Source organism: Sphingomonas sp. IC-11, assembly GCF_021043365.1.
In the GTDB taxonomy this organism is placed as follows: Bacteria; Pseudomonadota; Alphaproteobacteria; order Sphingomonadales; family Sphingomonadaceae; genus Sphingomonas.
In genome coordinates this window covers 226,500-338,839 of the sequence record NZ_JAJNDU010000003.1, presented here as the reverse complement: position 1 = coordinate 338,839, position 112,340 = coordinate 226,500, and the positions used below count along the sequence as shown (strand labels likewise).

Below are 112,340 nucleotides of genomic sequence, written 5' to 3'. Positions count from 1 at the left end.
GCCGTCAAAACGTCCAACGCACCTGAAGCCACTATGGGCGCAAACGTCGGCAGCTTGATCCTGATATTGTCGGGCGAGAAAAGCCAATTGCCAGCCATTGGAGAACGGCGGCTCCGCGCGCCGGACGTACGGCAACTTACGGGATCGGCGCCGCGGCCATGGAATGCCTCAAATTGAGCGCACTGCTGCCGCCGTCGGTCAGCACGCCAGGCACGGCCGCTTCCGACCAGATCCGGTCTTCCGTGACGAGGCGGCAAAGGCGGGCTTCTGGAAAAGTCAGACGCTCTTTGATTAAATCCATATATCGATTATTATGGATGTATGGGCAACGATTCAGCCATAACCGCTCTTGGCGCGCTCGCGCAGGGCACGCGCCTCGATGCATTCCGCCTGCTGGTCCGTCACGAGCCTGAGGGCCTGGCCGCCGGCGAAGTCGCCAAGGCGCTCGACGTGCCGCAGAACACAATGTCGGTGCATCTCGCGACGCTGGCGCGCGCCGGTCTGGTCCGATCCGAGCGGCGCAGCCGCATCATCAACTATCGCGCCGATCTCGACCAGTTGAAGGCGCTGACCGTGTTCCTCGTAAAAGACTGTTGCGGCGGGAAGGCGGAGGTTTGTGCGCCGCTAATCGCCGAGCTTAACCCCTGCTGCTGAGGGCCGCCATGACGGTTGATATCATAATCTATCACAACCCCGAGTGCGGTACGTCGCGCAACACGCTGGCGATGATCCAGAACGCTGGCATCGAGCCGCACGTGATCGAGTATCTGAAGACGCCGCCCAACCGCTCGCGTCTCGTTTCGCTGATCGCGCTCATGGGCATCACGCCCCGCGCGCTGCTGCGCGATAAGGGCACGCCCTATGCCGAGCTTGGCCTGGGCGACGCGACGCTGAGCGATGGCCAGCTCATCGACGCAATGATCGAGCATCCGATCCTCATCAACCGGCCGATCGTCGTCTCGCCGCTTGGTGTGAAGCTGTGCCGTCCCTCGGAAGAGGTGCTAGACCTGCTGCCGGCTCGGCAGCGCGGTGCTTTCACCAAGGAAGATGGCGAGAAGGTCATCGACGACGCAGGCAACAGGATCGGCGGGTGACCATCGCCACTCCGGCCAAGCCGGCGATCAGCACATTCGAGCGCTATCTCAGCCTCTGGGTAGCGCTGTGCATCGTGGTCGGGATCGCGCTCGGCTACGCGCTGCCGGGTCTGTTCGGCGCGATCGCCACAGCTGAGGTGGCGCGGGTCAACCTCGTGGTCGCGGTGCTCATCTGGCTGATGATCATCCCGATGCTGCTCAAGATCGACCTTCGCGCGCTCGGCTCGATCCGCCAGCACTGGAAGGGCGTTGGGGTCACCCTGTTCATCAACTGGGCGGTGAAGCCCTTTTCGATGGCGCTGCTCGGTACGCTGTTCTTGGGTTGGCTGTTTCGGCCTCTGCTGCCAGCAAGCGACGTCAGCTCCTATATCGCCGGCCTGATCCTGCTGGCTGCCGCCCCGTGCACGGCGATGGTGTTCGTCTGGTCCAACCTCTGCGAGGGCGAGCCAACCTACACGCTGAGCCAGGTCGCGTTGAACGACGTGATCATGGTGTTCGCGTTCGCACCGCTGGTCGGCCTGCTACTTGGCGTCGCCTCGATCACCGTGCCGTGGGATACGCTGCTGATCTCGGTGATACTCTACATCGCGGTGCCGGTGATAGTCGCGCAGATCGTCCGCAGCGCGGCGATTGCCTCGGGCGGCCAGGCCGCGCTGGATCGGCTACTAGCCCGGCTCGGGCCCGTCTCGCTGCTGGCGCTGCTCACCACCCTCGTGCTGCTGTTCGGCTTCCAGGGCGAGGCGATCATCGCCCATCCGCTGGTCATCGCATTGATTGCGGTGCCGATCCTCATCCAGGTCTATTTCAACGCAGGGCTCGCCTACTGGCTGAGCCGCCGGATCGGGGTGGCGTGGTGCGTGGCGGCGCCCGCCGCGCTGATCGGTGCCTCCAACTTCTTCGAGCTAGCGGTCGCCGCCGCGATTAGCCTGTTCGGGCTCAACTCGGGCGCGGCGCTGGCGACGGTCGTCGGCGTGCTGGTCGAGGTGCCGGTGATGCTGTCAGTCGTCGCGATCGTGAAGCGGACGCGGCCCTGGTACGAAGCGAGAGCGACGGCATGACCCAGATCTATTTCGCGGAGGCTCGGCATTCCGATGATGTCTTGCGGCTCGCGCTCGGCGCCGCGCAGCTCCCAACCGACGATCTCGGCGGTCCCGACCAGATGTTCTTCAGCCTGTTCGACGATGAGGGGCTGATCGGGTTCATCGGTCTGGAAGGCAACGGCGCTGACCGGCTGCTCCGCTCGTTGGTCGTGCTGCCAAGCCGGCGCGGCAAAGGATATGGCCGCATGCTGGTCGAGCGCCTTGAAGGCGTCACCGATGGTGCGGTCGAGCGGCTGCACCTCCTCACCAATGGTAGCGCCGAGTTCTTCCGAGGGCTTGGTTATGTCGACGCCGATCGCGACGCCGCGCCGGCGTTCATCACCGCGACCGCGCAGTTCACATCGCTGTGCGGTCCACGCGCGACCTATCTCGTCAAGGACCTTGGATGACCCGTCTCCGCGCGCTGACCGATCCCGATCATCTCCCCGCGCTTGATAGGGGCATTGTGATCACCCGGCCGGGTGCGGGCCTCGGCGACGATCAGCCGCCGCCGCGCATACTGCTGCTTTACGGGTCGCTGCGCGAACGCTCGTTCAGCCGGTTCGCGGCCGAGGAAGCCGCTCGACTGCTGATCCTATTCGGCGCGGAGGTGCGGATATTCGATCCTAGCGACCTGCCGCTCCCCGATCAGGTGAAGGGCGACGATCATCCCGCCGTCCATGAGTTGCGCCAGCATGCGCTGTGGTCTGAAGGGATGGTCTGGTGCAGCCCCGAGCGACATGGCCAGATCACCGGCATCATGAAGACGCAGATCGACCACCTGCCGCTGGAATTCGGCGGCATGCGACCAACCCAGGGTCGCACGCTTGCGGTCATGCAAGTGTCGGGCGGCTCGCAGTCGTTCAACGCGGTCAACACACTGCGATTGCTCGGCCGCTGGATGCGCATGATTACCATTCCCAACCAATCGAGCGTGGCGATGGCGTTCAAGGAGTTTGACGAAGCAGGCCGCATGCGACCATCGAGCTACTATGACCGGATCGTCGACGTGATGGAGGAGCTGGTCCGGTTCACGATCGTGACTCGCAGCCACGCCGCACAGCTCGTTGATCGCTATTCCGAACGGAAGGCCGCACAGGCGAAGCGTGACGCCGCGGCCGATCTTGCCTCCCGAGCTGTCGGCTGATGGACCCGAGTTGTTCGCCACTCAGACGTTAAATGCCCGCTTATCCTGAAAACAGCCATTCCGCCTTACCCGTCCGAATGGCAGCTGAGTCCACATATTCGGCCACCGCGGTCGATCGGCTAGCATGTCCGCTTTCAGGCGATCGTCAGGCGATCCGCTATGACTGATATTGGGGCGCATTCCCGACCGGCAGCTGATGCCAGTACCTGCCCAGCTGCTTGTGGGCCGGTTGCTGACCGACTGCTTTGGGACGAAAAGACGCGGGAAGCGTACCTATGTTTTGCCGGCGCCAACCTGCACCGCCGCTGGCAGACGAACTCGCATCCCTGACCAATTTCCACTTGCTCGCTTCGTCCACGTGGTCCTCAGACGTTTTGAAGCACTCGTCTAAGTTCACCAGCCACGTAAGGCGATAGCCCTGCTGTCTCGGGTGTCAGCCGGGAGAGGAAGCGTCGCGCTGATCCAAAATCCATATCCCTGTTGATCGTCAGGCCAGACAGGATGTGCGCCGTATGGCGAGAGAGACCGAGGCTGATAAACTGGATCATCGTTTGCGATGCTGCCCCAAGCTCCAGATACAGGGTCAACGCCGGTATCTTTGCGACGTGAGAAGCGTGTCCGGTTGCGATCAGGGCCTCTTTCAGCACAGCTCCGTAGCAGCCCAGCATGTTCACATATTTGAACCGGAGGCTGCTCTCGACATCCGTCAGCACCTCTCGGATGACCGTCCGGCTGGACCGGTTCTTTCCCTGCTTCTTATGGTACTTGATCGCCTCCTCGATGATCATCGGCAGCGGCTCACCGCGCATCCAGCGAAGAGCCAAAGGAGCCCAGTACCGATGATGCTGGCCGCTCTTCAGCTCAAGATACTTGTGAACGCGGGCAAAAACCGGTCGCAGCTTGTCGAGCACTTCCTTCCACTCCCCGCTCGGATGCAGCGGGATCAGATAGTCGGGACCTTTTTTCCCGATCTTCTCGAACATGTAATCATAGAGTTCTTGCTGTCGGTACCCCGAAATCTGCGGGCTCGCCGCCAGCGTTTCCACGTTCAAACCGATCTGATTGTCAGCGATCTCCAAAGCGGAGGTGATGCTCGCCCGTGTCTGCGGCGACAATCCGCTGAGGCGGTCAAGGGTGTCGTCAAGCTGCCCCTGCCGATGATCGCGCAGGAGCTTTGAGAAGGCGGCTTCCAGATGTGGAGACTCGCCCGATGGACGGTCCGTCGCCGCTATATATTCCAGCAGCTCGGCCGACGTGTCGGTCAGGGTGACCTCAAGCGACGGCTTGATGGGCTCATCCTTTGGCCCGGAGAGCGGACTCGATTCCCATTCATCGTAATCGACGAGAAAGACGTTCCCTTGGAAGTCCTTGCCGAGGCGACCGGCACGTCCCGCGAGGTTCCAGAAATCGACGGGTTCGATCGGGTTCTCTTCCCCCTTATGGGGGTTCTGCATGAACACGTTGCGCGCGGGCAGATTAACGCCCTGCAGCAACGTGCTTGTGCAGACGATGTAGTCGAGATGCCCGTCAGCAAAGGCACTCTCAACCGCGCTCCTCAGCAACGGAGGGATGCGGCCGTAGTGAAAGCCGACGCCGCCCTCCACGGTTTCAGCAAGCACGTAGCTCGGATGGACCGCCTCTTTCGCAAAAGCAGTCAGGTCCTTGCGAACCTGTACCGATAGCTCACCGGGTCCGGAGGAAGGCACCACTTCAGCAACCGCTGGATCTTGCGACAGCTCTTTGATCTTGAACGCGATATCCTCGCATGCCGCAGGCCCGACAGCGTAAACGAGGCTTTGAGAGGCGTTTCCAAGAGCCCAGCTCAGATACACGAGCCCATCATGGGAATTGTAGATCGGGATCGCAGCATCGATCTCCGTGAGCGGGGTCTTCTCGCCGTCCCGCCACAGCAGCATATCGATCTTCTTATCGTCGCCCGCTCTGCGGTTCAGCAGAATGATGTTCTGGGCGACGGGGGAGTCTTTGGTCTTGACCACCTTGACGCTCTCGCGACCGACCACCGTGCCGAAGACGGCCGGTTCTCGAACTTGCGGGGACGAGAACAGGAACTGCATGTCGGGGTGACGTCGTTGCAGATCCTGCAAGACTGAATGCAGCACCACTCCCCGGGAGCCCTCGCCGATAAGATGCGCCTCATCGACGATCGCCACGTCGAAGCTGAGTTCAGGAGCCGTATGAAACAGCACCTGGAGCCGTTCCGGCGTGAGCACATAGATCGGCGTACCTAGGACAGTCGGCGCTGCCGGTATCGGCACCGTCGTCACCTCAAACGCCTTATCGAGGCTTGCTGCGCGCAAATCCGTGGCAACTTGGCTAATCAGGGCGCGGCTCGGCACAATATAGACCAGGTTGGCGTTCGGGCGCGTTCGCTTGAGCTGCTCGATATACGCCAGGAACACGAACGACTTGCCCGCCGAGGTGGGCGCGGAAAGCGCCAGCGAGGAGCCAAACGCCAGGGCCTCCCAGACCGCCCGCTGCATGTCGGTAAGGACGGCGCTGCGCTCGCCAATGCGCACGGTATTGTCCAGCTGACGGCCGAGGATCTCGTAAAAGACCCCTTCAGTGAGCGTCCGTGGCTCCGATTCCCCTTTGAACGCGAATTTGATCGCGGGATAATTTCCAAGACGTGCCAGGATAAGTCTGGACGCACCCCTGATCCCGGCGAGAGTTTCGCTATAGGCTAGGGATCCGACACTGATGCGATAGGCCAGCTGCCGCCATTCCGCTTCTTCAGATTGCGCAAATATCGTGGCGCTTTGAAGAAGCCGCCGCAAGACTTCCTCTTCAAGCGCGGGGCCGTCAGCGAAGCCCGCGCCGCTCAAAATCGATTGACGCAGTATGGCCTCATAGTCGGCCGCGAAGCGGGGATCGCCGCTAATCGTTTCACAAAGCTCGTCCACGAAACTCATGCCGCCACTCCGAGCTTCTCATAGAAGGCCGCCCTGAAGACCTTGAGAGACGGGAACGGCAGAAGGAAGAGATGAAGGTTCGTGGTGACCGGCAGGCGCTTGCCGTAGTGGCGTTCGATCACGCGGCAGGCGCTGCCGATCCTCTTCTTGTACTTCTCCTCGAATGCCGAGGCGACTTTGTCGGGTTCAAGCGCGAGGATGCGGTTGTAAGCGGCGTATTCAAAGCCAAGCAGGCATGCGTGAACAATACGCTTTTGCAGCGTCAGCTTCGACGTTGAGTACGGGTTGATATAGTCCGCGATCTTCGCCCGAAACGCCGGGTCCAAGCTGTTGAGGTCGGACAGGTTGTTCAGGATTTCAATCTCACGAGAGATCTGACCGGCATTCGCCAAGAGCTCGGCCATGGAGATGAACGCAGCGTCAGCCGCTGACGAGAAACTCTGGTATATTTTGGACTCGCCAAAATAGATGGTCAGCATATCTTTGGCTTCGTCATAGCCAAGATGGATGCCATCGGTGCCGTGCACGGGCATGTTGTTATTAGTTTTCAGGTACATCTTTGAGACAAGGCGCGGAGCTTTTAGCACCCATTCCAGTAAAGCATATAGAATTAGCTCTCCCGGCTCCCCGCCGGACTCGAGTTGATTCTTCGCTTTGATAAATAAGCTCTTCGCATCGTCGCCAAGTCTGACGATGCGGTGATAATCGAGAACGGGGTCAATCCCCTGTAGCGCATCCCGGATCTTGCTCTTTGGCAGGCAGTACGGGATCAGGCAGTCGTAAAGGTACTCGACGAATTCCTGAACCGTGGGGACGCCATCAGCGAAGGTGATGTAGTGAAAGCTACCGGTGAGCCGGTGCATTCCAGACGTCCAGTCGAACGGGACCTCTTTAAGGCGGATGCCGAGACCCGCGTGGTCCTTCAGAAGCGCGATCATCGCGCCAGCGAGAGCCACTTGGTCCGTCGCCGACGCAGTTTCCCCTTCGACTGCTGTTACGTCAGTGCTGGCCAAGTTCACCCCTTCTCGAGCAGGATAGGTCAACACCAAGTTTGAATCTATGGCTTTTCAACCGGCACTTACGCCGCCCAATCATCTTCGTGATCGATCATTAGCCGGGCCCGCAGTCGAGCGAGTCTGTCACCTTCGCAGGGTGCCCCCTGACGCAAGTGACCGAACTGGTCGACGGGGCCGTATTGGCTGAAACCGCAGCACTTTGATCCCTAATCCTGTTAACCTCTCCATGTGAGGGAACGGCGGCTATCGTGGAGGCGGGCGGCGGCATGGACGTCCGGGTTTGGGGCGCGTAGCTGCCGCGCGGCTCTTTCTGAACGAACGGCCGCCTAGGTGCACATGGCGCTTTCAAGCAGTCGAATTATGATTACAAACTGCGTGCTTATTCGTTGGAACGGCACGTCGGCCAACTCCGTGGCCGACGACTTTAGGCTGGCAGGTTTGAAGCAAAGAATAGACCGGTGTGGCCGAAAGCGCCCTGGTCGAGCGCTCGTTCAACAGCACTTCAATCCGCTGCTGCTGCAAGCGCCACATCTCTAATCTAACCGCCATAGATGTCCTCAACGGTGCCGACGCAGCGAACGAAACGATCGCTGCCCCGGCGCATAACGTTGGCCGACAGCTGAGCCACTGCCTGCGTGTCGGTACCACCTTCGAAACGGAAAGCGTCCTCCGTAGAGACGTTTGTCAGCTGAAGAACCTTGTCCTTTAGAGCCCAACGCGCTCGATACATCGTCGAGTGCTCGTTTCCGCTCGGAGTGGTGTACATGAACATGGAGCGATAACGGCCGTTGGCATCAAAAGAGACAATCGTCGCGGTGTTTCCGTTGAGCCGGTACAGCGGAAGAGCGTTGAAGTCGCCACAGACGGTACGACCATCCTCGCCGCCTCTCGGTGCAGATACCCAGCTGCCAACAAGCCAATTGGTCGTTTTCGGAGCAAGGCGGCGTTGGTTCTCTTGCAAAATTGCGGAATATGGCCGCCCGTTGACCGTGAAACGGCCTATCAAGGCTGTCTGTTCCTCACTTCCATCTAGATGGTCTGGAAGGTCCTCGAGCGAAATCGTGTAGCCCGCGGATGTGGGGGCAACGCGAAAGGTAAACTGCGTGATTGCTGTCACGTACGCCATCATCGATGCTGACGTCCCGGCTTTCGACAGGCGGTAAGACGCTTGGCAAATGATATAACCCGGACCCTGGGTTATCATGGTGGATGACAGCACCTGGCCGAACTTACCATCTGCACCGATGATGACGCGGCTGAATGCGTAGTTCTGTGACCAGCTGCCGATCAGCTCAGCTACGGCTTGGCCGACACGCTGGTCTCTGCAGATGGCCGCGGTCGAGGCATCAAAGGACGTTTCCATACTGGGCGATGCTAACGCGAGCGCGAGCGTCCATGTTTCCATCGGCGTTCTTCCTCATGAGATCATCAGTGCGGGGCAAATCGGTCTTCATCGCTTGGGGCAACGCCAGGGTCATCGCCCGCGGGCGGATCAATCAGGCTCAGAGGCTCGCTTTCCTGTGGTGGTGGAGCCCGCTCGGCGCGTTCTGCGTCAACGCGGGCGCGAGGACGGTCTGTGATGGCAGCAACGAGCGCTGCAAGATCCCAAAGCGGCATGTCAAAGTACAAGACCGGTGGCTGAGCGGGGTCGACGGCAGCCCGAAGCTTGAAGGTGATCGGCGTGAGATCGTCAGCCCCGTCACCATACCGAAGGTTTGCATCGCAGGTGAGCTCGTGAACATCTGAACGAATGTCGCTTGCGGTCACCTCGGTTAAATCGATGCGGGCTAGCTCCTGGATCTGCGCTCTTCGCGCGTCTCCATCGTCGTTCCTGGGTAAGATGCGTTCTCGGATGTTTGCTGCCACGTCAGGGTGGCCGCAAGCGCGAGCGTCGTCTCTTTGAACCAGCTCCGCGAGCGACGGTACCTCTTCGGCTACAAGGTCACTCGCGACATTTTCGTCTGACACGGCGCCGACATTACCATCGGTGCTCGTAGACTCCGGCGCGGGGGAAGCGACGCACATCACAATCAGCAGCAGGAGCACGGCTGCGAAGCTCTTGAGGCCGTAGCTCAAGCAGCCACGGTGTCCAGACAACGGCGGCGCCGGTGGTGCCGGCGCGGCCTGCCAATTCTCGATTTCTACAAACTCGGCATCTTGAATGTCGTCATCGCGCCGCGGCGCCGGTCCGCCCAGCTGGCCATTGCTCATCGACTATGCCCTCCGTCTAGATGGCGGCGCACGCCTGCGTGTGGGTACTGAGTTGGCGCTGGATCTTTGCATAACGCAGCGGAAGGCCACCGTGCGTTTTGCAGTCCTCTCTCGATCAACAGTGGCAGCATTCGTCCCCCCTCTTCGACACCGTAGGCCATAAGCATCCTTTCGTTGTAGAGTATACTCCGTGGTTGTTTGCGCGGCGGCTTGATCAAACCAGCGCGGTGCTGCTCCGCTCTACCCTCGCGAAGAACCTGCAGCGGCTACGCCGCGAGCGAGACCTGTCGCAGGAGGCCCTTGCTGATCGCGTCGGGATCGATCGAACTTACGTCAGCGCGCTCGAACGTCAGGTCTACTCCGCGACCATCGACATGGTTGAGCGTCTGGCGGCTGCATTGGCCGTGGAGCCTGTCGAATTGCTGGCGCCCAGCTCGGTCGTCACGCAGGATCCGGAGACCGGCGCCATAAACGTTCAGCTTAGAGGTCGGCGGCGACCATTACGGTGAGCACACGGCGGCTGATCGTATCGTCAGCTGGATCAGGCGACCCGAACTCCAGGTTTGTGTCGTAGCAGTCTATTTTCCAGAAGAACGCTTCGTCACCGACCTGAACGCTCCCGAAATCGTGCTCGCCCCATGGATCATTGTCGGCGGTGAAACCGTCAAAGCTGCGAACTACCGTCAGCAATGCTTCGAGCACCGGCGGCGGCAGCTCGGCGACGGCGCGCGTCAGCATCGTCTTGCCGCCTAAACCGGTCGTTCGTAGATGGTCGTTGAGTGCGCGGATGCGCGCGGTGCGCTGGGCATCAGTCATCTCGTCGCGGCAATCCATGCCGACGTTCCTTTCTTCGTTGCTGTTGGATGGCAGTTTGAGGCTAACCCGATCGGTGAACCGCGATCCGGAAGAGGCTGTTTGGTGGGATCTGGTAGTATCCGTCGCGCAGGCCGCAGCTTGATTTGCGGATGAACCGCAAACCGCTGCTATCGAACAGCTGTAAAGCCTTGGCGGTGGCGCCTGCAATCACCGTGTGGTGCTCGAGACCGCCGGTGAGGGTGACAAGCACGGGCATACCGCCAGTGAGACTGTCCTCAGTCCAGGCGAGCACATCGTGGATTGATGATGGTGGCGTGCTGGGTCGGTCCACCGTGATCTGGCAGTTGCTGGTGCTGACGAGCTTAGCGAGGCGTCGAGTGAGTGCCAGCCGCCGCTGTATGACCATCCCCTCCATGATAGCCTTGTCGAGGCCCCGCTTGCGGTGCAGGTAATCGATTCCTTCGGCGAACAGCGCTTTGCATCGAGCCTGAGACAGGGGTTTATCATCCGCGAGCGCAAGCCGCAGCGCGTTGATGGCGTCGTACAAGCCGCACAAGCCATCGAGGTTGCCTTGGGCGAAGGGCTCTAACCGTTGCCGCGCTGTGATCTCTGGGACGGCGCGGCTGCTGGATGGGGGTGTTTGATGGGGTGAGAAGGGTGCCTGGTTGACGCCCCCGCCCACTGGTTAGACCAACCCGCTCAGACGGCGCTGGATCGCGCGGTCGCCTTGAATGTAACCCTCGGTCGTGGCGAGGCTACGACGCCCGGCGAGTTCCTGTACATCGCGCAAGCTGCCGCCGACCTCAGCGAGCGATCGAGCAGTGATCGTAATCATGGTCCGCCGGCCGCTGTGCGATGAGCAACCGTGGAACTCAAACTCTGGGAACTGGGCGGCGAACCGATTGGCGAAACTCTTGGCCGACATGTGCCCGCCACGTTCCGATCGGCGGACTGCCCCCCTCTTGAGCCGACGCTGCTCGGCATGAAGCACCTTGATTGCAGCGCGCACTTCGGAATGACTAGGTATGCGGCGCCCATTGCCCTTCTTAGCGATATGCCGGCCAACATCGATGCTGGCGGATAGACGACCGCTGACTTCGCTCACCATCAACCATCCGAGCTCGGCGATCTCTCCGGCACGATGACCTGATGCAGATGACAAGAGCGCAGTCACCTCGTTGCGATTTGGATGACGTTCGGCACACACGTGGTCAATTAGCTTTTGCTGATCGAGGGCAGGGATGAGTCTGGCACACTTGGAAGTGATGGTTGACGATGAACGGCTAACTGGCAGAGACACAATCCTTATCGTACTAAAGACTCTAAGTGCTTAGCGCAATGAATCATTTATTAGCTGATTTGCTTACACAAGTAAAGTCAATCATGCTCAGACGTATCATGATGCACAGACCAACAGTCCACAATGTCATACCCAAGGATTTCTTATGCGCTTTGTCACTGTAAGCCGGGATCGCGATGTTTGGGTTCGAGCAATAGAATCGACGAATATTATATGTCACAAATACGGCTTGGATAACGCATCCGCGCTCGATAAGCTTTTATCGCTGATCACTCATGGGCAAGTCGAAGTTGCCGTCGAGGCTGTGGTGCAAGAAGCAGACCTTGGAACACTCGACCCTGACGATCTCTGGCGCGAAGCTTTGAGATATCCTCAACAAGCCGATGAAGTGTATATCGAGTTTCCCGCAATGAAAGACGGTCTTCTTGTACTTCCTTCCCGATATTTCTCTGCCAGTGAGTGGACGATTGCACCGGAGCAAACCAGACTGTCGGAAGGACAGATGGTGGCTCGCCGGCAAGCTATATACAAGCAGAAGAAGCCCGGTCGGGTTCGACCGCAGAGCGGGCTCAAAGCGATCATCAAGCCCCGGCCGCTAACCCCTCACGAAAAGAAGGTTCAAGCCTATCTCGCAGCAAAAAGGGCGGAGATTGATGCACCGCTCGAAGCGGCATTTCTAAGAAGAACTGTCTTCGGGCTGCATGTGCGAGCTGAACAAATCGGAACATTAAGAGGCCTGGCAGCCGCCACTTTTCACTCAGATCGAAGCGATGACGAAGTCGGAAGCGCAGCTGGAGAGAATCATCCCGTAGTTAAGCAGAACACGGCCACAGGGCCCCGCCTGGCCCGTAAGAAAAGATATCAGGATGCATTCAATCTCGTCTTAGATAATATGATGATCGGCGACACGAGACTATTTTTTCCTATAAAATTAGCAAAGGCCCAGATAGCTGATTTTCTCCAGGAGAAAACGTCATACCAGCCGGACACCAAAGCAGCACGTCGAGCTGCGCTGCGCGATGCTGAAAAGCTGATTGATCTATACAAATCACATATCAAAAAAGTATAAACAATGGATCTTAGCGCACATTCTAGGTCAGGCTAATAGCTTCTCCCACGTGCATAGTATTCGAACTCAAGAGGTGACTTGCGCATGCATATGGCGCCTCATGAATAGATGGCATGTCTATGATAAGGACTTCGCCGGAGGAGGTCCGACGCAAACAGCTGACCGATAAAGAGCTGCGCAAACGTCACGGCTGATCAATCGAGCAAGCACCATCGGCGGGACTCGGTCGGCGCGGTGCAGACCAGCGACAAGCTTGGTCGCCTGCCCGGTCCGCGCGCCACCGCGAAGCGCCCCCCCCCCTTGCGCAGGCCGCAACGGCGTAGGTTGACTGCGCAGCCAGCGTTGATCCGCTTGTCCATATGTGGACTTCTTTGTCTGACTTGGACCGTCTTTGACCGAATTTGTCACCCGCCTTGCCGACAAGCATCGGCGCCGGTTTGCTTGACCTTGGCTGCAGTGAGCGGTCTCATTGAGGTAAAGGCAGTGAGCAAGCCCTTCAACTTTCGTACCCGAGTGATCCCGGCTGAGCACGGGAACCAGATCCGACAGGTCCTAAGTAGTACCTGGGACCGTTTTCACGAGCTCGCACTCGGTATTCAGCCGGCCGGCGAGCTAGAGCCCAGCGACATAATGGTCTTGGTGAGCAAGCGATACGTCGCAACGATGTTGATGATGTCGCAACGTGAGATTGACGAAGCGCTCAACGTTGGCGCTCTTGAGACAACGAACACTCAAAACAGACGTTGCGCCACCGGTCATTCCTCCATTGACATCCGGAACGTCCTAAACTTCATCGAGCGGACTCACACTCGAAGCTCTTCTGTAGAGGATGTGTACCGGAGAGGGGCCGAGTTAAATGACTTGTATTCTCGATAGATCTCTAGAGCACATGTGCAACTAAGGATCGCGTAGTTAACATATTCTATAAAGTTCTATTTTTGGGATGATAAAATGATTATGAGCAGGAAACTCGCATCTTCGACCGCAGGATCACCTTCTTATGCCACAGGGGACGAAGCTGAACCCTTGCTCGCGACGATCAGGGAGACGTGCATACTTCTCAGGTGCGGCAAATCAAAGGTATTTGAGCTCTGCAAGGACAATACGTTGGAGCGCCGCAAGATTGGACGGTCTACGAGGGTGACGATGGCGAGCATCCGCAAGATCGCTGGAGCTGCGTGATGCTAGGTCGGAAAACCGACCCTCCATAACGCTCAGCTGCGACAAAGACGCAGGTATCACCAACTCTGAACCAAGAATTTAATCTCTAGCTGATCAGTACGGCTAACCAGATCAATCATCAACGCGGCAGTGACGCGCTGTCGTAGTGTTCATTTCCAACAATCCAGCATAGCCGACAGGCCACCTTCAGCGGTTCTACGCCGCCGGAGACGATCGTTTGCATGCTCAACGCATGAAAGAAATAATTAATGAAGCGACCATCACCGCCTCCCCACCGACCGAAAACATTTTCTAAACCGAAGCGTAAAATCGGTGGCAACGCTCTTCAGCGTTCAACTCGCAATCCCAAGGGAAATAAGATCCTCCTCCACATCGAAAGCGTGGTTGCTGATGCCAGCAACGGTCCTGAACCTAATGATAGCGTGTACCGAGGACTCTACGGTTGTAACACTCCGCAGGAGATCGAGACCTTACGCGATGAATGGTCTTTTAAGTTCAACGGTAAAGCGCGCCGCGCCTTGCCGAAGAAATTTCCACCGCAAAAGCGAGCCACCATCGAGGCGCTGCTCACCAGCGTTGGGTCCACAGGCGCTCCCATCCTTACCAACGAGCAAATGTGTCGTGAGGCGGCCAACATGCTAGCTGCGAGCTTGATCTCCCAAGTGCGGAATAATGCCGAGATTGAGGTTGGTATGATTACCTTCATCTCCGGCGACGATTCCAGCTCGCACTTGAACCCGACCATCAACTTATATGGCTCGCTGAAGCGAATGAAGAAAGTTGTTGGCCTTATCCGCCCCGACTTCCTCCTGGGGGCGTTCGAGCTCGCTCTGTTCAACAGCCACGGCCATCCAGATGGCGGGCAGGTGCTCCAGGGGCACGGTCACGCGATCATTGCTGGAAAGCCTGGATTGCTCAGGCGAGCCGAGCAGGTCGCAATCAAGCAGAAGCACCGGTTCACACCGAATATAACTGGGGCCAAGGCCATCGACATCAAGCGGGTCGACACGTCTGAGATCAACCTCGCGCGTGTTGCCAACTACCTGTTCAAGCCGCCGTACAAGTGCATGAACTGGAATCCGGGCAAGGACGGCAAGCCCGGGCACATGAACGGCAGCGAGAAAGGAGATCGCTACATCCGATACCTCCGGCTCGCGCAGATCCGCACCATGATGCGGTTCGAGGACACATTGTTCGCGAGCGGCACGGGCGTGAAGCTGCGGGGTGAGATCGTCTCGTTCCTCCGCGGTCTGGCTAAAAAAGAGGGAGCACACGGCACCGCCGTCTTACACCCAGACGCAATTGCCAGTTTCTGGGCGGCCATCATGCCAGAGCTACCCCGAAGCAAACAATGGAACCTGCCGATCATCAAGACTCGGCATTGATGCCGGCGCGGGGGGCGAGCACGATACGCTTCGCCCCCGCGCGACCCACACTTTTCAGAAGTTCACCGCGGAGCGGGTCTGCGCTGTCGTAAGAGGGTTCGCCGATCAGACCCAGTTCCAGACGTTGTGGTATGCCAGCCACCGGTCCGGAACCGGACATTCGTTCATTGAGGCCAACGACGGCAGCTAGGCGCCCAATCTCGGTCATCCGACCGATCCGCCGTCGATCCCGGAAGCCGCCATTCGTTCATCTCGCCAATTACGGGGTCCTGGACGGCCGAAGTTGGGACTTACCCGCCATTCAGAAGCGCACGAAGAACGGCGGCTTTCGGCAGGAGCGGACGTTCGATAATTTGCCGATGTCATCCCCCGAAACAAGCAAGATCTGGTCGATTGCTGTCCAGAAGCACGCGGCAGAACAACGTGAGAAGCTGATGTCTATCTTTCAATGTTCATTCAGAAATGCGCCTCTCATCCAAGTCGAGTTTCACCCCAATCCATTTTTCAAAAGAGAAGGAACGGACTGAATCCGGGATAATGCCCTCGGCGCGCATCAGAATGAACCGATCATTCAGCTTCCTACCAGTCGTGCGGAGCGTACCACATGCGAAATAACTTTACACGGATAAAAATCGGCATCAATCCGGCCGGCGTAGCTGGATATACTGCCGATGCGTTTTTTTCCATGGTCGATGCTCTGCATTGTGGCTTTCGCCTCACCGGCGTTTACGCAGGACGTGCTGCCGCTTCCGCTTGATTATGGTGCTGCGCAAGAGCGGCTGCTCCACCGATCCGACGCGATCGAGGCTTCTGCCGCGAACATACGCAGCAAGGAAGCACAGGAAGGAGCGACCCGGACGCTCGGCCGCCCCGATATCGATATCGAGGCGCAACTGCTGGAATATCAAAAGACGCTCTATCTGCCTCTCGGCTCGCTGGCACCTGTGGCGGAAGCCTTCGGCATCCCCGATCCGCTGAAGTTCAGGCAGGAACGCACCAGTACACGGCCGATCGTCACGGCCACGTTGCCAATCTACGCCGGCGGGCAGATCAGTGGCACGCAGGCCGGCGCACGCGCCCAGGTCGCGCAGGCAAAGGCGGATCGGGACATTGCGATCGACGATGCGCTCGTCCAGCTTGTCCAGGCCTATTACGGGCAACAGCTTGCCGAACGAGCGCTTGGCATCCGCCGCGATGTGCTCGATGGCCTCGAGCGGCACGTTGCCGACGCGGTGAAGCTCGAACAGGCACGCTTCATCAGTCGCGCGCAACGCTTGCAGGCTGAGGTCGCGCGCGACGACGCGGCGCGCGACTATGCACAGGCGATTTCCGATCTTGCCACCGCCAATGCCGCGCTCGCCGGGATACTGCGCGCGCCGGCGGGGGTGCGCCCAATCAGTCCGCTCGGGGTCGATTCGCGGCCACTCGCGCCGCTCGCCACGTTCAAGGCCGCCGCGCTGGACACACATCCCCAGCTCGCCCGGTTGCGGGCGCTGGAGGACCAGGCGGAGGCCGGCGTGAAAATCCAGCAATCAAAGCTCCGGCCGACCATCTACGGCTTTGGGCAATATAATTTCGACCGACGCAATTCACTGCTCACGGATCCCGATTGGTCGATCGGCGTCGGCTTGAAATACAAGCTCATCTCCGGCGCGGGCCGGCAGCAGCAGGTGGAGGCCGCGCGCGCGACAGTGGAGCAGGCCGACGCCGGGCTGCGCGAGGCGCGCACCCAGCTCGATATCGGCGTGACCAAGGCGTGGAATGACGTGGAGGCGGCGCGTAAACGGTTCCTGCTCCTCGACAGTGCGCTGGTCTCGGCGGACGAGAATGTGCGTCTCCAGACCCTATCCTATCGCGAGCAACAAGCGACGTCGCTCGACGTTGTCGACGCGCAACTCGGGCGCGGCCGGGCCCGCATTCAGCGCGCACAGGCGGCGAATGACTATGTGCAAGCGCTCGCCCGGTTACTCAGCATGAGCGGGCAGATCGACCGGATGCCGGAATTTCTCTCGCGGGCCGACAAGGTGATCCCATGACCGAACCCACGCAAGACGACGCGCCCCCGCCTGTCGAGGCCCCCGTGCCCGCCGCCATTCCCGCCGACGCACCCGCACCATCCGACGCGCCAGCACCCGCTGCCCCGCCCGCGCCCACCACGCACGGTCGGCCGATGGTGATCATCGCGGCGATTATCGTGACGGCACTGCTCGCGCTTGGTCTGTGGCTCAGCTACCGCCCCGCGCCCGATCAGCTTCAGGGCATGGTCGATGCGCGCGCACTTCGGATCAGTAGCAAGGTGACCGGGCGGATCGCCGCCTTCCACGTCGAGGAGGGCCAGCCGGTGAAGGCAGGGCAATTGCTCTACACAATCGCCAGCCCCGAAGTTGCCGCCAAGTCCGAACAAGCGGGCGGCGCGCTCGTGGCGGCGCAGGCGGTGGAGAGCAAGGCGGACGAAGGTGCGCGGCCAGAAGATATCCGCGCGGCGGAGGCACAGTGGCGCCGCGCAAAGGCCGCCGCCGAGCTCGCCCAGACCACCTATGCACGCACCCAGCAGCTCTATGAACAGGGTGTGCTCGCCGGTCAGAAAGAGGACGAGGCCCGCACCAATGCCGTCGCCTCCGCCGAACAGGCCAAGGCGGCACGCGCGCAATATGATCTCGCGCTGGCCGGCGCGCGACCGCAGGACAAAAAGGCAGCGAGCGGCCAGGTGCAACAAGCGCGCGGCGCGGTGGCGGAAGTGCAGGCGGCGGCCGACGAAACCCGCGTCATCGCGCCGGCGGATGGCGAAATCGGTAAGCGGCTCGCCCAGCCCGGTGAACTGGTGCCGCAGGGTTTTCCGGTGTTCACGCTCACCGATACCGCCCATCCATGGGTGACGCTGAACGTGCGCGAGGATCAGCTCCACGGCCTCGCCCGCGGCAAAGAACTGAGCGGCACAATCCCCGCGCTTGGCAATCTGCGCGCGCGCTTCCGCGTGATCTATACGGCACCGGCTGGCGACTTTGCGACCTGGCGGGCAACGCGGCAATCGAGCGGCTTCGATATCAAGAGCTTTGAGGTTCGCGTTATGCCCATCGCGCCAATCGTGGCGCTGCGGCCGGGCATGACCGTGCTGTTCGACTGGCCGGCATAACAGGGTGGGGAACGCCTTCGGCAGCGCGCTTCGCCGGGAAATGCGTTTCCTCGCCACCAGTTTCTGGGACCGTGCGCTGGTGATCTGGGTGCCATTGCTGCTGATGGCGGTGGTGGCGATCCAGTTTTCCGCGGGCGTGATGCGCGACCTGCCGATTGCGGTGGTCGATCTGGACGGCACCGCCGTCGCGCGTGAACTGACCCGCCGGCTCGATGCGGCGCCGGGGCTGCGTGTCGTGGCGCAGGTGCCAGATATGCAGGCGGCCGAACGGATCGTACGCTCCAACCGCGCCTATGCAGTCGTGCTGATCCCGGCGGATACCGAGCGCGCGGTGCTGCGCGGGACGACCGGCAGCATCACCACCTTTTACAACGCCAGTTATTCGACCGCTTCGGGGGCAGCCCTGCGCGAGATTGGCGCGGTCGTGCAGGCCTATGCCGCAACGCTCGGCACCGAGCAGGCCGCCGCTCTCGCCGGGCCCGGCCAGGTGCGCCGGCCGCCGGTTGCCGCGCAGAGCACCATCCTGTTCAATCCGCAGAGCAGCTACGAACTGCAACTCGTGGCGCTGATCCACCCCGCGCTGCTGCACCTGATCTTCATGGTTGCCGTCGCGAGCGCACTGGGCCGCGAGTTACGCGACGGCACGATCGGCGCATGGATCGGCGGAGAGGATCGGCGGAGGGCGATCGCCGCGGTGGCGGGCAAGTTGACGCCATATCTGGCAATTTTCACCGGCTGGGGATTGCTGGCCACCGGCTATCTCGCCGGGCTGCGCGGCTGGCCGGTCGCGGGCAGCGTGATTCTGCTGCTCATCGGCTATGTCGCCATGTACCTCGCCTATATCGGCGTGACCTTGCTGATCGTCGGCCTCACCTTGTCGATGGGCAGGACGTTATCGATCGCCGGGCTTTACGCGGGCGCCTCCTTCGCCTTTGCGGGCGCGATTTTCCCGATCGAATCCGCCTCCAGCTTCGCCCGGATCTGGAGTGCGCTCCTGCCCTATTCGGCATTCGCCAAGCTGCTGTCGGAACAATGGACCATGGGCGCGCCCGCGATGAAATCTGCCGGGCAGCTGCTCGCTATGCTCGCCTTCCTGATCGTCGGCACAGGCATCGGGCTGCCGCTTTACCTGGCGGCTGCACGCCGACCGCAAACCTGGGGGCGACGATGATCGGCCGCGCCTTCCTCGCCACCTTCCGCGCAATCTTGGCCGACAGCTCGGCGCTGTTGCTGCTGATCGGGTCGTGCCTTCTTTATTCCTTCTTCTACCCCACCGCTTATTCCGGCGAGGTGCCGGTGCGGATGCCGGTGGCGGTGGTCGATCTGGATCATAGCGCCACCAGCCGATCGCTGGAGACCCGGCTCGGCGCGTTGCAACAGGCGGAAGTGGTCGCGCGGCTCCCGTCCCCCGCCGTCGCGCTACGCTGGCTGGAAGAACGGCGGGTGAGCGCGATCGTGGTGATTCCGCAAGGCTTTGAACAGCGCATCCTGTCCGGCGGTCAAGGGACCGTCGCGCTCTATGGCAACGGCGCCTATCTGCTGCGCAGTTCGACCGCGCTTGCCGGCATTGGTGCGGCATTGGGAGAGATCGGACGCGATGCTGCGGTTGCCCAGGCGATGGCCAGCGGGGCGCCGGCCGCCGCCCCGCTGGCGATGATCCAGCGCCCCTTGTTCAACACCCGCGAGGGCTACGGCAGCACGATCTTTCCCGGTGTCGCCTTTCTCATCATCCAGCAGACCTTGTTGATGGGGCTCACCGTGCTTGCCGCAACGATGCGAGAGCGCCAGGGAACGCTCAGCTTCGCGCCACGCACCCTGCTCGGCATCGCGCTGGCCTTTCTCGTCATCGGGTGCGCGGACATCGCCTATTTCACTGGTTTCGTCTTCTGGTTTCAGGATTATCCGCGCGGGGCTGCCGATCCGCTGACGCTGGTCGTGTCCGCAGCGCTGTTCATATCCGCGACGGTCGCCGGCGCGTTGGCGCTCGCCAGCTTTTTCCGCACGCGTGAGCGCCCCATCCAGTTGTGGATCGTCACCTCGGTCCCGATCTTCTTCCTGTCCGGTCTGTCCTGGCCAAGCGAGGCGACGCCGCACTGGCTATCGCTGTTGGCGCGCCTCCTGCCGACGACGCCGGGAATCAAACTGATGGTTGGCGTCAACCAGATGGGCGCAACGCTGGTCGAGCAGCGAGGTGCGTTGATCAATCTCGCGCTGCTAACCATTTTTTACGGTGCGATCGCGGTATCGCGCTATCGCCTGCGGCCTTGCGGAGCGCCATAGCCCGCCGACTGAACATGCCCCCTGTTTGGTAGCGAGCCATTCACATCTCACGGCCGATTTTAAACTTTACGGGCGGACGAGGGACGCTCTGCCGCTGTCGTCTCACGGCCTCTTACCCCTTCGTCTTGGGATCTGACGATCGCTCAGTGACTTGGCTCCAGCCGCGAGCGCGTAATTCCACCTCCTGAATGAATAACTGGTTTCGAGATCATGCCTTCAGAAATTGAAGGACACCGATCGGGCGCTCCGCGACTCTGCGGTTGAACGAAACCCGAACGGCCATTTTTGGCAGGAGCGGTCATTCCACGAGCGTCGGAGAACGACTTGAGTTGGTCGAGAGCGGCCGTGAAGATCTGCCGGATCGAACGGCAGCTATCTCGCTCGGGTGTCCGAAAGTTGCATGTCCGCTGCCGGCCCAGTAGCTGCCATCGTTGCGCCCGGCGCGCTGAACGGCTCGAAGTGGGCCGTTTGCGGACTGGCAGGTTTCGGCATGCGAGGGGCCATAGCTGACATATCTTAAGCCCAAGACAAGCGGAGTTCGGTTCGCTTCGATCAACCGGCGCCCCGCGCAGGATAAACATAACGAATACATTTCGCCGTGTTCACTACGATAGAGATGTCACCAGCCGCTTGTTCCCGTCGATCGCCGCCTCGTGCGCCCTCGGGTGCTACGCCCAGCAATCAGCAAGTGAATCATTGGGACATCGACCGACTCCCTTTCGCCTTAGCGAGTAGCAGCCTGGATCTCGGGCAGCATGTCAGGCGTAACCTCAGCCGATCGGGGCGGCAGCGGCTGGGAGCCGCGCTCACCGTTTTGATCGATGTCTTCGATGAGCAGCTTCATCTCGGCGATCTCGCGGACCTGGCTAGCGATAATCTGGTCGGCCAGCTCGCGAACCCTCGGATCGCTGATGCTGGCTTTGCGCGCGTTGTTGATCGCGATCGAATGGTGCGGGATCATCGATTTCATGAAGCTGACGTCGGAGATGAGCGCCTGGCTGCGGTTAACCAAAAGCAGAGTTATCCCGAGGACGAGCGCGACCGCCAGCACCCCGACCTTGACCGCCATGCCCTTGTACATCGACCACATGAAGCCGAGCATGACCAGCGTCATCACCGCACCCATGACGAGCGACGCGACAAACCGGTTGATGCTGAACATCAGATGCTCGGACGAATAGACAAGCTGATACATCAGAAAGAACATGATGAAGGTCGAGGTCGCGATCATCGCCGCGAACCGGCCCCACGACATGCTGCTCATTTCATGGCCCTGTTCCATCTATCCATCCTCTGCTCGTCAGTGTGAATGTTCTGAGTGATCGGCTTCCGATCCGGTCGCGCCTTCACGATGATCATCGGGCAACGCGGCGTATTGTTCCGGCGTCATCCTCAGCAGTCGCTCGACGAAACCCGCGATGTTCCACAGGGTCTCTTCGTCATGCGAGCCGCCGAACGCGGGCATCGCGGTCATCTTTATGCCGTGCCTGACGATCCAGTAGATTTCATTCGGTCGCCAGTCTGCCGCCGCCTTGGTGAGATTGGGCGGTAACGGAACGAGGCCTTCCGCCCATTCGGCTCGCGTCACACCCGGGCCGCCGTGACATTGCTGGCACATCGCCTTGTACTCGGAGCCGCCAGCGTGGGTCGCCGCGGCGGTGAAACGTTCCTGCTCCGGAACGTCCGCCGCGTGGCTGCGGACAGAGTTTTGCATCGCCGTCCTGAGCACCCAACGGCCGGCTGTCGTGTGTCCCGAACTGGCTGACACGTCGTAGACGCCCGTGTAGGCGACCGCCAATCCGCCGATCGCCAAGGCCAGAAACAACAGCAGCGCTCCCGCGAGCATGTTTCGGTACATCGGGAGGTCCCCTTCGTTTCTCCTTCGGGTCGGCTGCGGAACGAGGCGCCGATCAATGGCGCGCGAATACCCTTTGTCCGTTCTTTCCGAAGGCGACCACGGCATAGGGCTGGGCCTTGACGCCGGCCACTTCCATGCCGGGAGAGCCTATCGGCATGCCCGCCACGGCCAGACCCTTCACGCCTGCCGGGCGCGCCGCGAGCGCGCGCTTGATGTCGGCGATCGGAACGTGCCCCTCGAACGCCATGCCGTCGACGATCGCGGTATGACAGGACGCCAATGCCGCCGGCACACCAAGCCGGCCCTTGAGCGCCGCCCGGTTGGGATCATCGACCATCCTGACGTCGCGATCGAACCCGGCCTTCGCTTGTCGTGCCCACTCTTCGCAACAGCCGCAGCCTGGATCGCGGTGCACGACGATCGGCCCGGCTGCCATAGCGACCATCGGGGTGCCGAACGCCAATGCGAAGGCAAGAAAGCGGAATATCTTCATCATTGATCTCCTTGCGAACGGGTTAGTGTTCGCGGCGCTATTCCTTGTCTCGTTCGGTTCAGAACCACGTCCGGATCCCGAACACGAAGCTGGTCGACGACGGGTCTTCGCCCGCCGCGCGCGCGAAATCGGCGGTATCGCCGAGCTTCCGGTCCCAAGACAGGCCGACATAGGGCGCGAACTGGCGTTTGATCTCGTAGCGCAGCCGCAGGCCCAGCTCGATATCGGAAAGGCCGGAGCCGATGCCGTTCTCGGGCACGTCCTGCGCGGCGAGATTGAGTTCGGCGCGGGGTTGAAGGATCAGGCGCTGGGTGATCCGCTGATCGTAATAGCCTTCGAGACGGCCGAGCACATCGCCCTTGTCGGACAGGAACAGCGCGCCCTCGACCTCGAACCAGTAGGGCGCAAGCCCCTCGAATCCGATCGTCGCGTAGGTGCGCGAGGGGTTGGGTTTGAAGTCGTAGCGGATGCCGGCCTGGAGGTTGAAGTACGGCCCGATCGCGCGCGAGTAAAGCGCCTGGATTTCGGCATCCTCGACCCCTTCGCCGAACGCGCCCGAGCCTTCGGACTTGATCACGAGCCGGTTGATATCGCCGCCGAACCAGCCCTCGCCGTCCCAGCGGAAGCCGTCTGCGCCCTCGCGCGCCTGATATTCGGCGAGGTTGAACATCACCTGATAGAAGGCCTGCCCGCCCTGCTCGAACATCATCTGGCGGCGGGCATCCGCCATCTCTTCGGGTGGAAACTGGCGATCGGCATAATGATCCTCCGGCGGCGGCGGTGCCGGGGCATTGCCGGCGGGAAGCGCGGTGCCGGTCATCTCCATCGCGGGCGCCGCCTGGTCTGCGCCGGGCATGGCGTGCCCCGCGTGCGGATCGGTTGCGGGCTTAGGCGTGCAATGCCCCATTGCCGCGTGCTCGGGCGGGCAATCGGGAGCGGCGCGGGCGGCATCTTGTGCCGCCGGAGGCGAAGGGGGCTGTTGCGCGGGGTTGGGCGCCGGCTCCGCTTGCGCCGGCTTTGCCGGCATCGTCATGCCGGGCATGTGGGAATGGTCCATCCTCTGCGCCGCGGCGGGTGCGGCCAGAAGCATGATGGGAGCTGCGCCGAGCAGAAGCAGCGTCTTCATGCCGCGTCTCCCCGCGGCCGCACGCTCACGACGCGCATCATGCCCGCGTGCATGTGATAGAGCAGGTGGCAGTGGAATGCCCAGTCGCCGACCGCATCGGCGGTGAAGTCCCAGGTCACCTTGCCGCCCGGCTGGACGATGACGGTGTGCTTTCTCGGTGCGCGGTCGCCGTGCCCCGTCACCAGCTCGAAGAAGTGGCCGTGGATGTGGATCGGGTGCCCCATCATGCTGTCGTTGATGAGGTTCACGCGCACTCGCTCGCCTTCGATGAACGGGATCGGCTCGTGGACGTCCGACATCTTCTCGCCGTCGAACGACCACATGAAGCGCTCCATGTTGCCGGTCAGGTGGATGTCGATGCTGCGCGACGGCGCGCGGACGTCGGGGTTGCGGTCGAGCGCCATCAGGTCGCGGTAGACGAGCACCTTGTGGCCCACATTCTCCAGGCCCTGGCCGGGCTCGCCGGTCCGGTCCATCGGCATCGGCGAGATCGTCTGGACGCCCGGGCCTTTCTTGACCTGCGGCGCATGGGAGAAGTCGCGCATGCTCATCGAGCCCATGTCCATCGAGCCGTGATCCATGCCCGCCATCGCGCCGGACTGACCGCCCATCGCCGAATGATCCATCCCGGCCACGCCGCCGGACGGGTTCGACATCGCTCCGTGATCCATCCCGGCCATGCCGGAATGGTCCGTCGGCATCGCGCCGTGATCCATATTGCCCATCGCCGCCGCGCCGCCGGCCATCGCGCCGGTCGCGAGCGCGGCCGATGGGTTCTGCTCGGCGGTGGGGTCGATGCCGCGCATGCCGCCCGACATGTCCATCCCGCGCATTCCGCCGTGGTCCATGTCGCCCATGCCCATGTCCTTCATCGTCGCGAGCGGACGCTCGCGCAGCGGCGGCACCGCGGCGCTCATCCCGGCGCGCGGCGCCAGCGTGGCGCGCGCCATGCCCGAGCGATCGATCGCTTCCCCGACCAAAGTGAAGGCCCGGTCCTCGCTCGGCGTGACGATCGCGTCGTAGGTTTCGGCGACGCCGATCTGGAACTCCTGAACCTCGACCGGCATGACGTTCTGCCCGTCGGCCTGGACGATGGTCATGGGGAGGTCCGGAATGCGGACGTTGAAGGTGGTCATCGCCGACGCGTTGATGAACCTCAGGCGCACGCGCTCGCCCGGGGTGAACAGCGCGGTCCAGTTGTCCATCGGGCCGTGCCCGTTGACGAGGTAAGTATATATCGAGCCTGTCGCGTCCGAGATGTCGGTCGGGTCCATCCGCATCCCACCCCACATCAGGCGTTCTCCGGCGGTCTGGTCGCGTCCCGCCAGCAGGCCGGCGAGGGTCTGCTTCTGGAAATTGAACCCGCCGGGATTGAGCTTCATGTTCCGGAAGATCGCCTCGGGCGACATCTGGCTGTGGTCGGACAGCACGATGACGTGCTCGCGGTCATACTGGACCGGATCCTCGCCCGCCGGGTCGATGACAATCGGGCCGTAATGGCCGAGCTGCTCCTGCAGCCCGGAATGGCTGTGATACCAATAGGTGCCGTTCTGTTTGATCGGGAATTCGTAGAGATAGTTCGATCGCGGCTTGATACCGGGGAAGGAGACGCCCGGCACGCCGTCATGCTGCGGCGGCACCAGCAGCCCGTGCCAGTGGATCGAGCTGTCCTCGTCAAGATCGTTGACCACGTTGAGCCGCACCATCTGCCCCTCGCGCAGCCGAATGAGCGGCGCCGGCACGGTGCCGTTGATGCCGATCGCGGGCGAGGATCGCCCGTCGATCATCATCGTCTGGCGCGCGATGGTGAGCGTGATGTCCTCGCCCGATACGGTCGGAAGCGGCCTGACAATCCCCGACGAGACAGGCTGTGCCCAAGCGGGGAACCAGGATGCGAGCGCAGCGGTCCCGCCCAGCGCCGCGGTTCCGCGAAGCAGTGTCCGGCGATCAATCAAAGCGGTCATTCATCTTCCTGAAATCTTGGCGAGGCTTACCGGCCATACGCGCGCGGCGATCATGCCCCTCATGGCGGAGTCGAAAAAAGCTTCCGGCAAGATGGGGTCTGACACCGTGTCAGGGTCAAGCGTTTATCGTTGCCGGTCGATCTCGGCCGCGAGCCGCTGCCGGGCGCGATAGAGGCGCGTCTCGACCGCCTTCTCGCTGATTCCCAGCGCCTCGGCGGTTTCCGCCTGGCTCATGCCCTCGATCGCGCGCAGCACCAGCGTCTCGCGCAGATTGGCCGGAAGCGTGGCGATTGCCGCGCCCACCTGCCGCAGCTCTTCGCGGTCGGCCGCGAGCGTGTCGACCGCGGGCTGGTCGTCGGCGATGTCCGATGCGCGCTCGATGGGCAACACCACCGAAATCAACCGCCGCACCGCGCGCCGGCGGCGCCAGTCGCGCGCCTTGTTGATGGCGATGCGCGCGAGCCATGCCCGCATCGGCCGCCCCATATCGAACCGGCGCAGCGACCCGTGCGCCGCGACGAACACGTCCTGAAGGACGTCGAGTGCTTCGTCGTCGTCGCCGATGATGCGGGCGATCAGGCGATGGAGCGGCTGCTTGTGCCGACTGACGATCTCGGCGAAGGCCGCCTGCCGGCCGCCCAGCGCCAGCGCGACGAGCTCGCCGTCCGTGCGGTCGACCAGGCCGCCGTTCACTGGGGATCTTCGGTCAGTGCCCTGGTCACGGCGGCATCGAACTTTGCCGCCTGCTCCGGTTTCAACAGCGCGCGCATCGCGAAGATGTGCGCCAGCGTCTCCTTCTGGAGCTGGCCCATTGTTCGGTGCGAGGCGTCGACCGCGGCGGCGACGCGAGGGCCATTGCCGTGCTCGGCGGCGATGGCATCGGCAAGACGGGCATTCTCGGCGCGCATCTCGAGCTCGAGCGCGCGGCGTCGAACCGCGAAGCTCGCTTCGAGCGCTTCGAGCCGTTGCTCCTGATCCGCATCGAGCGAAAGCTGCTCGTGCAGCACCGCGTGGAGCTCGGCCGCCGGTTGCGGCGGCGCGGGAAGGAAATACCGCCCGACCAGCACCCCGGTGACCGCGGCGGCGAACGCGATCAGCCCGATGAGGAAAAACTGGCGCGCTCTCATCGCGGTTCGAGCAGCAAGGACGAGGGCGCGAGCGGGCTCGGCGCGCCGAACGGCGCCAGCGACGACGCCGCGCGCGCCTCGGCCGGCGGCACGGCATTGCTGACGATGCCGAGCACCAGCGCGAATGCGGCCGCACTCAGCGATGCGCCCATCGCCAGACCCGAAGACGACGGTCGGCTCGCGATCGCGCACATTACGCGGTCTTCGAGCCCGGCCAGGCCGGCATGCGGTTCCGCCCCGGCGAAGCGCGCCAGCGCGCTGTCGATATCGTTGTTCATCGCCTGACCTTTCCTTCTGCCTCCCTCATACGCATGGCGCGGATTGTGCCCTCATCCAAGCCGGCGTGAGGGATGCGTGCGGCAACTGCGTATCGCCTAACATGGATTTCAAAAGGAGATTGAGAATGAAGTTCCGACCGATGATCGCCGTGGTCGCGGCGCTGGGCGCGCTGAGCGTGCCCGCTATCGCCCTCGCGCACCCAAAGATCGTCGCGGCGACGCCAGCGGCGAACGCCACCGTCGCGCCGACCACGACGGTGCGGCTCACTTTCAGCGAGCGCGTCATGCCCCGATTGTCGAGCGCAACGCTGACGATGACCTCGATGCCGGGCATGGCGAACCATGTCATGAGGGTGACGGGCGTGACGAGCGCGGTATCGGAGGACGGCAAGTCGATCACCCTCACCAGCGCCAGGCCGCTTTCGACGGGGAGCTACCGCGTCGATTGGGTGATCGTCGGCGCCGACACGCACCGCATCACGGGCACGCACGCCTTCTCGGTCCGCTAAGGGATGTTCGACTGGATCGGCGTGGCGCTGCGCTTCGGGGTCTATGCCGATCTGCTGCTGCTGTTCGGGCTGGCCGTCTATCCGCTTTATGCGGCCAGCCCATCTCGGCCGTTGGGCGGTCGCGCGATAATTGCCGGCCTCGCCGGGCTCGGCCTGCTGCTCTCGGCCCTGTCCTTCCTGCAGACGGTCGCTTCGATGTCGGGCGCGACGATCGCCGGCATCGATCGCGAGACATTCGATTTCGTGTTGTTCGAGACGCCGCCCGGCGATGCATTTCTGTGGCGGACCACGGCGCTCGCGACAGCCCTCGTCGCGGCGCTCGTTCAATCCGCGAAGGTCCGATCGCTGATGGTGACTCTCGGCGCCGGCGTCGCGCTCGGCACGCTTGCCTGGACCGGCCATGCCGCGGTGACCGAAGGCACTGCGGGCACCATTCATCGCCTAGCGGACGGGCTGCATCTGCTGGCCGCGGGCGCGTGGCTCGGCGCGCTCGCCGTTCTCGTCACGCTGCTCTTCGCGCACATTGAGGACGAACGGTCGGTCGCCGCGGCGCGATCGGCGCTGGCGGGGTTTGCCGTCGCCGGCTCGATCATCGTCGCCTCGATCGTGACGACCGGCCTCATCAACGTCTGGATGATCGTCGGCGTCGAGGGCGCCCTGCGGCTGCCGACGACGTTCTACGGGCAGCTCCTGATCGTAAAGCTGATGCTGTTCGCGGCGATGCTCGGGCTTGCGGCGGCCAACCGGTGGCGGCTGACGCCGCGATTGGCGTCGGGAGACGCCGGCAGCAACTCCGGCGTTCGCGCTCTGCGGGTCAGCATCGCGCTGGAAACGAGCGCGGCCGTGCTGATCCTCGCGCTGGTCGCGTGGCTGGGGACGCTATCGCCGCAGCCGGCAATCTACCATGTCTTGACTCTGACATGATGTTAGACTCCATATGGGTCGGCATGGAAGGATTCCCGCTATGAACCATGCCGATCACCACCATCATCAGGGCGCGAGTTGCTGCGCGACAAAGCCGGCGACCGCCGGCGCGATTGATCCCGTCTGCGGGATGACCGTCGATCCCGCGGCGACCTCGCATCATGCCCGGCATGACGGCGAGGATTATCATTTCTGCAGCGCCGGCTGCCGCGCGAAGTTCGTCGGCGATCCCGAACGCTATCTCGGCGACGGGCCACGCCCCGAGCGCGAAGCGACGCCGGGCGCGATCTGGACCTGCCCGATGCACCCCGAGATCCGGCAGGAAGACCCGGGCACTTGCCCGATCTGCGGCATGGCGCTCGAACCCGAAGAGCCGAGTCTCGACGATGCGCCCAATCCCGAGCTGGTCGATTTCACGCGCCGTTTCTGGGTCTCGGCAATGCTGGCGGTGCCGCTCCTGGTCGTGTCGATGGTGGCCGAGATGCTGGGCTTGCAGATCGTCAGTCCGCAAGCCTCGCCCTGGGTGCAGCTCGCCCTCACCGCGCCGATCGTGCTGTGGGCAGGCAAGCCGTTCTTCGAGCGCGGCTGGATGTCGATCCGGATGCGCCATCTCAACATGTTCACGCTGATCGCGATCGGCGTCGGCGCGGCCTTCCTCTACAGCCTCGTCGCGACCTTCGCGCCCGGGCTGTTCCCGCCGACCTTCCGCATGCACGGCGGCATGGTCCCGGTCTATTATGAAGCGGCGGGCGTGGTGGTGACGCTGGTCTTGCTCGGGCAGGTGCTCGAACTGCGCGCCCGCGCCGCCACCGGCAAGGCTATCCGGGCGCTGCTCGATCTCGCGCCCAAGACCGCGCGCCGCATTCGCGATGACGGCTCGGAGGAAGAGGTGTCGGTCGGCGACGTGATGGCTGGCGATCGGCTGCGCATACGTCCCGGCGATGCGATCCCGGTCGACGGCGTCGTCGTCGAAGGCCGCTCGTCGGTCGACGAATCGATGCTGACCGGCGAGCCGGTGCCGGTCGAGAAGACGGCCGAGGCGCAGGTCACTGGAGGCACCGTCAACGGAACGGGCAGCCTCGTCATGGAAGCGCGCGCGGTCGGCGCCGACACCATGCTCGCGCGGATCGTGCGCATGGTCGCCGAGGCCCAGCGCAGCCGCGCTCCGATCCAGGCGGTCGCCGACCGCATCTCGGGCTGGTTCGTGCCTTTGGTCGTCGCCATCGCGCTCGCCGCCTTCGTCGTGTGGAACTTCGTCGGCCCCGAGCCGCGCTTCGGCCACGCGCTTCTGAACGCCATCGCCGTGCTCATCATCGCGTGTCCCTGTGCGCTCGGCCTCGCCACGCCGATGTCGATCATGGTCGGCACCGGCCGCGGGGCGCATGCCGGCGTGCTCGTCAAGAATGCTGAAGCATTGCAGGCGTTGGAGAAGGTCGACACGCTCGTCATAGACAAGACCGGTACGATCACCGAGGGCATGCCCAAGCTGATCGCCGTCGAGCCGGTTGGCGACGAAGAGGAGAATGATCTTCTCGCGCTTGCCGCCGCGGTCGAGGCGCAATCGGAACATCCGCTCGCGCATGCGATCGTCACGGCGGCGCAGGAGCGCGGATTGAAGCTGGCAATGGTCCAGGACTTTGAATCGCAGACCGGGCTCGGCATCAGCGCGACTGTGAACGGACGTACGGTGGTGATCGGCAACGCCGCGCAGCTACGCCGGATCGGCGCCGACCCCGAACCGCTCGAGCACCGCGCGCAGCCGCACCGCGCCGACGGCGCCGGCGTCATGCTGGTGGCGATCGACGGGCGGACCGCCGGTCTCCTCGCGGTCGCCGATCCGATACGGGCGAATGCGCGCGAGGCAATCGCGGCGCTGCGCGCCGACGGTCTCAACGTGGTGATGCTGACCGGCGACAATGCGGCGACCGCCGAAGCCGTGGCGCGGCAGGTGGGCGGCCTCGATGCGGTCCATGCCGATTTGAGGCCCGACGACAAGGCGCGGATCGTCGGCGAACTCAAGGCGTCGGGCGCCAGCGTGGCGATGGCCGGCGACGGCATCAACGACGCGCCGGCGCTCGCCGCCGCCGATGTCGGGCTCGCCATGGGCACCGGCACCGACGTGGCGATCGAGAGCGCGGGAATGACGCTCACGCGTGGCGACCTGTCGGCGATCGTGCGCGCCCGGCGGCTGGCGGACGCGACCATGCGCAACATCCGCCAGAACCTCTTCTTCTCGTTCCTGTTCAACGGCATCGGCGTGCCGGTCGCGGCGGGCGTGCTCTATCTGCCGTTCGGCATCCTGATGTCGCCGATGTTCGCCGGCGCGGCGATGGCGCTGTCCTCCTTCACCGTCGTCGCCAATGCGCTGCGCCTCAATCGGGTGAAGCTGTGAAGATCGGCGCGGCCTCGGAAGCGAGCGGCGTCTCGCAGCGGATGATCCGTCATTACGAGAAGATCGGACTGGTGCCGCAGCCGCCGCGCCGCGACAGCGGCTATCGCGACTATTCCGAGGCCGATGTGCAGCGCCTGCGCTTTATCGCCAATGCGCGCGACCTCGGCTTTCCGATCGAGGAAATCCGCACGCTGCTGGAACTGTGGAGCGATCGGGGGCGGTCGTCAGCGGATGTGAAGCGGCTGGCGACGACGCGCGCCGATGAATTGCACCGCAAGGCACAGGCGCTGGAGAGAATGCGCCGCGCCCTGCTCGACCTCGCAACCCGCTGTCACGGCGACGACCGGCCAGATTGTCCGATCATCGACACGCTCGAACGCCGATCGTGATCGGGTTCACGGGCAGCACAACGCCTCACGCTTCGTGACGAAAGTACAGCATCGCCTCGAGATAAATGATGCCCGTTAGGTTCGTTTCACCCGGAGAGATTCGAACGGCATCACCGAAGCGCACCGCTGCGCCTACTACGTTGAACTCCCAGCGATTTCATCGGTCGTAGCCGCTGCGGTTCCCGCGTAGAAGACGGTGGCAGTCGGCGGTGTTTGGCGCACCCGGCATAGCGAAGATGGGCACTCAGATTGTTGGGAGATTAGGGTCGAGCGTCTTCAGGCGGCCACTTCGCGCCCATAGCATCGGCCATTTGCGGTGAGCGCAATGACAAATGTGGCTCGATCGGCTGCGGGCGGATCGTTAAAAGGCAGATCAGCTCGCCGCCTAGCGAGAGTGTGTTGTGGCGGGCGAGGAGACGCCCGCGCCTGCCGCCAACGCCTCTCAAGATGGGTTTTCGGCACCTGATAGTTACGATAGAGCGGAGGCACCGTGATCTGGACAAGCCTCTGCCCCCCCCCGTGAGCACACCAATGTCGAAGCCGCAGAGCCATAATACGCGCCGCTCGGCGACTGATGACGGAGTGGGAGCAATCCTTCTAGGACGAGTAAAATGGTTTGGCGGGTTTAATCATTCGACTGGGCGGGAAAACGATTACGGTTTCATTGAGGCTAATAACGTTGATTTCTTCGTCCATCGCAGCGGAGTCCGATCTTCGCTCGCATTGATGGTCGAGGGAGCGGAGGTGTTGTTTCGCTGCCGGGGCGACCGGGTCGACAGGCCCGCCGCAGTCGCCGCCCACGTTCTGTCCGGGATGACCGATGAAGAACTGGTCGATGTACTGAACCAAGCGCCCGATTGCTCGCCCGACCTCGTGCTCACGATCGCCGTGCAAAGGCAGCAGTTGGCGCCGTTCCGCGACGAAGTGCTCCACGCACTAACCGCGCTCGGCGCTGCGAAGCCGACGTCCAACCTTCTCGACCGCTTCTGGAAGGCGTTCACGCCATCGAAACCGGGCGACCCCCTCTATCACCTGGCACCGCCGGAGGTGAAATCACAGACGTGCAGGCGGCACTATGCTCCGCTCCGGCACGCTCTCCTGAACTTGCTTGTTCACGGGGACAGCCCGCCGACATCGCTTCCCGCGACCGAGGTGTACAGGAGTTTGGACGAGAACGATCGCCGGCTCGCGGCGAAATGGGCTGGCAGCAAGGAAGACGCCGTCGTCGCCAAGATGCTTTCCGCTCGCGCCGCCGAAAAGATTGCTGCCCGGCTGTATCGCGAGGCCGATGCGATTGTCGAGGATGTTGCCGTCACCCAGTTGAACCAATCCGGCGACGACTGGATCACGCACGATCTTAAAGTCGACGGGACGACCGCGATTGACGTCAAGAATGCCCGCAGACCCGTCAATTCGTACCGCTTCTACGTCGAGCATACCGTGCCACGGTTCAAGCTAGACCGATCAGGCGCTGATGTGCGCGTCGCCGGCGTGCTGTCACCCTATCTGCAGAAGCGCTTTATTGATGATCCTAGCTTGTCCAACTTCACGATCGGTGACGTTGTTTTCTTAGGCGAGACGAGCCGTCGCGACATCGACGAGCTTGTAAGCAGGTTCCGATCTCCTCGTTTCGAGGTCGTGCGCGGAAATGAGCGCATGTTTCCGAACTGGGTCTTCGGCCATTCCGAGCGATGGTATCCCGGGTTGGGCGAACGGATGGTGCGGGCAGCGGAGCTATGTCGTGACGTCCCCGACGATGACTGGCGCTATATCGTTGATTCCGATGAGGTGGGGAGATTCGTCGCGGCGCTCTGTGCGATGCGAGTACCGCTACCCCCGATGCTGTCCGACCGCCTTTCGGATCATCAGGCTGAGTTCTGCGCGAAGCTGCAGCGCAATCTGGATAGCGTGCCGGCTGTCCCCGCCATTTTTCTCACGCTCTTGTCCGATTTCGTCGACGCTGTGGTCGATCATCGACCAGATTTTTCGCCGAGCAGCTACGCTGCCGTGCTCTTCCCGCACGGAGGATCAGGTCCGACGCACCGCAGCGACCGATCCTTTGTTCGGGTGGAGACGCATGGGCCGCTGGGCGCGATCGATCCGCTGGGTCTGGTCGCTGCCCTGGTGCGGACGCTGACGACACTCTGGGCAAATCGCGTCGAAACGGCGCTGGAGCGTTTCACCAACTACCGCTTCGGCGGGCTCGGTCTTATGCAGGCTCGAGGAGACAGTGATGTCGAATGGACGACGATCCTCGCATATTGCGGTGGCACCGAGTATCAACGAGACGAGGATGGCAACATCCACTTCTCGGGTAATGCTCCGAAGGTGATGGGGAGATGCGGCAACACACCCCTCATCATTGGCAGTCATGAAACCTGTTCCAGATGCCGAAAGCTTCTATGCGAGAAATGCGGCTTTTGCAGCATTGGTTGTCAGGAGAAGATGCTCCAATCAATGAAACGTGACCGGAATGGTGCTGCGCGGCTGCGGAGTACCGGCTTTGTGTCAAGCCGCGGCCGTAATACTGAAGAACCCCCGTGGGAGTCTGTGCCATTGGACGCCTACGAAGATTATTTTCGATAGAACGGCGCGGTGGCGCGCCGGGAAGGATTCGAACTATTCGCTGGTCGTGAGGCTACCTGAATGAGTTTCGTCCGCTTTCGGGTGGCGCCGATCTACGGCTGAGCGTCCGACTTTGGGGCGCACAGCTGCCGCCTCACTGATCCTAAACGAAGGGCCGCTTACCGCCTCTGCGTTTTCCAAAGCGGTCAGGCGGCTTGCCACCCAATTTCGGTCATCAACGAGCGGAACAAGGTTATCGGCTGTGGCCGGGCTGCTCATGAGCCGCGTCACTGGTGCCAAGGCAGTAATCGGCCCAAGCCGCCATTAGCTCCCGTCGTTTGTCGACCGCTCGACCTCGACGATAGGCGCGCTCCGTCGCGGACGCGATGGTGTGAGCAAGCGCCATCTCAATTTCTTCGCGAGCGAAGTTGGTGGCCTCACCAGCCCAGTCACGGAAAGTCGACCGAAAGCCGTGCACAGTGATGTCCCCGCGCTCCATGCGCTTTAGCAGCTGCGACATTGCCATGTCCGACATCATTCCACCGCGCAGCGCAGGAAAGATCAGCGCGCTCGGCTTCGGAGTCTCTGGTTTGAGTGAGGTCAGAATCGATAATGCGGCGTCACTTAACGGGACCTGATGCGTTTCCTTCGCCTTCATCCGCGTTCCAGGCACTGTCCAGATACGCTGCTCGAGATCCACCTCACTCCATGTCATGCCACGGGTTTCACCGGAGCGTGCGGCCGTTAGGATCGTAAATTCCAAGGCACGAGCCGCCATGGCCGATCGTGTTCGCAGTTGAGAAAAGAAGCCCGCGATCTCGCGAAAAGGTAATGCGGCATGGTGCTTTACTTCAGCCTTGCTGCGCTTCGGAAGCAGCAAATCTAAATGGCCGCGGCCCCGCGCCGGGTTCTCTCCGTCACGCAAACCTTTCACCTTGGCCGCGTCCAAGACTTTTTCGATCCGGCCCCGTACTCGCGACGCGGTCTCCGCCTTTGTCAGCCAAATAGGCTTGAGAACTTCAAGCACCGCCTCTGTGCTGACCGCGTTGATAGCGAGCGGAAACAGGGGAGCGGCATAGGTCGTCAGCGTATTGCGCCATTGCTGTCGATGCTTGGCGTTGCTGAAGCCATCCTCGACGCTGTCGAGCCACTGCAACGCAAATGCGCCAAACGAATTCGTTGGCCAGTTTGATCGACCCACCGAAACTTTTCCGATGCCGGCCGTTAACGTATGGACCTTCCGGGCGCGCTCAGCTTCCGCTCGCGCGCTTGCTCGGTGAACTTGCGGATCTATCCCTTCGCTTACGAGCAGCCGCGCCGCAGCGGCCTTTTCTCGGGCTTGTGCAAGCGTCACGTCGAGATCGGATCCGAGCCCCATTTCGCGGCGCTTTCCGTGCATGGTGTAGACGAATAGCCAAGCCCGCGATCCGGAAGCTCGCACTCTTAGGTATAAGCCGCCGCCGTCAGAGTGAACTCCGACCTTCGTGGTGCTGGCGACTTGCCTAACGTTGAGCTTGTTTCTGATTCTCATCGGTCCGCCTCAAGCCGGCGTACCACGAGACCGGTAGAGCGCAAGCCATACTCCCGGTCATAATTACGGCATTGGTCTGCGGCGGATTGCTGCGGACCCACTCAAACAACCCGGCCGGGACAAGTAGCAGAAAACTCGCGCTTTCGGCGTCCAGTTGAGTTCGCGGCGATGCACTGATGTCCAGGATCTGGCGGAGACGGAGGGATTCGAACCCTCGGTACAGTTTCCCGTACGACGCTTTAGCAAAGCGTTGGTTTCAGCCACTCACCCACGTCTCCGGGCCTGGCGGAAGCGCGGCTATAGCGGGGTGCGCGGGGCGGATCAACCGTCCGCGACATGGTCGCACGATTCGATCGGCCGCGGGGCGGACTCGGTCCGGCGCACCGTTCATTGCCGTGAAAGCACGGTCTTGCTTATGGTAGCCAATCGGGGTCTGCCCGGGGGAATGGTAACGATGCGCAAGTTCATGATCGCCGTGGCGATGATCGCCACCTCGCTTGCTGGTGCTGCACCGGCCCAAGTGCGGACGATCGATCCCAATCAGTCGATCGACGGTGATCTTTCCGGGCCGCGCGTGCCGCCACCTCCGGCACGGGCACAGACCTATAGGGAACCGACATCAAACGACGATACGCCAGTCAATCAAGATTCGCCGCCGCTCGAAGCGCCGCTGCCTGCCCAGACGCCAGCGCCCGCTCCGCCGGCCGGCGCCGATGCTCGAGCGGAGGCGACCACTCAGGCGGACACTACGTTCAAGCGGGATGATCTGATCGGGGCTGGCGAAGGCCTGTTCGGAAAGGGCGCAGAAGGCTTCGCGTCGATTATCGAGAAGATACTGTCGGAGCAGGGCGAGCCGAACGCCTATATCGCGGGTCGCGAGGCTGCGGGCGCGTTTGTCGTCGGCCTGCGTTACGGTTCGGGGATCATGACCCACAAGGTAGAGGGGCAGATGCCGGTCTATTGGACCGGTCCTTCGGTCGGCTTCGACGTGGGCGGCGATGCCAACAAGGTTTTCGTGCTGGTCTATAATCTGTACGACACGGCCGACCTGTACCGCCGCTTTCCCGCGGCTGAGGGACGCTTGTACTTCGTTGGCGGATTTGCTGCGACCTACTTGCGGCGCGGCAACGTCGTGCTGATCCCTGTGCGGCTCGGCGTCGGATACCGGGCAGGCGTGAATGTCGGGTACATGAAATTCACCCAAAAATCGAACTGGCTGCCGTTCTGAGACACGGCGAAGCGCCGGGCTGAAGCGCCGACTGCGAAACGGATCGTCTCCGATCGACGCCTTGGTCACGCAGCGCCGCGGCCCATATGCTGAACCAGATTGCTGCGTCACATCGGGTCGACGCAGCGCCGGGATCAGCCAGCATGAAGAAGATCGGCTTTCTTTCGTTCGGCCATTGGTCGGCCGCCCCCCATTCAGCCACGCGCTCGGCAAGCGACGTGCTGCTTCAGTCGATCGAGCTTGCGGTCGCCGCGGAAGAACTGGGCGCCGACGGCGCCTATTTCCGCGTCCACCATTTCGCACAGCAACTCGCCTCGCCCTTTCCCCTGCTCGCCGCGGTCGGCGCCCGCACCCGCCGGATCGAAATCGGCACTGGCGTGATCGACATGCGCTACGAGAACCCCTTCTACATGGCGGAGGACGCAGGAGCCGCTGACCTGATCAGCGGCGGCCGGCTTCAGCTTGGCGTCAGCCGCGGCTCCCCTGAGCAGGTGATCGAGGGGTGGCGCTACTTTGGCTATGCGCCGGCAGAGGGCAGCAGCGACGCGGATATGGGCCGTCGCCACGGTGAAGTATTTTACGAACTGCTGAAGGGCGAGGGCTTTGCCCGGCCCAATCCGCGCCCAATGTTCCCGAACCCGCCCGGTCTGTTGCGCCTCGAGCCGTTCTCCGCCGGGCTGCGCGAGCGGATCTGGTGGGGCTCTGGATCGAACGCAACCGCAATCTGGGCAGCGCAGCAGGGCATGAACCTGCAGAGCTCGACGCTGAAGGCAGATGAGACCGGGGAGCCGTTCCATGTGCAACAGGCGAAGCAGATTCGCGCCTATCGTGCCGCCTGGAAGGAGGCAGGCCACACGCGGGAGCCGCGCGTGTCGGTGTCGCGTTCAATCTTCGCGCTGGTGAACGATCAGGACCGGCACTATTTCGGCGCCGGGTCGGACAGTGACCAGATCGGCGTCATTGACAACATGCGCGCCGTGTTCGGCCGGTCCTATGCCGCGGAGCCCGAGCGGCTGGTGGAGCAATTGCGCGCCGACGAGGCGATAGCAGAAGCCGACACCTTGCTGCTGACGGTGCCGAACCAGTTAGGCGTCGCCTACAACGCGCATGTGATTGAAAGCATCCTGACGCACGTGGCGCCCGCACTCGGCTGGCGCTGACGGTCCGTTCATCGGCCTGCACAGCGGAGCCCGCCGCAGCGCGATGTTGGAAACGTGCGGCGGCGAGCCGAGCCCGCCGCCGCTCCTCCATGCCAGTAACCGGGTATCCTATTCCGAAACCTGGGTCTGTGCCGCGGCCAGCGCGCGATACTTGTTTCGCAGGCTGACCTTGTCGATCTTCTCAGTCCCAAGCCGCGGCAGCGGATCGTTGGACAGCCAGATACGCTGGGGCACCTTGAACGCGGCGATATGTTGCGTGAGGAAGGCGCAAAGGTCATCCACGGTGACGGCGCCCGGCTGGGCCAGATGAACGACGGCACCCGGGACTTCGCCATATTTGTCATCCGCCAGCCCGAACACGGCTACTTCGGCGACATCCGGATGCTGGTAGAGCGCCTCCTCCACCTCCTGACAGCTGATGTTCTCGCCGCCGCGAATGATGATGTCCTTTTTGCGATCAACGATGAAGAGGTAACCGTCCTCGTCCAGATAGCCGATGTCGCCGGTGCGAAAATAACCATCGGCGGTGTAGCACGCCTCAGTGGCCTCGGGCTTCCCCCAATATTCCTGGAAACACGCCGCCGAACGGATCGACACTTCGCCCCGTTCACCCTGCGGCACTGGCCTGCCCGCGTCGTCAAGGATGGCGAGGTCCACCAGCGGCATCGAGGGGCGTCCCGCGGAGTTCGGCTTGGCCAGGTAATTGGTGCGCCAATTGCCGGTACCGACCCCGTTTGTTTCGGTCAGGCCGTAACCGATGAGCGGCGCCCCCTCCATCTCCTCGTTGATGCGCTTCACATGCTCGACCGGGCGCGGCGCGCCACCAGCGGCGATGTCCGCCACGCTGGACAGGTCATATTTGTGCCGGTTCGGATGGTTCAGCAGCTCGAAGCTCATGAGCGGAACGCCGACGAAATAGGTGATCTTTTCCTGCTCGATCAGGCGCATCGCCTCTTCCGCGTCCCACTTCGGCATCAGCACCAGCTTGCGACCGATCGCGAACGACTGAAGGAAGACCGGCACCTCCGCCGTCACGTGGAACAGCGGCACATTCAACAGGGTGGAGGGTTGCAAGCCGCTCGCCTCCTGTCCTTCCTGCGCCGCCAGAGCGAGCATCATGAGCGCGGAGGCGAGATAATTGAACACGCCCTGCGTTACCTGGCGATGCGTGGACAGCGCGCCCTTCGACTGGCCGGTCGAACCGGAGGTAAAGAGGATGGTGGCATGATCGTCCGGGCCGACCTCAGGCATCGTGGCGTCGCCAGATGCCTTCGCGACGATCGGGCCCAGTGCCGTGGCAAGCGGTTTCAGGTCGTCGAACTCGACCACCTTGGCCGATAGCTGCGGCAGGGCGGCGAGACGCTTGCAGCGCGGCGGATCGGCAAAAACCAGGGTGCACCCGACGTCTTCGACGCCAGCCTGAAGCTCCTCCGACTGCCACCAGCCGTTGAGCAGGGTGGCGACACCACCCGCCATCAGGATGCCCATGTAGATCACGATCCAGGACGGGGAGTTGCGGGCCGCGATGCCGACCCGGTCGCCCTTTTTCACGCCAAAGCCTGTTACCAGCGCCCGGGCGACTTCCTGCGCCTTGGCATAGACTTCGGCATAGGTGAGGCGCTCGTCACCCGCGACGAGGAACTCGGTGGCAGCATGCTGCTGGCTGTAATGCGCGAAATAGGCCGGCAGCGAAGGAGGAGCCGCAGCGATGATGGGCAAGGTCTGACCGAATCGCTCCATGGATCCGAGCGCAAGCGGACCGCCCTCCCCCGTCAACGCGGCCATGGTCGCGTCCATCTTGAGATCTAGTTCGGTCTTCATGCGTCTCTCCGCTTGGTCCTGCTGTCGCGGGCCCTTATGCAGGCGTGACGCCAGAGGGAAAAGCCTTGATCCTGCCCATGTTTGCCGCGGCCGCCGGCCATATCCGCTTCGACGATCTCGGGCTGCATCCCGACGTCTTCTCCATCGGCTTCTTCACGCTGCGCTGGTACAGCCTCGCCTATATCGCGGGCATCGTCATCGGCTGGTGGTACCTGCTGAAGCTTCTCGCTCAGCCGGGCGCCCCGATGGCGCGACGACATGCCGACGACCTGGTGTTCTACGCCACGCTGGGCATCATCCTGGGCGGCCGGCTCGGCTATGTGCTGTTCTACGCCCCGGACATGATCCTCCACCCACTGCGCATCTTGCGGTTGTGGGATGGCGGCATGAGCTTCCACGGCGGGGTTATCGGCACCAGTCTCGCGATCATCCTGTTCGCGCGCAAGAACGGGCTGAACTGGCTTCGCATCCACGATTACGTCGCCTGCGTCGTGCCCTTCGGGCTGCTGTTCGGTCGCCTGGCCAATTTCGTGAATGGCGAGCTTTGGGGCAAGCCGACCGACGTGCCTTGGGCCATCGTCTTCTCACGCACCGTCCCGACCGGCTTTCCTGAACCCGCCCGGCACCCAAGCCAGCTTTATGAGGCTGGGCTGGAAGGCATCGTCCTCCTGGCCGTTCTGTGGTTCTTCTTCTGGCGCACCGAGGCCCGGTATCAGCCAGGCAAGCTCGTCGGCGTCTTCCTGACGGGCTATGGTCTCGCACGCTTCTTCGTGGAGTTCTTCCGAGAGCCGGACTCGCAATTCGCCGGCACGTTCTTTGCCACCACAATCCACATGGGGCAGCTGCTGTGCCTGCCGATGATCGCTGGCGGGCTGTACCTTGTCGCCACGGCAGCACGTCGCCGTCAGCGGGTTGAGCCAATCGCCGGCGGCCAAAGCGTCGCCTGATCATCAAGGATGTGGCTGCTGCGCCTCGGCGTAGCAGCCGCCATCCCCCGTCGTCTTACCGGACGGGCGCGTTTGACCGCGGGACTACAGCATCTGGGCAGCCGCCAGTTTGCGGAACGGATGTACGCGCTTTGCATCGGAGAGGCGCCCGCGCCACGTTCCGGCTCATCCGCTGGCGGCGCTGAACAAGCGTCCGCCAGTCTCCCGATGATCGATTCTCTGGCGTCGCAGCGCTCCGCCTAGGAGCTACACCCTCAGGCTTCGCTCACGAGCAGCTTGTCAATACGCCGCCCATCAAGGTCGACCACCTCGAAGCGCCAGCCCTGTTCGATGAAGCTCTCGCCTTCCGCCGGCAGGTGCCGGAAGATCGCCAGCGCCAGCCCGGCGACCGTCGCGTAATCACGATCCTCGGGAAGCTCGATCCCCAGGCGCTCGGCCAGCGAATCGGCAGCAGTCGTGCCGGACACCAGCAACGTCCCGTCATCGCGCTCCACGATGTTCGGCGCCTCACCTGGCTCCGCATCCGAAGCGAACTCGCCAGCGATCGCAGCCAGCAGATTGGCCGGCGTTACGATGCCTTCGAAATGACCATATTCGTCATGGATCAAGGCCATCGGCACTTCCGCGCGGCGCAACGCATCCAGTGCATCCATGGCGTCGATCTGGTCGACAACGAACGGCGCCTTGCGCACCAGCTGACGCAGATCCAGCGTCTCGCCCCGCGCCAGGGCAGCAGCCACATCCCGCGCCTGAACCACGCCGATTACCGCATCGATAGAGCCATCCGCCACCGGCAGGCGGCTGTGCGGCGTTGCCAGGATCTTGGCCCGAATGGCCGTGTCGCTGAGCCCAGCGTCCAGCCAGTCGACTTCGGTGCGCGGCGTCATCACCTCGCGCACCGGCCGGTCGGCCAGGCGCACCACGCCAGAGATGATGGAGCGCTCATGCTCCTCGATCACCCCGGACTTTGACGCCTCCGCCACGATCAGGTGCAACTCCTCCGCCGTGACATGCTCCTCCGATTCCCGGTTCAGCCGCAGCAGGCGAAAGATCAGCGCGCTGGACGCATCAAGCATCCAGACCAGCGGCTTCGTCAGGCTAGCAAGCCACGTCATCGGCAGCGCGACCCACACCGCGACCGGCTCCGGGTTGCGCAGGGCAACCTGCTTGGGAACCAGCTCTCCAATGATCAGCGAGGCATAGGTCGTCAGGCCGATGACCAGCGCCACGCCAAGATTATCGGCAATGTGCGCCGGCACGCCAAGCGCCGCCAGCCGCGCCGCGGTCGGCGCGCCAAGGCTTGCACCGGAATAGGCGCCGTTGATGATACCGATCAGGGTGATCCCGATCTGCACTGTGGAGAGGAATTTGCCCGGATCGGCGGCAAGATCGATAGCGGCACGGGCACCGCGCCGGCCGGCACGCACCATGGCGTCCAGCCGCGCCTTGCGCGCAGATACGATTGCAAGCTCGCTCATCGCAAAGACGCCGTTGAGGGCGACCAGCGTGAGAATGATCAGGACGTCGATCCAGGGGAACGGCGGTGGCATGGTAGATGGCCTTCTTGGCGGCATTTCTCATGTCCGGCAACCTCTCGCGTCAGCCACGGTTCAGCACGGAAGCGGAACAACCCGCCGAACAGGCTGGTTTTACCGTCAGAACATGGAGGAATGAGACACAATGAAGCGGAGATCCGGGTTCACCGCCGCACTTGCGGGCTGCGCATTATTGGCCACTGCGGGTTGTACGACCGATCCGGAAACGGGCGAGCGGGGAATCTCCAAGGCAGCCATCGGCGGCATCGGCGGCGCGCTGGGCGGCTACCTCCTTGGCGATCTCGTCGGCGGTCGGCGTGACCGTACCGAGAAGATCGTCGGCGCTGGCATTGGCGGCATCGCCGGTGCCGGGATCGGCGCCTACATGGACAGGCAGGAGCGTGAAATGCGCGCCCGCACCGCCGGCACCGACGTGCAGGTGATCCGCCAGGGCGACGATTTGCTGCTCAACATCCCGAGCGGCATCAATTTCGCCTATGATTCGGCGACGGTTCAGCCGCAGTTCCAGCGTACCCTTGATGAAGTCGCAAGGGTGCTGAGTGATTACAACCGGACCTATGTCGACGTGTACGGCCACACGGATTCGAACGGCAGCGACGCTTACAATCAGGGGCTTTCGGAACGGCGTGCTGCGGCAGTCGCCGATTACCTGTCGTCCCGCGGCGTGACACGCGCCCGTATCGGCACGCGCGGCTTCGGCGAAACGCAGCCGATCGCGACCAACGAAACCGAGGACGGCCGCGCCGCCAACCGCCGCGTGGAAATCAAGATCGTGCCGATCCTGGAGAGCGAGGTCGGCTACCGCAACTGATCAACTGACGTGTGGAGAGGTGAGAAGCGGCACCGCGCCGTTTCCCACCTCTTCATGCACCAGACCTTCCCGCCGGAAGGTCACCGCCGCCCGGCGAAGAACTCCCGCAAGAGCCCGGCTGATTCTTCGGCACCGATGTCGGGATAAACCTCCGGACGATGGTGGCAGGTCGGCTGCGCGAAGAAACGCGGGCCATGTTCCACCGCCCCGCCCTTCGGATCGCGAGCGCCATAATAGACCCGGCGCAGGCGGGAATGCGCAATCGCGCCCGCACACATCGCGCACGGCTCCAGTGTCACCCACAGGTCGCAATCCTCCAACCGGTCGCGGCTGAGCGCGCGAGCCGCTGCTCGAATCGCCAGCATCTCGGCATGGGCAGTCGGGTCGCAAAGACGCCGTGGCGCATTGGCGGCTGTGGCGATAACCTCGTCACCCCGCGCGATGACTGCCCCGACTGGAACTTCGCCTTCCCGTGCCGCGGCACGGGCGGCATCAAGCGCAGCGCGCATCGGGCGAGGCAGCGGGAACATAGCGGCCCCTTAGGGCAGCCCGCAGAAAAATTGAACGCGTGCGATCAAGCAGCGGCCGGCTAGCAGCCGCGGGCAGAACCTCGGCTTATTGCGCCGGGGTCGGTGCCGCGCCCGGCTTCTGGACATCCACCTTGGGCACTTCGATCACCTTCTTTTCGGTGCCGAGATCAATCTTGCCGACGTCTGCTTTGAATTCAGGCGCTTGTCCGCCCTCAATTCGTGGAAGCTTGGCGGTTTGGGTCTGGTCGATGTTGATGAAGCCGGTCGCCATGCCTGCCAGGATCACGAGCGCGGCAATGCCGAGAAGAACAAGAAGAGCGCGCATGTTCCGGTCTCCATTCGATTCGCTGACGCAACAACGAACGTGATGGAAGGTAAGTTGCACGGCCCGCCGCTTGACGATTCGAGATCGTGTCGCTAGTGGCGCCCACTTTCCGGGCCAACCCGAAACTCAGGATCACGAACCATGTCGCGCATCTGCGAGCTGACCGGCAAGGGCCGGCAGGTGGGACACAATGTTTCCCACGCCAACAACAAGACCAAGCGTACTTTCCTGCCTAACCTGCAGAACGTGACGCTGATCTCGGACGTGCTGGAGCGCAGCGTGCGCCTGCGCGTCTCGACGCACGGCCTGCGCTCGGTCGAGCACAACGGCGGTCTCGACAATTGGCTGGTGAAGACCAGCGACGAGAAGCTGTCGCTCCGCGCGCGTCGCCTGAAGCGCGACATCGTCAAGAAGCGCACCACGACCGATACCGCCACCGCCGCCTAATCGGCGCGGCTGGTATGTGGCGACGGCCTGTCACCCTCGGGGTGGCGGGCCTTCGGCGTTCGTACAACATGTCGTGCAGTGCTGGTTTCGCTAGACTGACGAGACTGAGCACGTGATTGCGCGACGTCCTTCGGATCGCCTGCCTCAGAGCGGAAGCGCCGCTCAGCGAAGCTGGAACTTCAACAGGTAGGACGGGCGCCAGGGCATTCCGTCATTGTCCGTGACGATCCACACGATCGTGGCGCCGCGTTCCTGTGTGATCGCGATTCCCTCACAATTCTCTCCCATGATCGGCGAAGCAAGGGTGGCAATCACCTCGCCTCTGACATGCGCGCCAGGTCGCAGCGCTGCGCCCGGTACCCGCACCAGCTTCGCGCTGAAGTTGAACGGATATTGGAAGCGCCGGGTAAGGATCAAAAGATCGCCATTCGGAAGCACTGCCGCGTCGCTGGGATCATAGCGGTCGGGGGGAACCAGCCGGAGCGGCGCCGCCTTCGTTCCTGGTGCGGTCGGATCTCCGGAGAATAAGACAGCGTATCGGCTGCGGCGCCCCGGCTTGCGCTCTGCAAAGGCCACGAAGCGTCCGTCCTTGAGCCGAACCAGAGCCTCCGCTCCTTGGTTGCGCACCCAGTTCCGCATCAGGCCGGGTGCACTATGTCCTTCGACACGCCGAAAATTAGGGCTGTGCCGCCAGATCTCGTTCTGATTTTCGAAACCGACCCATGCCGTCCCGCGCACTGGATCAAGCGCCAGCGACTCACTGTCGCGGTCTGCGCGATCCCAGCCGATCGCCGGTCCACCGGGCAGCACATGCCCGCGAGGGTGGATCGCTTGGCCGTCGCGTAGGCCGAAACTGACCAGATTGCCTCCGTCCGACAGCAACATGGCCCGTCCATTGCGCCACGCGATTGCCGAAAAGCCGCCGAATGCCGGGTCGTGGCTGCGCAGCTTATATCCGGCCAGGGGCACGAGTTGCCCGATCCGCTCAGGCCAGCCTTGCGCGGGAACATAGGGGACGATCGTCACGCGCGGTTCGGCACCTATCTCTGGAAGCCGCTCGTTCCCGGCATAGCGGGGCACGATCAGCAGCACCGAGAGAACCGAAACTGCCCAGCGCACGGCGCGGCGGCGCGGCTTCATACCTGAACCGTTGATAACGAGCGCATTCAGGGTTGGCTCAAGGCGAATCGGCCAAAAGCACATTCATCGAGACGGCAACCGCCCTCTCCGACGAAATTTGGTACGGGAGAAGCAACCATGTTCAAGAAGCTTTCGCTCGCCGGCGCCGCTCTCGCGATGAGCACGGTGGCCATGATCCCGGCAGAAGCATCGGCCCAGCGCTACTACGGCGACCGCTATGAGCGCCAGTATCGCGGTTATGATAATTATCGCGGCTATCGCGGTTATCGCGGCAATGACCGCCGCTATTATCGCAACCAGCGCTGCAACAACGGCACCACCGGCACCATCGTCGGTGCGATCGCCGGCGGCCTGCTGGGTCGTGCCATCGACAGTCGCGGTGATCGTGCGCTGGGTACCGTGCTCGGCGGCGTTGGCGGCGCGGTCGCTGGCAACGCGATCGAGAAGTCGAACAACCCGCGTTACTGCCGCTAACCGCGCGGGCAGCGGGGATCACCGCTGACGAGATGGCCCTTCGGCCTGCTTATCCCTCGCGTAGCGTATGAGGGCGCGGGCCCGCTTCTGAAAGGAGGCGGGCCCGTTGTTTTGCCCACTGCCCTGTTCGGAACAGTCTTGGCGCCCCTATTCAGGTGGCACCGCTGGGCACCCACGGTTGTTCACAGGCGTTGGAGCGGCTATATCAAAGCAATGCTGCACATCCGTGCCCTGACCACTACTACCACCCCGGGCACCTGGGGGCGGTCGGTCACGCGCTGATGCGCTGACGGCTTGCTCGCCCGGGAACGGGTGGGCCGGCGTCCTCCACTTCGTTCCTGCAGATCCCGGACGCTCTTTTCGTCGCGTTCGCGCTCGCCTAAGCGCATCGGCATTGCAGGAAAGCCTCTCATGAACATGCTCTCGATCACGCTTCCGGACGGCTCGGTACGCGAGGTGCCGCCGGGATCGACGCCCGCCGACATTGCGGCCGCCATTGGCCCTGGCCTCGCCAAGGCCGCCATCGCCGCGCGCGTCAACGGCGAATTGCGCGACATCAACCGTCCGTTCGAAGGCAGTTCGCACCTTGCGCTGGTCACCAATCGCGATGAGGCCGAGGCACTCGAACTCGCGCGCCACGATTTTGCGCACGTCCTCGCGGAAGCGGTGCAGGCGCTGTTCCCCGGCACGCAGATCACCTTCGGTCCGGCGACGGACGACGGCTTCTATTATGATTTCGCCGCCCCTGCGGATCGTGGCCCCTTCACCGAGGAGGATCTGCCCGCAATTGAGGCCAAGATGCGCGAGATCATCGCCAAGGACGAGCCGCTGATCCGCGAAGTCTGGTCGCGGGCCGACCTGATCGATCGCTGGACCAAGCAGGGCGAGACGTTCAAGGCCGAGTGGGCCGCCGAACTCCCCGAGGGCGAGGAGCTGACGGTTTATCGCGCCGGCAAGGGTGAGGACGCTTGGCTAGACATGTGCCGCGGGCCGCACCTTGCCTCCACCGGCAAGCTGGATCCGCAGGCGTTCAAGCTGACGCGCGTGTCGGGCGCCTATTGGCGCGGCGACCAGAAAAACGCGATGCTGAGCCGCATCTACGGCACCGGCTGGCTGAACAAGAAGCAGCTCGATGCGCACCTCCACATGCTGGAGGAAGCGGCGAAGCGCGACCATCGCAAGATCGGGCAGGAGATGGACCTGTTCCACCTCCAGTCCGAAGCGCATGGCAGCGTCTTCTGGCACCCCAAGGGCTATATGATCTGGCGGCAGCTGGAGGCGTATATGCGCCGGCGGCTGGATGCCGGCGGCTATGAGGAAGTGAAGACGCCGCAGGTGATGGACGCGCGCCAGTGGGAGCGCTCCGGTCACTGGGGCAAGTATCGCGAGAACATGTTCGTCATCCCCGACGAGGTGCCGAACATCGAGGACGACGGCGCGCTGGTGTCGCCGGACGCGGACTGGATGGCGCTGAAGCCGATGAACTGCCCGGCGCACGTGCTGATCTTCCGCCAGGGGATCAAATCGTATCGCGACCTGCCGATCCGCATGGCTGAGTTCGGCTGTTGCCACCGCAACGAGCCGCATGGCGCGCTGCACGGCATCATGCGGGTGCGCCAGTTCACGCAGGACGACGCGCATATCTTCGTGCGCGAGGACCAATTGGTCGACGAGGTCGCGAAGTTCATCGACCTGCTCGACAGCGTGTACCAGGATCTGGGCTTCACCGATTATGCGGTGAAGCTGGCGCTGCGCCCCGAGAAGCGCTTCGGCGACGACGCGATGTGGGACAAGTCCGAGGACGAGCTGCGCCGCGCGGTGATGGCGTCGAACCTGCCGCAGAAGATTAAGGACGGGTTCGAGGAGCTGGAGGGCGAAGGCGCCTTCTATGCGCCCAAGCTGGAATTCCACCTGACCGACGCGATCGGGCGGACCTGGCAGGTCGGCACGATCCAGTCCGACCGCGTGCTGCCCGAGCGGCTGGACGCCAGCTACATCGGTGAGGATGGCGAGCGTCATCGTCCCGTGATGCTTCATCGCGCCATCCTGGGGACGTTCGAGCGGTTCCTTGGCATCCTGATCGAGCATCATGCGGGGCGCTTCCCGCTGTGGCTGTCACCGGTGCAGGCGGTCGTCGCGACGATCGTGTCCGAGGCTGACGATTATGCGCATGTGGTGCGTGATCGGCTGACGGCGGCCGGGCTGCGAGTCGAGACGGACCTTCGCAACGAGAAGATCAACTACAAGGTACGCGAGCACAGCCTGGCGAAGGTGCCGGCATTGCTGGTCGTCGGCAAGCGAGAGGCGGAGGAAGGCACGGTCGCCGTTCGCCGGTTGGGGAGCCAGGGGCAGGAGATCGTCTCGCTGGACGAGATCGTCGCCCGGCTTGTGAAGGAAGCGACACCGCCCGATCTGTTGTAGTCGCGCAGCGTACCCCGCTCGCCCTGAACTTGGGCGAGCGGGGAAGGCTGTGATTACGTCAGTGGTCCGCTGGGTCTTGTTCCGGCGCTATTCGCTCTCGCGAGTCTGCAGCCGCGGTGACGCACGGAATGATGGATGCCGAGGTCAGCCCGGCGTCATAGAGCGGTCCTAGCGCGGCCGCGTCCAAAGCGAGGGAGGGCGGGGCGTGTCCTTGATCGGCCGCCGCGCGGCGATCGCCGCCTTCGCCACCCACGCCAGCTTGGCGGATTTTGGCGTCGTCACGCGATGATCCCAGGCGTGGGCACCGCGCGCCGCCACTTCGCGGGCGATGTCACCGTAGATGCCCGCCGCCGCCAGCACGGCCCAACGCGCTCTAGGGGGCAGCCGCGCCGCGCCTACGCGTGCGCTCGCCTCATGCAGCGCTGCCCGGGTCGCCAAGCGCCGGGCAAGCACCACCAGCCGATCACGAAACGGCGGCTTCATATGCTCGCCCGGTGGCATATCCATCTCGACCAACCACTCGATCGGCAGGTAGCAGCGGCCGATCCGATCATCTTCCTCGATGTCGCGCGCGATGTTGGCCAGTTGAAAAGCAATCCCGAGGTCGCAGGCGCGATCCAGCGTGTCTTCGTCCGCCGGATCGACCCCCATGATGACCGCCATCATGCAGCCCACCGCGCCCGCGACATGGTAGCAGTAGCGATAAAGATCGTCCTCGCTGCGCGGACGCCAATCCTCCGCGTCCAGACGAAAGCCGGTGACGAGATCCTGCGCAAATCTGGCCGGCAAGCCGGTCTCCGCCGCAACCATGCGCAGGGCGTCAAACGGCATATCCCCAACCGTTCGACCGGCCAGAGCGGCAACCGTCTTCTCCGCAATGATCGCGACCCTCGCCTCGGCATCGGCGACAGGCGCCGCGCCGTGGCCATGATCCTGCCCATCGACAATGTCATCACACGCGCGGCACCAGGCATAGAGCAGCCATGCTCGCTCGCGCGTCTCGCGATCGAACAGGTTGCTGGCCATTGCGAAGCTCTTGGATCCGCGTGCGATAGAATCGCGCGCGGCCTGGACGAGCACGCTGCGCTCCTCGCTCACCTGTTGCTTGTTGTCGCGCGCCACCTTTGCCTCATGCGAAACAGGCGACAGCCACGGCCGTCGCCCCGTTGGGATCAGAGGTCGTCCGCACTCATGCGCACGATTGGCTGCGCAGGTTCATGCGCCGCCATGCGATCGAGCAGATCGCCCAGCGTTTCCGCCACGATCAGCAAGCCGCGGTGCTGCGGCCGGAGGAAGCCCACCTCACCCATCTTCTCCCAGAAGGCGACGAGATGATCGTAATAGCCGGCGGTATTCAGCAGGCCGACCGGATCGGCGTGGTAACCGATCTGCGCCCAGCTCAGCGCTTCCCACAATTCGTCCATCGTCCCGGTTCCCCCCGGAATAGTGACGAAGCCGTCCGCGAGATCGGTAAAGGCGCGTTTGCGATCATGCATGCCGCTCACGACGTGAAGCTCGGTAAGGCCGCGATGAGCCACCTCGGCGTCGACCAGCGCCTGGGGAATAATGCCGATCACCTCGCCACCGGCCTGAAGCGCACCATCGGCCACCGCGCCCATCAGGCCCAGCCTGCCGCCGCCATAGACCACGCCGATGCCGCGTTCGGCGAGCGTACGGCCGACGTCCCAGGCGAGTTCCATGTACATGGGGTCGCGTGGCGTGGCCGAACCGCAATACACTGCCAGGCGCTTCATACTTCGCCCTCCGAGACAAGTTGGAGGGTTACACACAAACTCAACGTCTTACTCCTTCAAGCATCAATGCCGCGGTCGCCTTGGCACTGCCGACGACACCGGGGATCCCGGCGCCGGGATGAGTACCGGCGCCGACGAAGTACATGTTCCTGATCGCATCATCGCGATTGTGTACGCGGAAATAGGCGCTCTGGGTCAGTACCGGCTCCAGGCTGAAGGCGCTGCCAAGATGTGCGTTCAGATCGCGCGAGAAATCGGCCGGCGTGTAGCTGAACTTGGTGATGATCCGGTCATGGATGTCCGGAATCAACCGGCGGCCCACCTCGTCGAGGATGCGTTTCTCCAGGATGGGGGCGATCCGCTCCCAATCTTCGGGGAACTTGCCCTGATGCGGCACCGGCGCCAGCGCATAGAAGGTCGAGCAGCCCTCCGGCGCGAGGCTCGGGTCGGTGACGGTCGGGTGATGCAGGTAGAGGGAGAAGTCCTGGCTCAGCACACCATGGTCGTAAATGTCGGCGAGCAGTCCCTTATAGCGCGGGCCGAACAGGATCATGTGGTGCGGGATCCCCGGCCACGTGCCCTTGATGCCGAAGTGAACCACGAACAGCGACGGCGAGAATTTCTTGCGCTCCAGTCGCGCTGCTGTCCTGGCGGCAGCACGCGATCCGTTCAGCAGGTCGCGGTAGGTGTGGACGATGTCTCCGTTGGAAGCGACCATGTCGGCCTCCTGCCGCCAGCCGCTCTTGGTGCGCACCGCGGTCACGCGATCGCCCAGCGTCTCGATCTCCTCAACCGCGTCGTTCAGCCGCAACGTGCCGCCGAGCCGCTCGAACAGAGCCACCATGCCGGCGACCAGCCGGTTAGTGCCGCCGCGCGCGAACCATACGCCACCGTCGCGCTCCAGCTTGTGGATCAGCGCGTAGATGGCGCTCGTCGTCATCGGGTTGCCACCGACGAGCAACGTGTGGAACGACAGCGCCTCGCGCAGTTTCTCGCTCTTCACGAATGAGGAAACCATCGAATATACCGATCGCCACGCCTGATATTTGGCGAGCGCAGGCGCCGCCTTGATCATGGAGGCGAAATCCAGAAACGCGACATGGCCGAGCTTCTCATAGCCTTCGTGATACACGCCGGCGGAGTAAGCGAGGAACTTGCTGTATCCCTCAACGTCCGCCGGATCGAGCTTGGCGATCTCGGCACGCAGCAGCTTGTCGTCGTTGGTGTAGTCGAAATTGGTGCCGTCGGGCCAGTTCAGCCGGTAGAAGGGCTGCACCGGCTCCAGCGCTACGTCGCGGCCCATCTCGTCACCGCTCAGCGCCCACAATTCCGCCAGGCAGGCCGGGTCGGTAATGACGGTGGGGCCCGCGTCGAAGGTGAAGCCGTCCTGTTGCCAAACGTAAGCGCGGCCGCCGGGCTTGTCGCGCGCCTCCACGATCGTCGTGGCGACCCCTGCCGATTGCAGACGGATCGCAAGTGCGAGGCCACCGAACCCGGCGCCGATGATGATTGCGCGGCTGCTCATGATGCATTCCTGATCACGCGAAGGGCACGAAAAACGGGCACCGGCGGCCGCCCGGCCAGCACGCGGAGCTTGTCCTTTGTCGTCGAGCGCGCCGCGTAGAAGCGCGCGATCAGCTTCGGGTGAAGCCGGTAGAAGCGCTCAAGTACCTTGTAGCGCACATCGGGATCTGCAGCACGGAACAGCATCGCGTCCAACATCCGGTAGAAGCGCCGCTCGTCCCAGCGCGCGCGCGCATATTCATGGGTAAAATTGTGGAGCCCCTCACCACTCAGATCACTGGCCTCAGCGATCCGCACCGCCAGCCGCACCGCATCGGGCAGTGAATATCCAGTGGTGGGATGAAAGAGCCCTGCCCTGGCGCCTGCCTTGGCGACCTTCGCACCGCCCCATCGCCAATATCCCTCGAAGTCGCCGCCAATTACAACTGGAAGCGCACCCTTCTCCTCGCGTCCGCCCGGCGCCGCGGCCCAGCCCTTTGCCTCCGCGTACGCATCGATGCGCCGGGTGAGCGCACGGACATTCAGCGAGGCGCTGTCGCTGTAATAGGTGTCCTCAACGAACAGCTGGGTGGGCGAAAACGGCAGCAGGTAGACGAAACGATAGCCGTCATATTGCGCCACGGTCGCGTCCATCACCATTGGACGTTCGACGCCATGGCCGGCAGGCACGTCGAGCAAGCGACCCACGAACTTCTGCCAGCCGACGTCCAGCATCGAGAGGTCCCCGGCCCCGCGTGCGTCGATCACGCCAGTCGCCTCGATGCGTTCGCCGTCCGCCAGCACGACGGCCGTGGGGCTGCAGGCCAGCACCTTGCAGTTCGTCATGACCGCCTCGGATGGCAGAGCCTTGCGCACCACTTGGTCGAACCGGTCGGACTCGATCGAATAGTAAGGCTGAGCGATCGTCCGGGCGTGCGCAGGAAAGGCCACGTCGTAGGTCGGCCAGGCGTGGCAGACGAGCGGGGTCAACAGCCAGCGATCGTCCTTGTCCACGTCCCCGTCAAAGAACGACCAGACGTGATTGCCGCCCAGCGTCTCCCCGCCTTCGACAAGACGGACCTTCAACTCCGGCCGGCGTGCTGCCAGCGCCATTGCGATCAGCCCGCCAGCCAGCCCGCCGCCAACAATGGCGAGGTCGCATTCATGGATAACCGGCATCCCTCCCGCCTAGCGGATCGGTCACGCCTACGGAAGCAGTGATCGCCAGCGGCATGGATGACGTCGGCACATCCTTTTGTTCAGGTTGACCGATTGCCGTGACGACACTGCCAGTGCTTTCCCGATCAGAGCACAACCCGTACAAGCAGCCGCATGTCGATTGCGCTTGCCATCGTTCTTTCCGCCGCCGCGATGACGATGATCGTTGGCGTCCGCTACCTAATCACCAGCGGCGCCTTCGCCATGGCCACTCGCTTCCGGCATCCTGGCCTCTATGCCGGCCTTGATCCGCAGATCCGGCGCGAAATCTGGTGGAGTCTCGCATCCGCGGCCATTTATGGGGTGCCCGCCGGCGTCGTCGCTTGGGGCTGGCAGAATCGCGGCTGGACACAGATCTACACGGACGTCTCCGCGTTTCCGCTCTGGTACCTGCCCGTATCGGTGCTGCTGTTCCTGTTTGCCCACGATACTTGGTTTTACTGGACACATCGGTGGATGCACCGGCCCAAGCCGTTCCGCGTCGCTCATGCGGTGCATCATGCCAGCCGGCCGCCGACGGCCTGGGCGGCAATGGCGTTTCACCCGATCGAGGCGCTGACCGGCGCTGTGGTAATTCCGCTACTGGTGTTCGCCATTCCGATCCACGTGGCCGCACTCGGATTGGTCCTGACGATCATGACCGTTATGGGCGTGACCAACCATATGGGCTGGGAGGTTTTTCCACGGTTCATGTGGCGTGGGCCATTGGGGGCCTGGCTGATCACCGCCAGCCATCATCAGCGCCATCATGAGCGGTATGGGTGTAACTATGGGCTTTATTTCCGGTTCTGGGATCGGCTGTGCCGCACGGATGAAGGCTTGGGCGATTTCACGCGGGACCAGGCGCGTGCTGCTGCTCGGCGTGAGCGCGGCAACGCTGATCGGCGCGACGCCGGTCGCGCGGATTGATGTCGATTTCGATCAGGTTCGCTCTGCCAAAGGGATGCTGCGCATCTGCCTGACCGCTGCGCCGGACAATTTCCCGTCCTGCGTGGACGATCACAACGCCACCCGCCGGTCCATTCCAGCTGGCACTACCTCGTTGCGGTTCGAGGGGCTTCCACATGGCAATTATGCCGTTGCCGTGATCCACGATGAAAACGGCAACAAGAAGCTGGACACTTTCGCTGGCATCCCGCGCGAAGGCTTCGGCTTTTCGCGCAACCCCCCGATCCGTTTTGGCCCGCCGCGCTTTTCGGCTGCCCGCTTCGGCATCAACAGTGATGCAGAGAAGCAACAAGTGAAGCTGCGCTACATCCTTTAAGCACTCACCCGGAGCTAAATTGCTGCAGGTGGGTTTCGGTGCGGATCAAAAGGGGACGCACCGAACCGTGATAGCCAGAATTCTCTTTGGCCTTGCTGCCGTTACCGCGCTGCCGTCAGCTGCCGCTGCGCAGAATGCCACCACGCCATCAAGCAGTGCCGAAGCAATCGCCCAGGACATGGGCGGCGATTCCGTCACCGTAGGAATCGGCGCCGGTTATCTTCCCGACTATGAAGGTTCCGACGATTACCGCTGGGCGCCCGTTCCCGGCGTGATCGGGTCGGTGAGCGGTATCAACTTCCAGGTGCTCGGCAACCGCGCCAGCGCCGATCTCATCCCCAATCAGCCCGGCCCTTCCTGGGATTTCCAGCTTGGCCCGGTTGGTGTGATCAACTTCATGCGCAGCGATCGTTCCAGCATCGACGATCCGCGCGTGCGTGCGCTGGGGGAGCGAGACACCGCGATCGAACTCGGCGGCTTCGTCGGTGTCGGCAAGACCGGCGTCATCACCAGCCCTTATGACAAGCTTTCGGTGTCGCTCAGCTATCGGCACGATGTTAGCAAGGTGCATCGCAGCGGCATCTGGCAGCCGACGATCAACTATTTTACCCCCTTGTCCACTAAGGCTGCGGTCGCACTGTTCGGCTCGGCCGAGCGGGTCGAAACTAAATATCTGCGCACCTACTACGACATTTCGCCCGATCAGGCCGTAGTGTCTGGGCTGCCCGCCTACCGTGGCCGTGAGGGCTGGAAAAGCTGGACGGTGGGCGCGATCGGCACTTACTCCCTCACCGGCAACCTCCTGAAGGGCTTCAAGATTGTCGGCGGCGGCACGTACCGCAAGCTGATCAACGACGTCGCGGACAGCCCAATGGTCAGCGTCGCGGGCTCGCGCAATCAGTGGCTCGGCGTCCTGGGTCTCGCCTACACTTTCTGACGGTTTGGAGAGGGCGCGCCATCCAGGCGCGCCGCCGGGGTGGGGTCGAACTCATCAGCATAGGGGGCAGCGCCCCACCTCGTAAGCACCTCCACGCGCGGCACTGCCCGACCCCGGGTTTCTCACCGGCAAGCAGTTGATCCGCCACGCGAAACGATGCATGGCGCCGGAATGGTTCCTGTTTCGTTCGGTGGCCAACTTCTGACGCCCCTTGTGCAGGGGGCGCTGCTCTGGCCTGCGCGACGGGCGCTGCTGGTTGCGGATCTTCACCTCGAAAAGGCAAGCTGGTTCGCGCGCGGCGGTCAGATGCTGCCGCCTTATGACTCCTTTGCCACCCTCTCAGACCTAACGGCGCTCGTGCGGGAAACGGACGTGCGCGAGGTCTGGTGCCTGGGCGACAGTTTCCATGACCCCGACGGCTGCAGTCGCTTGCCCGCGGCCGCGCAGGAGATGCTTCGGGCGCTCACGTCTGCCACGCGCTGGACCTGGATCACCGGCAATCATGACCCGCACGGCGTTGACCGCTGCGGCGGTGAGGTGCTGGACGAAGCCTCCGTTGACGGGCTGATCCTGCGGCATGAGGCGCGACCGGGCGAGACGCGACCCGAATTATCAGGTCACTTCCATCCCAAGCTGCGGATTCGGGTGCGTGGCAAGCTCATCTCCCGCCGCTGCTTCGTGGCAACCGGTGCGAAGCTCATCCTGCCCGCGTTTGGATCGCTGACGGGCGGGCTCGACGCCACCCATCCCGAGATCGGTCGGGCCGTCGGGAGACCGGCGCACGCGCTGATTCCAGTTGAGGACCGCCTGCTGCGCTTTTCACTCGCAGCGTGACGCCAGCTGCGCGGCGGCGGTAGTTCAGACGAGTCTGGCGACGCTGCTCCCGATCAATCGCACCAGATCCAGCTGCCCGCGGGTCCGGGTCTTGGCAAACAGCCGCTTGGAGTAATTGCGAGCGGTTTCGATCGTCAGTCCAAGCTGATCGGCAGCCTCGCTCAGGCTGGCGCCGCCAGCGATCGCCGCTGCGAGCTTCGCTTCGCTGGGCGGCAATCCAAATAATGTCGCCAGCACAGCAGCCCGTGCTTGCTCATCCCCCATGCGGCGTGTTGCGACCAGGCCGATCGTCGCCAGCCGGGGCCAGGAAGCTTCCAATGGCTCCCGATACGGTATCAGAAGGATCCAGGGTGATGCCTCGTCGCGCACACGAACAACTTGCGGTGCGTCATCCTTGAGAGATGCGACGACACTGCCCACGCCGCTCCCTGCCCAGCGCGCGCCCAGCACCGCTACCGCACCCTTCGACATCGACAGGATTCGTCCGTCGCCGTCAAAACCGACCCAAGCAATGCCAGCACGCGCCAGCGCCTCTTCGGAAAGCTCGAGCGCTGCCCGGCCTTGATCGAGCGCCCGCCGCGTCCGCAGTGCTATGGCCAGATGCGGCGCGAGGCGCGCCAGCAAGGCAGCGTCGGCAGCGGTAAAATCGCGCTCCTTGCGTCTCATCGCGAGCCAAGCCGCCGCCCCTCCCGGCTCGTCAACTCGAACGACCCTCCCAAATCCCTCTCGTTCTTCAATGGCATAGGCGCGACCGGGACGAAGTGCGCGGCGCCAGCTGCGATCGTCAGGGATGGTCGCGGTGGCTGGCACAAGAAGGTGCGTTTCCCTTTCCTCAAGCCCGGCGCTGATGATCAAACCGGCCTCATCAGCCCGGACGCGTTGGCGCAAACGTGTGAGAAAGGTCGTCCATGGTCGCGCCTCATGAACACCCTCGTGCAGCGGCAGCAACAAGTCCGTCTCGTCCGCGCGCGCAATTGCCATCAGGCCTACTCCCATATGGGAGGTTTGCTGTCACGCCTGCAGTGCCATGTTCTGCTCCGAACAACCTCGGGGATATCATGCCAGCCCGCAGCCTGACCCACCTCGAACGTCTCGAGGCGGAATCGATCCACATCATGCGCGAAGTGGTCGCCGAGAGCGAACGCCCCGTGATGCTTTACTCCGTCGGCAAAGATTCCGCCGTCATGCTGCACCTTGCCAGAAAGGCCTTCTATCCGGCCCCGCCGCCATTCCCGCTTCTCCACGTCGACACGACATGGAAATTCAAGGCGATGTACGAATTGCGCGACCGAATGGCGCGCGAGAGCGGCATGGAGCTCATCGTCTACAAGAATCCGGAAGCCGAGGCGCGAGGCATCAACCCGTTCGATCACGGCCCGCTTCACACGGACATGTGGAAGACAGAAGGGCTGAAGCAGGCGCTGGACAAATTCGGCTTCGATGTCGCGTTCGGCGGCGCGCGCCGCGACGAGGAAAAGAGCCGTGCCAAGGAGCGCGTTTTCTCGTTCCGCTCTGCCAATCACCGCTGGGATCCCAAAAACCAGCGGCCGGAACTATGGCACCTCTACAATGCCAAAAAGGCGAAGGGCGAAAGCATCCGCGTCTTCCCGATCTCCAACTGGACGGAGCTTGACATCTGGCAGTACATCCAGCTGAACGACATCCCCATCGTCCCGCTGTACTTCTCCGAGAAGCGCCCGACCGTTGAGCGCGACGGGCTTCTCCTGATGGTTGATGACGATCGCTTCCCGCTTCGCGAGGGCGAAGTGCCCGTCGAACGCTCGATCCGCTTCCGTACACTCGGCTGCTACCCCCTGACCGGCGCCGTCGAAAGCGAAGCGGCGACCTTGTCCGATGTGATCCAGGAGATGCTCCTCACCACTACCAGCGAACGGCAGGGTCGAGCGATCGACAAGGATGCCGGTTCCGCCAGTATGGAGAAGAAGAAGCAGGAGGGGTATTTCTGATGCTGCGTTTCATCTCCCGCCCCCCTGAAGCCCGCTTCCGCGACAATTGCGCAACGGCCTACGTCCGCGCTGGCGGCGTTCCGGCTGCCGACACAAGCGCCGCATGATGAGGTCGCCTGACATGGCCAGCAGCGCTCAAGAATCCGCCTATCAAGTCGACGCGCTCATCGCGCAGGACATCGACGCCTATCTCGCGCGCCACCAGCACAAGTCGCTGCTGCGCTTCATCACCTGCGGCTCTGTGGACGACGGTAAGTCCACGCTGATCGGTCGGCTGCTTTATGATTCGAAGATGATCTTCGAGGACCAGCTCGCCGCCCTCGAGAGCGACTCCAAGAAGGTCGGCACGCAGGGCCAGGACATCGACTTCGCGCTCTTGGTCGATGGCCTCGCGGCTGAGCGGGAACAGGGCATCACGATCGATGTCGCCTACCGGTTTTTCGCGACCGAGAAGCGCAAGTTCATCGTCGCCGACACGCCGGGGCACGAACAATATACCCGCAACATGGTGACTGGCGCGTCGACCGCTGATCTTGCGGTCATCCTGGTTGATGCGCGCAAGGGCGTACTCACCCAAACTCGCCGCCACTCCTACCTTGCCCACCTCATCGGCATCCGGAATTTGGTACTAGCGGTGAACAAAATGGATCTGGTCGGCTACGATCAGGCCGTTTTTGATGAGATCGTGGCCGATTACAGCACGTTTGCAGAGTCTATCGGCCTCAGTTCGTTCACGGCGCTCCCCATCTCCGGGTTCAAAGGCGACAACATCACTGCGCCCTCGCCTAACACGCCCTGGTACTCCGGGCCGTCGCTGGTCGAGCACCTTGAGTCGGTCGAGATCGATGCAGAGGCTGATCAGGCGAAGCCATTCCGGCTGCCCGTACAATGGGTTAACCGCCCCAATCTGGATTTCCGCGGTTTCGCTGGCCTCGTGGCTGCCGGGACGATCAAACCGGGAGATCCGGTGCGGATTCTGCCCTCTGGCAAGACGTCGACGGTGGCCCGTATCGTCACGCTGGACGGCGACCTTGACGAGGCGGTCGCGGGCCAGTCTGTCACCCTCACGCTCACCGATGAAGTGGATTGCTCCCGTGGAGACGTGATCGCTGCAGCCTCGGCACCGCCCCAAGTTGCCGATCAGTTCGAGGCAACGATCGTTTGGATGGCCGAGGACGAAATGCTCCCAGGTCGCTCCTACTGGCTGAAGCTCGGCACTCAGACCGTAACGGCGACGATCCAGGCACCCAAATATCAGGTCAACGTCAACACGCTGGAGCAGCTCGCCGCCAAAACGCTTGATCTGAACGCGATCGGGGTCGCAAACCTCTCCACCGACAAACCGCTCGTGTTCGAGCCATACGCCGATGACCGGACCAGCCCGAACAAGGAACTGGGCGGCTTCATTCTCATCGACAAGCTGACCAATGCCACGGTCGCCGCGGGCATGCTCCACTTCAGCCTGCGTCGTTCACAGAACATCCATTGGCAGCCCACCGATGTCAGCCGCGACACGCTCGCCGCGCTCAAGAACCAGAAGCCCGTGGTGCTCTGGTTCACCGGCCTCTCGGGTGCCGGCAAGTCGACCATCGCCAACCTTGTCGAAAAGAAGCTGGTGCGGATGAACCGCCACACCTTCCTGCTCGACGGCGACAATGTGCGTCACGGGCTCAACAAGGACCTGGGCTTTACCGATGCCGATCGCGTGGAAAACATCCGCCGGGTCGGCGAAGTGGCCAAGCTGATGACCGACGCGGGTCTGATCGTCATCACTGCCTTCATTTCGCCGTTTCGCGCGGAACGCGAGATGGTGCGTCAGATGATGCAGCCCGGCGAGTTCATCGAGGTACATATCGATACGCCGCTGTCCGAAGCGGAGCGGCGCGACGTGAAGGGTCTCTATGCCAAGGCGCGGAGTGGCCAGCTTGCCAATTTTACCGGGATCGATAGCCCCTATGAGCCACCCGAAGATCCCGAGATCCGGATCGACACCACGGCAATGACACCCGATGAAGCGGCCGAGCTGATCATCAAGAGAATCATTCCATGACCGCTATGTCCGACGCTGAACTTGCAGCGCACTTGGCAGAGACTGCCGGCCGGATCCTGCTGGAGGTCCGCGGTGCCCGCGTGTTCTCGGCAAAGGCGCTGGGTAAAGCGGGGGACCAGACGGCCAACCAGTTCCTGGTCCACGCGCTTCGCGAAGCACGTCCGGACGATGGCCTGCTCTCGGAAGAGATGAAGTGCGACGGCGATCGCCTGGGCAAGTCGCGGGTGTGGATCGTCGATCCCGTCGACGGGACGCGCGAATATGGCGAAGAACGCCAGGACTGGGCCGTGCATGTCGGCCTGGCCGTTGACGGTGTGGCAACGGTCGGAGCCGTGGCATTGCCTGGCGCTGGATTGGTATTGCGGTCCGATCAGCCAGCCGCGGTTCCCCCACCCGCCAATCCGCTGCGCATGCTGGTGAGCCGCACGCGACCTGCCGCCGAAGCCGTGAGCGTGGCGGAGCGGCTAGGCGCTACATTGGTCCCGATGGGTTCGGCAGGGGCAAAGGCGATGGCGGTCGTCCGCGGAGAGGCGGACATCTACCTGCATTCAGGCGGCCAGTACGAATGGGATTCCGCCGCTCCAGTTGCGGTGGCGCTGGCACATGGCCTGCATTGTTCGCGCATCGACGGCAGCCCGCTAATCTACAATCAGGAGGACACCTATCTTCCTGATCTGCTCATCTGCCCCAAGTCTCTCGCGGAGCAGGTGCTTGCGCTCATCAACGAGACAAAGGCGGCAGCCTAAGCTTATCCATTCTCAGGCACCGGTCGGCAGGAGCACGAATACGCAAGCCTGGCCCTCTGCGCCAACGCGCGGAGGGCCAGGCTGCGGGAGCGTTACGCCAGATGGTCGCGGAAGAAGGCGGCTGTCCGCTCATCTGCCAAGTTTGCCGCTTCCTCCGACCGACGATCGCCCATTTCGGTCGCGAAGCCGTGATCCTCACCGGGATAGTCGTACAAGGTTACCTTCGGATGATCATCGAGGCCTTCGTGCATCTTCTGCTGAGTGGCCTTGTCAACGAAGCCGTCTTCGCCGGCGATGTGCAGCAACACCGGATGAGCGATGGCGTGCTTCTCACCCAAGAGACCGTCGATGCCGACGCCATAATAGCCAACAGCTGCGTTGATGTCCGTCCGGCACGCAGTCATGAATGCCAACCGGCCACCGAGGCAGTAACCGACCGCTCCCACCTTGCCCGTTCCGCCGAGTAGCTGGCGTGCCTGGTGGATGGTCGCTTCAATGTCACGAATGCCGGCATCCTGATCAAACTGTCCGAACAGGTCGAGCCCGCGCTGCAACTCCTCCGGCACGTCGGGGTTCAGCTCGACGCCCGGTGCGATCCGCCAGAACAGGTCAGGCGCGATAGCAAGATAGCCTTGCTCTGCGAGGCGATCGCACTTCTGGCGAATGCCTGGGTTCACGCCGAACACCTCCTGAATGACAATGATCGCCGCGGTAGGTGTGCCACTGGGCTGTGCGCGATACGCCTTGAAAGTTCCTTCACCGTTCAGCGCGGCAACGTCGATCATTTCACCCATGTCAGGTCCTCTCTGTTGATGTGGGCCAGCGACGCGGTTGCGAGGAGCGCGGCATCACGGGCATAGATGGCGTGTCAGTGACGCTATCGTCCCCAGGGGGACTGCTCAAGGGAGCGTGGTCATGAAGATCACCATCGAAATCGATTGTTCGCCGGAAGAAGCCCGCCGGTTCATGGGGCTGCCCGATCTTGGCCCTCTTCAGGATCGTTATGTCGCCATCCTTCAACAATCGCTGGAGCAAAGCACCATGGGGCCGGAGGCGATCGACGCAGTCGTCAAAAGCTGGGCACCCATGGGTGAGGCGGGCACTGCTATGTGGCGCCGCATGTTCGAAGCGGCGAGCAAGTCCAGCGGATGACGGACACGATCTTCGCGGTCTCAAGCGGCCGCCCGCCCGCCGCGATCGCGGTGATGCGCATCAGTGGCCCGGACGCGCTGTCCGCCGGGGAGCGGCTTGCGGGATCACTGCCACCTCCGCGCCGTGCGGGCTTGCGAACATTGAAGGACTATTTGGGGAGTGCGATCGATCAGGCGCTGGTGCTGGTGTTCCCCGGTCCCGCCACGGCGACGGGCGAGGATCTGGTGGAGCTACACCTCCATGGCGGCCGAGCGGTTGTAGCAGCGGTCGAGCACGCTCTGGCGTCGCAATCTAATCTTCGCGCCGCTGGTGCCGGCGAGTTCACGCGCCGCGCTTTAATCAATGGTCGTATCGACTTGATCCAGGCTCAAGGGCTTGCCGATCTGCTGGAAGCCGAAACCGAGCAGCAGCGCCGACTAGCCATCGAAAGCGCAGACGGCGCCATCAGTCGAATGGTGATCGGGTGGATGGACTCGCTCTCGCGCTTGGGCGCAATCATCGAAGCAGCGATCGACTTCGACGATGAAGATGACGTCTCCGCTGTCGATCCAGCGTTCATCGAATCGGAAAGTGCTGTCCTTGCTGAAACGCTTGGACAGGTTCTCGCCCGCCCGGCCGTTGAGCGCTACCGCGATGGCATCCGCGTCGTACTGGTTGGCCCTCCCAATGCGGGCAAGTCGTCACTGCTGAACGCGTTGATCGGCAGAGAGGCGGCAATCGTTTCGCCGATCGCGGGTACAACACGGGATCGCGTGGAAGCCAGCATCGTGCGCCGCGGGCGTATTTATACGCTGATCGATACGGCCGGCTTGCGGGACAAAGCTGAAGACCCTGTCGAGCGCATCGGCATCGAACGGGCGCTGCAAGCGGTGGCAGCCGCGGATATCATCCTCGATCTGAGTGAACCTCACTCAAACGATCCTCGAGCGATCGCTGTCCATGCGCGTGCGGACGTTCGGCCAGCCGCCCTGCTTGGCGCGATCGCAACGACAATAAACGACCTGACCACGGTTGATGCGCTCTGGGAAGAGATTGAGCGGCGAGGCGACAAGGTTCTCGGTGAGATCACCGGCCCGACATTCCACGAAGCGCAGCGCCAAGCGATCAAGGACGCACAAGCTGCCCTGCGTCGCGTGATCGGATCAGATGACTTGCTGTTACAAGCAGAAGAAGTACGTACAGCATCACGCGCACTGGCCGGCCTCCTCGGCATCGATGCGACGGAGGCGATGCTCGACGCTCTGTTCGGGCGCTTCTGTGTCGGAAAGTAGTGTTTCACGTGGAACAATCATTTGACGTTATCGTAGTAGGCGGCGGCCACGCCGGGACTGAGGCGGCTGCTGCTGCCGCACGTCGCGGCGCGCGGGTGGCTCTCGTTAGCCATGATCCCAGCCGGATCGGCGCGATGTCGTGCAATCCGTCAATCGGGGGGCTCGGCAAAGGCCATCTCGTCCGAGAAGTAGATGCCTACGACGGCTTGATGGCACGAGCAGCAGACGCTGCCGCGATCCATCATCGCATGCTGAACCGGAGCAAAGGCCTTGCTGTTCAGGGCCCCCGTATTCAGGCGGACCGCCGACTCTACGCAGCCGCTATTCAGGACATGATCGCCGCGGAACCGAACATCAGCATTGTAGCAGGCGAGACCGTCGCGCTTGATGTTGAGGCGGCTCAGGTGCGCGGGGCTAAGCTCGGCAACGGCGACACGTTGAAAGCGCCCACGGTTGTGCTTGCCACCGGTACGTTCCTGGGTGGTAAGCTCTTCCGAGGCGAGGAACAGCATGTCGGGGGGCGTGTCGATGAAGCCGCTGCCCTTCCGCTTGCCGTTCAGCTGCGGGAGCTGAAGCTTCCGATGGGAAGGCTCAAGACCGGCACGCCGCCCCGGTTGGACGGGCGCACGATCGACTGGACGCGACTGGAACCGCAACCTTCCGATGTGGATCCCTGGACCATGTCGCCGATTACTCGCAGGCGCGTTCTGCCCCAACTCGCCTGCGCGATCACTCGCACCACGCCAACAGCGCACGCGATCATCGCTGATAATCTGCACCGATCCCCGCTGAAAACTGGCGCCATCGAAGGACAGGGCCCGCGTTACTGCCCGTCGATCGAGGACAAGATCCGCCGTTTCGGTGACAGGGATGGGCATCAGATTTTCCTGGAGCCGGAGGGGCTCGACGACCCGATCGTCTATCCGAACGGTATCTCCACCTCCCTGCCCGCCGATGTTCAAGACGCGTTCCTGCGCACCATCGCAGGGCTGGAACAGGTCCGCATCACCATGCACGGCTATGCGGTGGAGTATGACCATATCGACCCACGCGCCCTCGACGCCACACTGGCTCTTCCGCAGATCGCCGGATTGTATCTGGCAGGTCAGATCAACGGCACGACTGGTTATGAAGAGGCGGCCGCACAAGGACTTGTCGCTGGGGCCAATGCGGCTGCGGCTGCATTGGGGATGGAACCATTACTTCCTGATCGAAGCGCCAGCTACATTGGCGTGATGATCGACGATCTCGTGCTGCAAGGGATCAGCGAACCATATCGGATGCTTACCGCCCGGGCGGAGTACAGGCTCGCGCTTCGAGCAGATAACGCAGAGGCCCGCCTCTCCCACCACGCCGAGCGGCTGAACTTGCTTTCAGGGCTTCGCCGCAAACACGTTGAGGCAAGGATGGAGCAACGCACGCGCTTGCGCGCGGGTGAAACCGGTCCGGCCTTCGATGCCGACCTGATCCGGGAGCATGAAGAGGATGTCCGCTACGCGCCCTATTTGGCGCGACAGGCGGCGGAAATCACAAGGATGAAGCATGATGACCGCGTGACGATTGCGGCTGGTGATGACCTCAACCGCATTGCCGGTTTGTCGAACGAAATGCGTGAGCGGCTACGCACTGCCGGTCCGCGCACCTTGGGAGAGGCATCGCGCGTACGCGGTGTCACCCCGGCAGCGCTGACTGCATTGTGGCTCGACGCAAAGGCGCGGCGATGACCGAGGAAGAAGCGCGTGCCGCTGTCCATGCAATCGTAGGCGCATCGGCTATGAAGCGGCTGGAACGCTTTGTCGCACGCGTGCTTGTAGAAAGCGAGCGGCAGAATTTGGTCGCCAAGCCCACCCTCTCCGTGATTTGGGAGCGCCATGTGCTCGACTCTGCACAGCTCCTTCCAATGGCGCAAAGGAGCGAGGGCCTGTGGGTCGATGTAGGGACGGGTGCCGGCTTCCCCGGCATGATCGTTGCGCTTGCTGTCGAGCAGCCCATCGCACTGGTCGAACCGCGGCGCATGCGTGCCGATTTCCTCCAGACGGTTGTGGATGAAGAAGGCGTCGGCAATCGAGTTTCCGTGCACCAAGCAAAGGTCGAGCGGCTGACCGGCGTACAAGCTGCGATTATCTCTGCTCGGGCGGTCGCCTCATTATCGGATTTGTTGCAATCTACCGCGCATATCGCGTCCATGGACACGCTCTACTTGCTCCCGAAGGGACAATCGGCCACGACAGAAGTGAACGAGGCGCGGCGCCGCTTTGAGGGATTGTTCCACGTGGAACAAAGCATCACCAGCCCCGAAGCAGGTATCGTCAGCGCACGTCATGTGAGGCAGCGCCGATGATCCGAATAGCAGTTGCCAATCAGAAAGGCGGCGTCGGAAAGACGACGTCGGCCATCAATCTCGCGACGGCGCTTGCGGCAACGGGCAAGCGCGTGCTGCTCATCGATTTAGATCCGCAAGGCAACGCCTCCACTGGGCTGGGCATCAGCCAGGCCCAGCGGGAATCATCCAGCTATAATGTGCTGGTCGACCAAGCGCCGGTCGAAAAGGCGGCGGTTCACACCGGCATTCCGCGACTCGATGTGCTTCCGGCAACGGTCGATTTATCCGGTGCCGAGATCGAACTCGTCGAACTCGAACAGCGCACCCATCGCCTGCATCGCGCGCTTGATGCCGCTCCGCCGCGTTGGGACATCGCCTTGATCGATTGTCCCCCCTCGTTAGGCCTGCTGACGATCAACGCCATGGTGGCGGCGGATTCGCTGTTCGTGCCGCTTCAATGTGAGTTCTTCGCGCTGGAAGGGCTTAGCCAGTTGCTGACCACGGTCGAGCGCATCCGTGCCCGCTTCAATCCCTCTCTCTCGATCATCGGTGTTGCCCTAACGATGTACGATCGCCGCAACCGCTTGACGGAACAGGTGTCGGCCGACGTGCGCGCCGTGCTTGGGAAGGTCGTGTTCGAAACGGTGATCCCTCGCAACGTCAGGCTTTCTGAAGCTCCCAGCCACGGACTGCCGGCCCTTATCTACGATCACCGGTGCAGCGGATCTCAAGCTTACATCGCGTTGGCGCGAGAGCTGATCGCGCGCTTGCCCCACGCGAATGAGGTTGCAGCATGACTGACACGAAGCGCCCGCGCGGCGGGCTCGGCCGGGGATTAGGTGCCTTGCTTGGGGACATCGCACGCGATGATTCACCCACGGACACCAATGGCAGCCCGCCTGTCGGCGTTCGAATGATCCCGGTTAGCGCGATCGCTCCTCATCCCGATCAGCCGCGCCGGCACTTCGACGAAGATGCCCTCAACGAGCTTGCGGCATCGATCGCGGAGCGTGGCATCATTCAGCCGATCGTGGTGCGGCCACATGGCCATACTTATCAGATCGTCGCCGGTGAACGCCGCTGGCGCGCAGCACAGCGCGCCAGGCTGCATGAAGTACCTGTCGTGGTCCGGGATTACACGGACAGCGAGACTCTGCAGATCGCGCTGGTCGAGAACATTCAGCGCCAGGACCTCAACGCGATCGAAGAAGCGGAGGCTTACAGCCGGCTGGTGGACGAGTTTGGCCATACTCAAGAGGTTCTCGCCAAGACGGTCCATAAGTCGCGGAGCCACGTCGCCAACCTTCTCCGCCTCCTTGATCTACCCAAATCTGTGCAAGCGCGGGTTGTCGATGGGTCGCTCAGCATGGGTCATGCTCGCGCGATCATCGGCGCACCTGACGCCGAATTGTTGGCAGATCAGGTAGTCACCAAGGGACTGTCGGTTCGCCAGACGGAGAAACTGGCTCAGAACGTCAAGCCCGCCTCCACGCGCAAGACGCAACGCAAGCAAGCAGACGTCGGCGCTGGTAGCACCAGCGACGCCGATGTCGCTGCGCTGGAGCGGCAACTCGGAGACCTTCTGGGTCTCCGCGTCAGGATCACTTATGGAGTCAACGGCGGCGCCGTCACGATCGACTACAGCACGCTCGATCAGTTGGACATGCTCTGCCAGCGTCTTAGCGGAGAACCGATCTGACGTGGAAAGCGGCGGAGAAACCGTCCGCCGCTATGATTCGCTACCTGATATATGGCTGACCTAGGTCACCGGAGAGGAGAGGCAACTTCCGAGCCCGTGAGCGCGATTGCTTCGCCACGTCGGAGCGCCGGAAAGGTGGGGCTGCGGCTTAAGGCTAAAACGCCCCTCGCTAGTGAACCACACTCATTGGGATCTGCTCCAGAGGAGCACGCCGAGCGGAATGGCCTGCCACCCCTGCTCGACCGGTCAACAACCGCCGCTGCCGATCCGCGGCGGCAGAGGCTCAGCCTTCAGCAGTGCCGAACCGACCAGCTAACGACGGACCTTCACCGCCAACTCAACCATAGCCTGTGCAGCCAGCACATCACCTGCGCCGCCGCCGCCAGCCATCACGTTGCGCTCTGCCTCGCGAACCATCGCCAGCGCGCGCGCGAGCGCTTGCGGGGACCATCGCCGCAGGGCAGCCGCAGTCGCGGCCTCTTCCTTGAAGAATACACGGTGCCGCTTCATCACGCCGGCAATGTCGCCGCCGTTGACGACCTCCCCCTTCATCTCTGCAAGTGAGGCGAGCCGCCGGGCCAGAGCCCGCAGCCAGGGAACGGGGGAAATGCCGGCCTCGTCCAAGCGCCGCAAGGCTTCGCCGAGTGCAGCGGGCGCGGCAGCAATCACCGCGTTGATAACGTCACCAGTCTCTGCATCCCCCAAGTCGGCGCCCACCGCTTCCAGAGCATCGAGATTACATTCCGCGGGATGATCGGATGCAGCGTCCAGGTAGAGCGCCAGCTTCTCGATCTCCCGCATCATCACCGCCCGGTCGCCGCCGCCAGCCTGCGCTAACCGCCGCGCGACGCCGGCGCCCAGCCGCAGGCCATGCTCCCGCGCGATTTCACCAGCGATACCCTCGAGCTGGTCGCCGCCCGGAACATAGCAAGCGAGCGCCAGCGCAAGCGGTGAGTCGAGCGCCAGCTTCGCCACCTTGGACGTCGCCTTCAGCGAAGGCGCGATCATCACCACTGGATTGCCTGCGCGCTCGGCTTCGAGCAGCGCCGTGACGGCAGCGAGGCTCTCCTCCCCTGCCCCAGTCACGCGCACATGCCGTGCGGTCCCGAACAGGGAAAGAGAGGCAGCCTCATCGGCGAGTCGTGCAGGGTCGCCCCGTAACGCGGCGCCTTCCAGGTCCACCCGCTCCGCATCCGGCCCGAGAGCGCGCGGCAGACGCTCCGCAAGCGCCAACGCGCCCGCTTCGTCCGGACCAAACAGGAGATACAGCCGGATGTCCGCCGGCGGTCGATCCAGCGCCGCCTTCAGGCGCGCCTCAGTGGCCTTCATGGCGCGGTGGGCGTACGCCCCACGTAAACCGCCAGACGCATCAGGATCTGGTCTGCAACGCGCTCTGAGAGGCGTTCCAGTGCCGTGCTTTCGGCGGCAATGGTGGCGTAGTCCGATCCGACCACGTCGATCCCGGCGTCCGAGCCTGCTGTGGCGTCGAGGACGACGCCACCCTTGTCCAATTCGACGAGCTGATACCGGGCGCGCAACGTCCGGCGTTCACGAGCCACCGAATCGTCTCGGCGGATGGCCAAGCCGGTGATCTCGTCGTCCAGCTTGATCTGCAGCCGGTATCGTGCGGTTTGCCCCGCAGGGACGGCGCCCAGCCGATCCCGAAGAGCATTGGTGACCAACCAGCCCGCCTTACCCTCAATGGGCGCGACCTCGACCTGCCCAAGCGCCTGTGCCACCGGTCCGGAACTGCCCCCGGAATAAAGCGGCTTGAGCCCGCAGCTGCCGAGAAGTGCCATCGGCAACAGCGCAACGAGGGTCAGGTGCCGCTTCATGCGACGATGTTCACCAATCGATCGGGCACGACGATCACCTTCTTCGGGGCCTTGCCTTCCAGTGCACGGATCACCTTCTCGGATGCCATGGCCTGTGCCTCGGCAGCGTCCTTGGCGGTCCCCTTCGGCATTACCAGCGTATCGCGCAGTTTGCCGTTCACCTGCACCGCAATCGTAACCTCGTCATCCACCAGCATGGCAGGATCGATCGCGGGCCAGGCAACATCGGCGATCAGGCCGTCCCCACCGCGCGCCGCCCAGGCTTCCTCGGCGAGATGCGGCACCATCGGCGCCACGATGCGCAGCAGCGTGCCGAGCGCCGCGGTGCGATCCGCCGACGGCCTCGCCTTCTCCACCGCATTGGCCAGCGTGTAGATCAGCGCCACCGCCTTGTTGAACTGCAGGCCCTCGATCGCTTCGGCAACGCCCTTGACGGTACGATGCGCCACCTTGCGCAAGCCCACGTCTTCGCCGTCATCGCTGCCGCTCTGGTCACCCACCAGGCGCCACAGCCGTTGGATGAAGCGCCACGCGCCCTCGATGCCGTTCTCGCTCCACTCCAGGTCGCGCTCGGGCGGGGAGTCGGAGAGCATGAACCAGCGCACCGCGTCCGCGCCATATTGGTCGACGATCGGCTCGGGATCGACGGTGTTCTTCTTCGATTTGGACATCTTCTCGACGCGGCCCACCGTCACTGGCTGGCCGGTTGCCGTCTCGATGCCATCCTCGATCTCGCCGGGCGACAGCCAGCGGCCATCGCTCGACTTGTAGGTCTCGTGAGTCACCATGCCCTGCGTGAACAGGCCGGCGAACGGCTCCGCCACGTCGATCATGCCGATATGCTGCAACGCCCGCGTCCAGAAGCGCGCGTAGAGCAGGTGGAGGATCGCATGCTCCACGCCGCCGATATACTGCCCCACCGGCAGCCACTGCTCGGCCACCGCCTTGTCGAACGGCTTGTCGTCGGGCTGGCTGGCGAAGCGTATGAAATACCAGGAAGAATCGGCGAACGTGTCGAGCGTGTCGGTCTCGCGAACAGCCGGCTTCCCGCATGACGGGCAGTCGACATGCTTCCACGTCGGGTGCCGGTCGAGCGGGTTGCCCGGCGTCGCGAAGCTCACGTCCTCGGGCAGCTTCACCGGCAGCTGGTCCGCCGGCACCGGTACCGCGCCGCAGCCCTCGCAATGGATGATCGGGATCGGCGTGCCCCAGTAACGCTGGCGGCTGACGCCCCAGTCGCGCAGGCGGAACACCGTCGTCCCCTCGCCCCAGCCACCGGCCTCGGCGCGGGTGATCACCTCGCGCTTGGCATCCTCCACGTCCATCCCGTCGAGGAAGTGCGAATTCACCAGCGTGCCCGGCCCGGTATAGGCCTCCGCCTCTTGGAACTCGGGCGCATCCTTCGTGCCCTCGGACACGACACGGCGGATCGGCAGCTTGTACTTGGTGGCGAATTCGAAATCGCGCTGGTCGTGCGCCGGCACGCCGAAGACGGCGCCGACGCCGTAATCCAGCAGCACGAAGTTCGCGATATAGACCGGCAGCTGCAGTGACGGATCGAACGGATGCGCCGCCTTCAGCCCGGTGTCGAAGCCAAGCTTCTCCTGCGTTTCCAGCTCGGCCGCGGTGGTGCCGCCGCGGCGGCATTCCTCGATGAACGCCTGGGCTGCGGGATCGTCCGCCGCCACGCGCTGCGCCAGCGGGTGATCCGCCGCCACCGCGACGAAGCTCGCGCCGAAGATCGTGTCGGGCCGCGTCGTATAGACTTCGACCACGCCCTCGTTGGTGCCGGCAGCATCGTTCAGCGCGAAGCGGAACGTCAGGCCCTGGCTCTTCCCGATCCAGTTCTCCTGCATCAGGCGAACCTTGTCGGGCCAGTCCTTCAGCTCGCCAAGGCCCGACAGCAGGTCCTCGGCAAAGGCGGTGATCTTCAGGAACCACTGGTTCAGCTTGCGCTTCTCGACCAGCGCGCCGGAACGCCAGCCGCGGCCGTCGATCACCTGCTCGTTGGCCAGCACGGTCATGTCGACCGGGTCCCAGTTCACCGCGCTTTCGCGGCGATAGACCAGGCCGGCCTCGTAGAACTTCAGGAACAGCGCCTGCTCATGCCCGTAATATTCCGGGTCGCAGGTGGCGAATTCACGCGTCCAGTCCAGCGCGAAGCCGAGCCGCTTCAGCTGCGCCTTCATCGTGGCGATATTGTCGCGCGTCCAGCCGCCGGGGTGGACGCCCTTTTCCATCGCCGCATTCTCGGCCGGCATGCCGAATGCGTCCCATCCCATCGGATGGAGCACTTCCATGCCGTTCATGCGCCGAAACCGGGCGAGCACGTCGCCCATCGTGTAGTTGCGCACATGGCCCATGTGGATACGCCCCGAGGGATAGGGGAACATCTCGAGCACGTAGCTCTTGGGCTTGTTCGAATGATCGTCGGCGGCGAAGGTACGGCGCTCGTCCCACACCCGCTGCCAGCGGGCGTCGGCAGAGAGCGCGTTAAAGCGCTGGCTCATGATTATGCGATCAGTTCGCCGAGGAGGCACGCCGCAGGTCGCGCGCCCTGGTGAGAATGATGTCTTCCAGCTTCTGGGTGGTGGCTGCCGCTACTGGTGCCGCAACCCACTGCCCGCCCTGGTTCACTTCGCGCAGCGCAGCGACGCGCACCGCGTCCGCGCGCAGATCCTGGTCGAGGATCGTCACGGTCACCTTCATGCGCTCGGTCGGGGTCTGCGGATTGACGTACCAGTCGGTGACGATGACGCCGCCGTTCGAGTCCGTCTGGAGCAGGGGCATGAAGCTGAGTGTGTCGAGAGAGGCACGCCACAGATAGCTGTTCACACCAATGGTGGTGATACGGCTGGCGGCAAGATCGGCCTCCGGCCGCTGACGGCCACCACCACAACCGGCGATGGCAAGGGCAGCGCATACGACCAGCGCGGAACGCAACGGGCGGAACATCGGCATCTTCCTGATGGAAAAATCGTGACGCTGACCTCTACAGAGCATGACTTATGCCCGCAAGTTCGCGCTCGAGGGCACCGGCATGGGTCCGATCAGCGCGTCGGCGCGTTGGCTGGCAGCGTGGATTGTGGAAAGCGTGCAACACTTCCGCCAAAACCGGCACAGGCACATGGCTACGCGTGAACGAATCGTGCTACGTGCGTTTCCAAGGGTCGGAGGGATTCTGTGTACGCGATACGTGCGCTCATTGGCGGGTCTGTCGTGGCGATTGCCGCGGCGCTCGCTGTTGCGCCCGCGTCAGGCGCCTCAGAAGTTGATCGGGCAACGGCAAAGCGCCCGGCGGCCTCGCGTGCTCTAGGTGGCTTTACACCCTCGGCGGCGGATCCGCGCCTGGCCGCCGCCTTCGCGCGCAGCGGTCTTGGGACAAGCGAGTTCCGGTTCACGCCTTCGGAAAATCGTCAGGGTAATCGACCGGTCACCGTTGCCGTTCGCGCGCGGTCCAGCCAGATCGCCGATGCCGGCCGCGCTGCTGCCGTAGCGCCCACGGTTGGCCTGGTACCCGTCGCCTACAACCTGGGTGTTTCGGTCGGCTGGAAGCGCTTCGTCGTATCCGGAGATGTGGCCAAGCTCGATCTCGCCGGTCAGCCTGGCGGTCGCGAAGCGGCTGACGTGGCTGTCAGCTACTCGCTCCCGCGCTTCACGGGTCGGGTGAAGGCTGCGGCTGATCGGGCACTGCCGGGATCGCAGAAGCTGGTCGAGGAAGGGCCGAGCTATTCGCTTGACGTTGGCGGGTCCTACTCCCTGACGCGTAATATCGATCTGACGGCCGGCATGCGCTACAAGTCCGAACGTGAGCGTCTCGCGCGCTTCAGCGACGATCGCCGGGATAGCCAGGCGGTCTATGTGGGCACAGCCTTCCGCTTCTGATCGCAGGCGCCGGATGGGCAGTCTGACGCCCGTCCTAACATCCAACGCTTGCTGACGGTCATACGCGGTGGAGCGAAGGGCTTAACGTAGCCACGCGTCGATTGCCGCCCACCCGTCGAACCTGTGCAGCATGCGAAAACGGCGCGCATTCATCCCGCCCAATGCGATCCGGACCATCGGCAGCGTTCGCGCGAGCGCCTCTGCCCTGCGCACGCCAAGACCGCGGGCACCGGGATGCGAACGCGTGCCGAATACGGGCGACACAAACGCAACGTCCGCCCCAGCCTGCCGCGCCAGACGGGCCTCCCCTGCATTATGGACCGGCCATGTCACGAGCGAACGACTCCGCCCGCGATGAACACCCATCTCTCCCCGCATCGGCAAGTCCCCTGCCCGTACCAGCACCAGGCCGCGCGCCCGGGCCAGCCGAAGCAATCGTGCAAATAGCTGCCGTCGCTCGGCGGGCGGGGTCGCGTGGTGCCGGAACACGATCCCCGCACCGCGCGGCAACCGACGAACCGCCTCCCACAAGGCCTCGCCCATCCGCTCGTCGGTCATAAGCCAAAGCGTCGGGACAGGGTGGCGGCGGCGCATTGCCCTGCCTATAGCGCGCGCAATGCAAGCCGACGACCGCCTCGCCGCCATTCGCGGGCGCATCGCCCACGCCGCCAAGCTCGCGCGCCGCGATGCTGCCGACGTCACCCTGATCGCTGTGTCGAAGACGCACCCTGCCGAAGCGATCGAACCATTGCTGGCCGCCGGCCATCGCGACTTCGGCGAAAATCGTGTGCAGGAAGCGGAAGCAAAGTGGCCGGCATTGCGCGAGCGCTATCCTGACGCTCGCCTGCACCTGATCGGTCAGCTGCAATCGAACAAGGCGGCCGAGGCCGTCGCGCTCGCCGATGCCATCCATGCGGTCGATCGTTCGTCGCTGGTTACGGCACTCGCCAAGGCAATGGATGCGCAGGGACGTCGTCCGGCGTGCTTCGTCCAGGTGAATATCGGTGAGGAGCCACAAAAGGGCGGCTGTGCCATTGCCGATCTTCCCGCGCTGCTTGCAGAAGCCCGGACCGCGCATCTGCCGATTGCCGGTCTGATGTGCCTTCCGCCGGCGGGCGTCGAGGCTGCACCTTACTTTGCCTTGCTGGCGAAGCTCGCGCGGGACGAAGGCATCGCTGGGCTCAGCATGGGGATGTCTGACGATTTCGAAACCGCGGTGATGATCGGTGCCACTCATGTGCGCATCGGATCTGCGCTGTTCGGAGAGCGCCAGGCGGCAGGCACAGCTGCATGACCTTTCAGGCCCTGCTGTTCGACTTTGACGGAGTGCTGATCGAGAGCGAGTATCTCGGCAACAAGCACATCGCCGATTTCCTCACCGATCGTGGCCATCCGATCACGCCGGAGGAATCCATGGCGAACTTCATGGGTCTTTCCGGACGCGATTTCCTTGATCGCGTTGAATCGTTCATCGGTGGCCCGCTACCGGCCGACTGGAGCGAAGCGCGGGTGGCCGAGAACGAACGGGTGTTGGCCGAGGGAGTGGAGGAAGTCGCCGGTGCAGTCGCATTCGTCCGCTCGCTGCCGGTCGATCTGCCCAAGGCGGTGGTATCCTCAAGTTCGACCCGCTGGATCAGCACTCACCTACGGCATCTGGGCCTCGCCGACGTGTTCGGTGAGCACATTTATTCCGGCGCCGAGCATGTCGAACGCGGGAAGCCGGCGCCCGATCTCTACCTCTATGGCGCCCGCCGACTGGGTGTGCCGATCGATCGCTGTGCGATCCTGGAGGATTCACCGGTTGGCGCCACGGGCGCGGTGGCGAGCGGCGGGCACGTGATCGGCTTGTGCGCCGGGCTGCACTGCACCCCTGGACATGATGCCAAGCTGCGGCAGATCGGCGTTCACGCCATTGCCCATGATTTCGACGACGTCCGCCGCCTGCTGAAGCTCTAGGGCGCCACGCGAGCGGGACGTCCCCGCTCGTTCTTACAACTGGTGCCCGGTGCGATCCCGCTTTGTCGCGAGATACCGCTCATTGTGCGGGTTTGTCGGCAGGAAGTGCGGCACCCGCTCGGTCACGGTGATCCCCCGTGCCTCCAATCCCGCCACCTTGCCAGGATTGTTCGTCAGCAGCCGCACGTTCCGCTGCCCCAACAGGTCGAGCATCCGCGCCGCGACGCCGAAATCGCGCGCATCGATCGCAAAGCCCAGGCGCGTATTCGCATCCACCGTATCAAAGCCCTGATCCTGCAGGGCATAGGCGCGCAGCTTGTTGACGAGGCCAATGCCCCGACCTTCCTGCCGCAGATACAGCAGGATGCCCCAGCCCGACGCTGCAATGGCCTTCAGCGCAGCGTCGAGTTGCGGCCCGCAATCGCACTTCAGGCTGCCCAGCGCATCTCCCGTCAGGCACTCACTATGCAGCCGTACCAATGGCGGCTGGCCCTGCGGCATGCCGATCAGCAGCGCGACATGCTCCCCCGCCCCCTCCGGCGTGCGGAAGGCCACGATCTCCGCATCTTCGGCATGGGCGACCGGCAAGCGGGCGCGCGCAGCGATCGTCAGTCGCACGGCATCCTCATGCGCATCGATGTCCGCCACCGACAAGCTCACCTCTGCGTCGCCATCCTCCCGCACGAAGAAAGCAGGCAACATGCCGGCAATCCGCGCCAGCCGCAGCGCAGCGGCAGCATCCTCGGGGTGGAGCAGCGGAATGGCACGGAACGGCCCCTTCAGCGGCGTCGCAAGATCAAGCTGAGGATCGGCCAGCGCCGTTGCAGCGGCAAAATCCACCCAGGGCGCCCGGTCGACCAGCACCGGCGCGTCCGGGACCGCCGCCTCGCGCTGGTTGGCGAGTTTCAGCGTTTCCGCACGACCGGCAGAAAGGAGGACGGGCGCCTGTTCCGCGGGATCAAAGGTGTTAAGACGGACGGGATCCGCCGTTTCGATCGGCAGCAGCGCCAGCCCGCCAATGCGAACCGGCCAACCGCGGCGCAGCGCGTCGATGGCTCGGGCTGCCTGGCGCGCGTCGGTCAAAAGGCGAACTCCGTCATGATTGGGACGTGATCGGACGGCTTCAGCCAGCTGCGACACGCCTCGAACACGTGATGCGATTGCGCCGCTTTCGCCACGTCCCCCGTGGCCCACATATGGTCCAGCCGACGCCCGCGGTCGTTCTTCGTCCAGTCGGGCGACCGATAACTCCACCATGTATGCAACCGCGCCGGTGCCGGGTGGAAGTGCCGGCCCAGGTCCACCCAATCGTTCGATGCCTTAAGCCTCTCGAGCGCTTCCACCTCGATCGGCGTGTGGCTGACGACCTTCAGCAATGCCTTGTGGCTCCACACGTCGCTGGGTAGCGGCGCGATGTTGAAATCGCCGGTCAGAATGGTCGGGCAGTCGAGCGTGGCGGACCATTCCGTCATGCGCTGCACGAAATCCAGCTTCTGGCCGAACTTCGCATTCACCTCGCGATCGGGCACGTCTCCGCCCGCGGGAACATAGACATTCTCCAGCCGAACGCCGTTGGCCAGCCGAACGCCGATGTGCCGTGCTTCACGATTGGCCTGCCAGTCCAGCCGGTCATCTTCGGTGATCGGAACGCGGCTGATGATCGCCACGCCGTGATGCATCCGCTGGCCGTGGATCAGAATATGTTCGTAGCCGAGCTGACGAAACGTCTCGAACGGGAAATCGGCATCCACCACCTTGGTTTCCTGCAGACACAGGATGTCCGGCTGCGCCTCGCGTAGAAACTGCTCCACGATGGCGATGCGGAAACGAACCGAATTGATGTTCCAGCTGACGATCTTCACCCGCGCGCTTTAGCGGCGGCAACGGCGCAACGGCAATCATCATGTGCGCGGGAAAAGGAAAGGCCCCCGCTCCGGGGGCATGGAGCGAGGGCCGACCTGACGTTCGTCACGCAGGGGGGTGTGAAGCCTGGTTCAGGCAACAGGGGGAAAATCCTGAACCGCCCCACATCCGCACCCGATGCACTAGCGGTTCCTTCCTGTCGCAGGCATGAACAACAGTCATGGAAACGGTTTAGTTGCGCGCGTTCGATCTCCGCGGATCGTTCCAACGGAACGTTCCGTCGCTTACCGGACCATTGAACCGCTGGTTGGCGAGTCTGATCGTCGTGCGGTTGCCCTGACTGTCCAGCGTCACCCACCCTTGCAGCATCAAGCCCCCAGGCGCGGCGCCATCGCGTGCGAAGACCATGGTGATGCGGCCATATTCCGGATGCTTGGGATCATAGCCCTCGACGGAGAGGACGCGCGAATCGCCGCTGGGGATCACCTTGGCGAACCGCGAAATGTCACGGTCCGGATTGATCAGCACGCCAAGCGGCGAATTGCTGATCGGCCACCGCTGCACCTGGCGGACCGAGTAATCGATAAAGGTCAACGCCTTGCCATCGCCAACCACCAGGATCGGCACGCCCTTTTCATATTGGAAGCGGATCTTGCCCGGCTTCTTGAGCGACAAGGTGCCGGTCAGCGTCTTGCCGGCGCGATCGGTCTGGGTGAAATCAGCCGTCATCGTGTTCACGGCGCGCAGGTGGTTCTGGACCAGCGCCAGATCACCCGATTGCGCCGCCGCCGGCGCAGCAATCACGACTGCAGCGGCGATTGGCACGAAACTTCTCAACATGGCTCTCCCGTTGGGCATGGCCGGTTTATGGCCAGGACGGGTTGAACGCGTGGTGAACCCTTCCCGGTTCCCCGCCGCAGCGGCGGGGAGCGCCGGGTTGCTTGGGCGAGGTTAGAACAGCGTGCTGAGACCGATCGTCTCACCGGTGCCGATCCAGCCTTCGTAGATCATCTTGAACGCTACGAAGACGATCACTGCCAGGCCGATATAAGCGATCCAGCTGTAGCGGCCGATCACTCGCGCGATCAGGTTCGCCGCCAGGCCCATCAGCGCGACGGAAAGGATCAGACCGACCACCAGGATACCGGGATGCTCACGGGCCGCACCCGCCACCGCCAGCACATTGTCGAGGCTCATCGACACGTCGGCGACCGCGACCGCCCAGGCGGCGCCAGCAAAGGACCGCGCCGGGGCAAGGCCCGAGCGCTCGTCGCCCTCGATCTCTTCCGATCCAGCGTTGGCATGCGAACCAGCGCGCAACTCACGCCAGAATTTCCAGCTCACCCACAACAGCAGCAAGCCGCCGGCAAAGATCAAACCGACGATGCCCATCAGCCACGTGACGATCAGCGCGAAGAAGATCCGCAGTACCAGCGCCGCGATGATGCCGATCAGGATCACCTTCTTGCGCTGTTCCGACGGCAGGCCCGCAGCAAGCGCGCCGACGACCACGGCATTGTCGCCGGCCAGCACCAGGTCGATCATCAGCACCTGGCCAAAGGCAGCCAGCGCGGCGGGATCGGACAGATTGGAAAAGTCGGCGACGATATGTTGCCAGATATCCGCCAGCGACCCCGGCCCCTGAATGGCGGCAGCAGCTTGGGCGAGCAGGGTTAGGATCAACGGTCAGCGCTCCTGCGGGTGATAGGGACCGAACGGCGCCAGGCCGATCCGGTTGCAGGCGTGTTACCGGGCTTGGGCGCTGTGCGCCAGCGTGCCGTGGCACGCACCACCAAGACGCCGGAGGGGCGGCTATGCAGGGCCGCCGGGCGCCGGGTGGATGGGGCGGGCGGCGACGCGGATCGACCGCGCCGCCGCCGATCCGCCTTACTGGTTCATGCTGGCGAAGAAGTCCTCGTTGGTCTTGGAATCCTTCATCTTGCCCAGCAGGAATTCCATCGCGTCGACCGTGCCCATCTGCATCAGGATGCGGCGCAGCACCCACATCTTGCTGAGCTTGTCCTTCTCGACCAGCAGCTCTTCCTTGCGGGTGCCGCTCTTGCCCACGTCGATCGCCGGGAAGATACGCTTGTCCGCCACCTTGCGGTCGAGCACGATTTCGGCGTTGCCGGTGCCCTTGAACTCCTCGAAGATCACCTCGTCCATCCGGCTGCCGGTATCGATCAGCGAGGTCGAGATGATGGTCAGGCTGCCGCCTTCCTCGATGTTGCGGGCCGCACCGAAGAAGCGCTTCGGCCGCTGCAGGGCATTCGCGTCGACACCGCCGGTCAGCACCTTGCCGGAACTCGGCACCACCGTGTTGTAGGCGCGGCCGAGGCGAGTGATGTTGTCGAGCAGGATCACCACGTCCTTCTTGTGCTCGACGAGGCGCTTGGCCTTCTCGATCACCATCTCGGCCACGGCAACGTGGCGGGTCGCCGGCTCGTCGAACGTGGAGGACACGACCTCGCCGTTCACCGTGCGCTGCATGTCGGTGACTTCCTCGGGCCGCTCGTCGATCAGCAGCACCAGCAGGAACACCTCGGGATGGTTGGCAGAGATCGCGCGTGCGATGTTCTGCATCATCACCGTCTTGCCGACGCGCGGCGGCGCGACGATCAGGCAGCGCTGGCCCTTGCCGATCGGCGAGACGAGATCGAGCACGCGGCCCGTCTTGTCCTTCGCGGTCGGATCCTCAATTTCCATCTTGAGCCGCTCGTCGGGGTAGAGCGGCGTCAGATTGTCGAAGTTCACGCGATGGCGAACGGCATCGGGATCGTCAAAGTTGACGCGGACGAGCTTGGTCAGCGCGAAATAGCGTTCGCCGTCCTTCGGCCCGCGGATCTCGCCTTCCACCGTGTCGCCGGTGCGCAGGCCATGCTTACGCACCTGGTTCGGCGAGACGTAGATGTCGTCAGGACCCGCGAGATAGTTCGCCTCTGGCGAGCGCAGGAAGCCGAAGCCATCGGGCAGCACCTCGATGGTGCCCTCGCCCATGATCTGCTCACCTTCCTCAGCCTGAACCTTCAGGATGGCGAACATCAGATCCTGCTTGCGCAGCGTGGAGGCGCCCTCGACGCCAAGCTCTTCGGCCAGCTGGACCAGTTCCGCCGGAGCTTTCTTCTTGAGGTCCTTGAGATGCATATCGTGTGTCCGATGAGGATCGGTGGGGGGAGAAGCCCGGTCGGCGGATGAGATCGCGCAGCAACGAGACTGGAGGAAGGCGGCAGGCCGAACGACCTCACCGTACCGGCGACGTAGGAGCGCCCCGCGGCTTAGTCAAGCGCCAGCAGACGGGGTGGTGACGGGATTCGCGTTGCTGGCCTGACGGGATGCGGCAGGCCTTCGGCGCGCCCTCTTTCGCTAGAGCGCGCTACGCAGGATCAGAATGGCTTCACCACCGCCAGGATCACGATGATCGTCACGGCCAGCGCCGGAACTTCGTTCATCATCCGCAGCCGTCGCGTGCTCACCGTGGCGCGCCCGGTTGCCAGCTGCTTCGAATAACCGACGGCCCAGCCATGGTAGCCGGACAGCAGGAACACTACGAAAAGCTTGGCATGCAACCACGCAAGCCCCTGGATCCCCTCCAGCAATCCAATATTCACTGCCAGCACCAGGCCAATCAGCCACACGGCGATCATCGACGGCGTGAGAATGATGTTGCGCAGCCGCCGCTCGCGCAATTCCCACCGCTCGCGCTCTGCCGGATCATCGAGCCCGTCCTGATGATGCACGAGATAGCGCGGCAGAATGAACATCCCCGCCATCCAGAAAATCACGAAGATGATGTGCGCGGCCTTCACCCAGAGATACGCCGCGCCGAGGAAACCAGCGCCCATCAGCCTTGCCCTCCTGCACCGCCCGCCGGCCCCGAACGAACGCGAGCAATTGCCTGCTCGACATGAGCGATCGGCGTGTGCTGGTCGATTCCGTGACCGAGGTTGAAGACATGCGGCCGTTCGCCGAATGCCGCGAGGATCCGGTCGATGGCCGAATCCAGTGCTTGCCCGCCAGCGATCAGCGCGAGCGGATCGAGGTTGCCTTGCACCGGCAGCCCAGTCGGCAGCACGGAATCCGCCCAGACGGGGTCCACCGTCTCGTCCAGCCCGACCGCGTCGACGCCGGTCTCGCGCGCATAAGCGGGCAGCTTACCGCCTGCCCCCTTCGGGAATCCAATCACCGGCACATCGGGGTGCCTGGCCTTCAGTGCTGCCACGATCGCGGCGTTGGGCGCGATGACCCACCGCTCGAACTGCGCCGGCGATAGCGTGCCGGCCCAGCTATCGAACAACTGCACTGCCTCGACGCCGGCTTCGATCTGCCCGGAAAGGTAATCAACCGTCAGCGTCACGATCGCATTGATGATTTCGGCAAAGGCGGCTGGATCGCGATAGGCAAGGCCGCGTGTTTCCGCCTGGTCCCGGCTTCCCTGCCCGGCCACCATATAGGTCGCCACTGTCCAGGGTGATCCCGCGAACCCCAGGAACGTGGTGTCGCTGGGCAGCGCGGCGGCGACGCGGCGAACGGTGGCATAGACCGGGTCCAGCCGCGCGAGCACATTGGTGAGCGAGCCGAGATTCTGGTCCAGCAGCCGCGGGGAAAGGCGCGGGCCCTCGCCCGGCCCGAACGTCAGGTCCTGCCCCATCGCCCAGGGCACCATCAGGATGTCGGAAAACAGGATCGCGCCATCAAAACCAAAGCGGCGGATCGGCTGGATCGTCACTTCCGCTGCCGCGTCGGGATCGGTCGCGAGCGCCAGGAATCCGCCCTTTTCGGCTCGGAGCGCGCGATACTCGGGCAGGTATCGGCCCGCTTGCCGCATGAACCACATCGGTGGCCGCGCGCGTTTCTGTCCCTTCAACACGCCCAGCAGTGGTTTTGAATCGGTTGGGGCGTCCATGCTTCTTCTCAAAAGAAAGAGTCTGATGGTTGTGTGATGATGTAGGCGCGTTGGTTGCGGGGCTTATGCGTTCGTCCCCGGATTGCCAACAGCTTGACGCTCGTGGAGTCGCAGAGTCCCGGGGATTCGATTCAACGATCCCCGATTCACACAGCCTGTGGATAAAATCGCCCGGCGTGGATTTAATTGTGGATGACTCATCAGTTTTCCACGGCGCGCACTGCCGCTTGGCCCCTCTCGCAGGTTACGCTAGCGGTCATCCCCATGTTATCCACAGGTTCATGCCCGTGACGGTGAAGCTGCACCTGCACCTCCTCTCTGACTCTACCGGAGAGACGCTGGAGAACATCGCCAAGGCCGCGCTCGCCCAATATGACAATGTCGAAACGGTGCGGCATTTCTGGCCAATGGTGCGCACCGAAGCGCATCTCGACCGCATCCTTCAGGAAATCGCCCAGAATCCCGGGCTCGTGATCTACACGCTGGTGAATGCGGGCACGCGCGAGGCGCTGGAGCAGCGCTGCCAGGCACTGGGCCTGCCGATGGTTGCGCCGCTTGATCCGGTGAACGATGCCTTGTCGGCGTTGCTTGGCCAGCAGGCGAAGAACAAGCCGGGGCGTCAGCATGTGTTGGACGCGGCCTATTTCGCGCGTGTCGATGCCATTCAGTTCACCATCGCCCATGACGATGGCGTATTGTGGGAGGAGTGGGAGGAGGCGGACATCGTCCTGGCCGGCGTCTCGCGATCGTCGAAGACGCCGACTTCCATCTACCTCGCCAACCGCGGCTTCAAGGTGGCGAACATTCCGATCGTGGTCGAAAGCCCGCCCCCCAATACGCTCTACAGTTTGGCCAACCCATTGGTTGTTGGGCTCACCACCAGTCCGGACCGCTTGATCCAGGTCCGGCGCAACCGGTTGCTCTCGCTCAATCAAGCGCCGGAGACCTCCTATGTGGATCAGGAAGCAGTGACGCGGGAACTTGCCTATGCCCGCCGCATGTTTTCCGACAACGGCTGGCCGGTGATTGACGTCACACGGCGGTCGATCGAGGAGACCGCGGCCGCAATCATTTCGCTGTTCAACGAACGCCGGGGCATGCCGGGGATGATGGAACGGTGAGCGCGCCCTTGAAACTGGTCCTCGCCTCGCAATCCGCCTCGCGCCGCGCGATGCTGGAAGCTGCCGGCGTTCCGTTCGAGGCGCAGCCGGCGATGGTGGACGAGGATGCCGCCAAGGCATCGCTTGGCGCAATCCCACCGCGCGATCTTGCCGACGCGCTTGCCGAATTGAAGGCGCTCAAGGTGTCGCAGCGTAACCCGCAGGCGCTGGTGCTGGGTTCCGACAGCCTGGCGGTGCTGGAGGATGGCACCATTTTGTCCAAGCCGCGCGACCGAGCCCAAGCCGCGGAGCATCTCGCGATGATGTCGGGCAAGCGCCACGATCTCGTCAGCGCAGCGGTGATCGCTGAGGGTGGCCGGCCGGTTTGGCGCCATGTCGACAAGGCGCGCATGTTCGTCCGCCCGCTGTCCTACACCTTCATCGAGGCGTATCTCGATGCCGAATGGCCGACCATTGCGGGGTGCGTCGGCTGCTACAGGATCGAGGGGCCGGGGGTGCAATTGTTCAGCCGCGTCGAAGGCAGCCAGTTCACCGTGCTGGGCATGCCGCTGCTCCCGCTGCTCGGCTATTTGCGCGAGCGGCAGGTCCTCGCTGCGTGATGGAGAAAGAACCGCCAGTGTCTCAACTTTCTCAACATTCGATGGCCAGAGACGCCGCTGAACGTCCGTATGCAGAGGTGATCGGTAATCCGATCAAGCATTCCAAGTCGCCGCTGATCCATGGCTTCTGGCTCGAGAAGCTGGGCATTGCGGCGGATTATCGCGCGACGCAGGTCGCGCCCGATGATCTCGCCGCCTTCATCGCGCAGCGCCGCGCCGATCCGCTGTGGCGCGGCTGCAACGTCACCATTCCGCATAAGGTGGCGATGCTCGATCTCGTCGATGATCCCGGCGACGTGCGGGATAGCATCGGCGCGATGAACACGGTGGTTCGTCGCGAGGATGGCAGCGTGTTCGGCACCAATACTGATGCGGCCGGCTTCTACGCCCCGATCGCCGATCTCGATCTCGCTGGTGCGCCCGTCGCGATCGTCGGTGCAGGCGGTGCCGCGCGCGCAGTGCTGTTTGCCTTGTCGCGCCTCGATGTCGGCAAGGTGACGATCCTGAACCGTTCCCCGCTAAAGGCTGCCGCATTGCTCGGCCGCTTGGGCCTGAAGGGAGAAGCGCTGCCGCTGAACGCTCGCCTCCCCGAGACGAAGCTCCTGGTGAACACCAGCGCGCTTGGCATGGAAGGCCAGCCGCCGCTCGATCTCGATCTCCTGCCGCTGCCGCCAGAGGCAGTCGTCTATGATATCGTCTACGCCCCGCTCCACACGCCCCTGCTCGATGCGGCCGAGGCACGCGGGCTGGAGACGATCGACGGCCTCGAAATGCTCGTCGGCCAGGCCGCGGCCGCGTTCGAATTGTTCTTTGGCCAGCCTGCCCCGCGCGAACATGACGGCGAACTGCGCGAACGATTGATCGGATAGAACAGGAACGGCTTTCGTCCCATGCCGTGATCCGGAGGCGCGCTCCTCTTCTCCATCGATGAGGAACGGCAGCCGGGTTTGGAAGAGGCAGGGGACGATATGCAACACGAGGGGGAACAGATGATCAAACTCGGCCTCACTGGCTCCATCGGCATGGGCAAGTCCACGGTCGCCAAGATGTTCGCTGAGGAAGGCATTCCGGTCTTCGACGCGGATGCGGAGGTCCATAAGCTGCAGGGCCCGGCCGGGCGTGTGGTGGCTGCCATCGAGGCGCGTTTTCCCGGAACGACTGGGGAAGGGGGCGTGAACCGGACGGCCCTGGCGGAAGCGGTGCTTGGCGACGATGCCGCCATGAAGGCGTTGGAAGCGATCGTTCACCCCGCCGTGGGCGAGGAGCGGGCCGCCTTTCTGACGGAACATGCCGCCGCGCCGGTCGTCGTGTTCGATGTGCCCTTGCTGTTCGAAACCGGTGGTCAGCGTGCGATGGACAAGGTTGCCGTCGTTTCCGCTGCGCCCGACGTGCAGCGCGCCCGCACCCTTCAGCGCCCAGGCATGAGCGAGGGCAAGTTCGACGCGATCCTCGCGCGCCAGGTGCCCGACGAACAGAAGCGCGCGCAGGCCGATTTCGTCATTCCGACGGACGTGCCGCTCGAGGAAACTCGGGCGCATGTCCGCCGGGTCATCGCTTGCCTCGTGCCGGTGGAAGGCCGATAATCCCTGCGATGCGCGAGATTGTTTTCGACACTGAAACCACTGGCTTTACCTTCGGCGAGGATCGCATGGTGGAGATCGGCTGTGTGGAGCTGATCAACCGGGTCGAAACCGGGCGAACCTTTCACGCTTATTTTCACCCCGAACGGTCGATGCCGCCGGGTGCGTTCGCGATTCACGGCCTGTCGGATGCGTTCCTCGCGGACAAGCCGCTGTTCCACACCGTCGCGGAAGAGCTGGTCGCGTTTATCGGCGATGCGCCGCTGATCGCACATAATGCGTCGTTCGATTTTGGCTTTTTGAACGGAGAGCTCGGTCGCTGCGGTCGCGACGTCATTTGCACCAGCCGCATGGTGGATACCCTGGCGATCGCGAAGCAGCGGCATCCCGGCGCGAAGCTGACGCTCGACGCATTGTGTTCACGTTATGGCATCGATCGGTCCCACCGCGTGCTGCACGGCGCATTGCTCGACGCGCAACTGCTGGCGCAGGTCTATGTCGAGCTGCGGGGCGGGCGGCAGATCGGGCTTTCTCTGGTCAGCGAATTGGTGGTCGAAGAGGTCAAGGTCGAGACATCCGCGCCGCGGGTCGTTCGCCCGGCCCGTCATTTCGCCGCCACTGCGGAGGAACTTAGCGCGCATGCCGCGTTCATGACGAGGGTGAAGAATCCACTCTGGGGGGCCGAGGCGTCCGGTTGACGCCCAACGCTCCGGCGAATCAAGCCGGACCAGCCAATGGAGAATAGGTCGATGGATATCCGCATCTCTGGTCACCAGGTCGAAACGGGCGACGCGCTGAAGGATCATGTCGACAGCCGGCTGCAAGGGATTGCCGACAAGTATTTCAGCCGCGCGATCTCCGCTCAGGTGACGTTCGGCAAGGGGCCGCACGACACCGGTTTCGGCTGCGACATCGTCGTTCACGTGATGCAGGGATTGGTTCTGAAGGGCCGCCACGATGCCCATGACGCGCATCTTGCCTTTGATGGTGCGGCGGAGAAGATCGAGAAGCAGTTGCGCCGTTACATGCGCCGCCTGAAGGATCGAAACGCAGGCGAGGTGCAGGCGCTGGCGGAAAGCGTCGCTTATGATAATTTCGACAACGCCGGTTACACGCTCTTTGCCGAGCGGATCAGCGACGATGACGAGCCCGCCGAAGGGCCGCTGATCATTGCCGAAACGCGCGTCGACGTGCCCGATGCCACCGTTTCGGACGCGGTAATGATGCTTGACCTGCGCAACACTGCTGCCCTGCTGTTCAAGAATAGCGGGACGGGGGCCTACAACATGGTCTATCGGCGCGGCGACGGGACGATCGGCTGGGTCGAACCGCAGCGCGCGGGGTGAACGCCGGGACGTCATGGCCAGTGATTTGAGCGATCTGCTCCACCCCGACCTGATCACGGTCGGGGTGACGGCAAGCAACAAGAAGATGCTGTTCCAGCAACTGGGCGCCCTGGCTGCCCAGACGCTTGGCTTGGCCGGCGGCGCCGTCTCGACGGCGCTCGCCGAGCGGGAGAAGCTGGGCTCGACCGGCTTCGGCGGCGGTGTGGCCTTGCCGCATGCCCGCATCCAGGGTCTGCCGCGCATCGTCGTGATGATCGCCCGGCTGGCACAGCCGGTGGAGTTTCAGGCGGTCGACGATATGCCGGTCGACCTGATCGTGGCGATCCTGTCTCCGCCCGATGCCGGTGCCGATCACCTCAAGGCGCTGGCGCGCGTATCCAATCGGCTGCGCGACCGTGCGTTTGTCGCGAAGCTGCGCGGCGCCGGTTCGCGCGACGCCATCTATGCGCTTCTGACGTCCGACGAACCGGGAAGCACGCGTGACGCGGCCTGAGGGTGCGGAGGCGCACCACCGTGCACTTGAATCGTTGTATGCCGCAGCGCCGATCAACCGGTTGTTCGCATCGATGCTGGAAATCCCGGAACCGGGCGTGGCGCGGATCAGCTTCGAAATCGTGCCGGATCATTTTCACGCGGCGGGCGCCGCTCACGGGACGTCCTATTTCAAGATGCTGGACGATGCGGCGTTCTACGCCTGCAATAGCCTCATCACCGATCGCTTTCTTCTGACCACCCAGTTCAACCTCGTCCTGACGCGCCCGCTGGCCGCCGGCCCAGTCATCGCGGAGGGGCGCTGGATCAGCGGCCAGCGGCGGGTGTTCGTCGGTGACGCGCGCCTGATCGCCGCGGATGGCGAGGAAGTTGCTCGCGGCACCGGCACGTTCATGCGCAGCCGGATCGCGCTTGCCTCCCTGCCGGGCTACCGGATCGCGTGAACGCGCGGTTGCCCACGCACCTTGTCGTCTCGGCCTTGCTGCGGCGAGTCAACGATGCCGGCGGGATTGCGGTGGTGCGTGCCCGCGGAGATGCGGATGCAGGTGCGATCCTGGTCGTGCTGGAGCTCGAAGACCGGATCGTCGAGCGCGGAATTGGCCCGGACGGCAATGACGCGCTGGTACCAAGCGGGCCGAAAGCAGGCAGCGGCGAATCACTCGACGACTATTGGGCGCGCCGCCGCGCGCGTGATCCCGATTTGTGGGTGGTTGCTCTGGATATCGTGGACGGCCAACGGTTCGCCGCTGAAACGATCCTCGGTTAATTGACTCGATCGCTCGGGTATGGCGATCCACGGCCATCGATTTTTCGCGTTGTGCCGCGGCGGGTGCGATCCGCAACGGTGACGCAGTCGGGGGGGATCCCGGCCGATCGCTGTTCTTCTGAACGCCGGATCGTGTCCGCGTACCCACCGCCTTTGATAGTGGACGATGGCTTTTTTCTCGCGGGCTGCGGTTGCCGTAGCCATGACGATCTCTTTCTTCGGCCTGAGTGCGCAGAGCACGGCCGGGTTGGCTGCCGAGGTCGAGCAGATGCTCCCCCAGACCAACGTTATGGTGTCCTCGACGGCACCAGCTACAGTTTCTGAGCCGACGGGCTTCGATAGCGATGAACTCGCGGTCGGCGATTCGGTTGCATATCCGACACTTGCGGCCGCTGTTGCCGCGCAGTCGACGCATGATGGCGACGACGAGGCGATCCAGTGCCTGGCCGGCGCGATCTTCTACGAAGCCAAGGGTGAGCCGCTGTCTGGCCAGCTTGCCGTCGCTGATGTGATCATCAACCGCTCCAAGTCCGGCCGTTTCCCGTCCGACATCTGCGACGTGGTGACCCAGCGTGGCCAGTTCGGCTTCGTTCGCGGTGGTCGCATTCCGGAAATCAACGAGGACAGCCGCCCCTATCGCACGGCCGTTGCGGTGGCCAAGGTGGCACTCGCCGACGCCTGGAATGGTGAGGCGGAACGCGCGCTGTATTTCAACCGCGGCCGGGCGCCGGCTTCGGGCCTGACCAAGGTGGCATCGATCGGAAACCACATCTTCTGGCGCTGAGCGGTATTAGCTTCCTGATCCTCAGTTACCCACCTTTTCATCGTTCCCTAATTGTTCTATGAAGCGGGCGTGCTGACCACGCCCGCTTCTTGCGTAGACGATCCTGCCTCACCGCTTTGCGCTGCTGATGTCGTGCGGGGCGTAACCCGCTTGTTGTTGCGCCATGAACTAGTGGCCATGCCAGAGGTGCCGCTGGATGGCGGCCGGCGTGTCGACCTGATGGCGCTGGATCAGCGCGGCCAGATCACGATCGTCGAGATCAAGGTATCGCGCGCGGATTTGCTGGGTGACGGCAAATGGCAGGATTATCTGCCGCATTGTGATCGGTTCTTCTGGGCGGTGCCGGCGGGCTTCGACCACACGCCGATCGCCAGCGAGGCGTTCTTGCCAGAGCGGACAGGTTTGATCGTTGCTGATCGTTATGATGCAGCGGTCGTGCGGGAGGCGCGAACCACGCCGATGAACACGCACGCGCGAAAGAAGTGTACGCTTGCCTTCGCGCGCCGCGCTGCTCGCCGGCTGGTGGCGCTGTCCGATCCGGAGGCGGTGCAGGGCTGGTGAGCCCTCGGCCTTAGACGCTTGGACCGTCACACCATTGGCGAGGAAGCGCACGTTCCAGCTGACACTTCCCGATCCTCCGGGGCTTCGGCGCAACACATGCTCCCATCGCCTCCCAGCTACATACCTGACCGTTTTGGCATTTGCGTCTGCCCATCCACAGGCGCAGGAAGCCCGCGCGGCGGGAGGATGCCATGGCGGCTACAGTCGGGGAGCAGGAGCGTAGCGACGCGCAGCATGCGCGTGGTCGCCTGACCGCACGCGAGCGGCTCGACATTCTGTTTGATCACGCCACCTTTCGCGAAACGGGTCCCATCGGTGCGGGCATTGTGACCGGCGAGGGTCTGGTGCAGGGCCGTCCGGTCACGGCGTTCAGCCAGGATGTGACCGACGCCAGCGGGATCATGACGCGGGATCACGCCACGAAGATCGCCAGCCTGATCGACCATGCGGTGTCCATGGGTGCGCCTGTCGTCGGCCTCTATGACTCACCCGGCGTGGCGCTGGACGACGGGCTTACGGGCCTTGGCGCACAATCGAACATGATTCAGTGCCAGGCGCTTGCCCAGGGCAAGGTGCCGCAGCTGGCGCTGGTGTTCGGCGCCACCGCGGGCATGGCCGCTCTTTCGCCTGCACTCGCAGATGTCACATTCATGCTCGATCGCGCAGCCGCGCTTCATCTGGCCGGCCCGGACGTGTTGCGGAGAGCAACCGGGGAAATCGCCAGCGCCGACGCGCTGGGGGGCCCCACCCTACACGCGATCCACACCGGCATGGCCGACCGCGTCTTCGCGGATGAGATTGAATTGTTGTTCGCGACTCGCGATCTGCTCGATCTGCTACCTTCCTCGGTGGGCGCGTCGACGCCGCTGATCTTCACTGCCGACCCCGCGCATCGCGAGGAGCCGGGCTTGGACCAGCTCGTCCCGCTTGACCCGGCAGAACCCTATGACATGCGCGAGCTTGCCCGCGCGTTAGTGGACGAGCGCGAACTGCTCGACGTGCAGCCTCAACACGCCGCCAATCTGGTGTGCGCCTTGGGCCGCGTGGAGGGGCGAGCAGTCGGGATCCTCGGCACTCAGCCGATGGTGCTAGCCGGCACGATCGACAGCGCCGCCGCACGCAAGGCGGCGCGCTTTGCCGGCTTCTGTGGTCGCTATGGCTTGCCCATGGTTGTGCTCTTGGATTCCCCTGGGTTTCTGCCCGGTACTGCCGAGGAAGCGCGCGGCATCGTTCGGGAGGCTGGGAACATGATGGCAGCTCTGGCGCGAGCGCCCGGGCCCCGGATCACAATCATTACGCGTCGCGCGATAGGGCCCGTCTGGGCAGTATTTGCATCGCGCCGAACGACGTTAGACCATTGTTACGCGTGGCCGGGCGCCGAGATCGCGGTGATAAACACTGCCGCTGCCGCCGAGCTGCTGTTCGACGACACGGACGATCAGAAAAAGCGTGACTATGCCGCCCGTATCGCTGATCCCTCTCACGCCGTGGATGCAGGGTTCGTCGATGCGGTGATCCGGCCTGCCGCAACGCGGCGGACGATCGCCGAGGTGTTGCGCCACGTAGCGCACGCGCAAGGATCCGGCAGCTTGCTGCCAACCCCTTCTCCAGATGGAGCGGGATATACGAGGGAGAGAGACCGAAATGGCTGAATATGAAACGATCCTGACCGAGAAAAAGGGCGACGTCCTGGTCATCACGTTGAACCGGCCGGAACGGCTGAACGCGGCGTCGATTCAGCTCGCCGAGGATCTGACGGTGGCGCTGTACGATCTGCAGGGTGCGCGCGCCGTGCTGCTTACCGGTGCTGGCCGGGCATTCTGCTCGGGCGCCGATCTTCAGGCGCGGGGCGGCGGGGACTCGCCGGTGAAGGGTGGGGACACCAGCCATCGTGCGCTGATGAACTTTTACAATCCGCTGATGAGCCAGATCATGAACCTGTCGGTTCCGGTGGTGACGGCGGTTAATGGCCCCGCCGCCGGCGTCGGCTGCTCCATGGGCCTGTCCGGCGATTTCGTGTTTGCCGGCAAGAGCGCCTATTTCCTCCAGGCGTTCGTCAACATCGGCCTCGTGCCCGACGGCGGCTCCACCTGGCTGCTTGCCAAGACGATCGGCAAGGCGCGCGCCACGCAGATGATGATGCTGGGCGAGCGGATCGGCGCCGAGCAGGCGGAGAACTGGGGCCTCATCTACAAGGCGGTGGATGACGACAAGCTGATGGACGAGGCGCTTGCTCTTGCCACGCGTCTCGCCGCCGGGCCGACCGTTGCGCTGTCCGCGATGCGCCGGAACATCATGACCGCGCTCGACGGCACATTCGACGCGGTGCTCCGCGCCGAGGCAGAGGGTCAGCGGCTCGCTGGCGGCTCCGAGGATTCGCGCGAAGGCGGCCTCAGCTTCCTCGAGAAGCGCAAGCCTGTGTTCAAGGGCCGTTGAACATCCATCCCGTCCCGGTGCGTTGGCACCGGGACGGATCATGGAGGTACGATGACGAGGCTTTCTGCAATTGCGCTGTCCCTGGCGATCCTGGCGTCGAGCCAGCCCGCCCGCGCCCAAAGTCAGGCGCAGATGAATGCCCAGGCCGCCAATGAGCTTCGCCGGGCGGATGCTGCGCTGAACGCGCAGTGGAAACAGACCTATGCCCGCATGAAGGATCGCGATGCGCGGGGCACGCCGCGCGGTGGCGGCTTTGGTTACGCCACGGCGACGCTTGCCAGCCAGCGCGCTTGGCTGCAGTTCCGCGATCGGCAGTGTGAGATCGAAGGTGGCGAATATGCCGGCGGCTCACTGCAGGGGTTCGCGCGCGCGCAATGCCTGGCGCGGCTGACCCGGGAGCGGACCAAACAATTGAAGGATCTGATGTGGACGCGGTGACCCGCAATGATTGGACCCGTGAGGAAATCACGGCGCTGTTCGACCTGCCTTTCGACGAGCTGATGTGGCAGGCGCAGAATGTGCACCGCGCGCATCACGCCGCCGGCGAAGTGCAATTGTGCACGTTGCTGTCGATCAAGACCGGCGGTTGTCCGGAGGATTGTGGCTATTGCTCGCAATCCGCCCACGCCGAAACGGGCGTAAAGGCGACCAAGCTGATGGACGTGCGCGCCGTGTTGCAGCGCGCGGCCGAGGCTCGCGATGCCGGAAGCCAGCGTTTCTGCATGGGCGCCGCGTGGCGCAATCCGAAGGATCGCGACATGGATGCGATCATCGCCATGATCGAGGGCGTCCGCGCCATGGGCATGGAAACGTGCATGACGCTGGGCATGCTGACGCCGGCACAGGCGCAGAGGCTCGCTGAAGCCGGGCTCGATTATTACAATCACAACATCGATACCTCGCCCGAGCGTTACGGCGAGGTGATCACGACCCGATCCTTCGGGGAGCGGCTGGAAACGCTGGAGCATGTGCGGCAAGCCGGCATCAACGTCTGCTGTGGCGGGATCGTCGGCATGGGCGAGACACGCGAGGATCGCGTTGGCTTCGTCCATGCGCTCGCCACCCTGCCGCGGCATCCCGAAAGCGTGCCGGTCAACGCGCTGGTGCCGGTGAAGGGCACGGTGCTGGGTGACATGCTGGCGGATACGCCGCTCGCCCAGATTGATGACATCGAGTTCGTCCGCACGGTTGCGGTGGCGCGGATTACCATGCCGCTCAGCATGGTGCGTCTGTCTGCCGGTCGTGAATCGATGAGCGAGGCAACGCAGGCATTGTGCTTCATGGCAGGCGCGAACTCGATCTTCACCGGCGACAAGCTGCTGACGGCGGGCAATCGCGGCGACAGCGCGGACGCGAACCTCTTTGCCAAGCTCGGGCTGAAACCGATGGTGGCCGAGGAACCGATGCGCGTGTGCGAGGCAGCGGAATAACGCTGGCGACAGTGCCGCCGTCGGCCGGGACACGTGGGACGGCGGCGGCATCTTAGGACCTTGGGCGGGGGGCAGGGGTGTTCGGCAAGATCCTGATCGCCAATCGTGGTGAGATCGCGTGCCGGATCATTCGCACGGCCCAGCGAATGGGCATCGGCACGGTGGCCGTCTATTCCGATGCCGACGCCCGCGCGCCCCACGTGTCGATGGCGGACGAGGCAATCCGGATCGGTGAGGCGCCGGCGAGCGAAAGCTATCTCGATGCCGATCGTATCCTCGCCGCCGCACGCGCAACCGGCGCGGATGCCATCCACCCCGGTTATGGCTTTCTATCCGAGCGCGCGTCCTTTGCCGAAGCCTGCGCGGCAGCCGGCATCGCCTTTATAGGACCGCCTCCGACAGCGATCGCCGCCATGGGTGACAAGATCGCGTCCAAGGAGATCGCGCGCGCGGCGGGCGTGAATGTCGTGCCGGGTCATCCCACCGCGATCGAAAACGTGACGGACGCGGCGCGTATCGCCGCTGCCATCGGCTATCCCGTGATGGTGAAGGCTTCGGCCGGCGGCGGGGGAAAGGGGATGCGGCTGGCGCGTGACGAGGCCGAGATCGTCGCCGGCTTCGACGCGACCCGCCGAGAGGCTCTTGCCAGCTTCGGCGATGATCGCGTGCTGATCGAAAAGTTCATCGAGCGCCCTCGCCATATCGAGATTCAGGTGCTCGGTGATCAGCACGGTAATGTGGTTTACCTCGGCGAACGCGAATGTTCGGTTCAGCGCCGCCACCAGAAGGTGGTGGAAGAGGCGCCGTCGCCGTTCGTCACGCCTGCCATGCGCCGCGCGATGGGCGAGCAGGCAATCGCGCTCGCACGCGCTGTCGGCTATCATAGCGCAGGAACCGTGGAGCTGATCGTGTCGGGCGCCGATCCGAGCGGCGAGAGCTTCTATTTCCTGGAAATGAACACCCGGCTTCAGGTGGAGCATCCCGTCACCGAGGCCGTAACCGGGTTCGATCTCGTCGAGCAGATGATCCGGGTTGCCGCCGGCGAGCGGCTCGCCTTTTCGCAGGCGGACGTTCACCTGAATGGCTGGGCCGTCGAAACCCGCATCTATGCGGAGGACCCCTATCGGGGGTTCCTGCCCAGCACCGGGCGCCTGGTCCGCTATCGCCGCCCGGGGCCGGAGGAGGATCAGAAAGCCGACGGCAACACGCATCCCAACTTCTGTGTTCGGGTGGATGACGGGGTGGCCGAAGGTGGCGAGGTCAGCCGCTTCTACGACCCGATGATCGCGAAGCTGATCACTTGGGGCCCAACCCGCGAAACCGCGGTCGCGGCGCAGGTCCGCGCCCTCGATGCGTTCGAGATCGAGGGGCTGGCCACCAACATCGATTTCCTCTCCGCACTGATGCAGCACCCGCGCTTCCGCCGCGGCGATCTCACCACCGGGTTCATCGAGGAGGAATATCCGCGAGGGTTCAACGGCGCGCCGACACCCGCTGCGTTCCTGAAAGGCCTCGCGGCACTGGCTGTGCTCATGACGCAAGCGAACGCGCGCGGCGCGCCTGAGAAGAACTGGTCGGTTCGGATCGGCGAGCGGGATTTCGCCGTCACTTTGTCCGGCGACGCAGTGGCGGTGGATGGAGAGGACATCGCCATCTCGCACGATTACGCACCCGGCCGCACGATATTCCGCGCCGACCTGGATGGCGAAGAAGTGGTTGTGCAGGCGGCGCGTACGCTGACAGGCTTTATCCTGCATACCCGCGGTGCGCGGCACAAAGTGCGCGTGCTGCCGCAGCGGATCGCCGGCTACACCCGTCATCTGATCGATCCGCTCCCCGCCAATACCGGCAAGATCGTCACCGCTCCCATGCCGGGGTTGCTGGTCCGTCTGGACGTTAGCGTCGGCGAGAATGTCGCTGCCGGTCAGGCGCTGGGGGTGATTGAAGCGATGAAGATGGAGAATGTCCTGCGCGCCGAGGCCGACGGGACGGTCGCGGCATTGCGTGTCGCTGCTGGTGAAAGCGTCGTCGTTGATCAAGTGCTGATCGAGCTCGAATGATCGCGCGTTAAGCCTGCCACGGGGACGGCACGCAGTTTTCACCCCCCATAACCTGCACCCGGCTGGCCGACGAGTCTCGCGCTGCGACAAATCGCGACACAAAAGCGCTGGACCCTTATGGGTCTTCCAACCATTTCGGCATCCATGACGCGCTTGCGGGTTACGCTTCTCCTCGCCGCCGCTCTTGGCGGATGTACTGTTGGTCCGGATTATCGACCACGAACCGCGACTGAGCTCGGGGTGCCCGACACCTTTTCGGTCACGGCCGAACCGACGCGTGAGGATCTGACGCGCTGGTGGCGCAGTTTCGATGATCCGGTGCTCGGGCAATTGGTGGAACAAGCAGCCGCGAGCAATCTCGACATCGCGCAGGCATCCGCTCGGCTGCGACAGGCCCGCGAAGCGCTGGTCCAAAGCCGGGCAAGCCTGCTGCCAACGGTGAACGGCTCGGCGGGCTACAGCCGCTCCGAAACGCTGCGTGGCGGGCAGACGGTGATCACTCTCCCCGACGGCACCACGCAAAGCATCGGCGGTGGGGGCGGCTCCAATTTCTCCCTCGGGCTCGACGCACAATATCAGCTTGGCCTGTTTGGCGAAGTGCGCCGCACCGTGGAGAGCAGCCAGGCGCAATATGAGGCGTCCGGTTTTGATCAGGCGACGGTGCTGCTGTCCGTGCAGGCGGAGGTCGCGCGCAATTATGTGCTGGCCCGGCTATACCAGCTTCAGCTCGCCAATGCCCGCGACAGCCTGGCGCTGCAGGACGACAATCTGGAAATCGCCGGCTTTCGCGTTCAGGCCGGGCTGGTTTCCAGCCTCGACCAGGAACAGGCGCGGGTGCAGCGCGCGCAGACCGCGGCCTCCGTGCCGTTGATCGAGCAGCAGTATAATGCCGCTGTGAGCCGTATCGGCGTGCTCACCGGCGCTGCGCCCGGGACGCTGAAGCCGCTGCTCGCCGCGACGAAGCCGATCCCGCGTGGGCCGGCAAGCGCTGGTGTCGGCATCCCGGCGGATGTGCTGCGGCAACGACCCGATGTGCGCGCGGCCGAGCGGAGCCTTGCTGCGGCAACCGCGCAGATCGGCGTTGCCAAGGCCCAGCTGTATCCCGCGCTGGCGATCGGCGGCAATATCGACACCCGCGCCGGCAACCTGGGCGGTTTGCTGGAAACGGTCACCGGCGGGTTGTTCGCTGGCCTGACGCAAGCGATCTTCAACGGCGGCCGTCTGAACAGCCAGGTGCGCGGCGCAGAGGCTGCCGCCGACGCCGCCCTTGCGGCTTACAAGCAGACGGTGCTGATCGCGCTCGAAGACATCGAGAATGCCGTTGTCGCGCTCAGCACCGCGCAGGCACGCGAACGCGAGTTCGCCGTCGCACTGGAAGCGGCAAACAATTCCGCGATCCTCAGCCGCAGCCAGTATCGCACCGGCCTCACCGACTTCACGACCCTCAGTCAGCAGGAGGCGGCGTTGCTGTCGGCTCGCAACAGCGCCGCACAGGCGCGCGCCGATCACGCCAATGCGCTGATCCAGCTCTACACCGCGCTTGGCGGCGGCTGGGATTCGACCGCGGCGCCCCAGGCGATATCACCCCAGAACAACAGGCAGGACGGAACCCGCTGATGGCCACCGAGCAACTTGATGATTTCCTCGGGGTGAAGCCGCAGCCGGCGTGGCGTCGCTGGGCGAAATGGGGCGCGATCGCCGTTGGCGTGATCCTGCTGGTGCTGCTTGGTTTTCGGCTGTTCGGATCTCGGGCGGAGGCTGGTTACGCGACGGCCCCGGTGCGACGCGGGAATCTGACGGTCACCGTTTCGGCCACTGGCAAGCTGGCGCCGACCAATCAGGTGACGGTCGGCTCGCAGCTATCCGGCCTCGTCACGCGGGTCGTTGTCGACGTAAACGACCGGGTTACCGCGGGGCAGGCGCTTGCGCTGATCGATCCCGAACAGATCGAGGCGCAGATCCGTGCCGGTCAGGCGCAGTTGAACGCCAACATTGCGGGCGTGAACCAGGCGCGCGCAACCGTGGCCGAGGCACAGGCGCAGCTTGCCCGGCTGGAGGAAGTGTATCGCTTGTCGAACGGACGCGTGCCTTCGCAGACGGAGCTGCAGACCGGCCGGGCAAACGCTCAGCGGGCGGTTGCCGCGCTCCGGGTTGCTGAGGCCAATGTCGCCGCGGCACGCGCCAATCTCGCGCAGAATCAGACCCAGCGTCAGCGCGCCATCATTCGCTCTCCCGTGAACGGCGTCGTGCTCGCGCGTCAGGTCGATCCGGGGCAGACCGTGGCGGCATCGTTCAACACGCCGACGCTGTTCGTGATCGCGGAGGATCTCAGCAAGATGAAGCTGGAGGTCGCCATCGACGAAGCTGACGTCGGTTCCGTGAAGGAAGGGCAGTCGGCAAGCTTCACCGTTGATGCATTCCCGGGCCGCACCTTCCCCGCAACGATCACCCGCGTCGATCTCGGTTCGAACCTCACCGCCACCACGGCCAGCGCGTCTTCCAGCAGCGCCACGTCCGGCACTGCGACCACGGGGCAGGTCGTATCCTATGCCGCCGATCTCACCGTGGCGAACCCGACCATGGAACTGCGCCCGGGCATGACCGCGACGGCTGACATCGTTACCAGCGACAAGAAGAACGTGCTGCTCGTTCCCAATGCCGCGTTCCGCTTCAAGCCCAGCGCCGCCGGTGCGGGCGGCAGCGGCGGCATCGCGGGCTCGCTGACCTTCCGCCCGCGACGCGACCGGCCCGAACGCCAGGCGACGCTTGGCCGCGGCGCGCAGCAGACGGTCTACGTCAAGGGTGCCGATGGCCAGCCGCAGCCGGTGCAAGTGACAACCGGCGATACCAACGGCTCAGTCACCGAGGTGCTGTCCGGCGGCCTGAAGCCCGGCATGGAAGTGATCACCGGTCAGCTGGCGGGCGGCGAAGAAGGAGCGCGCAGCGGCGGCGGCGGTGGACAGCGGCGTCAGCGTCCGGGAGCCGCAGGTGGTGCATAACCCGGCGCTCGCGCCAGCTTCTTCGGCCCTTCCCGGGCAGTCGCCTCGATCACCAGCGCGGCGTGGTGGCAGCTTGGATCGCGCAGGCCAGCGACGAACCGAAGACGGGGCGCAGGCGGGATGACGGGGCCAATCATCTCGCTCCGCAATGTCACCAAGGTGTACGGCAGTGGCCCAACGGCGTTCCAGGCGCTGAAGGGTGTCGATCTCGATATCGCCGCCGGTGATTTCGTCGCCGTGATGGGCCCGTCGGGCTCCGGCAAGTCGACCACCATGAACATCCTCGGCTGCCTGGACGTGCCCACGGGCGGCACCTTCCTGTTCCGCGGCCATCATGTGGAGACGCTTGATCGCGACCAGCGGGCGCTGCTGCGCCGCAAATACCTCGGCTTCGTTTTCCAGGGCTTCAACCTGCTGAGCCGCACCAGCGCGCTCGAGAATGTCGAACTCCCGCTGTTGTACCGCGGCGACGATCGCAAGAGCCGCCGTGACGCCGGTATGGCGGCGCTCGACAAGGTCGGCCTGGCGGACTGGTGGGATCATACCCCGGCGGAGCTTTCCGGTGGTCAGCAACAGCGTGTCGCTATCGCCCGCGCGATCGTCACCAGGCCCGATGTGCTGCTGGCCGATGAACCGACCGGCAACCTCGATTCGGAGCGATCGGTCGAAATCATGGAGTTGCTCACCGGGCTGAACCGCGACAGCGGGATCACCGTGTTGATGGTAACGCATGAGCCGGAAATGGCTGCGTTTGCCCGCACGGTGGTTCATTTCAAGGACGGGCTGGTGGAACGGATCGATGCGAACCACCGGATGGGGGAGGATGTGTCGTGATGCGCGCTGCTTCCTCATCCCGCCGCGGCGATCCGCTTATCGTCCGCCAGGCGCCGCTGTGCTGCGCCCGGCTGCAGCAGGGGTCGTAATCGCGTGTTCGGCACCACCTTCATCCTCGCCCTGCGATCGATCCGCCGGCACCTGCTTCGCTCGTTCCTGACGATCCTGGGCATCGTTATCGGCGTGGCGGCGGTGGTCGCCATGGTGACGCTGGGCAAGGCAACCACCAGCGCCGTGCAGCAGCAGATCGCCGCGCTTGGCACCAACGTGCTCCAGATCCGCCCCGGCCAGGGCTTCGGTCGCGGCGGCGGCGGCCCGCGTCCGCCGGACTTTGATCCCGAAGACGTGACGGCGATTGCGCAGCAGGTCGCCGGCGTCACCGCAGTGGCGCCGCAAGCTTCGACCGCGGCGACCGCTATCTACGAAGGGGCGAACTGGTCGACGACGGTTCAGGGCACCACCAACGGGGTCTTCGTGGTTCAGCCCTGGCCGTTGGCGCAGGGCCGGTATTGGACACCGGCGGAGGAGCAGGCGGGCAAGGCGGTGTGCATCATCGGCAATACCGTCCGGCAAAACCTGTTCCGCGGTGGCGATGCAATTGGTCGACGGATGCGGATCGGCTCGATCAGCTGCGACGTGATCGGCGTTCTTACCGCACGCGGGCAGGCCGGATTCGGCGGAGACCAGGACGACACCGTGGTGATGCCGATCAAGGCAGTACAGCGCCGCTTCACCGGCAGCCGCGATGTGCGCCTGATGCTGGTCGGCGTCGACCAGGCCTATTCGACCAGCGCGGTGCAGGCCTCGATCACCGATCTGTTGCGCGAACGCCGCAACATCACCGGCACCAAGCAGGATGATTTCAACATCTTCGATACCAAGCAGATCAGCGACACGCTGACGGGAACGACGACGTTGCTGACCCGCATCGTCGCTGCCGTCGCAGCAATCAGCCTGGTGGTCGGCGGCATCGGAATCATGAACATCATGCTCGTTTCCGTGACGGAGCGGACTCGGGAGATCGGCATCCGTCTGGCCATCGGGGCGGTCGCCAATGAAGTGCTGATGCAATTCCTGGTGGAAGCGGTCGTCCTGTCGATGCTTGGCGGCCTGGTCGGCCTGGTGCTGGCGCAGCTCGTCATCGCGGTGGCGACGCCGCTGATGCAGGTGCCGTGGACGTTCGATCCTTCGATCAACGTGGTGGCGTTCGCCATCGCGGCCGCAATCGGGGTGGTGTTCGGCTATTTCCCCGCCCGTCGCGCTGCCGGCCTCAACCCCATCGACGCCCTGCGGCACGAGTAATGGGCAAGGGCATGGCCCTTGCCTCGCGCGGCGCGTACATCGGAGCGCATGAACACGCGCTTTGACAGCTTGCCGAACCGCCGCGCGATCATCGATCGGCGCGTGATCGCGGATGCACTGGCTGCGCTGGACCGGGATGATCCGGCGCTGCTTCGTCGCAAGGCGACGGCGATGCTGAAGGACGCGCTGGATGCCGGCCGTGCCGAAATCGCGCGGCGCCTCGGCGAACGGCCGTCGCGCGGGCTGGAAGCGGCCAACGCCCAGGCCTTTCTGATCGACCAGCTACTGAAGCTGTTGTTCGATCTGGTGACACAGCGGCTGTATCCGCTCAGCAATCCGACTGCGGCGGAGCGGCTCACGCTGGTGGCGGTGGGCGGTTACGGCCGGGGCGAGATGGCGCCCTTCTCGGATGTCGACATCGGCTTCCTCACGCCTTGGAAGCAGACGCCCTGGGCCGAGCAGGTGATCGAATCGATCCTCTACGCCCTCTGGGATCTCGGTCTGAAGGTCGGCCATTCCTCTCGCTCGCTGGACGAAATGGTCCGGCAGGCGAAGGGCGATGTGACGATCCGGACCGCGCTGCTCGAGGGGCGCTTCGTGTGCGGGAACGAAGCGTTGTACGAAGAATCGCTGGCGCGCTTCCGCAACGAGGTGACACGCGGCACCGAGCGCCAGTTCATCGCCGACAAGCTGGCCGAGCGTAACGCGCGCCACGTCAAGATGGGCGACACCCGCTACGTCGTCGAACCCAATGTGAAGGAAGGGAAGGGGGGCCTACGCGATCTCCACGCGCTCTTCTGGATCGGCAAATATGTCTATGACGTCGATCGCGCCGCCCAGCTGGTGGACAAGGGGCTGTTCACCCCGGCCGAGTACCGCCTGTTCAACCGGGCCGACAATTTCCTCTGGGCGGTGCGTTGCCATCTGCATCTTGCCGCCGGCCGCGCGGAGGACCGGCTGACGTTCGACATGCAGCGGGAGATTGCGGAGCGGATGCGCTATGCCGATCGGCCCGGAAAGGCCGCGGTTGAGCGGTTCATGCAATTCTACTTCCTGCAGGCAAAAACCGTCGGCGCGCTCACCGGAGTGTTCCTGGCGCATATTGATGATCTGTTTGCCGCCCGCGGTCGGCGCTTCGGCCTGCCGCGCCTGCGCCGCCGTCCGGGCAAGCTTCACGGCTTCGTTCTCGATCGGGGCCGCCTTGCGTTGCCGCACGACACCTTCTTCGCGGAAGATCCCACGCGCCTCATCGAGATCTTCCAGCTGGCCGATCTCCATGGGCTGGAAATCCATCCGCTGGCCATGCGTGCCGCGACCCGCGATGCGAAGCTGGTGGATGAAGTGCGCAGCGACCCACGCGCCAATGCGTTGTTCCTCGATCTGCTGACCTCGCCGCGGGAGCCGGAAACGGTGCTGCGCTGGATGAACGAGGCCGGCGTGTTCGGCCGCTTCGTGCCGGATTTCGGCCGCGTCGTCGCGCAGATGCAGTTCGACATGTACCACCATTACACGGTGGATGAGCATACGATCCGCGCTATCGGCCTCCTCGCCCGAATCGAGCGCGGCGAGCTCGCGGACGAGCATCCGCTCGCAGCCGGCATCCTGCCGCAGATCGTGTCGCGGCGGGTGCTGTACGTGGCGGTATTGCTGCACGATGTGGCGAAGGGCCGCGGCGGTGACCACTCCATCCTGGGCGCGGCCGTGGCGGAGCAGCTATGTCCCCGCTTCGGCCTTACGCCTGCCGAGACCGAGACGGTGGCGTGGCTGGTGCGTCACCACCTGCTGATGTCCGCCACCGCGTTCAAGCGTGACTTGTCGGACTTCAAGACGATCCTTGATTTCACCGATGTTGTGCAATCGGCGGAGCGGCTGCGGCTGCTGCTGGTTCTCACGATCGTCGACATTCGCGCGGTCGGACCGGGGACGTGGAACGGTTGGAAGCGGCAGCTGCTCGGCGATCTCTACGAGGCCGCGGAGGAGGTGCTTCGCCTCGGCCACAAGCAGCGCGGGCGCGAGGAGCGGATCGCCGCCAAGCAGGCCGCCCTGGCCGAGGCGCTAGGCTGGGACGCGCCGACCATGGCCACCTATGTGCGGCGTTTCCCGGAGGCTTACTGGATCGCCGAGCCGGAGGATGTGCTGGCCCACAACGCCCGCTTCGTTGCCGGCGTCGGGGAAGCGCAGCTCGCCATCGACGCACAGGTCTATGCCCAGCGCGGCGCGACCCTGGTTACAGTCTATGCCGCCGACCATCCCGGCATCTTTTACCGTATCGCCGGCGCAATCCATGTCGCTGGCGGGAACATCATCGACGCTCGCATCCACACGACGCGCGACGGCATGGCGCTCGACAACTTCCTCGTCCAGGATCCGTTCGGTCGCCCCTTCGACGAGCCTGAGCAGCTCGCCCGGTTGCAGACCGCGATCGAGGATGCGCTGGCCAATCGCGGCAAACTGGTGGAGCGCCTGAAGGCCAAGCCGCTGCCGCGGGTGCGTGCCGACGCCTTCCGGATCGAGCCGAATGTGCTGGTCGACAACAAGGCTTCGAACCGCTTCACCGTGGTCGAGGTAAATGCGCGCGACCGCCCCGCGCTGCTCAATCAGCTCGCCCATGCGCTGTTCCAGTCAAAGGTGACGATCCATTCCGCCCATGTCGCCACCTATGGCGAGCGCGCGGTCGATACCTTCTACATCACCGATCTGACCGGCGATAAGATCGCCACTGGTGCGCGGCTGAAGGCGCTGGAGAAAAGGCTGCTCGACGCTGCGGCCGGCAGGGCGGTCGACCTGGCGGCGTGACGATCGCCCTCCCGGTGCGCCGCCCTGATCAGGTCGACAGGAATGACCAGAAGGAGAGACGGCAATGCCAGTGCTGGGAATGGGCGGCTTGTTCTTCCGCGCGAGGGATCCAGAGGCGCTCGGCGCCTGGTATCGCGATCACCTGAACGTCGGCCCCGGCTGTAGCGGCGACCCGGCGGCGCTGGCCAGCGAGTGGTTCTGGCAAGCGCGAGGCGGCCCCTTCGTATTCGCGCCGTTCAAGGACACAACCGACTATTTTCCGGCCGACCGCGCCTTCATGATCAACCTTCGGGTCAGCGGCCTTGCGGAGATGATCCGCGATCTCGGAGCGTCGGGTATTGCGGTTGAAACACGCGCGGAATGGGGCTCTCCGGAAACCGGCAGCTTTGCGCGCCTCCAAGATCCGGAGGGCAACGTGATCGAATTGTGGGAGCCGCCCGCCTGACCGGCGCTTTCCGAGGGGGGCACGGCCCGACCTGCCACCACACCCATCCCATGAACGAAAAACACCCCGGCTTCAGCATTGACTGAAGCCGGGGTGAGAAAGCGCTGGCGGGGCGCGTTACCCGCGCCCCTGAGCGATCAGAAGCGCTTGCGCAGGGTCACGCCATAGGTGCGCGGCTCGGCAAGGAACGCGGAGAACAGCTGGTTCGCCGGCGACGTGCCGAGACGGATCGTCTGCGCGAGGCTGCCTGCGCCCTGGAACGGCGCGTTGAACGCGACCTGCTGGTAGTCCTGGTTCAGCAGGTTCTGTGCCCATGCCTCGATCGACCAGTTCTGGTCCGGCCCGCGAACGCCGATACGGGCGTTCATCAGGAAGAAGCCGTCCTGCTCCTTCTCGAAGAACAGGTCCGAACCGGTGTTGTAGTCGCTGGTCATGCGGCCATCGACATAGAACAGGCCGGTCATGCCCGAGCTGCCGATCTCCGGCGTCCAGCTGACCGAGCCCGTCACCACGTTGCGCGGCGCGTTCGACATCTGGCTGCCGGCGAGCAGGAACAGTGCCGGGTCAAGCGCGGCGCCCGCTGCCGAGCCCACCAGGTTGCGGCGGAACTTGGTGTCCGCCAGCGTGTAGCCCAGGTTCACCGCGAAGTTGCGCGCCGGGTACAGGCCCAGCTCGACTTCCACGCCCTGGCTGCGCACGCCCGGCTTCACATCGCCGGTGCAGACGCCGGTCGCTGCCGAACCGTCCTGGTCGCCGCCGTTCAGGCTGTCCGCGCACGAACCGATGTTCTCGACCACGTAGTTGGTGCCGTTGAACGTGTTGAGCTGGAAGTTCTCGAAGTCTGAGCGGAACACGGTGACGTTCGCCGTGAACTGACGGGTCGAGTACTTGATGCCCGCTTCATAGCTGTCCACCAGCTCCGGATCGAAGCGCAGGTTGGTGACGTTCGCCGACGAGCGCGGGAACAGCGCCGAACCCAGATCCGAGCGATCAAGGTTGTAGCCGCCAGCCTTGTAGCCACGCGAATAGCTTGCATAGACCATCAGGTCGCGGGTCGGCTTCCACGAGATCACGCCGGTGCCGGTGAACTGATCTTCGTTGAAGTTGTCCTGCAGATCCAGGCCGTTGAGCGTGACGGACGAGTTGCCCGTGCAGCCCAGCGTGATGATGCCGCCGGCAAGCGTGGCGAGCGCCGGGTTGGCGAGCAGGCCGCCCAGGCCCCCCTGTGCCGTGCCCGCCTGGAGCGCCGGGCAGACCGTGTTGGTGTTGTTGAAGTTCGCATGGAACTTCTTGGCTTCATGGGTCCAGCGCAGGCCGGCCGTGATCGACAGCGTGTCGGTCAGCTTGAAGATATTGTGCGTGAAGAACGCGTAATTCTCGCTGTCCTGGTAATAACGCGCGTTGTTGTCGCCCAGGTTGTTCAGCGTCGACAGGCGATCGAGGTTGCTGCCGATCAGGCCAGCGTTCGCCACGGCGGTTGCAAGCGGGATGCCCGCGGCGACCTGTGCCTGGGTGAGCCCGCCCAGCACAGCTGCGCGCCCCGTGGTGCCGGGGGCGACAAGCGAGGTGCCAAGGCAGCCCGGAGCCGCCGGGTTGCGAAGCGCAGCGACCGGGTTGATCGTCGAAACGATGCGGCACGATGCGAAGGCGCCATATTGCGACCCGAACTGCAGGTTGTCGCCGACGACCAGGTCTTCGTTCGAGTAATAGCCGCCGACCAGCCAGTCGAGGCGATCGTCGAACAGCGAACCCTGCAGGCGCAGTTCCTGGGTAAAGGTGTGGAACTGGCGGAAGGCGCGGCCATCATCGGCGCGATAGCCGATGTCGACATTGCCGTAATCGATGTCGGAGGCGTTGCCGGCCTTGTATTCGCGATAGGCCGTGATCGACGTCAGCGACACGTTGCCGAAGTTATAGTCGACCTGCATCGACCCGCCGTAATCCTTCGTCACGTTCGAATAAGCGCGACCGGGCGAGTTGGCGATCTGGCGGTTGTACGGATCACCCGCGCTCGGGAAGACGCCGCCCAGGCTGCGCAGCACGTCGACGATGCGGTTGCCGTTCGGGTTGATGGTGAAGTCGCCCGGCTGGCCCGGCGTCGGGTCCAGCTTCTCGCGCAGGTCGACGTACACTGCGCCGCAGCACTTCTCGTCACGCCAGGTGTAATCGCCCAGCAGGCGGATGGTGAGGTCGCTGGTCGGTTCGAACAGCAGCTGGCCGCGCACGAACCAGCGGTTGCGATCGTTGTAATCGGTGTCGTTGATGACGTCCTTCAGGAAGCCGTCACGCTTGTTGAACACACCGTCCAGGCGGAACGACAGAACGTCCTGCACCACCGGCCCGGTGATCGCACCGGCAAGGCGGATGTTGTCGTAATTGCCGTAGGTGCCCTCGACATAGCCGCCGAACTCGTCGTCGGGCATCCGGGTGTAGATGTTGATCGCACCGGCAGATGCGTTGCGGCCGGAAAGCGTGCCCTGCGGCCCGCGCAGCACTTCGATGCGGTCGACTTCGCCGATGTCGTTCAGGCCCGAACCGGTGCGGCTGCGATACACGCCATCGATGAACACGGCGACCGAGCTTTCCAGGCCGGGGTTGTCGCCCACGGTGCCAATGCCGCGAACGCGTGCGGTGGCGTTCGCTTCGCTGCCGGTGGAGGAAACCTGCAGCGACGGGGCAAGCTGTGCCACGCCGCGAATGTCGTTGGCGCCCGAATTCAGCAGTGCCGCCTGGCTGACGGCGGAAACGGCGATCGGCACGTCGGCCAGACGCTCGGCGCGGCGCGTGGCGGTGACGACGATGTCACCTGCGCCCAGCTCGTTGGCGCCCAGATCGGTATCGCTGGCGGGTGCGGCCTGGGGCTGATCAACCGACCCGGCAGCGGTCGGGTCCTGGCTCGGCTGTTCCTGCGCAAGTGCGGGAAGGGCGGCAAAAAGAACGGCAGTGGACAAAAGCGAGGCAACGCGACGCATCGGGCTCTCCGGTAGGTATAATTATCGTGGTTCGATGGGAGCGGTGCCTTTAGGCCGCCCGTCCGGCGCGCAAAGAATTTTTTGTTGCACAGGAAACTTTTGGGATCGGCGTGTCGCGCGGATGCCACGATTGGTCCGTAGCGGCCCTGTCTGAAGTGTCAGTTGACGCTACGTCAGACATGAAAAAGGCCGCGACCTCTGCTGGAGGCGCGGCCGTTTCGCAGGCGATCCGGAAAAATTATTTCGGCGCGAGCACCATCAGCATCTGGCGGCCTTCCATGCGCGGATAGGCTTCCACCTTCGCTACTTCGGCGACCTGTTCGGCCACGCGCTGGAGAACTGCCATGCCGAGCTGGCCGTGGCTCAGCTCACGTCCGCGGAAGCGCATGGTCACCTTCACCTTGTCGCCTTCACCGATGAACTCCGCCACCTTCTTCATCTTGGTGTCGTAGTCGTGATCATCGATGTTCGGACGCATCTTGATCTCTTTGATCTCCTGCGTCTTCTGGCTCTTGCGGGCGAGGTTCGCCTTCTTCTGCGCCTCGTACTTGTACTTGCCGACGTCCAGGAACTTGGCCACGGGCGGATCGGCATTGGGCGACACCTCGACCAGATCGAGCCCGACTTCCTTGGCCTGCTCGATTGCCTGACGGGTGTACATCACGCCGAGATTCTCGCCCTCGTGATCGATCACGCGGACCTTTTGGCTCTGGATCCATTCGTTGAATCGCGGGCCGTTCATCGGCGGCGCCTGCATTGGCCGGCGCATCATGGGCGGACGGATGGTCAATTCTCCTGTTGCTTCAAACGACGAATATATAATGCGTCCTGTCGCGGATCGAAAGACTTCAATCGGCCACTTCGGGCTAAACTGTTCGCGCAAATGATCCTGCCGTGTTTGCCGGACGGCCGGGCGGTTTACCTGCCGGCGAGCGGTGACACGCCACAGGCGGGTGTTTAGGCGTGCCGGCAATGAACCTGGGCACCCTTGATCGCCACCGGCTGTTGCTATTGCTGGCTATGGCGATCGCCGCACGGGCAGTGACGTTCGGCAATCCGATCGTCCATGTCGATGAGGATTTCTACTTCACCGTCGCTCGCGACATGTGGGGCGGCGCCTTGCCCTATGTCGATATATGGGATCGCAAGCCGCCCGGGCTTTTCCTGATCTATCTTCTCCCCGCCGCCCTGCCGTTCGGCTGGGGCATCATCGCCTATCAGGCACTGGCGCTTGTCGCGGTGGTGATCACGGCATGGATCATCGCCCGTCTGGCCGAGGCCGGCGGTTGGGCACGGGGCGCCACGCTGAGCGGCGTCGCCTACATCCTGTGGCTCAACCTGGCGAGTGGACAGGGGGGGCAGTCACCGGTCTTCTACAATCCGCTGATGGCCGGTGCGGCGCTGCTGATCATCGGTAACCGGGCGCGTAGCGGCTGGCGCGATGGTGCGGCCATGCTGCTGGTCGGTTTGGCGTTACAGGTGAAATATTCGGCGCTGTTCGAGGGCCTCTTCTTCGGCATCTGGATCATGGCGCGGGATTGGCGCGCGGGCCGTCCGATCGGCCGGGTCGCGGTACGAGGCGTGGGGCTCGCGACGCTCGCGCTCCTGCCGACCATTGCCGCTGCGGGCTATTATGCGGCGATCGGTCATCTGGACGCCTTCACCTTCGCGAACTTCCGGTCGATTTCTGCCCGGCGAACCGATCCTGCGCTCGAGCGAGTGGGCAATTTCTTGAAGGTCGCCGCGCTTCTGCTGCCGTTGCTGGTGATGGCGGTCGATTCGGTACGCCACGGTGCGGGAGGGCAGGTGGCCGATCAGCCACAGGGCGAGGTGGCGCCAGGTGCGCAGCGCTTCCTCTTGTGCTGGCTCAGCGTCGCGGTTGCGGGAATCGTCGTCTTCGGCGGCTGGTTCGATCATTATGCCTTGCCGGCCTTTGTGCCCGGTGCGGTCTGCGCGGCCGGTTTCCTCGGCGTTCGTCAGCGCGGGCGAGTGGTCGCCCTGGGGCTGGCCGCATTGATCGGCACGGTCACCATTGTCGCCGACCGGCTCGGCCGGGGTGGCCCCGCTCAGTTCGAAGGCCTGGTCCATGCGATCGGCGATGGCCCGGGTTGCCTGTGGGTCTATTCAGGCACCCCCAAGATCTACGCTGCTGTTCCGCGGTGCCGTGTGACGCGATATCTCTTCCCCAGCCATCTGTATCGCACGCGGGAGCAGGGCGCGATCGGCGTCGATCAGGAAGCGGAGGTTCGCCGCATTCTCGCCCTGGCGCCGCAGGTGATCGTGATGCGCCCGCTCTCGATTGGGGAACGGCCAGCAATTCGCGCCATCGTGACTGCAGCGATCGCGCGCCGCTATGTCGTTGCTGCTCATCGGCCACTGGGCCGCGAGACGCTGACGATCTACCGTCGAAGATAGTGGCCAGCGCTGCGCCGATTCAGGCCGCTTTGCTCCGCCTGGCGGCCAGCGCCGCTTCATAATAGGCCATAAGCTCCACGGTATGCTCCCGGTCCGTTCGCACCCGGCCGGCTGCGGCCGTGGCCGCCTGGCGCAGCAGGCGGGGATTGCGGGCACGCATCCGGGCAATGGCATCGGCGCACGCCACCGTATCGCGGGCCCGGTACAGTTCGGCACACAGCGGGTCCGCCACTTCGGCGCATCCGCCGGAATCGGGCACGATCAGCGGCAACCCGGACGCCATCGCCTCCGATGCAACGAGCCCAAACGGCTCGGCTTCCGATCCGTGGATCAGCGCATCACAACTGGCCATGATGCGCGCCAGCCGCTCGCGGTCGTAAACCGGGCGGAACAGGCGGATATGCGGGCTGCCGGCAATGCGCCGCTGCATCCGCTCGGTATCCACCCCCTGCCCGAGCAGGATGAGCCCCACGGGAAAGGTGGCGCCGGCACGCTCAACAGCGTCGATCACCATGGGCCAGCGCTTCTCCGGATGATGGCGTCCGAGACCCAGGAGCAGCAGCCCGCTTTCGTCCAGGCCACATTGCCGCAACAACGCACGCCGCAGCGCGCCATCGCGCAAGCCGGGTGAGAAGTGCCCGCGGTCGATGCCGAGCGGCATGGCAGCGTCGATCCGCAGCCCTCGCGCCTGCAGGCGCTTGGCTAGAGCCGGCCCATTGGTGACCACCCGATCGTACAGGTTGAGGAAGCGCGCCATATAGCGGGTGTACCAGCCAAACGCCCGCTCGATGCGGTCATGGCTCGCCACCCCTTCGAACCAGCGCTGGGCATAGGCGGCCATATTGTCGTTGTGCATGAAGAAGGATTTCAGCGCGCGGCCCTGCCACTGGCCCACGAACCAGGCGGGGCGCCAGGGTGACGAACATTCCACCACATCGGGATCATATTGGTCCAGCAGCCGCGTCACCGCGGCGCGATCCCAGAAGAGGCCGTAATTGGGATCGAACGGCATTTTTGGCGACCGGACGAAGTGGATCCGCCCCCCGCCGGGCCGATACTCGATCCGTTCCTCCGGCCCCGGCGCGATCAGGATCAGCTCGTGCCCGAGTTCGTTCATGATGCCGATCTTGCGGTCGATATAGGTCCTGACGCCGCCGCCTGTTGGCGAGTAGAATTCGTTGACGTCGACGACGCGCATGTCAGTCGGTGACCGGACCAAAGCTGGGGATCAGTCCGCGGAGATACTGAACACGGACGGTGACTCGTGCCACGCCGCGCGGAACATTGACGACGGCTTGTGCCAGTGTCGGCTTTGATCGGCCAATCCGCTGGTTGGACGGGATGCCGGCGCCATCCGTCCACACATTGAACTTGTTCTTATTGTCCCGATCATGGGTCATGAACAGCGCGTACCGGCCCGGCGCGGGCGCCTTGATGCACAGGGTGACTGGGCCCGCCTGCGGGCTCGTGGTTTGAACACGGTGGAAGAACTTGCCCTCGGCCAACAGGTCTCGATCATCCCTCAGGAAGTCAGCTTCCGTTGCCGGATACAGTTCCAGCTTCAGATTGCCTGTCCGGTCCTTCAGGCCCTGCACCGCCACTTCGATGGCCGGCTGGTCACGCTGAATACAGGCTTCCGCGTCGCTGCCAAGCACGCGCGCCTGGGCCGCCGCCGGGGCAAGCAGGCCGAGGAGCAAAGGAACTGACTTCAGCGCCGCCAAAGCCGAAGCCCGGTCCAACCGGCTCCCACCGCAAACGCCAGCACCAGGGCGATGTGCACCACCAGGGTAAGGGCGGCCACAAAGGCGATCATCTCGCTGAGCGCCTCTCCCTGGCCAATCAGCAGGATCGCGAAGCTGGCGAACAGCAGGTCCTTGTTCGGTACGAGCGGCAAGCGCGAAACGAGCAGCCGTGCGGCCGAAAGGAACAGCCACATCCAAAGGGAGACCTCCGGCATGGCGAAGTGCCAGGCCAGTGCCAGAAGGAGCGAGCTGGCCGCGATGCGGGCACAATGAATCCAGAACACCTGCCAAAGCTGACGGCGCGGCAGCGAGAAGACCCGCTTCGAAAACAGGATCAGCAACAGGCTGATGGCAAGGGTAATCACCGCCGAACCCGCCACCGCGTTCAGCACGCCTGGTGGCATCAGCTGATAGCCGACCGGTAGCGCCAGCGCACAAAGCAGGATGGTGGCGCCATTGCCGGCGATCGCGGAGAGGAGCGAGACGTCCTTCACCGCGCCGAAAGGTGCGGCGACCAGGTTAGCCCTCGCGCGCGCCCAGGCGTAGAAATACGCTTCGCCCGAGTATCCGAGCACCACATCGTTCGCGATCCGCTTCTTGTGGAGCGCCGCAAAGCCCGCCCAAGGTATCCCCCAGAGGCGACGAAAGATGATGAAGTCACCCGTCGGCGCCGCCATGTACAGGCCGAAGAAGGCGACATAGAACCAGGGCGAATCGGGCGCCGCACGGCTGAGACCCGCAAGCCCGGTGTCCAGCAATTCGCGACCCAGCATCACCAACATGGCGAGGCTGAGCACCGCGCCCACGATGGCGGGCCAGCGGCGGCGCAGGGTTTCCGCCGGCTGCAACGCCGCGATGTCCGGCAAATTGGCATCGATCACGCCCGCAGGCACGCTGTCGGCTTTTGCGCTCAAGACCTCGGGCTTCCTTTGCACGCGTCCCGCATACCATCTCGCGGGCGGTTTGGGCGAATGGCGCCCGAATGTGGTTTCTTTTCGACCGCAATCTGGGCTGTAGGGTGCGTCCAAACAAGATGAGCGGCGCGCGACACATTCTTGGTTACGCCCAAACGCTGCGCGGCGGCGGCGTGGAACGTGCGCTGCTGCGCCTTGCCGGTGAGTGGCACGGGCTGGGCCGCCGCGTTACGCTGGTGATTGGTGATGCGACGGGCCCGTTGCGCCGTGAGCTGCCTGCGGGCGTCGAGGTGATCTCGCTCGGTGCTGATGACTATGCTGCGTTACGGGCGCTGCCCCGCTACGCGAAGGCCGTCCAGCCGGATGTCATGTTCTGCCCTGGCAGCCATTATACCGGGGTCGCTGCATGGACGCGCTGGCGTCTGGGCAGGTCTTGTCCACCGATCGTCGGGAAGATCTCCAACGCGGTGGATCGGCCAGATTTCGGGAAGCTGATGACCCTCGTTCACGCCACATGGCTGCGCCAGCACCCGCGCTTCCTTGATTGGGTGGTAGCGATGTCGGACGCAAGCGCCGCGCAACTCGCCCGGACAATGCGACTCGACGTCAAACAGATTGCGGTGATCCCTAATCCTCCAGCGCGGCCTCTCGCGTGCGCGCCGGTGCCGGGCCTTCCTCCCCGTTACATACTGGGCGTTGGCCGGCTCGTACCCCAGAAGCGCTGGGACCGCCTGATCAATGCCATTCCCCGATTGAGGGAGCGGCTCGCGCTGGTCCTCTTGGGAGAGGGCGAATGCCGCGCGGCACTGGAAGCCCAGGCGAAAGCATGCGGTATCGAGCTGTTTCTGCCGGGGCATGTGGCGGATCCGATCGGTGCCATGTCTCGTGCCACAATGGTCGCCTTGCCCTCGGAGTTCGAGGGCGTGCC

General features: G+C 63.8%; 108 protein-coding genes and 1 tRNA gene (1 of these 109 only partly in view). 64 read left to right on the top strand and 45 right to left on the bottom strand.

Annotated features, from left to right (window positions below):
* Window positions 1-321: 321 nt before the first annotated feature.
* From LQ954_RS12325 to arsH, 5 genes are read left to right on the top strand one after another with little or no spacing between them, the layout of a single operon-like run.
* A complete protein-coding gene (locus tag LQ954_RS12325) occupies window positions 322-654 on the top strand; it encodes an ArsR/SmtB family transcription factor (protein WP_227772530.1) in 333 nt (110 codons plus the stop codon).
* Between the two features lie 8 nt (window positions 655-662).
* Window positions 663-1,094 (top strand): arsenate reductase (glutaredoxin), encoded by a 432-nt coding sequence (gene arsC, locus LQ954_RS12320; RefSeq protein WP_227772531.1) that lies wholly within the window; start codon window positions 663-665, stop codon window positions 1,092-1,094.
* Complete coding sequence (arsB, locus tag LQ954_RS12315) at window positions 1,091-2,152, top strand: ACR3 family arsenite efflux transporter (RefSeq protein WP_227772532.1); 1,062 nt, start codon at window positions 1,091-1,093, stop codon at window positions 2,150-2,152. The genes arsC and arsB overlap by 4 nt, the downstream gene beginning before the upstream one ends.
* A complete protein-coding gene (locus LQ954_RS12310; protein WP_227772533.1) occupies window positions 2,149-2,583 on the top strand; it encodes a GNAT family N-acetyltransferase in 435 nt (144 codons plus the stop codon). Before arsB ends, LQ954_RS12310 begins: the two co-directional genes overlap by 4 nt.
* On the top strand, window positions 2,580-3,320 hold the full coding sequence (gene arsH, locus LQ954_RS12305) for an arsenical resistance protein ArsH (protein ID WP_227772534.1): 741 nt from the start codon (window positions 2,580-2,582) through the stop codon (window positions 3,318-3,320). The genes LQ954_RS12310 and arsH overlap by 4 nt, the downstream gene beginning before the upstream one ends.
* A gap of 365 nt (window positions 3,321-3,685) precedes the next feature.
* On the opposite strand, the gene LQ954_RS12300 is transcribed toward arsH, so the two are convergent.
* From LQ954_RS12300 to LQ954_RS12285, 4 genes are all read right to left on the bottom strand, one after another.
* Window positions 3,686-6,250, bottom strand: a complete 2,565-nt coding sequence (locus LQ954_RS12300) for a DEAD/DEAH box helicase (protein ID WP_231023386.1) — start codon at window positions 6,248-6,250, stop codon at window positions 3,686-3,688.
* Window positions 6,247-7,296, bottom strand: coding sequence for a HamA C-terminal domain-containing protein (locus LQ954_RS12295; RefSeq protein ID WP_231023406.1), 1,050 nt, complete (start codon window positions 7,294-7,296; stop codon window positions 6,247-6,249). Before LQ954_RS12295 ends, LQ954_RS12300 begins: the two co-directional genes overlap by 4 nt.
* A gap of 508 nt (window positions 7,297-7,804) precedes the next feature.
* Entirely contained in the window at window positions 7,805-8,671 is an 867-nt protein-coding gene (locus LQ954_RS12290) for a hypothetical protein (protein ID WP_231023385.1), read from the bottom strand.
* Window positions 8,672-8,694: 23 nt separating this feature from the next.
* Window positions 8,695-9,477 carry a hypothetical protein gene (locus LQ954_RS12285; protein ID WP_231023384.1) on the bottom strand — a complete coding sequence of 261 codons (783 nt, stop codon included), beginning with the start codon at window positions 9,475-9,477 and terminating at the stop codon, window positions 8,695-8,697.
* Between the two features lie 194 nt (window positions 9,478-9,671).
* Between LQ954_RS12285 and LQ954_RS12280 the strand changes: the two genes are divergently transcribed.
* Window positions 9,672-9,986: a helix-turn-helix domain-containing protein gene (locus LQ954_RS12280; protein WP_231023382.1), complete on the top strand. Its 315-nt coding sequence runs from the start codon at window positions 9,672-9,674 to the stop codon at window positions 9,984-9,986.
* On the opposite strand, the gene LQ954_RS12275 is transcribed toward LQ954_RS12280, so the two are convergent.
* From LQ954_RS12275 to LQ954_RS12265, 3 genes are all read right to left on the bottom strand, one after another.
* Window positions 9,958-10,311 carry a DUF3768 domain-containing protein gene (locus LQ954_RS12275; RefSeq protein WP_231023381.1) on the bottom strand — a complete coding sequence of 118 codons (354 nt, stop codon included), beginning with the start codon at window positions 10,309-10,311 and terminating at the stop codon, window positions 9,958-9,960. The two genes, LQ954_RS12280 and LQ954_RS12275, sit on opposite strands and share 29 nt — an antisense overlap.
* A gap of 43 nt (window positions 10,312-10,354) precedes the next feature.
* Window positions 10,355-10,840, bottom strand: coding sequence for a hypothetical protein (locus LQ954_RS12270; RefSeq protein ID WP_231023380.1), 486 nt, complete (start codon window positions 10,838-10,840; stop codon window positions 10,355-10,357).
* A 138-nt stretch (window positions 10,841-10,978) separates the two neighbouring features.
* Entirely contained in the window at window positions 10,979-11,593 is a 615-nt protein-coding gene (locus LQ954_RS12265) for a site-specific integrase (protein ID WP_330999974.1), read from the bottom strand.
* A gap of 145 nt (window positions 11,594-11,738) precedes the next feature.
* Here LQ954_RS12265 and LQ954_RS12260 point away from each other — a divergent pair, with 145 nt between their 5' ends.
* From LQ954_RS12260 to LQ954_RS12235, 6 genes are all read left to right on the top strand, one after another.
* On the top strand, window positions 11,739-12,662 hold the full coding sequence (locus LQ954_RS12260) for a hypothetical protein (protein ID WP_231023378.1): 924 nt from the start codon (window positions 11,739-11,741) through the stop codon (window positions 12,660-12,662).
* A 1,430-nt stretch (window positions 12,663-14,092) separates the two neighbouring features.
* A complete protein-coding gene (locus LQ954_RS12255) occupies window positions 14,093-15,229 on the top strand; it encodes a hypothetical protein (RefSeq protein ID WP_231023377.1) in 1,137 nt (378 codons plus the stop codon).
* 671 nt (window positions 15,230-15,900) lie between these two features.
* The gene (locus LQ954_RS12250; RefSeq protein WP_231023376.1) at window positions 15,901-17,265 is read left to right on the top strand and encodes a TolC family protein; all 1,365 of its coding nucleotides are present in this window, start codon (window positions 15,901-15,903) and stop codon (window positions 17,263-17,265) included.
* Complete coding sequence (locus tag LQ954_RS12245) at window positions 17,262-18,362, top strand: HlyD family secretion protein (protein WP_231023375.1); 1,101 nt, start codon at window positions 17,262-17,264, stop codon at window positions 18,360-18,362. Before LQ954_RS12250 ends, LQ954_RS12245 begins: the two co-directional genes overlap by 4 nt.
* A gap of 40 nt (window positions 18,363-18,402) precedes the next feature.
* Window positions 18,403-19,533 carry an ABC transporter permease gene (locus tag LQ954_RS12240; protein ID WP_231023374.1) on the top strand — a complete coding sequence of 377 codons (1,131 nt, stop codon included), beginning with the start codon at window positions 18,403-18,405 and terminating at the stop codon, window positions 19,531-19,533.
* Window positions 19,530-20,642: an ABC transporter permease gene (locus tag LQ954_RS12235; protein ID WP_231023373.1), complete on the top strand. Its 1,113-nt coding sequence runs from the start codon at window positions 19,530-19,532 to the stop codon at window positions 20,640-20,642. Before LQ954_RS12240 ends, LQ954_RS12235 begins: the two co-directional genes overlap by 4 nt.
* Before the next feature lie 724 nt (window positions 20,643-21,366).
* Here the strand turns inward: LQ954_RS12235 and LQ954_RS12230 are convergent.
* The 8 genes from LQ954_RS12230 to LQ954_RS12195 form a co-directional block, all read right to left on the bottom strand.
* The gene (locus tag LQ954_RS12230) at window positions 21,367-21,873 is read right to left on the bottom strand and encodes a DUF305 domain-containing protein (RefSeq protein ID WP_231023372.1); all 507 of its coding nucleotides are present in this window, start codon (window positions 21,871-21,873) and stop codon (window positions 21,367-21,369) included.
* Window positions 21,874-21,942: 69 nt separating this feature from the next.
* Window positions 21,943-22,488, bottom strand: a complete 546-nt coding sequence (locus tag LQ954_RS12225) for a c-type cytochrome (RefSeq protein WP_231023370.1) — start codon at window positions 22,486-22,488, stop codon at window positions 21,943-21,945.
* A gap of 64 nt (window positions 22,489-22,552) precedes the next feature.
* A complete protein-coding gene (locus tag LQ954_RS12220; protein WP_231023368.1) occupies window positions 22,553-22,993 on the bottom strand; it encodes a DUF411 domain-containing protein in 441 nt (146 codons plus the stop codon).
* Window positions 22,994-23,051: 58 nt separating this feature from the next.
* Window positions 23,052-24,119: a copper resistance protein B gene (locus tag LQ954_RS12215; protein ID WP_231023367.1), complete on the bottom strand. Its 1,068-nt coding sequence runs from the start codon at window positions 24,117-24,119 to the stop codon at window positions 23,052-23,054.
* On the bottom strand, window positions 24,116-26,083 hold the full coding sequence (locus LQ954_RS12210; protein WP_231023366.1) for a copper resistance system multicopper oxidase: 1,968 nt from the start codon (window positions 26,081-26,083) through the stop codon (window positions 24,116-24,118). Before LQ954_RS12210 ends, LQ954_RS12215 begins: the two co-directional genes overlap by 4 nt.
* A gap of 123 nt (window positions 26,084-26,206) precedes the next feature.
* Window positions 26,207-26,776: an RNA polymerase sigma factor gene (locus LQ954_RS12205; protein ID WP_231023365.1), complete on the bottom strand. Its 570-nt coding sequence runs from the start codon at window positions 26,774-26,776 to the stop codon at window positions 26,207-26,209.
* The gene (locus LQ954_RS12200; protein WP_231023364.1) at window positions 26,773-27,210 is read right to left on the bottom strand and encodes a periplasmic heavy metal sensor; all 438 of its coding nucleotides are present in this window, start codon (window positions 27,208-27,210) and stop codon (window positions 26,773-26,775) included. Before LQ954_RS12200 ends, LQ954_RS12205 begins: the two co-directional genes overlap by 4 nt.
* Window positions 27,207-27,488: a hypothetical protein gene (locus LQ954_RS12195; protein WP_231023362.1), complete on the bottom strand. Its 282-nt coding sequence runs from the start codon at window positions 27,486-27,488 to the stop codon at window positions 27,207-27,209. The genes LQ954_RS12200 and LQ954_RS12195 overlap by 4 nt, the downstream gene beginning before the upstream one ends.
* A 125-nt stretch (window positions 27,489-27,613) precedes the next feature.
* Here LQ954_RS12195 and copC point away from each other — a divergent pair, with 125 nt between their 5' ends.
* The 5 genes from copC to LQ954_RS12170 all read left to right on the top strand — a co-directional run bounded on the left by copC (window position 27,614) and on the right by LQ954_RS12170 (window position 34,288).
* Window positions 27,614-27,997, top strand: a complete 384-nt coding sequence (gene copC / locus LQ954_RS12190; protein WP_231023361.1) for a copper homeostasis periplasmic binding protein CopC — start codon at window positions 27,614-27,616, stop codon at window positions 27,995-27,997.
* A gap of 3 nt (window positions 27,998-28,000) precedes the next feature.
* Complete coding sequence (gene copD, locus LQ954_RS12185) at window positions 28,001-28,921, top strand: copper homeostasis membrane protein CopD (RefSeq protein ID WP_231023360.1); 921 nt, start codon at window positions 28,001-28,003, stop codon at window positions 28,919-28,921.
* A gap of 40 nt (window positions 28,922-28,961) precedes the next feature.
* Window positions 28,962-31,313, top strand: a complete 2,352-nt coding sequence (locus LQ954_RS12180; RefSeq protein ID WP_443026626.1) for a heavy metal translocating P-type ATPase — start codon at window positions 28,962-28,964, stop codon at window positions 31,311-31,313.
* On the top strand, window positions 31,310-31,702 hold the full coding sequence (gene cueR, locus LQ954_RS12175; RefSeq protein ID WP_231023359.1) for a Cu(I)-responsive transcriptional regulator: 393 nt from the start codon (window positions 31,310-31,312) through the stop codon (window positions 31,700-31,702). The genes LQ954_RS12180 and cueR overlap by 4 nt, the downstream gene beginning before the upstream one ends.
* Before the next feature lie 531 nt (window positions 31,703-32,233).
* Window positions 32,234-34,288, top strand: coding sequence for a cold-shock protein (locus tag LQ954_RS12170; RefSeq protein WP_231023358.1), 2,055 nt, complete (start codon window positions 32,234-32,236; stop codon window positions 34,286-34,288).
* A 232-nt stretch (window positions 34,289-34,520) separates the two neighbouring features.
* Here the strand turns inward: LQ954_RS12170 and LQ954_RS12165 are convergent, their stop codons facing one another.
* Together LQ954_RS12165 and LQ954_RS12160 are read right to left on the bottom strand one after the other, a co-directional pair.
* Window positions 34,521-35,798, bottom strand: coding sequence for a tyrosine-type recombinase/integrase (locus tag LQ954_RS12165; protein WP_231023355.1), 1,278 nt, complete (start codon window positions 35,796-35,798; stop codon window positions 34,521-34,523).
* 188 nt (window positions 35,799-35,986) lie between these two features.
* Window positions 35,987-36,076: transfer RNA gene (locus LQ954_RS12160), tRNA-Ser, on the bottom strand.
* Window positions 36,077-36,243: 167 nt separating this feature from the next.
* On the opposite strand from LQ954_RS12160, the gene LQ954_RS12155 reads away from it, so the two are divergent.
* Entirely contained in the window at window positions 36,244-37,026 is a 783-nt protein-coding gene (locus LQ954_RS12155) for a DUF1134 domain-containing protein (RefSeq protein ID WP_443026629.1), read from the top strand.
* A 143-nt stretch (window positions 37,027-37,169) separates the two neighbouring features.
* Window positions 37,170-38,186 carry an LLM class flavin-dependent oxidoreductase gene (locus tag LQ954_RS12150; RefSeq protein ID WP_231023352.1) on the top strand — a complete coding sequence of 339 codons (1,017 nt, stop codon included), beginning with the start codon at window positions 37,170-37,172 and terminating at the stop codon, window positions 38,184-38,186.
* A 108-nt stretch (window positions 38,187-38,294) separates the two neighbouring features.
* Here LQ954_RS12150 and LQ954_RS12145 read toward each other — a convergent pair whose 3' ends face one another.
* Window positions 38,295-40,007: a class I adenylate-forming enzyme family protein gene (locus LQ954_RS12145; protein WP_231023351.1), complete on the bottom strand. Its 1,713-nt coding sequence runs from the start codon at window positions 40,005-40,007 to the stop codon at window positions 38,295-38,297.
* A 65-nt stretch (window positions 40,008-40,072) separates the two neighbouring features.
* On the opposite strand from LQ954_RS12145, the gene lgt reads away from it, so the two are divergent.
* Complete coding sequence (gene lgt / locus LQ954_RS12140; protein WP_415837131.1) at window positions 40,073-40,954, top strand: prolipoprotein diacylglyceryl transferase; 882 nt, start codon at window positions 40,073-40,075, stop codon at window positions 40,952-40,954.
* A gap of 254 nt (window positions 40,955-41,208) precedes the next feature.
* Here the strand turns inward: lgt and LQ954_RS12135 are convergent, their stop codons facing one another.
* Complete coding sequence (locus LQ954_RS12135; protein ID WP_227772093.1) at window positions 41,209-42,504, bottom strand: hemolysin family protein; 1,296 nt, start codon at window positions 42,502-42,504, stop codon at window positions 41,209-41,211.
* Window positions 42,505-42,634: 130 nt separating this feature from the next.
* On the opposite strand from LQ954_RS12135, the gene LQ954_RS12130 reads away from it, so the two are divergent.
* Window positions 42,635-43,321: an OmpA family protein gene (locus LQ954_RS12130; protein ID WP_227772092.1), complete on the top strand. Its 687-nt coding sequence runs from the start codon at window positions 42,635-42,637 to the stop codon at window positions 43,319-43,321.
* Window positions 43,322-43,401: 80 nt separating this feature from the next.
* Here the strand turns inward: LQ954_RS12130 and LQ954_RS12125 are convergent, their stop codons facing one another.
* Window positions 43,402-43,851, bottom strand: coding sequence for a nucleoside deaminase (locus LQ954_RS12125; RefSeq protein WP_231023350.1), 450 nt, complete (start codon window positions 43,849-43,851; stop codon window positions 43,402-43,404).
* Between the two features lie 85 nt (window positions 43,852-43,936).
* Window positions 43,937-44,176 carry a hypothetical protein gene (locus tag LQ954_RS12120; RefSeq protein WP_227772090.1) on the bottom strand — a complete coding sequence of 80 codons (240 nt, stop codon included), beginning with the start codon at window positions 44,174-44,176 and terminating at the stop codon, window positions 43,937-43,939.
* 141 nt (window positions 44,177-44,317) lie between these two features.
* On the opposite strand from LQ954_RS12120, the gene rpmB reads away from it, so the two are divergent.
* The gene (gene rpmB / locus LQ954_RS12115) at window positions 44,318-44,623 is read left to right on the top strand and encodes a 50S ribosomal protein L28 (protein WP_227772089.1); all 306 of its coding nucleotides are present in this window, start codon (window positions 44,318-44,320) and stop codon (window positions 44,621-44,623) included.
* A 162-nt stretch (window positions 44,624-44,785) separates the two neighbouring features.
* Here rpmB and LQ954_RS12110 read toward each other — a convergent pair whose 3' ends face one another.
* Window positions 44,786-45,763 (bottom strand): esterase-like activity of phytase family protein, encoded by a 978-nt coding sequence (locus LQ954_RS12110; RefSeq protein ID WP_231023348.1) that lies wholly within the window; start codon window positions 45,761-45,763, stop codon window positions 44,786-44,788.
* Between the two features lie 117 nt (window positions 45,764-45,880).
* On the opposite strand from LQ954_RS12110, the gene LQ954_RS12105 reads away from it, so the two are divergent.
* A complete protein-coding gene (locus tag LQ954_RS12105) occupies window positions 45,881-46,237 on the top strand; it encodes a glycine zipper 2TM domain-containing protein (RefSeq protein ID WP_227772087.1) in 357 nt (118 codons plus the stop codon).
* Window positions 46,238-46,654: 417 nt separating this feature from the next.
* Window positions 46,655-48,658: a threonine--tRNA ligase gene (thrS, locus tag LQ954_RS12100; RefSeq protein ID WP_227772279.1), complete on the top strand. Its 2,004-nt coding sequence runs from the start codon at window positions 46,655-46,657 to the stop codon at window positions 48,656-48,658.
* 168 nt (window positions 48,659-48,826) lie between these two features.
* Here the strand turns inward: thrS and LQ954_RS12095 are convergent, their stop codons facing one another.
* The 4 genes from LQ954_RS12095 to crtY are packed head-to-tail and all read right to left on the bottom strand — an operon-like array spanning window position 48,827 to window position 53,094.
* Window positions 48,827-49,780 carry a phytoene/squalene synthase family protein gene (locus LQ954_RS12095; RefSeq protein ID WP_231023347.1) on the bottom strand — a complete coding sequence of 318 codons (954 nt, stop codon included), beginning with the start codon at window positions 49,778-49,780 and terminating at the stop codon, window positions 48,827-48,829.
* Between the two features lie 50 nt (window positions 49,781-49,830).
* Window positions 49,831-50,412: a TIGR00730 family Rossman fold protein gene (locus LQ954_RS12090; protein ID WP_227772085.1), complete on the bottom strand. Its 582-nt coding sequence runs from the start codon at window positions 50,410-50,412 to the stop codon at window positions 49,831-49,833.
* Window positions 50,413-50,452: 40 nt separating this feature from the next.
* The gene (locus tag LQ954_RS12085) at window positions 50,453-51,937 is read right to left on the bottom strand and encodes a phytoene desaturase (protein WP_227772084.1); all 1,485 of its coding nucleotides are present in this window, start codon (window positions 51,935-51,937) and stop codon (window positions 50,453-50,455) included.
* Window positions 51,934-53,094: a lycopene beta-cyclase CrtY gene (gene crtY, locus LQ954_RS12080; RefSeq protein WP_231023346.1), complete on the bottom strand. Its 1,161-nt coding sequence runs from the start codon at window positions 53,092-53,094 to the stop codon at window positions 51,934-51,936. The genes LQ954_RS12085 and crtY overlap by 4 nt, the downstream gene beginning before the upstream one ends.
* Window positions 53,095-53,247: 153 nt before the next feature.
* On the opposite strand from crtY, the gene LQ954_RS12075 reads away from it, so the two are divergent.
* The 4 genes from LQ954_RS12075 (at window position 53,248) to pdeM (ending at window position 56,168) form a co-directional block, all read left to right on the top strand.
* Complete coding sequence (locus LQ954_RS12075) at window positions 53,248-54,042, top strand: sterol desaturase family protein (RefSeq protein ID WP_231023345.1); 795 nt, start codon at window positions 53,248-53,250, stop codon at window positions 54,040-54,042.
* Entirely contained in the window at window positions 53,981-54,397 is a 417-nt protein-coding gene (locus tag LQ954_RS12070) for a DUF2141 domain-containing protein (RefSeq protein ID WP_443026625.1), read from the top strand. The genes LQ954_RS12075 and LQ954_RS12070 overlap by 62 nt, the downstream gene beginning before the upstream one ends.
* A 67-nt stretch (window positions 54,398-54,464) precedes the next feature.
* On the top strand, window positions 54,465-55,334 hold the full coding sequence (locus LQ954_RS12065; RefSeq protein WP_231023344.1) for a MipA/OmpV family protein: 870 nt from the start codon (window positions 54,465-54,467) through the stop codon (window positions 55,332-55,334).
* Between the two features lie 171 nt (window positions 55,335-55,505).
* Window positions 55,506-56,168, top strand: coding sequence for a ligase-associated DNA damage response endonuclease PdeM (gene pdeM / locus LQ954_RS12060; RefSeq protein WP_227772080.1), 663 nt, complete (start codon window positions 55,506-55,508; stop codon window positions 56,166-56,168).
* 24 nt (window positions 56,169-56,192) lie between these two features.
* Here the strand turns inward: pdeM and LQ954_RS12055 are convergent, their stop codons facing one another.
* Window positions 56,193-57,149: a helix-turn-helix transcriptional regulator gene (locus LQ954_RS12055; protein ID WP_231023343.1), complete on the bottom strand. Its 957-nt coding sequence runs from the start codon at window positions 57,147-57,149 to the stop codon at window positions 56,193-56,195.
* A gap of 77 nt (window positions 57,150-57,226) precedes the next feature.
* On the opposite strand from LQ954_RS12055, the gene cysD reads away from it, so the two are divergent.
* The 3 genes from cysD to LQ954_RS12040 all read left to right on the top strand — a co-directional run bounded on the left by cysD (window position 57,227) and on the right by LQ954_RS12040 (window position 60,931).
* A complete protein-coding gene (gene cysD / locus LQ954_RS12050; protein WP_269142290.1) occupies window positions 57,227-58,135 on the top strand; it encodes a sulfate adenylyltransferase subunit CysD in 909 nt (302 codons plus the stop codon).
* A 103-nt stretch (window positions 58,136-58,238) separates the two neighbouring features.
* Window positions 58,239-60,185, top strand: coding sequence for a sulfate adenylyltransferase subunit CysN (cysN, locus tag LQ954_RS12045; RefSeq protein ID WP_415837129.1), 1,947 nt, complete (start codon window positions 58,239-58,241; stop codon window positions 60,183-60,185).
* Window positions 60,186-60,190: 5 nt separating this feature from the next.
* Window positions 60,191-60,931, top strand: coding sequence for a 3'(2'),5'-bisphosphate nucleotidase CysQ (locus LQ954_RS12040; protein WP_231023401.1), 741 nt, complete (start codon window positions 60,191-60,193; stop codon window positions 60,929-60,931).
* Window positions 60,932-61,023: 92 nt separating this feature from the next.
* Here LQ954_RS12040 and LQ954_RS12035 read toward each other — a convergent pair whose 3' ends face one another.
* Entirely contained in the window at window positions 61,024-61,725 is a 702-nt protein-coding gene (locus LQ954_RS12035) for a dienelactone hydrolase family protein (protein ID WP_231023341.1), read from the bottom strand.
* A gap of 121 nt (window positions 61,726-61,846) precedes the next feature.
* Here LQ954_RS12035 and LQ954_RS12030 point away from each other — a divergent pair, with 121 nt between their 5' ends.
* Genes LQ954_RS12030 through LQ954_RS12005 form a run of 6 tightly spaced genes read left to right on the top strand, consistent with a single transcriptional unit; the run spans window position 61,847 to window position 67,376 of the window.
* Entirely contained in the window at window positions 61,847-62,083 is a 237-nt protein-coding gene (locus LQ954_RS12030; protein ID WP_227772077.1) for a DUF6489 family protein, read from the top strand.
* Complete coding sequence (gene mnmE, locus LQ954_RS12025; RefSeq protein ID WP_231023339.1) at window positions 62,080-63,354, top strand: tRNA uridine-5-carboxymethylaminomethyl(34) synthesis GTPase MnmE; 1,275 nt, start codon at window positions 62,080-62,082, stop codon at window positions 63,352-63,354. Before LQ954_RS12030 ends, mnmE begins: the two co-directional genes overlap by 4 nt.
* The gene (mnmG, locus tag LQ954_RS12020) at window positions 63,354-65,078 is read left to right on the top strand and encodes a tRNA uridine-5-carboxymethylaminomethyl(34) synthesis enzyme MnmG (RefSeq protein ID WP_443026624.1); all 1,725 of its coding nucleotides are present in this window, start codon (window positions 63,354-63,356) and stop codon (window positions 65,076-65,078) included. The genes mnmE and mnmG overlap by 1 nt, the downstream gene beginning before the upstream one ends.
* 50 nt (window positions 65,079-65,128) lie before the next feature.
* Window positions 65,129-65,695: a 16S rRNA (guanine(527)-N(7))-methyltransferase RsmG gene (locus LQ954_RS12015; RefSeq protein ID WP_231023335.1), complete on the top strand. Its 567-nt coding sequence runs from the start codon at window positions 65,129-65,131 to the stop codon at window positions 65,693-65,695.
* Window positions 65,692-66,474, top strand: a complete 783-nt coding sequence (locus LQ954_RS12010) for a ParA family protein (protein ID WP_227772073.1) — start codon at window positions 65,692-65,694, stop codon at window positions 66,472-66,474. Before LQ954_RS12015 ends, LQ954_RS12010 begins: the two co-directional genes overlap by 4 nt.
* On the top strand, window positions 66,471-67,376 hold the full coding sequence (locus tag LQ954_RS12005; protein ID WP_231023334.1) for a ParB/RepB/Spo0J family partition protein: 906 nt from the start codon (window positions 66,471-66,473) through the stop codon (window positions 67,374-67,376). The genes LQ954_RS12010 and LQ954_RS12005 overlap by 4 nt, the downstream gene beginning before the upstream one ends.
* A 312-nt stretch (window positions 67,377-67,688) precedes the next feature.
* Here the strand turns inward: LQ954_RS12005 and holA are convergent, their stop codons facing one another.
* From holA to LQ954_RS11985, 4 genes are read right to left on the bottom strand one after another with little or no spacing between them, the layout of a single operon-like run.
* The gene (gene holA / locus LQ954_RS12000) at window positions 67,689-68,705 is read right to left on the bottom strand and encodes a DNA polymerase III subunit delta (protein ID WP_231023333.1); all 1,017 of its coding nucleotides are present in this window, start codon (window positions 68,703-68,705) and stop codon (window positions 67,689-67,691) included.
* Window positions 68,702-69,211: an LPS assembly lipoprotein LptE gene (gene lptE, locus LQ954_RS11995; protein ID WP_227772070.1), complete on the bottom strand. Its 510-nt coding sequence runs from the start codon at window positions 69,209-69,211 to the stop codon at window positions 68,702-68,704. Before lptE ends, holA begins: the two co-directional genes overlap by 4 nt.
* On the bottom strand, window positions 69,208-71,721 hold the full coding sequence (leuS, locus tag LQ954_RS11990; protein ID WP_231023332.1) for a leucine--tRNA ligase: 2,514 nt from the start codon (window positions 71,719-71,721) through the stop codon (window positions 69,208-69,210). Before leuS ends, lptE begins: the two co-directional genes overlap by 4 nt.
* A 10-nt stretch (window positions 71,722-71,731) precedes the next feature.
* Window positions 71,732-72,166: a DUF3576 domain-containing protein gene (locus LQ954_RS11985; RefSeq protein ID WP_227772068.1), complete on the bottom strand. Its 435-nt coding sequence runs from the start codon at window positions 72,164-72,166 to the stop codon at window positions 71,732-71,734.
* Window positions 72,167-72,394: 228 nt separating this feature from the next.
* Between LQ954_RS11985 and LQ954_RS11980 the strand changes: the two genes are divergently transcribed.
* On the top strand, window positions 72,395-73,096 hold the full coding sequence (locus LQ954_RS11980) for a hypothetical protein (protein WP_227772067.1): 702 nt from the start codon (window positions 72,395-72,397) through the stop codon (window positions 73,094-73,096).
* Window positions 73,097-73,177: 81 nt separating this feature from the next.
* Here the strand turns inward: LQ954_RS11980 and LQ954_RS11975 are convergent, their stop codons facing one another.
* A complete protein-coding gene (locus LQ954_RS11975) occupies window positions 73,178-73,690 on the bottom strand; it encodes a thiamine phosphate synthase (RefSeq protein ID WP_231023331.1) in 513 nt (170 codons plus the stop codon).
* A 22-nt stretch (window positions 73,691-73,712) separates the two neighbouring features.
* Here LQ954_RS11975 and LQ954_RS11970 point away from each other — a divergent pair, with 22 nt between their 5' ends.
* Together LQ954_RS11970 and LQ954_RS11965 are read left to right on the top strand one after the other, a co-directional pair.
* Window positions 73,713-74,390 carry a YggS family pyridoxal phosphate-dependent enzyme gene (locus LQ954_RS11970; RefSeq protein WP_231023328.1) on the top strand — a complete coding sequence of 226 codons (678 nt, stop codon included), beginning with the start codon at window positions 73,713-73,715 and terminating at the stop codon, window positions 74,388-74,390.
* Window positions 74,387-75,052, top strand: a complete 666-nt coding sequence (locus LQ954_RS11965; protein WP_231023327.1) for an HAD family hydrolase — start codon at window positions 74,387-74,389, stop codon at window positions 75,050-75,052. Before LQ954_RS11970 ends, LQ954_RS11965 begins: the two co-directional genes overlap by 4 nt.
* Before the next feature lie 33 nt (window positions 75,053-75,085).
* Here LQ954_RS11965 and ribA read toward each other — a convergent pair whose 3' ends face one another.
* From ribA to hemE, 7 genes are all read right to left on the bottom strand, one after another.
* Window positions 75,086-76,135, bottom strand: coding sequence for a GTP cyclohydrolase II (gene ribA / locus LQ954_RS11960; RefSeq protein ID WP_231023325.1), 1,050 nt, complete (start codon window positions 76,133-76,135; stop codon window positions 75,086-75,088).
* Entirely contained in the window at window positions 76,132-76,914 is a 783-nt protein-coding gene (locus tag LQ954_RS11955) for an exodeoxyribonuclease III (protein ID WP_227772062.1), read from the bottom strand. The genes ribA and LQ954_RS11955 overlap by 4 nt, the downstream gene beginning before the upstream one ends.
* Before the next feature lie 232 nt (window positions 76,915-77,146).
* Window positions 77,147-77,755: a LolA family protein gene (locus LQ954_RS11950; protein ID WP_227772061.1), complete on the bottom strand. Its 609-nt coding sequence runs from the start codon at window positions 77,753-77,755 to the stop codon at window positions 77,147-77,149.
* Window positions 77,756-77,866: 111 nt separating this feature from the next.
* A complete protein-coding gene (locus LQ954_RS11945; RefSeq protein WP_227772274.1) occupies window positions 77,867-78,595 on the bottom strand; it encodes a TerC family protein in 729 nt (242 codons plus the stop codon).
* 207 nt (window positions 78,596-78,802) lie between these two features.
* A complete protein-coding gene (rho, locus tag LQ954_RS11940; protein ID WP_227772060.1) occupies window positions 78,803-80,059 on the bottom strand; it encodes a transcription termination factor Rho in 1,257 nt (418 codons plus the stop codon).
* A gap of 239 nt (window positions 80,060-80,298) precedes the next feature.
* Window positions 80,299-80,757, bottom strand: coding sequence for a CopD family protein (locus LQ954_RS11935; RefSeq protein WP_231023323.1), 459 nt, complete (start codon window positions 80,755-80,757; stop codon window positions 80,299-80,301).
* Entirely contained in the window at window positions 80,757-81,818 is a 1,062-nt protein-coding gene (gene hemE, locus LQ954_RS11930) for a uroporphyrinogen decarboxylase (protein WP_231023321.1), read from the bottom strand. Before hemE ends, LQ954_RS11935 begins: the two co-directional genes overlap by 1 nt.
* Before the next feature lie 281 nt (window positions 81,819-82,099).
* On the opposite strand from hemE, the gene LQ954_RS11925 reads away from it, so the two are divergent.
* The 22 genes from LQ954_RS11925 to LQ954_RS11820 all read left to right on the top strand — a co-directional run bounded on the left by LQ954_RS11925 (window position 82,100) and on the right by LQ954_RS11820 (window position 103,369).
* The gene (locus LQ954_RS11925; protein ID WP_227772057.1) at window positions 82,100-82,939 is read left to right on the top strand and encodes a pyruvate, water dikinase regulatory protein; all 840 of its coding nucleotides are present in this window, start codon (window positions 82,100-82,102) and stop codon (window positions 82,937-82,939) included.
* An 8-nt stretch (window positions 82,940-82,947) separates the two neighbouring features.
* Entirely contained in the window at window positions 82,948-83,538 is a 591-nt protein-coding gene (locus tag LQ954_RS11920) for a Maf family protein (RefSeq protein WP_227772273.1), read from the top strand.
* Window positions 83,539-83,579: 41 nt separating this feature from the next.
* Window positions 83,580-84,407, top strand: a complete 828-nt coding sequence (gene aroE / locus LQ954_RS11915) for a shikimate dehydrogenase (protein ID WP_231023319.1) — start codon at window positions 83,580-83,582, stop codon at window positions 84,405-84,407.
* Between the two features lie 120 nt (window positions 84,408-84,527).
* Window positions 84,528-85,121 (top strand): dephospho-CoA kinase, encoded by a 594-nt coding sequence (gene coaE / locus LQ954_RS11910; protein WP_227772055.1) that lies wholly within the window; start codon window positions 84,528-84,530, stop codon window positions 85,119-85,121.
* An 8-nt stretch (window positions 85,122-85,129) separates the two neighbouring features.
* Window positions 85,130-85,816 carry a DNA polymerase III subunit epsilon gene (gene dnaQ, locus LQ954_RS11905; RefSeq protein WP_231023317.1) on the top strand — a complete coding sequence of 229 codons (687 nt, stop codon included), beginning with the start codon at window positions 85,130-85,132 and terminating at the stop codon, window positions 85,814-85,816.
* 51 nt (window positions 85,817-85,867) lie between these two features.
* Window positions 85,868-86,464 (top strand): ribosome hibernation-promoting factor, HPF/YfiA family, encoded by a 597-nt coding sequence (hpf, locus tag LQ954_RS11900; protein WP_227772053.1) that lies wholly within the window; start codon window positions 85,868-85,870, stop codon window positions 86,462-86,464.
* A 13-nt stretch (window positions 86,465-86,477) separates the two neighbouring features.
* Window positions 86,478-86,957 carry a PTS sugar transporter subunit IIA gene (locus tag LQ954_RS11895; RefSeq protein ID WP_231023315.1) on the top strand — a complete coding sequence of 160 codons (480 nt, stop codon included), beginning with the start codon at window positions 86,478-86,480 and terminating at the stop codon, window positions 86,955-86,957.
* The gene (locus LQ954_RS11890; protein WP_227772051.1) at window positions 86,944-87,399 is read left to right on the top strand and encodes a PaaI family thioesterase; all 456 of its coding nucleotides are present in this window, start codon (window positions 86,944-86,946) and stop codon (window positions 87,397-87,399) included. Before LQ954_RS11895 ends, LQ954_RS11890 begins: the two co-directional genes overlap by 14 nt.
* The gene (locus tag LQ954_RS11885) at window positions 87,396-87,722 is read left to right on the top strand and encodes a DUF1491 family protein (RefSeq protein WP_231023313.1); all 327 of its coding nucleotides are present in this window, start codon (window positions 87,396-87,398) and stop codon (window positions 87,720-87,722) included. The genes LQ954_RS11890 and LQ954_RS11885 overlap by 4 nt, the downstream gene beginning before the upstream one ends.
* A gap of 202 nt (window positions 87,723-87,924) precedes the next feature.
* A complete protein-coding gene (locus LQ954_RS11880; protein ID WP_227772049.1) occupies window positions 87,925-88,506 on the top strand; it encodes a cell wall hydrolase in 582 nt (193 codons plus the stop codon).
* 69 nt (window positions 88,507-88,575) lie between these two features.
* On the top strand, window positions 88,576-89,067 hold the full coding sequence (locus tag LQ954_RS11875; RefSeq protein WP_330999973.1) for an MmcB family DNA repair protein: 492 nt from the start codon (window positions 88,576-88,578) through the stop codon (window positions 89,065-89,067).
* Between the two features lie 191 nt (window positions 89,068-89,258).
* Window positions 89,259-90,719, top strand: a complete 1,461-nt coding sequence (locus LQ954_RS11870) for a carboxyl transferase domain-containing protein (RefSeq protein WP_231023310.1) — start codon at window positions 89,259-89,261, stop codon at window positions 90,717-90,719.
* Window positions 90,712-91,503 (top strand): enoyl-CoA hydratase-related protein, encoded by a 792-nt coding sequence (locus LQ954_RS11865; RefSeq protein ID WP_227772046.1) that lies wholly within the window; start codon window positions 90,712-90,714, stop codon window positions 91,501-91,503. The genes LQ954_RS11870 and LQ954_RS11865 overlap by 8 nt, the downstream gene beginning before the upstream one ends.
* A 51-nt stretch (window positions 91,504-91,554) precedes the next feature.
* Complete coding sequence (locus LQ954_RS11860) at window positions 91,555-91,941, top strand: lysozyme inhibitor LprI family protein (RefSeq protein WP_227772045.1); 387 nt, start codon at window positions 91,555-91,557, stop codon at window positions 91,939-91,941.
* Window positions 91,878-92,933: a biotin synthase BioB gene (gene bioB, locus LQ954_RS11855; protein ID WP_443026623.1), complete on the top strand. Its 1,056-nt coding sequence runs from the start codon at window positions 91,878-91,880 to the stop codon at window positions 92,931-92,933. The genes LQ954_RS11860 and bioB overlap by 64 nt, the downstream gene beginning before the upstream one ends.
* Window positions 92,934-93,010: 77 nt before the next feature.
* Entirely contained in the window at window positions 93,011-94,993 is a 1,983-nt protein-coding gene (locus LQ954_RS11850; RefSeq protein WP_231023308.1) for an acetyl-CoA carboxylase biotin carboxylase subunit, read from the top strand.
* 144 nt (window positions 94,994-95,137) lie between these two features.
* Window positions 95,138-96,610, top strand: a complete 1,473-nt coding sequence (locus LQ954_RS11845; RefSeq protein ID WP_231023307.1) for an efflux transporter outer membrane subunit — start codon at window positions 95,138-95,140, stop codon at window positions 96,608-96,610.
* Window positions 96,610-97,992, top strand: coding sequence for an efflux RND transporter periplasmic adaptor subunit (locus LQ954_RS11840; RefSeq protein WP_231023306.1), 1,383 nt, complete (start codon window positions 96,610-96,612; stop codon window positions 97,990-97,992). Before LQ954_RS11845 ends, LQ954_RS11840 begins: the two co-directional genes overlap by 1 nt.
* 120 nt (window positions 97,993-98,112) lie before the next feature.
* Entirely contained in the window at window positions 98,113-98,826 is a 714-nt protein-coding gene (locus LQ954_RS11835; RefSeq protein WP_227772040.1) for an ABC transporter ATP-binding protein, read from the top strand.
* 93 nt (window positions 98,827-98,919) lie between these two features.
* Window positions 98,920-100,128: an ABC transporter permease gene (locus tag LQ954_RS11830; protein ID WP_227772039.1), complete on the top strand. Its 1,209-nt coding sequence runs from the start codon at window positions 98,920-98,922 to the stop codon at window positions 100,126-100,128.
* A 48-nt stretch (window positions 100,129-100,176) separates the two neighbouring features.
* Entirely contained in the window at window positions 100,177-102,924 is a 2,748-nt protein-coding gene (locus tag LQ954_RS11825; protein WP_231023305.1) for a [protein-PII] uridylyltransferase, read from the top strand.
* Between the two features lie 64 nt (window positions 102,925-102,988).
* Window positions 102,989-103,369, top strand: coding sequence for a VOC family protein (locus LQ954_RS11820; protein WP_231023303.1), 381 nt, complete (start codon window positions 102,989-102,991; stop codon window positions 103,367-103,369).
* A gap of 137 nt (window positions 103,370-103,506) precedes the next feature.
* On the opposite strand, the gene LQ954_RS11815 is transcribed toward LQ954_RS11820, so the two are convergent.
* Both LQ954_RS11815 and infC read right to left on the bottom strand, forming a co-directional pair.
* Entirely contained in the window at window positions 103,507-106,341 is a 2,835-nt protein-coding gene (locus tag LQ954_RS11815) for a TonB-dependent receptor (RefSeq protein ID WP_227772036.1), read from the bottom strand.
* A 238-nt stretch (window positions 106,342-106,579) separates the two neighbouring features.
* Window positions 106,580-107,113: a translation initiation factor IF-3 gene (gene infC / locus LQ954_RS11810; RefSeq protein ID WP_088334327.1), complete on the bottom strand. Its 534-nt coding sequence runs from the start codon at window positions 107,111-107,113 to the stop codon at window positions 106,580-106,582.
* A 200-nt stretch (window positions 107,114-107,313) separates the two neighbouring features.
* Between infC and LQ954_RS11805 the strand changes: the two genes are divergently transcribed.
* On the top strand, window positions 107,314-108,756 hold the full coding sequence (locus LQ954_RS11805) for a DUF2029 domain-containing protein (RefSeq protein ID WP_231023302.1): 1,443 nt from the start codon (window positions 107,314-107,316) through the stop codon (window positions 108,754-108,756).
* Window positions 108,757-108,775: 19 nt separating this feature from the next.
* On the opposite strand, the gene LQ954_RS11800 is transcribed toward LQ954_RS11805, so the two are convergent.
* Genes LQ954_RS11800 through LQ954_RS11790 form a run of 3 tightly spaced genes read right to left on the bottom strand, consistent with a single transcriptional unit; the run spans window position 108,776 to window position 111,412 of the window.
* Complete coding sequence (locus LQ954_RS11800) at window positions 108,776-109,954, bottom strand: glycosyltransferase (protein WP_231023299.1); 1,179 nt, start codon at window positions 109,952-109,954, stop codon at window positions 108,776-108,778.
* Between the two features lies 1 nt (window position 109,955).
* Window positions 109,956-110,477 carry a DUF2141 domain-containing protein gene (locus tag LQ954_RS11795; RefSeq protein ID WP_443026622.1) on the bottom strand — a complete coding sequence of 174 codons (522 nt, stop codon included), beginning with the start codon at window positions 110,475-110,477 and terminating at the stop codon, window positions 109,956-109,958.
* Complete coding sequence (locus LQ954_RS11790) at window positions 110,465-111,412, bottom strand: hypothetical protein (protein ID WP_231023298.1); 948 nt, start codon at window positions 111,410-111,412, stop codon at window positions 110,465-110,467. The genes LQ954_RS11795 and LQ954_RS11790 overlap by 13 nt, the downstream gene beginning before the upstream one ends.
* 119 nt (window positions 111,413-111,531) lie before the next feature.
* Between LQ954_RS11790 and LQ954_RS11785 the strand changes: the two genes are divergently transcribed.
* Window positions 111,532-112,340: the 5' portion of a glycosyltransferase gene (locus tag LQ954_RS11785; protein WP_231023297.1), read on the top strand. It continues 247 nt past the right edge of the window; 809 of the gene's 1,056 nt are visible here — the first part of the coding sequence; the start codon lies at window positions 111,532-111,534; its stop codon lies beyond the right edge, outside the window.

Bases quoted from the DNA above. Each gene is read 5' to 3' on its own strand.
- LQ954_RS12325 (WP_227772530.1), top strand. From the start codon at position 322: ATGGGCAACGATTCAGCCATAACCGCTCTTGGCGCGCTCGCGCAGGGC.
- arsC (WP_227772531.1), top strand. From the start codon at position 663: ATGACGGTTGATATCATAATCTATCACAACCCCGAGTGCGGTACGTCG.
- LQ954_RS12310 (WP_227772533.1), top strand. From the start codon at position 2,149: ATGACCCAGATCTATTTCGCGGAGGCTCGGCATTCCGATGATGTCTTG.
- arsH (WP_227772534.1), top strand. From the start codon at position 2,580: ATGACCCGTCTCCGCGCGCTGACCGATCCCGATCATCTCCCCGCGCTT.
- LQ954_RS12300 (WP_231023386.1), bottom strand. From the start codon at position 6,250: ATGAGTTTCGTGGACGAGCTTTGTGAAACGATTAGCGGCGATCCCCGC.
- LQ954_RS12290 (WP_231023385.1), bottom strand. From the start codon at position 8,671: ATGGAAACATGGACGCTCGCGCTCGCGTTAGCATCGCCCAGTATGGAA.
- LQ954_RS12285 (WP_231023384.1), bottom strand. From the start codon at position 9,477: ATGAGCAATGGCCAGCTGGGCGGACCGGCGCCGCGGCGCGATGACGAC.
- LQ954_RS12275 (WP_231023381.1), bottom strand. From the start codon at position 10,311: ATGGATTGCCGCGACGAGATGACTGATGCCCAGCGCACCGCGCGCATC.
- LQ954_RS12260 (WP_231023378.1), top strand. From the start codon at position 11,739: ATGCGCTTTGTCACTGTAAGCCGGGATCGCGATGTTTGGGTTCGAGCA.
- LQ954_RS12255 (WP_231023377.1), top strand. From the start codon at position 14,093: ATGAAGCGACCATCACCGCCTCCCCACCGACCGAAAACATTTTCTAAA.
- LQ954_RS12250 (WP_231023376.1), top strand. From the start codon at position 15,901: ATGCGTTTTTTTCCATGGTCGATGCTCTGCATTGTGGCTTTCGCCTCA.
- LQ954_RS12245 (WP_231023375.1), top strand. From the start codon at position 17,262: ATGACCGAACCCACGCAAGACGACGCGCCCCCGCCTGTCGAGGCCCCC.
- LQ954_RS12240 (WP_231023374.1), top strand. From the start codon at position 18,403: ATGCGTTTCCTCGCCACCAGTTTCTGGGACCGTGCGCTGGTGATCTGG.
- LQ954_RS12235 (WP_231023373.1), top strand. From the start codon at position 19,530: ATGATCGGCCGCGCCTTCCTCGCCACCTTCCGCGCAATCTTGGCCGAC.
- LQ954_RS12230 (WP_231023372.1), bottom strand. From the start codon at position 21,873: ATGATCGCGACCTCGACCTTCATCATGTTCTTTCTGATGTATCAGCTT.
- LQ954_RS12225 (WP_231023370.1), bottom strand. From the start codon at position 22,488: ATGCTCGCGGGAGCGCTGCTGTTGTTTCTGGCCTTGGCGATCGGCGGA.
- LQ954_RS12220 (WP_231023368.1), bottom strand. From the start codon at position 22,993: ATGAAGATATTCCGCTTTCTTGCCTTCGCATTGGCGTTCGGCACCCCG.
- LQ954_RS12215 (WP_231023367.1), bottom strand. From the start codon at position 24,119: ATGAAGACGCTGCTTCTGCTCGGCGCAGCTCCCATCATGCTTCTGGCC.
- LQ954_RS12210 (WP_231023366.1), bottom strand. From the start codon at position 26,083: ATGACCGCTTTGATTGATCGCCGGACACTGCTTCGCGGAACCGCGGCG.
- LQ954_RS12200 (WP_231023364.1), bottom strand. From the start codon at position 27,210: ATGAGAGCGCGCCAGTTTTTCCTCATCGGGCTGATCGCGTTCGCCGCC.
- LQ954_RS12195 (WP_231023362.1), bottom strand. From the start codon at position 27,488: ATGAACAACGATATCGACAGCGCGCTGGCGCGCTTCGCCGGGGCGGAA.
- copC (WP_231023361.1), top strand. From the start codon at position 27,614: ATGAAGTTCCGACCGATGATCGCCGTGGTCGCGGCGCTGGGCGCGCTG.
- copD (WP_231023360.1), top strand. From the start codon at position 28,001: ATGTTCGACTGGATCGGCGTGGCGCTGCGCTTCGGGGTCTATGCCGAT.
- LQ954_RS12180 (WP_443026626.1), top strand. From the start codon at position 28,962: ATGAACCATGCCGATCACCACCATCATCAGGGCGCGAGTTGCTGCGCG.
- LQ954_RS12170 (WP_231023358.1), top strand. From the start codon at position 32,234: ATGTCGAAGCCGCAGAGCCATAATACGCGCCGCTCGGCGACTGATGAC.
- LQ954_RS12165 (WP_231023355.1), bottom strand. From the start codon at position 35,798: ATGAGAATCAGAAACAAGCTCAACGTTAGGCAAGTCGCCAGCACCACG.
- LQ954_RS12155 (WP_443026629.1), top strand. From the start codon at position 36,244: ATGGTAACGATGCGCAAGTTCATGATCGCCGTGGCGATGATCGCCACC.
- LQ954_RS12150 (WP_231023352.1), top strand. From the start codon at position 37,170: ATGAAGAAGATCGGCTTTCTTTCGTTCGGCCATTGGTCGGCCGCCCCC.
- LQ954_RS12145 (WP_231023351.1), bottom strand. From the start codon at position 40,007: ATGAAGACCGAACTAGATCTCAAGATGGACGCGACCATGGCCGCGTTG.
- LQ954_RS12135 (WP_227772093.1), bottom strand. From the start codon at position 42,504: ATGCCACCGCCGTTCCCCTGGATCGACGTCCTGATCATTCTCACGCTG.
- LQ954_RS12130 (WP_227772092.1), top strand. From the start codon at position 42,635: ATGAAGCGGAGATCCGGGTTCACCGCCGCACTTGCGGGCTGCGCATTA.
- LQ954_RS12125 (WP_231023350.1), bottom strand. From the start codon at position 43,851: ATGTTCCCGCTGCCTCGCCCGATGCGCGCTGCGCTTGATGCCGCCCGT.
- LQ954_RS12120 (WP_227772090.1), bottom strand. From the start codon at position 44,176: ATGCGCGCTCTTCTTGTTCTTCTCGGCATTGCCGCGCTCGTGATCCTG.
- rpmB (WP_227772089.1), top strand. From the start codon at position 44,318: ATGTCGCGCATCTGCGAGCTGACCGGCAAGGGCCGGCAGGTGGGACAC.
- LQ954_RS12110 (WP_231023348.1), bottom strand. From the start codon at position 45,763: ATGAAGCCGCGCCGCCGCGCCGTGCGCTGGGCAGTTTCGGTTCTCTCG.
- LQ954_RS12105 (WP_227772087.1), top strand. From the start codon at position 45,881: ATGTTCAAGAAGCTTTCGCTCGCCGGCGCCGCTCTCGCGATGAGCACG.
- thrS (WP_227772279.1), top strand. From the start codon at position 46,655: ATGCTCTCGATCACGCTTCCGGACGGCTCGGTACGCGAGGTGCCGCCG.
- LQ954_RS12090 (WP_227772085.1), bottom strand. From the start codon at position 50,412: ATGAAGCGCCTGGCAGTGTATTGCGGTTCGGCCACGCCACGCGACCCC.
- LQ954_RS12085 (WP_227772084.1), bottom strand. From the start codon at position 51,937: ATGAGCAGCCGCGCAATCATCATCGGCGCCGGGTTCGGTGGCCTCGCA.
- crtY (WP_231023346.1), bottom strand. From the start codon at position 53,094: ATGCCGGTTATCCATGAATGCGACCTCGCCATTGTTGGCGGCGGGCTG.
- LQ954_RS12075 (WP_231023345.1), top strand. From the start codon at position 53,248: ATGTCGATTGCGCTTGCCATCGTTCTTTCCGCCGCCGCGATGACGATG.
- pdeM (WP_227772080.1), top strand. From the start codon at position 55,506: ATGGTTCCTGTTTCGTTCGGTGGCCAACTTCTGACGCCCCTTGTGCAG.
- LQ954_RS12055 (WP_231023343.1), bottom strand. From the start codon at position 57,149: ATGGCAATTGCGCGCGCGGACGAGACGGACTTGTTGCTGCCGCTGCAC.
- cysD (WP_269142290.1), top strand. From the start codon at position 57,227: ATGCCAGCCCGCAGCCTGACCCACCTCGAACGTCTCGAGGCGGAATCG.
- cysN (WP_415837129.1), top strand. From the start codon at position 58,239: ATGATGAGGTCGCCTGACATGGCCAGCAGCGCTCAAGAATCCGCCTAT.
- LQ954_RS12040 (WP_231023401.1), top strand. From the start codon at position 60,191: ATGTCCGACGCTGAACTTGCAGCGCACTTGGCAGAGACTGCCGGCCGG.
- LQ954_RS12035 (WP_231023341.1), bottom strand. From the start codon at position 61,725: ATGGGTGAAATGATCGACGTTGCCGCGCTGAACGGTGAAGGAACTTTC.
- LQ954_RS12030 (WP_227772077.1), top strand. From the start codon at position 61,847: ATGAAGATCACCATCGAAATCGATTGTTCGCCGGAAGAAGCCCGCCGG.
- mnmE (WP_231023339.1), top strand. From the start codon at position 62,080: ATGACGGACACGATCTTCGCGGTCTCAAGCGGCCGCCCGCCCGCCGCG.
- LQ954_RS12015 (WP_231023335.1), top strand. From the start codon at position 65,129: ATGAAGCGGCTGGAACGCTTTGTCGCACGCGTGCTTGTAGAAAGCGAG.
- LQ954_RS12010 (WP_227772073.1), top strand. From the start codon at position 65,692: ATGATCCGAATAGCAGTTGCCAATCAGAAAGGCGGCGTCGGAAAGACG.
- LQ954_RS12005 (WP_231023334.1), top strand. From the start codon at position 66,471: ATGACTGACACGAAGCGCCCGCGCGGCGGGCTCGGCCGGGGATTAGGT.
- holA (WP_231023333.1), bottom strand. From the start codon at position 68,705: ATGAAGGCCACTGAGGCGCGCCTGAAGGCGGCGCTGGATCGACCGCCG.
- lptE (WP_227772070.1), bottom strand. From the start codon at position 69,211: ATGAAGCGGCACCTGACCCTCGTTGCGCTGTTGCCGATGGCACTTCTC.
- leuS (WP_231023332.1), bottom strand. From the start codon at position 71,721: ATGAGCCAGCGCTTTAACGCGCTCTCTGCCGACGCCCGCTGGCAGCGG.
- LQ954_RS11985 (WP_227772068.1), bottom strand. From the start codon at position 72,166: ATGTTCCGCCCGTTGCGTTCCGCGCTGGTCGTATGCGCTGCCCTTGCC.
- LQ954_RS11975 (WP_231023331.1), bottom strand. From the start codon at position 73,690: ATGCGCCGCCGCCACCCTGTCCCGACGCTTTGGCTTATGACCGACGAG.
- LQ954_RS11970 (WP_231023328.1), top strand. From the start codon at position 73,713: ATGCAAGCCGACGACCGCCTCGCCGCCATTCGCGGGCGCATCGCCCAC.
- LQ954_RS11965 (WP_231023327.1), top strand. From the start codon at position 74,387: ATGACCTTTCAGGCCCTGCTGTTCGACTTTGACGGAGTGCTGATCGAG.
- LQ954_RS11950 (WP_227772061.1), bottom strand. From the start codon at position 77,755: ATGTTGAGAAGTTTCGTGCCAATCGCCGCTGCAGTCGTGATTGCTGCG.
- rho (WP_227772060.1), bottom strand. From the start codon at position 80,059: ATGCATCTCAAGGACCTCAAGAAGAAAGCTCCGGCGGAACTGGTCCAG.
- LQ954_RS11935 (WP_231023323.1), bottom strand. From the start codon at position 80,757: ATGGGCGCTGGTTTCCTCGGCGCGGCGTATCTCTGGGTGAAGGCCGCG.
- hemE (WP_231023321.1), bottom strand. From the start codon at position 81,818: ATGGACGCCCCAACCGATTCAAAACCACTGCTGGGCGTGTTGAAGGGA.
- LQ954_RS11925 (WP_227772057.1), top strand. From the start codon at position 82,100: ATGCCCGTGACGGTGAAGCTGCACCTGCACCTCCTCTCTGACTCTACC.
- aroE (WP_231023319.1), top strand. From the start codon at position 83,580: ATGGCCAGAGACGCCGCTGAACGTCCGTATGCAGAGGTGATCGGTAAT.
- coaE (WP_227772055.1), top strand. From the start codon at position 84,528: ATGATCAAACTCGGCCTCACTGGCTCCATCGGCATGGGCAAGTCCACG.
- dnaQ (WP_231023317.1), top strand. From the start codon at position 85,130: ATGCGCGAGATTGTTTTCGACACTGAAACCACTGGCTTTACCTTCGGC.
- hpf (WP_227772053.1), top strand. From the start codon at position 85,868: ATGGATATCCGCATCTCTGGTCACCAGGTCGAAACGGGCGACGCGCTG.
- LQ954_RS11895 (WP_231023315.1), top strand. From the start codon at position 86,478: ATGGCCAGTGATTTGAGCGATCTGCTCCACCCCGACCTGATCACGGTC.
- LQ954_RS11880 (WP_227772049.1), top strand. From the start codon at position 87,925: ATGACGATCTCTTTCTTCGGCCTGAGTGCGCAGAGCACGGCCGGGTTG.
- LQ954_RS11870 (WP_231023310.1), top strand. From the start codon at position 89,259: ATGGCGGCTACAGTCGGGGAGCAGGAGCGTAGCGACGCGCAGCATGCG.
- LQ954_RS11865 (WP_227772046.1), top strand. From the start codon at position 90,712: ATGGCTGAATATGAAACGATCCTGACCGAGAAAAAGGGCGACGTCCTG.
- LQ954_RS11860 (WP_227772045.1), top strand. From the start codon at position 91,555: ATGACGAGGCTTTCTGCAATTGCGCTGTCCCTGGCGATCCTGGCGTCG.
- bioB (WP_443026623.1), top strand. From the start codon at position 91,878: ATGCCTGGCGCGGCTGACCCGGGAGCGGACCAAACAATTGAAGGATCT.
- LQ954_RS11845 (WP_231023307.1), top strand. From the start codon at position 95,138: ATGACGCGCTTGCGGGTTACGCTTCTCCTCGCCGCCGCTCTTGGCGGA.
- LQ954_RS11840 (WP_231023306.1), top strand. From the start codon at position 96,610: ATGGCCACCGAGCAACTTGATGATTTCCTCGGGGTGAAGCCGCAGCCG.
- LQ954_RS11835 (WP_227772040.1), top strand. From the start codon at position 98,113: ATGACGGGGCCAATCATCTCGCTCCGCAATGTCACCAAGGTGTACGGC.
- LQ954_RS11825 (WP_231023305.1), top strand. From the start codon at position 100,177: ATGAACACGCGCTTTGACAGCTTGCCGAACCGCCGCGCGATCATCGAT.
- LQ954_RS11820 (WP_231023303.1), top strand. From the start codon at position 102,989: ATGCCAGTGCTGGGAATGGGCGGCTTGTTCTTCCGCGCGAGGGATCCA.
- LQ954_RS11815 (WP_227772036.1), bottom strand. From the start codon at position 106,341: ATGCGTCGCGTTGCCTCGCTTTTGTCCACTGCCGTTCTTTTTGCCGCC.
- infC (WP_088334327.1), bottom strand. From the start codon at position 107,113: ATGATGCGCCGGCCAATGCAGGCGCCGCCGATGAACGGCCCGCGATTC.
- LQ954_RS11805 (WP_231023302.1), top strand. From the start codon at position 107,314: ATGAACCTGGGCACCCTTGATCGCCACCGGCTGTTGCTATTGCTGGCT.
- LQ954_RS11800 (WP_231023299.1), bottom strand. From the start codon at position 109,954: ATGCGCGTCGTCGACGTCAACGAATTCTACTCGCCAACAGGCGGCGGC.